This window comes from Providencia burhodogranariea DSM 19968 (assembly GCF_000314855.2).
Classification (GTDB): Bacteria; Pseudomonadota; Gammaproteobacteria; order Enterobacterales; family Enterobacteriaceae; genus Providencia; species Providencia burhodogranariea.
This window is the reverse complement of sequence record NZ_KB233222.1, coordinates 484,788-600,130: the sequence shown is the minus strand read 5'-3', so window position 1 is coordinate 600,130 and position 115,343 is coordinate 484,788. Positions and strand designations below refer to the sequence as shown.

The window sequence follows — 115,343 nt, the reverse complement described above, 5'->3', positions numbered from 1 at the left end:
ATGTTTTAGTGTTAATATAATTTGGATGTAGCATCAACTTTTCTTGACTAGCTCGTTGAACAAAAAAATTTGTTATACCATATTCGTTTTTCTGGATTTTTTTATTATTTATATAATATCTAACGTCTATTTCATTAAGAAAAAAAGTAAATCTCATTGAAGTATTCATTTGTTGCAACATATCACTAGGCGATAATTTCTCATCACCACTATCGATTGATGTAATTTTATTATTTTTTGTCTTTGAAGCTAATTGGTTAATATCATCATGTGTGCGTTTGTTGTCACTATTAAAGTACAAATCAAATATCGGTGATATTATAAAGCTTTTCAGTGTTTTTGGCTTTTTCTTATTTTTTTCATACTTATTAGCTGATGATATTTTCCTCACTGCCTTAACAGTCTTACTATCACCTTTACAACTTTTTAATACATCTTTGAAATCACTTTCTGATGAACTACTTGTTTCAGGCTCTTTTATGCTAATAAAATCAATCTTCATCTTGGTCCCTTTTAGATAATTTGTTTTTTCAACTCCTCTAATATATCTTTACGTTTTTCTAAACGTAATTTTTCAGCTTCTGTTTTTTTAATCTCGACATTCAAATTTTCCAATTCATTTTGTACCAATGATGCATCAAAAAATAGTGACTCAATATGTGATTTTAAATTATCTTTTCGTTTGAAAAATAATTTAATTGCTTCTTGCTCCTTACCTATCACTAGAAATTTCAATTTTTCTTGTTGATGTTCTATTTCTAATGAAAATTCATTTATATTATTTATTAATAACTCTTTTTGTTTATTAAGCTTAATGAGCTTACGTTGCTGCTTACCTATACCAATATCAATAATACTAATAATTTGAGAGAATTCTTTCCATATTTTCGAGGGTTTCTTCATATTCTACCCCATCAAAACCTTGTTTTAAAAACTCCATAATTTGTGGATATAATTCAATCGCCGTGTCAGTCAATAAGTCATTTCCTTTTTCGTATTCGCCAACACGAATTAACAATTCAACATCAAAATAACGATACACCATATCTTTGATACGCTCGGACATTTGAACATAGCGCTTATCTTGAATTTTATTCTGCAATCGACTTTTACTTTTCAATACATCAATCGCAGGATATCTTCCCGTTGACGCTATCATTGTAGAATAAACTAAATGACCATCAATAAGCGATTTCACTTCGTGAGCAATAGGGTCACTATCAATATCCGATTCAATCAATACAGTAAAAATTCCAGTCACTGAACCACGAACCGTATTACCACAACTTTCGACTAACCGAGACAATGCTAATGAAACACCAATCGGAATACCTCCTTGGATCGGTGTTCCATCTAACATAGCTTGAGCGCGACCAAATCGCGTAAGTGAATCGAAATACAGAACCACTTTTTTCCCTTGCTCCATAAAATAGCGAGCGATAGAGACAGAAACTAACCCAGAACGCACCTTTTCCAATGGATTAGCTTCAGATGTCGATACTATAGTAATGGCTTTTTGGATAACTTCAGGCCCAATTTCACCTTCTAAGAATTCAACTACCTCTCGAGCACGTTCACCTATCATGGCAAAAATAACTACATCTGCATCCATCGCATTTGCCATAATTGACACTGTAGTTGTTTTCCCCGCACCAGCCGGAGCAAATAAGCCAATACGCTGCCCTTCCCCAATAGTAAAAAGCCCATCAATAATCTTTAGCTTTGTTGGAAATACATCCTCAATCGGAGCTCGCTCTTTTAAAGGAATGGGTTCAATGCAAATTGGAAGATCTTTATATTCTACGCTATCAATAATATAAGGGTCGCCATAGAGGCTTTCACCGTAACAGTTAATGACTTTACCAATTAATACTTCTTCATTCATCGGAAAACAAAAGCGACGTGGTGAAATCTCTATTTTAGCATTGCGTTGAATAGTACCTGGCTGTAATAATTTTATTTCGACGCGGTGACCTTCAATTTTCATAATTTCACCACGAATGCGCTCATCACCCACCGCATGGATCATGCACTCTTGACCAACAAAGGTATCTATATCAACATAGCAAACCACTAAATCTTGATACGATTCCTTTACCTTATAAAAGCGCTGTAACATTAGTCGATCACCTCAAAAGAAACTGCAATATAACGTTTATACTTACGTTTAGTTTCTGTGGTACTTTTGAATATCTCCCCCACAAACGGAATACTGGATAATACGGGTATACCTGATTCAGAAGACTGCGTTTCTGTATTATCGAACCCACCTAATACAAGAGTTTGGTGTGGTTTAATATAAGCTTCTGAAGATAAAGATTGCGAACTTACTTTAGGTGGTTGGACAACATCACTGTTACCATCTCCATCATCAAAGTGCTCTTCAATATATTCAAGTTTGGCATGAACTCCACCATTAGGCAGTATTTTCCCTGTCACATATAAGCTGTTATCTGCCTCAATTTTTAAGCTTTCAATTTCTTTACTTGAAACTAAATTCACAGTCACTGTATCTTTCTTACCAAAGTGGCCTTGGTGGTTTTCTAATATTAATAAGTTAGTTGAATAAATACTCCGCGCCGTACCATTACGGTACATAGCTTGAAAACTTTTGATAAAATCTTTCGTGGCAGAAAAAGGCTTTGATAAAATATCATATAGACCAATAGAATTATTTAATAAAGAACCATCAGCACCAAAACCTTCCGTTCTTTCAACCGCAACATCATACACTTTCAAAGAAAACATAAGCTGCTTCCCTTGTACATCAATCATGGTTGCAATACGTTTTGCTAAAGTAATTTCACTCGGAGTACCACGAACTAATAATGCATTTGTCCCTGGAAGCATTTGCACTTTAGAAGTTTGTTCTTCTTCCTCTAATTTTTGTTTAGAGCTATCACTGAGTTTAACTTTATATGCTTTTTCTAATACTTGACCATCAGCGATATTTTCAAATTGCCCCATATTAGATAGCGCACCTGAAATTAATGAACCAGCTCCAGGAAAATTGACACTACCATCAAAGGTGTTTACTTGTCTGTCAAGAACGGATAAATAATCGAACTCAATGCGTACAATTTCTAGATCATTACCATTTTGCAAAAATTCATTACTATCAACCATGTTTGAATAAGAAATAGCATCATTAATAAAACTGCGTGGTCCTGAATAAATTAATGAGTTACCGCGCTCAATTAATTGCATCTTGATAGTACCACTGGTTAATATCGCATCCTGTAATTCTGTCAGTAACATACCAGGTGTAATATTTTTAGGCCTAAATGTATAATTAATAAAAGGCTGGCCCGATTGAACACTCATATTTCCGCCATATATATGCCATTCAAAATCATATATTTCTGATAGTTCGTCGAGAATATCAATTGCATCACCACTAATAACTTGTTTTATCTGCTGACGCCCTAATTTTTCATCAAGATTATTCACTAATTTAAGTTGCTCATCTTTTGCAAGCGAGACAAGTGCTTCTTGCAGTGTCATATCATCTTTTTTCAACACAATTTGTGCATTGGCGATAAGACTCCACATGCATAAAAATATTGAAGCAGAAAATAATATAATTAATTTTGTTTTACTCATCTAAGAGTTCCTTCATTGTTTCTGTATGTTGCTTCAGCATGACTATGGTATTACTCGTTATTGTATATTGCATGATGATATCGCTGAGCTCTTCATCAGTTATTGTATTATCGTCATCAACATTTACATTCTCATTAAGAAGTTCATCATCATTTGATAACTGATTTGTTAATTCTGAATAAATTTCCTGAAAATCTAATGTATCCTCAGATACAGCTGATGCAACATTTAAAGAACCTTCTAAAATTTTATTCATGTTAACCCCTCTGTCATTTTTTGGAATAAATACTCTTGGTCACTAAAAAACCACATATTTAATAAAATTATTAATATTATTGCTTTCAAATCTGATGCAACAAATGAGGATAGTGATACTTTTTTAAAAAACAAATCGACCATTGCCACACAAATTGCAATTGATATAATTGCCACAATATATTTACTGGATACTAATGCTGCTAGCTTCATATACTCAGCGATAATAAAATATAACTGTTTAAAATAACTTTGATCAATACCTTCTATATTCAGAAGAGTCTCTCCATTAAATAGCTTAATTAAAGGAATGAATAAAGTTCCATCATCCAAAGCATACATAACAAATAATAAACCACTTATTCTAGCTAGCGCCTCTGATTCATCGGTAAAGCGTTTATCCTGTACTGATTGCTCATTAAGTAATAAAAGTTGCTGTAGGATACTACCAACCATACTTCCCAACCAATAAGGAACTGATGCAAATAAAGCAAAACCAACAACACTCACTACCCATGCAATTTCTGAATTAGGCTGGTTACCTTGAAATTTAAATAAAATAGAAAAGAATATAGAAATTGCTGTTATCGATGTATTATCTAAAAACAATCGTGTTGGATTATATATTTTTAAAAACAAAAAGAATCCAGAAAATACTATCCAATTTGGAAATAAAAGGTTTTCCATTATTAATCCAACGCATTAAACAAGATTGTCCAACCATCAGAAAAATAGAAAACAGCCAATTTAATGGGAGTTGAGATTACGGTTGGTGATAACATACTCATGCCAACACCACTCAATATAACAGCGATCAAGAAGTCAATACTCACAAAGATCATATAAAGTTTTATACCTAGCTCGAAACCTTTATATAAATCTAAAACAATAGCGCCGAGAAATGGTTTGAATATATTCGAACCTTCATTGAAGGACATTGGTAAAGTAAACAAACTTTCTAATTCAACAGATTTTTTATCTGCATATTTAAAAACCTCAGGAAAATACTGATCGAGGTTAGAAATTAAATTATATAAAGTGATATCATTGGAACCATTAGATGCACCATTATCTAACCCTATTCCACCAACAGGATCCATCAAAGGTAATGAGCTATCACTCATTTCACTAAAATAAGGTTTAATTCGCTCTAATCCTGGCTCTATAATGACCCAAATACTACTTAATGCTAATAGTGCAGCTAGTAAGTTAACAACAATTGAAGGTGGGATCTGTTGAGTTCCCATTGCATTTTTTAAGATATTTAAAACAATACTGTATTTGATAAATCCAGAAAAACAGATAAAAAAAACAGCGGATAATATTACAAGACAAAGTACTATTACCAAGTTTACACCAGAATAAGCATTCTCTGGACTCAATAAACCGACCATATAATTTTTCTATTAATGATTAAACACCTTTAAAATTGTAAAAGCATAGCAAATAATCAATCACATTATCCGGTATAACAGACATAGACGAATATGATTGATCACTTGCAGCTTAACATATAAAGAAGGTGTCTAAATATAAAGTATAATTAGATATTACGTGCAGCTGCTGTAATATTATCTTTTACTGCTTTTAATGTTGACGTACCAGTTTGTGCCGCAATGCTTTGGTCAGCCATTAAGCGTTGTAACTGTAATGAATCCGCTGAAGAAAGATTTAATGCACCCGTTTCTTCATCCGTTTTTTCTGCAAGAAACTTATTAATAGATTCATCCGCTTTACTAATAAAACCTTCAAAAGCACTACCAACATCATTCGTGGTTAAACGGTCATTAGCTGCTGGTGGCTCAACTGGTGGTTCTGCTTTTACTGAATTACTCAAATTATATATCCTCATAAAAATTTTAATTGTTAGGATTGTTAGGCCTTATTAGTAATGTATGTGATTAATCATACCTCACTGAACAAAGCTATTAATTGCTATTTATTGTTGCTCATAACATGAAAGCAATTATTCATGGTTTAAAACTCATATCCAGTGAAAAAAATAGATTCAAATTTACTCCAGTTTTTTCATTTCATAATTACTTACTTATCAATGCAGTAGCAGCCATTGATAAAGTTTGCCACATATTGTGATGACATAAATTCATCCCAAAATATAACGGTATAAATCTATTTAAGATATCACAGATAATCAATATTATTATCTGTGATGTACTATTAGATATTACGAGCCGCTGCAGTAATGTTATCTTTTACTGCTTTTAAAGTTGAGGTACCCGTTTGTGCTGCAATACTTTGATCTGCCATTAAGCGTTGAAGCTGCAATGAATCAGCAGAGGAAAGATTTAATGCACCTGTTTCTTTATCCGTTTTCTCAGCAAGAAATTTATTAATCGACTCATCTGCTTTACCAATAAAACCTTCGAAAGCACTACCAACATCATTAGTGGTTAAACGATTCGTACCAGGAGCATCAACGCTACCTGAATTAACTGCATCTACCATATTATACTCCAAATTATTTAATTAAATTTAATGTGTGTATTTCATCATCTTAATAAGAGAGTGAAACTATTAATTTTTACATTTCAAAAAATATAAAAGAGGTTTTATCTATCTGATACTTGCTTGTATCGTTCCTCATAATGTGAAAGCAATTATTCAAGATTTTTTTATTCATGACCAGTGAAAAAAAGGGATTCAGAATTACTCATATCTTATCATTATTGAAATTTGTTTTTTATATTAAAATTCAATGTATTATGGAATTCTTTCATCAGAGTTTACTTTTATATAGTATCAACTAGTTATATTTTCATAAGAGCAATATAATAGAATATACCGATAGATTTTTAATTTCTAAACCTATTATCTTCATAGTGCCATAACTATAATTTAAATTGAATACAATACAAAGCTATCAGCTCACAAACTCACTTAAATTTTTGTTTGAGTCTATTTAAAGTATAAATAATATAAAATTCACTAAAATAGACTAACAATCTTATTTTTGATTACTTCTGGATTAATGACAAAATTATCAAGTTCAGTCATATATATTTTTTTTAGCTCTAATATAAACTTTTCAATGGAGACATCTAATGCCATTAATATCTCAAATAACATATATAAAGTAACCTGGTTTTTACCACTTTCATAGCGAGAGATTTGCTGCTGACTCAAACCTACTACTTTTGCTAACTCAACTCCACTCAAACCTTTGCACTTGCGAAACTCGCGCAAGACTAGGCCAATACACTGATTAATATATATATGTTTTGTTTTTTTTGTAGTCATACATTCTCCTTTATTTCATTTATTTAATAGCTTGATTAGGCCATAATTAAAAGTGCGATAGCTAACATAGGCCAAATGATGGCTAACATTATAAAATTACTTTATTTGATATCATTACCAATCAAGAAAACAAATACCAATGAATAAATGTGAATAATATCGACCATACTGATACAATCTATTTTTCATATTATTAAAGTAAATATGGATGAATTCAAATAAAAAGGCTCACGTTAATCTTAATTGATAAACAACGAAGTCCCTTTATTTATCCACAGAACACATAATATTAAGATATATTTTAATATTAACTAATAGACGACTTAAGCAGGACGCACTCGTTGATAAAGAACTATCATAATCCGAGTTTTATAGCATTATCTTTCAAAAGATCGCCATTTAAATTATAGATAATACCCGTATTTAGACAACTATTATAACCATCAGGATGAATACAACCTCGGATTATTTAGATATAGCATTAACGATGACGTAGTACTCAATAATTTTAAATATTACGAGCCATCGCCAGTTGTTCATCACAACACAATTGTGTCCAATACTTGAGGGTTTGTTGAAGCATTTTCACTTGATCACCAATACGGTTGATCTCTTCGAGCTCTGACTCACTGATTTCCCTACCGACTAAATCTTGATAAAGTGTCTTTAGATAGGCAGCATTTGGCATTCCTCTATAATCAAGTGCGACAGTTACACCATCAGGTAATGGCTTTTTAGGATCAGACAAATCTTGCCAATTCTTATCTTCGGTAAATAAAAAATTTATTGCACCTGTGTATTTTCCATCTGTGGCTTGGTAAACTATTTGATCTATTTCCTCAAGTGAACTTGTTTTTAAAAACCGCTCCATCATATTTTGGTCTAGAGTATATTTTGTTAATAAATTACTCATTATCACCATTTTCACCATGGGGTTTATGCTATTATTTCCATTTTCTACTAGCCATCCACCTTGACTTGGGTCATTATAAACTTCTGAAGTAAATTGCTTTTTAAATACATCTGGCATAGTAGATGAAGGAGGCCCCCCCGCAATACTACTCATTGCTTTATAAGCTAAACTAGTCACAGGCATGGAACTATTATAGAGAGCTGCCCATATCTCTTCAGCCATTTGACCAAGTTGTTCTGGGGTATAGTCCCATGTGTTATGTCCACCGCTCCCTGATTTTTCTAAAAGATGAGACATCTTAGTAAGTGTCGTGTCATCTATACCATATTCCTCAGCATGTAATAACGCATCTAACATTACTAAGTGAAACATGTCCTCATAATCTACGCCTTGTAATCCTTTTTCCTCAAGAGCACTGAACATCATTTCTAATGATGACCCAAACATTTCTTTGCCGCCTTGAGTCCATCCATAGATATAATTTAGCTGACTTGCATATATATCAATACTAGCTTGCAGTTGTAGCGCTATTGCTTGCTCTGGGTTGTGTCCCAGCATAGCTAATACAACTTGCTGTTGATGATTAGCAATCATTGTAAATACATCTAAAGTTGGTTCGCTATTTAGATCTAATGTACTGATTAAACTATCACTTTGTTGAAAGTGACTTTCACAATTTTTCAAAGACTGAGTGTTAGCTTGCTTTATCTCGCGGCTAGATTGGTATTTTTCATTCAATATTGGCATTCTTTCGTATAAATAAATACCTATTGATATATTGCTGAACATATTTGATTCCATTTAAACTAGGGATTATTGAATTTTACACATTATTTAGATACATATTTATAAAATATCTTGTCATGAAAAAAAATAAATGCTAATGAATTAAATTGATTTATTATTTGAACAAAGAAAATATTCATGTCTCCCCCGAATGCGCGACCAATTAATGAAAAATTATTCACTCTCTTGATATTCTGGTAATAGGATATTAGGATCCAAAGCTCTATGTCTAGACATGCAGACTCGCCATGCGCTACCAGGATGATTGTTATCGCGAGAAGGCGAGATAAAGTACGGAATTCCAATTTTTTTACTTTGAGTGTATTGCGAGTTAATCATCGGTACAGATGTTGAGCTAACATAGTAAGCGAAGCTAAAAGTATAAGGTTCATTATTCTCTGCTGCTAATTCAGACAATTTTTCCACACAATCTTTAGCTTGGGTATTCACAAATTCAAATGTACCTTGGTCAAAAGATGCTTTTTTGCTCATACAACCTGATAGTAGTAATGATGCTATCAAGGTAAAAACGGTTATTAGCTTCATAATTCGCCCTTAGTTCCGTAGATATCCAAAAAACCAAATTGAAGATAGGTTAATTGCTACAATATATCAATTTGCAAAGACAACACTGTGAACCTAACCGCTAAGTGACAAGACTCTACTTACAATACATACCATAAAGCTTTAGATATGAGAATATAAGAAAAAATTTAAAATATTTAGCGACAAATGACTCACTACATACTACGTAATATACCCTATTATACGTGCATAGCATCCAAATAAAGAGTATGATTCATTCAATCTCATGCAAATGATCAACCTGAATGCTATGAAATATATCATTAATCATCAAATTACGTTCTGTAATGAAAGCCGAACGATATCTCTCTTAGATAATATAGAGAACTCTTTGGTTTTATCTGCCCCAGCTTCGCGTTTGTTGTTAACTTTGGTTGTCAATAGCAATACTCCCTTAAAAAGAGAGTATTTGTTGAGTACTGTATGGGAAGACTATGGATTTACAGCGTCTGGGAGTAACTTAAATAATTATATCAGCGAGCTACGGAAATCGTTAGCATATCTCGTTCCTGAGTTTTCCGGTATTGTCACTATACCTAAAATTGGTTTTCAATTTACTGCTAATATTGAAACGTCGCTTCCTAAAAATAGCCAGCAAGAAAAATCATCATCATTACTAGAGGCTCCTTCCCTAATTACACATCAGAAGGACCTATTGAATAATGAAGATAAAACTAGAAATAACAAATTTGAAATAAAGAGAATTAAAACCTATCAAATCATATTTATCATTACATTACCTATAATTATTTTATTAACTTATTACATTTCAATACCTAACTACGCCCCTAAAATAGAGAGCAGTAAATTTATTTACACCCAAGATAATTGTGATATTTATACACTAGATGAATTTAACTCGATGAGCAACAATGAAATTGTACAAGTTATAAAAAAAAGATTAGCAACCCACAATATAAGCTGCAATACAAACAACCAATATGATATTTTTTATAGCTCTCTCCCTGCCCCTAACCCTGCACTACTTATCACAAACTTCATTGGTATTTGTATTAAAGACGAGCAAAAAGATAAGCAGCACATGTATAAAAATTGCCATTCTTTTGTGAGTGAGGTTTAAGTATGAGTAAAAGAAATACAACTCTCATTTCAATTTATGTTATATCAATCATTTTATTGATTGCATTTTTGATTAATGATTATCAGCATAAAAATGCCCCTTTTCGCTGTAGTGGCGAGCTAAGCATACTGTTAAAAAATAATGATTATGATTTTACAATGAATACATCAATTTCCATCATCGGTCTTGGAGACAGAAAAGGAGTTATCCGAATAAAGGGGAATATAAAACATGAAGATCAAACTCAATCTATTATAAATAGAGCGATATATTTTACACGTATTAATAAAGACCAAAATATATTTTCAATACAGGTGACTGATAAGGAGAAACTCCCTACAGATACAACCGATGATGATGTTTTTTCACTGTTTTCAATAAACCATACTAATTTACGTATGGCAAGTCAGGTATACAATAATGCGCTATTATTTCATGATACAATGGAACCACAATTTCTTTGTGTAAAATATTAATGTAAAGTCACTCGTCAAACAACTGTATTATCCTGATATTTAATTTTCTCAAGACTACAGATATATATCAATAAGTAACCCGAATCGCTTATCTAGCTATACTCATCGGGTTTAAGAAATTAAATAGCTACTCGTATTTTCTAAATGTAATTTACATTACTCTTGATATAGGAATAACATGGAATATTATTAATTCAACTGATTGACTTTATCAATAGCTACACAGTACTGTTCATCAACCTTCACTAACATACCAGTCGCAAGAACTTCACTACCGCTTTTTAAGATCACTTCAGATTGAATAAAATGACTCAATAATTTTATTTGGCCATTTTGTAATTGGTTAAGCTCATCAAGTGTCATTGAACAATTAGCCACAACCACATCAATATTTATACGCATACAAGCACCTTAACGCTCAGCAAAAGAAATAACAATACGACGAATATCTCGGATCTCTTCCTGTGCTGAAGTGATTGATGTCATTAAATTTTTAAACTCTTGTTGACTAGAATCTAAATCAACTTGAATAGTATCAGAAAAAGCGGTCATTGTAGCATTTGCAGATTGCAATTCGTCATAATTATGTTGATGCTTATCAGTGATGATATCTATTCCTTTAGGCTCACCAAGAATATTTTTGATAATACTATCAATTTCTGAAAAAATTTTAGGACTATTAACATAAATATCAGTTTTTTGATCAATTTTTGTTGGGTCAACATTACCTAAATTATCAGTCATCAAGGTACCCCATAAGTGGTTGATATCCGCAACAGCCTTAGATTTTTCTGATATTTCAGTAGCTAAAGCTTCTGCTTTTAGAGTTTGGCTATTAATATAGCCAGATATCATAGTATCTATCAAACTTAAAGGATCGCGATGCTTAGTCGTGGCTACACGACTCTCTTGCTTAACTTCCTCTTTCGTTAATACTGAATCCGGTTTATTAGCAAAATAAATATCGATATTGTTATTATTACTTTCATTAACAGATAAACCATTATTAATATCTGCATAACCCGCAGTCGATCCATAGTTAAATATTGATTCAGACATCATAACCCTCTTATTGTTTTGGAATAAAATAAACTTTGTTTTTATCATCTTGCTTAAAAATAATTTTATCTTTTGATATTGATTCTATATAGCCAATCCCTGGGACAGAGCCACCTTCCCAATAACGAAATTGTTGGTCATAAATATAACTCCGACCTTGACTTGAAACAAAAATTGAATAAGGAAATTGTCCAGCTCCAATAACATCAGAATTATTATTAAGCATTTTTAATCGAGACACTTCATTATCGTAACCAATAGACTTTAATAACCTGCTAGCTTTTGAAATATCATCTACTAACCAAATATTATCTTTAATTTTAAATGTTAAACCACTCCCACCAAAAACTTTCATAATATTTAATGCTTTTTCAGGATAATCAATAGTAATTTGTGTATGGTCATTTTTATCAATTAACTTGAAAGGAATCTGCTGATTGTTCATTGATGTTACATCAACATTTAAATTAGCTAGTGTTGAATAACCATTATTATCTATGACCTGAGTATTTATCCTCCAATCTTGTGGCAATATCTCTTTTACCCTTTCACTAAACACATAGAGCTTTCCTTGTTTAATGTACCCATTATCAATAATATTAAAATATTGACTAATTTTATGGTTTTGTTGATATTGCATCATGATTAAAATCATAGTCGTTATTACAACATTCAATAATATAAACCCTAACGCTAACCACCAGTATCGTTTAAAGTAACTTTTAGTTAATTTTGGCTTTCGCTTTCCCTCTGTAAAGATAAAAAAGTGAATACCTAATATAGCATAAACTGTATTTTCAATTAATTTTACTGGTTTATTTTTCCAACCAATTAAATAGACTTGTTCCTCTTTGATTTGTAGCGACAATTGAGTATCAGGAGCAAGATATTCAGATAAACTTAGCATATCTTTATCTAAATTATCTTTTTTACCCGTCAATATTAATTGTGGCTCAATAGGCAGCGTAAGTCCTTTTAAATGGCCTTCACTAAACTCAATCAGCTTCATTTTAGAAAATCTCTTTAATTAAATTTCTTGCTATTTGTACTGTTTCATTCAAGTAGTTATGTAATTGATTTGCATGGCTAGGAATTAAATAAGTTCGGACTAAAAAGTATCCTAGATCCCCAATCGAAGCGATATAGCAATCAGATAATATATTAAAATCACCATTTAGATTGAGAGCTTTTTCTGGTGTTAACTCAATATGACTAAGCTTAATTAATACAATCAATTTTCCAGATAAACCGACACGTGAACCATCTTCTATTCTACATTCGATATCACCATACCTTCCAACTAAAGCACGATTATCTTCAAAATTTGTATCAGGGATTTTCATTGATTGTATAAAATCGCGCATTAAGAAAATAAATTTTCGTTCACTCATGGCGCTAGCCTCACTTCTATAATAAATCGACGTTGTTGTACACGCTCGGAAGCTGTACTTTCATGATTTTCAACACTACCTTTTACTTTAATAGGAATATTATTAAGTCCAGAATTAATCATCAATTGATGAACAGAAGCTGCACGCCTATCTGCAAGTTGACGATTTTTAATATAATCACCTGATGAATCCGCTATTCCATAGATAGTTATTTCTGTAACGGGTATTGATGATAATTCCTTAACCACTTCTGATAATATTTCTTTTCCTTCCTTTGTTAATAAGGATTGATTCACAGGAAATAATGCTGAGAATATAAGAGAAATATGTTTTTCATTGGTATAATACTCATGACTAAATAACTTTTCATCTAATTCACCACTCTCATTATCACCTGAATAACTAATAAACACATTAGATTTCCCTTGCCATTGATTATTATCAAAATACTGTTCTTCTTTAATATTTTCACCGGCTACTTGTGCTACATCATTTACATTACCATTCGAAAAAGAACAATCTTTTGTTTCTGTTAAACTATATAAATTAAGATTTGCTATATAAAACCTTGGTTTATTTATTCCCAACTTCACTTCAATACAGGCTTTTTGATAAGGAGAACCATTTATATATTTAGGCGGCTCTCTCACCCAAAACTCCAAATCTTCAATGTAATCAAAATGGGTATAAATAATATTATATATATCTTGCTTCCAATCCATATCTAAGAAAAAATGGTCATTTCTGATTTGATTGTTACAAGAACTTGTTATAATTACGACTAAAAACACCCATAACTTTCTAATTATTAGCAAGCTGACCTTTCCTCTTTAATGCAACAATAATTAATGCGACATCCCGATAAAACTCCTTATCCAGATAAACGCCACCGACCTTCATTTTTTTCATAATAGCTCGAGCTAATGGTATATCCTCAATAATAGGTATATCTAGTGATTCCAAATGTTGTCTTTGCTCTAATGCCATACTTTCCGTATAAATATCCAAAACTAGTGGTGCTGCATCGATATTATACTCAAAACATATTGGTACTAAAATATGCGTAGGATTAGCAATCGCAAAGGTTGGCCGCCGCCCTTTAGTCATAGGTTCGTTCATCAATTCACGCATTCTCATTTTTCTTTCACCCTTTATTTGTGGTGAACCTTCAGTATCTTTCATTTCATTTTTCATTTCTGTCATTGTCATACGATTTTTCTTTGTAAATCGATAATGCTCACATAAATAATCGACTGCACCAACACTTGCACCAAAGACAAACATTAATAATGAAACAAATCCTATATAATAGAGAAGGTCATAAATAAAATAAGCTGGATTGCTCACCTTGTGTAGCTTGTTGACCTCTAACCCATAGGTGTCAAATACATATTTCAATAGAAATAGTAAAAACAATAGTTCTAATACTTTTCTAAAAGAATTGGCAATAGCATCAATGCCTAAGTTATTTTTAAATCCTTGAACTGGATTAAGCTTATCGAGTTTAAGTGAAAAGACTTGATTATTTAATGTTCCTCGATTGATAACCACCCAATTTATAATAAAAAATATTAATTTTTTTATCGAAAATAATGCTATTGAAATTTGCAATATATTCATAATAGCCATAAAAACGACAGCCAAGTCTGCATATATAACAAACTCTATCCAATAGTTAAAATCACTAAATAAAATTACAATAAAAAAAATAATTACTATACAAAAGAGTAGTACCGAAAAACTAGGTTCTGCAAGTTCGGTTTTAGGAAACTGCCCTTTCTTTCTTAACTCTCTTAATTTTTTCGATGTGGGTGGATATTTCTTAGGTTCAGTCGATTCCATTATTAATGTTCCAGATTAACCTGTAACATCTCTGAATTTTGAATCAATTCATTATTACTAATATCATTATAACTACAAATAATTAATGATGAACTAATCTGTTGCATAAAGGATTTTACAATATTAAATTCAACATCACTGACCATCAATATCGGTTTCACACCATTTTTTTCTGTAACTTGGCAAAGGTTCTTGCGTATTTCTTGCTTCACCAACATCAATGTATCGATATTATCCTCTTCACCACTGACATATTGCTCTATCAATTCACTTAGTTCCGTAGGTAGTAGTACTGCTGTAATGTTACCTTCAGGATTAATAATCCGTGATGTTATTTCATATCTCGCTTGAGTTCGTATACGCATAAACCAATTTTTACTATCGCTATCTACTCTAGACCAATAAATAAGGGATTCAAAGAAACTAACCGAATCTAAGTAGAACTCTGGGCTAGAAATTACCTGCTTCATAATATCATGTACGCGATTAATACCAATCGCTGAATCAATTTCCTTTTTCATTACATCACTTTTCATTGAAAGATCTTCAATAATATTACTGGTAAATTGGATATTATATTTTTCCACCAATCTCTTACGAATAAAGTAATTTATAACTGTACTTAAATTAACTTCAATCTCAGCTACCTGCATAAATATTTCATCGTGTTGAATTTCTTTAATACTTAACTCAGAATCTTGCTTAAAGCTATATAGCTTAATTCCTTGTATGCTTACCTCAATATCATTATCTAATTCTGATGAAATAATGACACAAGGCTGACCTAAATTTTGTGCCCATAGCTGTTTTTCAACATCAGCAACCGATTTATAAATTAAATGCTGATGTTTACTATCTTTTAGATTAAAAGTTAATGATTCAAATAGCCCTGACCCTTCTCCTTCCATGTTGATTATAGTAATCTCCTTTTGCCCTCTCCATAAAATAAATGCAATTATAAAACAGGCTAACGCAATAGGAACACAGATATACGTTAAATCTGTATTAAGAAAACCAACGATTAACATAAATAAACCGATAAATGCTAAACTTCGCCAGAATGCACCTATTTGGCTCATTAGCTGCCCTGAAAACGAGCTAGATTTTTCGCCGACACCCTTAATACGTGTAAGGTAAACACCGCAAGCTACTGACAATAATAAACTTGGTATCTGAGAAACTAGGCCATCACCAATTGTTAATATTGAAAAACGTTCAACACTTTCAAATAGAGTCAGTTCAAATTGATTAATCCCAACATAGATCCCACCAAAGAGGTTAACTAAGCTAATTAGAATACCCGCAATAGCATCCCCTTTAATGAACTTCATCGCTCCTTCAAGTGATCCAAATAGTCTATTCTCAGTACTTAACTCAGCACGTGCTATTTGCGCTTGTTCTGGGGTGATCATATTATTCTTCAGATCACCATCAATCGTCATTTGACGCCCAGGTAATGCATCCAATGAGAAACGAGCACCAACTTCAGCAACACGTTCCCCCCCTTTGGTTACAACCAAAAATTGTACGATTGTGATAATGATGAAAACAATTAAGCCAGAAAGCAAACCGGCGCTCATTACAAAATTACCGACAACCTCAATGACACTTCCCACTTCCTCGTTGGTTAAGATGTTTCGTGTAGTGGCAATTGATAACAGTAATCTGAATGTAGTTAATAGCAAAACAACGGTTGGTAAAAATGTCACTTTTAATGGATTATCATTTTCTAGCATAATAACTAATATCATTGCAGACATAATAAAACTAAAAAGTACAAAAACATCAATAACAATCCCTGGTAACGTTGCTAATATGACAGCAGGGAAAATTAATACGATCAATACGCTGCTTATTTTTAACCAGCCAGATAACATACGTAGCTGTTTAAACATGAGTTATATTCTCGATACAATTTTTCAATTCAATCATTAATTCTTGTGTATTAATGCTGATGATACATTCATCATTTTCAATGGTAAGTAACGTACCTTGCTCACTATGTGACTGCACAACTTCTAATGATTTTTCTAGATCATTAATTTCGTTATGTAATGCGTCAATTAGATATTTTATCAAGCTGTCACTTTGATTCATTTTTATCAATCTATTACGCACAGCTTGTTCTGTTTGTCTTTTTACATCAGTGACCGCATCATTCAGTTTTTTTTCCTGACTTGCCAGTAGAATTTTTAACTGTTTATCAGCATTCTCAAACCATTTTTTTTTAGAAGCTGTTATCTGCTGTTCCGCTGATATTTTTAATTGTTTTATATGCTCATTAAGTTCGTTTTGCTTTGCTTCTATTAGTTTTTTTGTATTATCCTCAATCATCTTCTGATATTCTTGAACACGATTTTCTATTGCAATTAATAGAGCATTTGCATCACTATACCGTTTTATTTGTGATTTCTTAACAATACCTGTTTCATCCCCTTTAAATACTAACTGGGGAGTTAATTTATATGATGAATCTATTTCAATAAACAAAATATGACCTATTTATTCTTAACTATACTAATGAAAATAAAAACCCAGAATTAAATATTTGGTTTGTCTTATCTCAATAGATAATAATAGTAATCCACACTCGAGGCCTATGTTCTATTCCTCTATGACTCATATTCACCATGCTGTAATAAATATAGCGTTTAAGAGCATAGTACGCAGCTGAATAAACTGAGAAGCATCACTATTAATGCTTCTCTATCTATCGTTGCGATTTTCCTTTAAGCATTCCTAATTGTCTAGGTATCGCCATATTTCAAGAGACATAGGAACTAAATTTTCTAAGGCATATACTAATATTTAGCAGTTTGTTCGTGCAATAGATTCATCTTGAAATATTATGAAGCCTTATTTTTCTCTATTTCATAATCGAGTTTGTCTACATTTACAGATCTCGTTACCAAATTATTGTTGAAGATATTTAACGTACCTTCTTTATCGATACCTGTATTTTTCCAATATATATCAGCAATTTTGCTGACATTTTCATCATGAATCGCTTTGAGATCATGTGCTATCCCAGCTGAATTATGGTCTTCTAATCCCGTAGTAAGAAGTTGTGCCGTTTTGATCTTCTGTTTAGACGTAAGTATTGGCTCAACAAATATTAACTTCTCCGTATCACTTGCATCATTATTTGTCTTACCCATATTGTTTCTGATACCGACAGAACGATTACTCCCCAGTCCCGCACTTCCTTGGGAAGTTACAATCAGCTTCGGCATTGTGACCATATAATGTGGTACTGGCTTAGTAGCCTTTGGTACTATTGACTTAATGAGATTATTTGCATCATTATTTTTGGTATCTATCGAGTTAGGTGTTGTGATTGATGTATTTGATATTGGCCTTCTAGTTTCGATTGGGTGTTTAGAGAACGTTAATGATGTGGGTTCAACGTTATTATGTATCTTACCCGGATTATTTCTGACACCCGCAGAACGATTATCCCCCAGCTCAGGACTTCCTTGCGAAGTGACAACATGTTGCGCTGTTTTGATCTCTCGTTTAGGTGTGAATATTGGTTTGACAAGTATTGGTTCACCGAGATCACTTGCATCATTATTTGTCTTACCCGTATTGTTTCTGACACCCGCAGAACGATTATCTCCCAGCCCAGAGCTTCCTTGCGAAGTAACAATCGGAGCCGGCATTTTAACCGTATGTTGCGATATGGGCTTAGTAACCTCTGGGGTTATTAGCTCAGCGCTCTCATTTGCATCATTATTTTTGGCGCCTGTCGAATCTGGCGTTGTCGTTGATGTGTCAGGTTTTGGCGCTATAGGCCCTACCGACTGTTCAGGCAACGCTGATAATGTTGGCTCAACTCTATTATTTGTCTTTCCCGTATTGTTTCTGACACCCGCAGAACGATTATCTCCCAGCTCAGAGCTTCCTTGCGAAGTAACAATCGGAGCCGGCATTTTAACCGTATTTTGCGATATGGGCTTAGTAACCTCTGGGGTTATTAGCGCAGCGCTCTCATTTGCATCATTATTTTTGGCGCCTGTCGAATCTGGCGTTGTCGTTGATGTGTCAGGTTTTGGCGCTATAGGCCCTACCGACTGTTCAGGCAACGCTGATAATGTTGGCTCAACTCTATTATTTGTCTTTCCCGTATTGTTTCTGACACCCGCAGAACGATTATCTCCCAGCCCAGAGCTTCCTTGCGAAGTAATAATCGGAGCCGGCATTTTAACCGTATGTTGCGATATGGGCTTAGTAACCTCTGGGGTTATTAGCGCAGCGCTCTCATTTGCATCATTATTTTTGGCGTCTGTCGAATCTGGCGTTGTCGTTGATGTGTCAGGTTTTGGCGCTATAGGCCCTACCGACTGTTCAGGCAACGCTGATAATGTTGGCTCAACTCTATTATTTGTCTTACCGATAATGCCTCTGACACCTTCAGAAGGATTATTTTCTGACCCTGCGCCTCTTTGAGAGGTAACAATGAGTTGTGCTTTTTTGACATTAGATTGATATATTATCGGTGTATTTAATTGTTCAAGTTGTTCAGGTTGTTCTGACAGCACTAACTGAGGCTCGCCGCTTTGGATGTCAGCAATGTTTCTGATAGCAAAAATCTTAATATTATCATCAAGGTGAATAATATTAGTTGCGATACAGCTTGGATCTAACTCAATATTTAAATCACGAAGTTCTGGCGTTTCTTCAACTGAAGATGTGAAGGATATTGGATCACGATTTGAGCTATAATTGATGCAATCTACAATCGGCAGCTTTGGTGCTAGCTCAAAAGCCTCCATTAATGCAGCTTGATGACCAAGATTATCATCATCATTAACAAGCATCACCCATTCGAAATTGTTATTCTCAATTTCACTTTTAGCTTGATGTTCGATAATGGCATTATTATCTCTTTGAATAATATGTTCAGGTGTAGTGGCTTCACCTATTTTTTGCATATCATCTACAATACGTTGATTTATCTTGTCAGATCTAACGCCAGCGCTGTCTAGTTCATCATCTGCAATGACGGACGCTAAAGAATTAGCGGGTGTCAAATTAGGTTTAAGCGGTATTTCATCATTATTAGAATGGATTGGGGAAGAATATGGCTTGTCTGGATCAGGCTTGGGTTGGTCATGATCATTATTTTTTTCTTGCTTTTGTTTATCATCAATAAAATATTGTGATCCACCATACATAGCAAGTGCGGCTGTATTGCCATAAAAAACCACGAATGCAGTAGGAATAAGACTCAAACCTCCTGTTAATGGTGCAAGTATAGCTCCAATAGCAAGGCTAAGGCCTGAGAGAATAACTTGTCCTTGAGCTTTCTTTGTATTGCTAATCTTGTTAGAATTTTTATTACTCTCTAGTTCTGTTTTTTTAAGTTTTTTTTTGCTCAGTAATAGAAAATAAACTCTCACTCTTTTCCACATTTGAAGGCTTTTCATTAGCGAATGAAGACCGTGGACTATATTTATTAATAGAGTTCTTATCAACAATAGAAGTTGCAGAATGAACATCTGTCATTTCTGTAACGACTGAAGAAACTGCAGGTAAGTCAGTACTTCCCACTGGAGATAAAGAAATAGGTGATAATGGCATATTAAAATCTCATCATTTTTAAAATATGAATAACACTACGTTTAAACTCGGCTTCTTGATAGTTTTGCTCGGCCATTGCTATGGTTAAATATCCATCAACACGAATCAATCTACTATCAAATTGCTTATCAATACGGATTAAGGCTTTAATAACATCCTCAATATTCAATACGTATATCAATTGATAAAAAGGAATAATCGGATATAACAGATCATCTAAGCAAAATTGAAAAATATGCTTCTCATTTTTTTCAATATAAGCCAAGAAAAATTCAACAGACCCCATTTTTATTTATCTATTACTCAATAAAACAAGATCTTCATCACTTAATTCACTGATTTTATTAACGGATACAGTGAGCTCTGATAATTTAAAATCTAATGATAATGATAATGTTCTAGGCCAATGACATTGTCTACTTGATAAAAAATTCGAATCTATCATTAATTTATTCGCCTGAAAATATATTGAACACTGTACCTCTTGAAATTTAGTGATTCCTGACATTAATAGCGGTAGCTGTTGAATTTTATCTTCGTTAACAAATCGATAGAATTGAATACCATAAGCTCCCATATTTCGTGTGAAAATATATTCAACATACTCTTTACTTAATAATTTTATGTTAACTCCAAGCATTCTCTGTAGGTCAGGATATAAAATATAAAAACTACCCTTTATACCTATATGATCAATGCTAAGTTCAACAATCTCTTGTTCACGAGCAACCTGATAACCTAGCCCATTAAAATTGATCAATAATTCTTGATTGAAAAATTTTCTTCCAGCTAATTGTTGCACATGTTCTAGCGTATTTATATCTAATTCAAACGCAGGAATTAATATTTCATCTTTTTTCATTAAAAATTCACCTTATGACTTTGTGATAATAATGCCAATACATTTTGACTCATTGCTAAATCGCTATCATCTATCCATTCCTCAATAGCCTTAGGGACGCTACTAACAAATTTATAAAGTAATTTGTACACATCCATTGAAGGCATTGCACGAAAGTCATTCGATTGAACCAAATTTAAAATATAGGAGATATTATGAAATTGATTATTTAAAATACCCTCAATCATTGCTGATTTCACCACCTCATCAGAGTATTCACGAAATTGTGAAAACCACATAATGACTGCTGATTTGTCTAAATGAAATTCAGGATCAGATAAACCATTCCAACTCATTCTTTCTAATTTTCGTATCAACATTTCATAAGGGTCGATATTGATTCGTTTAAGATTATTATTAGGGCTGTTCTCTTCCGTTTGCATCATCATGTTCTCGCGCTTTTTTGGTTGTTCTTTTTAGTTTTACCTTACGTTGATCATAGCGGCGGCATAAGTTGAGTATGGCCATCAAATTTGAAATCACATTATCTTTTGTAATGAGTTGTTGTACTACAGATGCATTAACTTCTAATTCTGGTGTATTTTTAAAATGTAACTCAAGCTTTTCAAAATAACCACTCAGTTGCTTATAAACATCCTTAGGATAGAGATGTTGAGATTGATAGACCGAATGAAGAACAAATAAATAAGCATCATCTAATTGGTCAATTTCAGGTAAACTCTCAATAAATCCATGCCAATCACTCAATGCTCTTAGCATGTGCCCTTGAATATGTCGAGCTAAATGTCGTTGATTACGACTTGTCATTTGAACTGAACGGATACGAAATAGCCGAGGCAGTTTTTTTAATTGTTTTTCAACTTTAGTGACATCACGAACCCTTCGTGGCTTGCCCTGATCAAATTGACCTGTTTTTTTAGAAGACTCAGTTGCCGACACTCTCTGCACATAGCGTGTTTGTGCAAAATTAATGGGTGCTATCGCCATAATCAGCCTGTGCGAGTGTATTTAACCACTCGCACGCTCCTTAATTAACGATTATTGACTAGCATAGCGCCTTGTACTGACTCCATCGCTTTGTGTAATTGATTTAATTCATTACCTAAAGAATCAATAAAGCTACTCAGCTGGTCATCATATGTTTTCTTAAGATCTTTCGTGGCTTGAGTATCATCATGACGTTTAACTTCACCGGCATTATGTATTTCGTTTACATTTCCAATTAACTCTTTAGATACCCCTGAAAGCTGAGTAATGGTGTTGTATTTAGCAGTACGTTGTTGCTGTAATGATGCAGTAATCTCATTAAGTCTATCAACGGATAAATTAGAGACCTTAGCATTCTCACCATAACCTAAATTAACTAAATGTTTATCATCTACTTTTTTAAACTGACCCGTTTTAAAGGCTGCGGCACTGGTGATACCCATAGAAACTACCCCAGCAGCTAAATTGATACTAAATTTCGTAGTAGCAGAACTTTTTTTATCCGCAGCAAGTACATGAGCTAATTCTACCGTTGCCCCAGCTTCGTTAATTCTGTTCATAAGAACTTCTGAACGTAGTAGCTTCGATGACTCAATAATCATTGCGAGTAATGCAAGTAGATGACTCATACTTACTGAGCCAGTATCGTTAATTGTATTTAATTCAGATTTCGCGATGTTAACACTGTCATTAACTAAGCTGTGCTTTTCTGCTTGTGGTGTTTTAATATTATCTGGTGAAAATGCCACAAATCTATTATTAATATTAGCTATATTCATTTCCATGCTAGTTCCTTACATATGTATGTTATACAGAGTGTTTAAAAATTGACGCTCAGAGTTTTTAGTGTCGAATAATGATTCAAATGCTGTGGATAACGCCTTCATTGCTGTATCTAACAGCATTTTCAGTTGTTCAAAGCGAGTGACAAGCTCTTCCTGAGCGGCTTGTGATACTTCAAGATCTCTTGTTATCGCTGATGATTTGATGCTATATCCAGTACTGACAACACTTGTCACATCTGACGCGACAGAAGTGACTTGTCCCATTCTTGCACTTGCCAATTGCCCACCTTTGACTAATTCTTGAATTTTCGTCGTTAACGGCTCCATTAATTTCAGTGTTTTATTGACAATATTTTGTGCCTTTTGTGAAATGGCAGAAAATGCTCTAATTGATTTCAATGCATCTACCGCTTTATTTGCCGTGTTAGCAACTTTTGCTGCTGTACTCGCAGCCACTTTCCCTACAGAAGTCATGATCTTACCCGGGTTAAAGGTTAAGACGGCGCCCACAACTCCGATCACAACTTCAAGGGCTAGGCTGACCCATTTACGAATTTTTTCATCAACACCAAAAGCTTGTAGAACTTTGTCCATCATTTTTGGCACAATAATTGCCGCAATCATGGTTCCTACCATCACCGCAGCCATGACAGGATTAAAAGGAGCAACGACAATGGCAGCGAGAAAACCAAGTGCCATACCAATTTTGCCCCAAAACCCTTTATTCTTTTCTGCATCAGCTTGTTGTTGCAGCTGATCCATGCGTTCATTTAATTGCGCGATTTGTGAATCTTTCAGCGTGTTAATTAACTCTTTTTTCGCCGCTGAACTCTCTTTCGCTGTACCAGAAACAGCATCAGCTATAGTTTTAAAGGCTTGTGAAACCATACGCCATAATTCACTTTCAGAGATCACACTACCCGGTAAAGGTTGTATTGGTGATGGAGTCTCTTTGGCCTTCTCGATTTCATTTATAAGATGTATCGGAGTATCATCTTGGCCCTGTGTAATGAATGAATTATCTACGCTTGTGAAAGCACTAATACTTGACATTTATATATTCCAATTTAAACCATCATATTTCTGTTGAAAACGTGTGTAAGTAAAACTTACAATCTAAATCGATAATAAATTTATATTTATCGAAATAATTGCGCTTATCATATACATTTAATGAGAAATTTTTCAGGTTATAGATATAACAATTGAGTTTAGTAAAACGCAAACTCCTATATACTGAATAATAACCTTAAACCTTCAAGTTAATGAATTATTAGCATACATAGTTTCCCTACTCCATTATTCTCTGTCCATATTGAGATGATATTTTGCAATGCCAAATTTAACCTTGACTATTTAGGGTATAACTATCAGAATTTTTTAATATTAAATATTTCGAGCCATAGCAAGTTGCTCATCGGCACATAATTGAGTCCAATATTTTAATGTTTGTTGAAGCATTTTAACTTGGTCACCAATACGGTTAATTTCTTCTAGCTCATCTTCAGATAATTCACGCCCAGGAAATTCCTTATATAAATTATCTAAATCAGTAAGGCTAATTCCATTGCCACGCCAATCTAAATGATAACCTCCATGTGCTTTACTAGCATCCATTTTCCAATTCGTATTAACTACAAGCCACGATAATGTTGCACTTTCATATTCAACCTTAACCACTTCAAATTCGGCACCAATAAATTTATCCATTTCGTCTAATGAACCAGTTAAAATTATTTCAACCTGCTCCTTAGTCATTGATTTTTCATTGAGTAGAGAACTTAAAATAAATAGCCTGAGCATTGGACTAAGATTAGTAGCCCGATTTATCATTGGATCCCCTGCATTATCGGCTGGCTGTATCCACCAGCCATAATCATCATTCCAACCGTTGATAATTTGATCAGACAGCGCTTTTGACCCACCCATTTTATCGAGTTCTGCTATAATTTGACCCAGAAAAGACTCAGGAGGAATATTCCCTTCTTTTTTCAAACTGTCATAAAGTTGGCTAACCCACTTCGCCATTTCGGCGGCACTACTGTAACCTTTTTCATGTAATGAGTGGCTACCACTCCCTGTGCTTTCTAATATATGACTAATATGACCTTTATTTTTATCATACCATCCTCCTAGGCCATACTCATCTGCATTGACCATGATTTCAAGAAGTGCTAACTGAAATAAATCTTCAAGTTCAATTGCGCTAATACCATCTTTTTTAAGCTCTTCAAACATTAACATTAAACAAAAACGAAACATTTCAACGCCACCTTGAGTCCAGCCATAGATTTTTTCAATTTGTTGAGCATATATCTCAATACTGGCGGCTAACATGCCTGCAATTACCAGTTCTGGATTTTGGCCTAGCATTGCTAAAACAACTTGTTTTTGTTGGTTAGCGATCATTGTCAATATCTCAATATTTACATTATCTGTACTTTCAATTAAGTTATCAATATTACCCAGTTGGTTTTCACAACTTTTCAAAAAAACAAGGTTACTCTCAACTTACTGAATATAATTGTTTTTTTCATCATGCACAGAATTTATATTTTGCAATGACACTATATGAGCACTAGCTATATTATTCATTATTAACTCAGATAATTATATGTTGATTGTTATAATATAATTTTCATGTACCATTCATAATTTAATATTTCATTCATTGCATATGCTGAAAAAAATTTAATTTATACAACTTAACACATGTTATTTTTAATATTTATTTAGTCATTGACTCAAATAACAAAACATTAACCTACCTAATTAACATTAAACTATAATTAATCTTTAGATTGGTTTTTAGCTATATATTACGTGCCATGGCAAGTTGCTCATCGAAACATAATTGAGTCCAATATTTTAATGTTTGTTGAAGCATTTTAACTTGATCACCAATACGGTTAATTTCTTCTAGCTCATCTTCAGATAATTCACGCCCAGGAAATTCTTGATATAATTCGTGTAAATCATTAATATCAATCCCTACACCTTCCCAATCAATTTGATTAAGGCCATCTTTATTAGTAATTCGCCAGGTTGTATTCTCTTCAAGCCATGTTAATGATGCACTTCCATATTTTGAATTAGTGACACCAAATTCTTGTTCGACGAATTCATCTATTTCATCCAATGAACCCGTCAAAATTAATTCAACTTGTTCTTTACTCATAGGCTGTTCTTCGAGTAAAGAGCTTAATAAGAATAATCTAAGCATTGGACTGATATTATTTGAAACTCGCTCAATGCTTCCTTTATTATCAGGCGTACTTACCCACCAACCATTACTATCATCCCAGTGGTTAATAATCTGATCTGATAACGCTTTCGAGCCACCTTTTTTATCAATTTCAGCTAGAATCTGCCCCAAAAGAGAATCAGGTGGAATATTGCCTTCCTTTTTCATTGAGTCATAAAGCATAGTGACCCATTGAGCCATTTTTTCAGGTGTATTATAATCGCTTTCATGAAGAGAGTGGCTGCCACTTCCCGTACTTTCTAATACATGGCTGATATGCACTTTGTTTTTTTCATACCAGTCTTCTAAACCATATTCCTCAGCATTGACCATCACTTCAAGAAGTGCTAATTGAAATAAATCTTCAAGCTCTGCTGAGTTTACGCCATCTTTTTTAATTCCCTCTAGCATCACCATCAAGCTTGAACGGAACATTTCCACTCCTCCTTGAGTCCAACCATATATTTTTTCTAGTTGCAGTGCATAAATTTCAATACTGGCAGCTAACATACCTGCAATTATCAATTCAGGATTAGCACCCAGTATTGTCAGTACCACCTGCTTTTGCTGAGCGGCAACCATACTTAATATTTGTACACTCAACGTGTCCATACTATTTATTAATGTCTTATCAATATCTTTTACATCTTGAGTACATTTAGCTGGCATCATGATTGGTAGTTTTCCTCCTTTCTGCGCTTGCATATCACCAGAGACTTTATCCAAATCATAATGGTAGGAATAAAACTGTAAATTATTTATCATTTCAACCTCACTAAATTTAAAAAAATGGTTTTAACTGCTGCTCTAAAAACTGATATCTAGAGGAATAAAATTGATTTAGGTTTTCTTGTTTTACTATAATAAAAACTAAGCTAGCATCTACATATTCATTTAACTTATAATGACACAGTGAAATATCTAAAAACACTTCATCCATATGACAAGTTGGATAAGTTTTTACCGTATTTAAAATATCTAATGCTTTTTTATAATCTTTTTTCTCCAAATAAATTGAAGCTAATCCACCTGGACCTCGATGGTCATAAGGGCTGAGAACAGAATAAGCGAGAAATACCATTTCAGCTTCTTTTAATTGCATTGCCGAATATAATTTAACTGCAAGGTTATATATAGACTGCAATTCGGTAAGCGTTATTTTTTTTGATTTACCTAACTTTCTCATCTCTTTTTTTAATTTAGTCCCACTAAGTGCATCTAAAAAAAGATCAAAATCAGATAACTCGCTCTCATCGTTAATTTCTTTTTTTATATTCATAATTTTTATTCTGACCGTTAATTTATTTTCCTGATTTTACTGTTATATTATTGATGATAAATTTTATACATTCAGGGCGTTGTATAATAATAGGATTATCTGGAATTTCAATATTAAATCGTAATAACCAAATAATCGCCCTACGACGATCCACAACGGATAATAAATTAATCGCTTGTTGTTGGTCGGTATAACCATCTGGAATAGTTACAAAATGTGCTGCATCAGAAAATAGGTAATCATATGCAGATAAACTATTTCGATAATGTAGCCATTGCTGCCCTTGATGCATCAATTTTGCTTGTTGACACCTCACCACAACGGAGAGTGTTTCAGTTATACTCACCATTTGTTTTTTTGATCCAGTAAGGCATAACGCTATTTCATTCGGTTGTAAGCTAGTAACCACGTGATATGACTCTTCATTAAGATAGCGATGGGTCAAATAATAATGAAGGATCTTATCGTAATGTCGTTTAGATTTACTCATCATCAACCGGTTGTACTAAGTACTCAATCGTTAACGTATCATTTTCAGCAATGATCCCTTTTAAAAATTTTTCTATTCTGCTTTTATTAATCGTATTAAGTTCATTGAGACTAATTAGCAATACAGAAACCCTTTTAATACCTTCACCTGTCACCATGACATTCGAACGTAGTACGTCAGGAATAACATTTAATTTGTTATAAATTTCGCGGCCTTCCAATAAATTACTTTTAATATTTTCCAATTTACTCAAACTAGAAAACTTTGATTCTAAAAGGTCATTTAAATCTTCCATTTCAAAATAGAAATTAAATTTCGATAACAGTGTTCTTGCCTTCATCACTTGAGCATCATCAACATAAACGGAATATTGCCCTTTGTTTTGAATCAATTCTGCATGAATCTGTGCTTTATTTAATAAAACTAAGACCTTATTAGCAATATCAGCAGATTCAAATTCAGCTATCGAGGTTCCTTGTCCGTCTTGACACCCTATTATTAAAAATAGAAACAAACTACAAAATGCAGTACGCAGTAACTTCATTATTGCGCCTTCATCACTTCGTTTATCGCATTAGCAGATTTTGATGCAATTTTAGTAATCATTTCCTGATACATAGAGTATTGGAAAACGGCTTGTTGTAAAGCAAAGGTATCACTCACAGTCACACTCCCACCAGATGCATTCACTTCATCTAACACGTTAAGGATCTCTTTAAAGCCTTCACCAACATTTTGATAAGTTTCTTTTGCAATCGATGATTCAATACCACTTACATTTTCTAAGGCTAGATTATTCATTATTTAGTCCATTTCTTACATTTGTACACTACATACGTCAGACTATAAACTGTCGATATATGCATATTACACTTAGCGACTATTCTCATACTTAGAGTGGTAGCATGCGTGTTGTATTTAATGCTGTTGATAGCATTACTTTATTTATAGTTAAGCAGATATTTCTTGCTTCTATTGTGTATAGATAGCTCAATTATTTTTCCTTATACTCCTTAAAAAAGAAGTCATATAACAAAAACTTACTTGGCCAGAATAATAGCAATTTATGAATATATGCATAGTGAAAGATTCAGAATTCATAATTTATAGTATTATTTTCATATTGATTAAACATGACTAAATGTGTTTTAACTGAAGTTAATCAAACCAAGTACTGTGGCTGTAACCGCAGATGAAATTAAAGAGGAGAAAATTGTTAATGAAATCAGAGAAAAGCTAACCTTCACTCTATTTTTAGGTTTTTTATATAACACTGAATTATCGGTATGACTTTCTTGATTTTTATTTAAATAGGCTGTTTGAGAACCATCCTTTTCTGGTAAGATATTTTCTTCAACATTCCAATTTTCACATTTATTTTCAAATATAAAAATATATCCTTCTTTAGGAATTGTTTTAATTTCACAAACTAAATTACTAAAACGACTTAATGCTTTTCTTAAATTTGAAATAGCTTTAGTTAGTGATGTTTCACTGACCACTACAGCACCCCAGACAGTATCCGTCATTAATGTCTTATTTAGTACTTGATTAGGATTTTCACAGAACAATTCCAATAATTTAGTTTCTCTACTCCCTAACATGACTTCCTGTTGTTCTGAGCTAATAGTACATTTGATCAAATTAAATTGTATGCCTTTGCCTAATGTGTAGTCTTTCATGCTTTAACCTGTAATCAATTTATTTTTGAAATATGAAATAATATGTATTAATGAACACTCTAACCTTAATAGTGAAATTTCACTATGTTAAGCCTTATTATTAAAGGTAGAGATATTCCATAAAACTTATTTTCACTTTATTCCTAAGTAAGTCATTTTCCTGAAATGGAAAATAACACCTCAATTTCTGTGATTTCAAACGTTACGTTTTGCTTCGTTTCATACCTAATCACAATCATTCGCTTGGTGAGAAATATACGTAATGACACATGGAAAAGAAACATATATTAACAATGAGCATTTATATAGCTTTCCACGTCAATAATTAGAAAAATATAGGTTTAAACTCCAGCCAAAAACCAAAATTTGACATAGTTAAGAACCAAACACTATAAAATAAAATATAAAAACATTCTTTTTTTGATTGAAAACTGCTTAAAATCAACCCAAAAAGACAAAATCGACCCCAATTACGTGTTTTAAGGTGGAAAACCAGCAGCGTTATTTTTGTCAAAATTAGGGTATGACATGTGTTTTCTTACAATACCCACCATTACTCAGCAACTATTTTCACCTTCTGGATTTTTCATATCAAAGAGTACAAGTTAGAGTAATATCAACTATTTTGTGAACAGCCATTAACATATTCATTTTTAATACATGATGATTTTTTATTTTTTAACGCTATACTCAACTCAATCAACTCATTAGCATTAAATTTCATAACAATATTAGAGCTATCACTATTTTTCATTCCAGCTTTAACTAATCGCTGAATGTCACCATTACTACTATCTAATTTTGCTAAAACACCTAAACTTTTTGAATATTTACTATTTATATCAAAATTAACTTCGCCTGATTGACTTAAGGCGATATTTACTTCATTCTTTAAATATATCGATAGATAATTAGCAATATTATCAGCTTTTCGTTCAAGTATTCTGGCTTCTCGTTCTTGTATATCTACTAATGCTTTCATGACATCTCTCCAGTCATTTAAACTGAAAATTGTCGATGTTTTCATCCCGTCTTGAATCGATTTATAACTCTCATTTAAATAATCACTGGCTTGGTGTAAAGCAGTCAAACTTTTATCAGCCTGTATAAGCTCTTTGCTTACATCAGTATCTGAATAATTATTATTTTTATGGTTTCTTGCGATTATTTTAAAAATATCTGCAAAATATGTCATTTCATTGGTTGTCAGCGATAATAAACCTTCTTTAGGAGCCCTTTCAATAATTGCAGCAAGCTGTGAATTTAAATTCTCCAGATTAATATTATCCTTCAGCCATATCAGGTCACATTTACTTAAATCTCGTAATATAAATGTCATACCTCTTTGATTTGGTGGTAAAGGGATTTCATTATCCCATTGAACTGGGGATAATTTTTTTTGTGCTCTTTCTGCACACTCGAATAAGTAATTAGCCATATCATCGGCTGCTCGTATGACAATTTCCTCTCTCTGATGATCGACTTCATTTACTGCTATCTCTAATGTTTGACTGATAAATTGCCATTTATCCTTATTTAGACCATATTGTGAAGGTTGATTATTCACCATGATGTTTGATTGACAAAGCAAGTTCACTTTATATTTCGCCGCAGTAATTTCTTCAGAAACGTGTGCTAATGTTTTTATTTGAATACTATCATTCTCACTATCCCCCCCCATGATGGCAACAATTTCATCTTGAGTCAGCAATTGGTTTAAGCTAATAGTTCTGCTTTCTTCTGTAGATGTCTCTTTTTGCTCGCTAGTCCTAGGCAGTTGGCTCGTATAAGCAAAATCATTAGCTTGATTTTCCAAATCTATTGAAGATAGATCCATTTTGGGATGTTGAAGTGCAAATATTACATCCGTACTCGTGCCATCAGTGTATCCTTTGTTATAAGATATTTTGTAAATAGCATAGGGAATTGCGAATGCAGATAAACCCAAGACCGCTTTTTTAACTAGGCTAAAAGAATTTATTCTTGCTAATGCACTATTCGATTGAGGAAGAGATAACGGATTGTTGTTTAATGCACTCATATAGGCTGAATGTTTATCAACTAACTGATACAACGCTTTACCATCATCATTTACTTTTTGAAGCTCGATATCTTTACTCGTACTCACGGAGCTATGAGCAAACAATTTTGTTAGCACTTTCTTAGGGCTAGATACGACAGACCTAATACTATTTTTTAATGACTCAGATTTTTTTACCGTTATATTTATATCCTTATCTACTGGGTCATATTGAACTTTGCATTCGAATTGTTTTGTAATCGATGGCATAGAATCTCCTTTTATATCCTTATCAATATCCAACAACTATCTTTAAACTACTTAACGTGATATCCGTATTCATTACCACTCCATATAATACTGTTGTATCTGGTTAAAATTTAGGTTCTACAAAATAAATTCACCAATTAAATTACACAAATAACGAGACTCATTCAGTGAAATTTTATGATGACAAGGTAAATTTTAGCTCAACCCTTCATAAATAGACGTTCAATATTATTCAAGAATCATGAACAGCGTCAGAACACAACCAATTGATATTAAATGAATATATATGGAAAAACATAACAAGAATAACATTTAAATAATGACTCCATTTTTTCTTGAATATTTTACTATGTAAATAACATCAACATGAGCAGCATTATAGGTATAGATGACTTAAATTTCGGAATATCTGTATATATCCTGATTTAAACTCAATAATGAATTCATCCCTCTCTCTGTTAATGGGCTATATTATGAGTAATTGTGAACCTTACTTTCATAATTTATAGAAAATAATGCTTTGATATAGCACTATTTGTCATTATTTTTTGGCTTATTATCTGCTTTTGTTGAAATAAGACAGTTATATTTAGATTTCATAGACTCAATCTTACATATATCCGAATGGAAAATAGCTAATTTAATCGTTCTGAGATAGGTTAATATCATAATGCCGACTGATTATGATATTAAAATGAACAGCTAAGGTGAGATCCCAGCCTGATGAGACTGGGGGTTTTAAAAATTTATTTATAGGTTCTATGGATTTCTTTCTGGATTAATATATTGGTATCTTTCGTTTAAATCTAGTTTTAGCTCATTAACTATACAAATGATTTGATTATATTCATCTTGCCTAAGTTTAACGTTATAATTCGCTATATGGTCACACAACATTTCGAATGCCAAAACAATTTCATTGTTACCAATATACTCTAAATCGTAATCAATAATTGATGGTTCTAAACGACCTTTTAAACCTTCACCAAACCTGCTTATTTTAGTTTTTATATCCATTTATGGCTCTCCTTATCGACTACTTTTAAATGAGCGGGTACTTGAGCGTTATTTGGAAACGCAGTAATAACAATCCCATTGGCAGGTTCATAAATAACTTTGATCCTAACTTTATCCCGAACTTCCCAAGCAGTCCATCTTACTTTAGCTTTTGTTTTTGTATATAACCCCTCAGTTTCGGCATACCATTTGGTTGTCGATGATGTTGCAATGTCACCTATTTGATTAATGACTTTCTCCGCATTCCAGTTTTCTGGAAATATTGATTTACCCTGCTGACCTGGAAACAAATGCCCACCACCAGCCTGATCGCCATGCAATATATGTTGTCTGATATTATCTGGTAGAATTTTTTTATAATCATTTTTGGGTCTAAAATTTGCTTTAGTTAATGAAGCAAAAGAACTTTTCCCCTCAGAATCATAAATAAATACCTTATTCTCAGTATCTGTTGATTTTATTAAGTAAAATCGGTCTTTGTGTCTAATGTAATAATCATGGCTTCCTGTTTTGACAAATACTCCCGTTAATCCATTAATTGGCGTGATCTCTGTCGCCTTTTGAACTGAAAGTCCCAGCCCTGCTTGGCCTTCCAATATCTTGGCGAGTTGTTCTGTAATAATAATTCCTTTATTACCTAGGCTATCACTTGCTTCTTTTAATATCTGTTCTTCTGGACTTCCCGGTGTGAGATACACTTTATCGATCTGGCCTTCAAACAGCTCTCCTTCCATGATTTTCACACGATTTTGTGTTTGGCTACTACCGGGTAGGCTGCTAATAAGGTTATCTTTGGGCGATTGAGAATAAATAGTGATATGGTCGAGAGATGAATCAACCTCCGCTGCATAATATTTATTATTGTATTTGAGATAATATTGCTTACCAACATGATAAAGCGCGCCTTTCTCCAATTGAAGTAAATCGCCCATTTTTCGTGCAGCAGTAGCAGAAATTTGCTCCAGAGTACTTTTTTCGAGTATTGTTAAATCCGGTTTTTTATTAAAACCGGGATCCTTCCATTGCTTCGCAGCCTTATTTGCTCCCTTTCCACCTAGACCTTCTGTTTTTAAGTTGTACATACGCTCTTTAAAAGAAAGAGGCTGGTTCTCGAGTTTACCCGCAGAATTAATGACGTATTTCCGTCCAATATACTTGGTTCTGTCAGGGCTCAACTGCTGCCATATTTGTTGTCCATTATCTATACCACTAGGTGCCACATTTATGTATTTATTTAGTATTGGATAATAAAAAGATTTTGTTTTTATTGAAAAAGGAGCTTGAAGTGGAGATTCAAATGCTATTTGTTCCACAAGTTGATTATGAGAATTAAGAGTATATCGCTTGCCAAACAGTTCACCTGTTTCAGGGTTAATACGAACATAGATTTCTTGCCCGCCTATTTTGTCTATCTCCTGTATTGGCGTGCGTATTTCTGAATTTGGTAATAAAGCAACTTTATGAGTAATTGGCAATGCTGAAGGTAAATTATTGACAACCCCAGATACCGTTATTTTTCTCCCTAAATTAACTGTTTTTGCATCGGCCATTAATTGTTTAACAAGGAAATGGCCTAATTTTTGGCTTCCTCGAGTTAATAATTCAAAACCAGGATCAACTGCTCGCAGTGCTCCCTTACTTAATGCTCCCAACTCTGTAATAGTGGGTAGTGAGATTTCTCTTAGCGTATTTTTTACTATTGGTGATAACGACCCTTTTCCTACAGTTCGTGCTCCATAACGAAGGCCTCGCATTAATCCCATACCAAATTTACTACTTAAACTGGCCGCTTGACCAAAAACAGGAATAAATGCTACTGCATCCATTAGGCAAGAAGGGACTGCTTGTACAGGATTATTATTTATCACTCCTTCAACACAATCATAGAATGGAATAATATGCTTGATAGCATACCAGGTTTTTTGAATATCTGATTTATCATCACCCGATGCATCGAGGCCGTTGTAAATTTTATTACGATGAATATCACTTAACGCATCTATAAATGATTGTGTATCTCCGCGTTCGCCGAGATTTTTTTGATTATCAGTAAAAATGGTATATCTGAAGGTATCGCTAGGGCTTTCAATTTTCGAGTCCGTTACAACCAGGTTATTGCCGAAATAGTTATAATCTAAAAGACCATTATCAATATAGCGATGAATATCGCGATCCACACGGAAGATCTTATAGCCCTCCGTCCCCTCATGGATCCCTTTTAAGGCATAAATGCGCTCTTTATTATCTCGTTTTACTGAAATAAGGTCTGTTTTTAATAACGAAATATTAATATCGTCATTATAAGCATGGTTGTATGCAGACCAAGTTCCTCTGCTGGTACTCATACTAATCCCCCCTAGACACACATCGGCATCGGGAGCTGTAATAAAGTCATATTCTTGTTGAGGTAAGGCTTCTAACTCTGAGCGAATGAGATATTTATCAATTTCACGATAGCGGTCAGCAACATTAGAGGTTAGCTTTCGATATTCATCATTTAATCTATCAGGCGCATTATCGCAAGGTTTATCAATATTATTTAGATAAAGTTGTTTAGCATGTTCTACTGCTATTTCACGATTTTTTTCTAGTGTTCCAATATTATTTTTTAATCCTACTATTTTTCTTGGAAGCTCATTGGTTGGGCACTGATCAATAATCTTATCTGCTAGCTCACCTTTACTAAGCCATACAGCAACTGCCGAACTATAATCTTGAAATTTTTGATTAATATCCTTATGCATAACCTCCACTTGCTGACGATACTGTAGATAATTACTCTCTGCACCTGATAATATATTGCCTATACCATCTTGTCGGTTAATACGATTAGAAGAGTGGCTAGCCATAAAAAATTGAGCTGGAGCTGAAAAATAACTGATTTTATCTTCAGTTATTCCCTCATCAAAGGCCAAATCCCACATATATTCCCCTACATTAATAGCTTCTTTAGGGGTATAAGCGCTAAAACCTAAATCGGTTAAAAATTGTGAACCCGAATACAATGGCGCAAACTGATAGTCATCCAGCCGCATATTTTTAACTGACTCGATATCAAATAAGCGAAGAAATGGCATCTCTTCTTTAATAAAAGATTGCCACATTGTATTCAAATTTTCCCATTGTTCTCTAGGAAGATGATTTAGATACAATTGTTTATTGTTATACAGCTCTTGAAGTGTTAATAACTGATTAGCTTTACTAATCGTATAATCTTCTGGATGGTGATCCTTCTCCATCTTTCCCGCAATATATTCTTTAGGTGACATTCCTAAAATATTATCGAATATCCAGTGTCGCAAAGCAGATTTCGCCTGCTGGCTAGAAATTTGTTCATTCTGTTTCCCACCGTATAGGTTTGCAGCCGCGAGAATTTTTTTACCCAGTATGGTAGTTACTTTTGTATCATCTACAGCACCACTCGTTTTCACATCATAAAAATAGGTTGCAATAGCAGAAAGTAGCTCTTCTTTGCTTATGTTTCCACTTCCTAATCGATTTTCGGTTTGCAGCCATTCAGCGATTTTTTTATTCGCATCATTTGATTGTAAAGAAGCTCGTGGATTATATTCAACTTCACTGCTTTCTATTGTGAGATCTTTATCTTGATGTTCATCAATTTGATCAGGGTGTGCAACATTAGCGTCATTCTGCAACGGTAGCGCTTGTGCCATTGGAAATTTCAACGGATCGGATAAGCTGTTAGTCAAAAAGCTCAATGCTGAACTAACACTATCCATGACAGACAGTTTTGATGTAGACGTGGTATCTTTAGCTTGTTGAATATCCGTGTATTTTGCAGCGGGAATGATTGATTTTGATGATTGGCGATTTTCTTCCATGCCACTATGTACTACGCGAGCTATTTTTTCATATCTATAATTTGCAAACGCATTTGAAACGATATTTTGAGCCGTGACTTTTTTTGCATTTTCACCTGTCGTTGCGCGAATAAAATCGCTTCTATTTATCGTGCTTAACATACTAAGCAGCTCTAAACATGTTTGAGCACGAGCTTGCTGCTGTGCATTACTTGAATGAAGTCCACGGTGATTAGCAATATTTTTAATTCGAGTATCTTGCCAACGCTGACCTTTTATTGATTGATCTAATTTATTAGTATGATGACCAATTCTCTGCCGCCACTGCGTTTGGTGTATATCTATTTTAGGCATTTGTTATTCCTAATGTTATAGAAATGGATCTATTGTTTTAATCACTCCAAATATAGAAATGATAAAAAACCAATTTATTAGTTAAATTGGCCTATCAATAATCCATTATAATAATATTAACGGCAAAAAATAATTTTCAATTTCAAAATAAAACACATTCAGGAAAAACAAAATGAATACAATGATAGAAACAAACGAATTCATGAATATACGCTTACCCTAACCTAGATTCAAAATAACTCTAAAAATATAACTTCAGCATTGACATATTTAGTATATTCCTCACAACACCTATCTCTATTTTAATTTAATTGTAACCCACTCTCTACCCCAGAAATCAACTAATGATTTTAAACTTAATTTTCAGCAGTATAGACATTAAACCATCTAAATATGAATTAATTATTTAGGCTTAAAGTTGATTGCAAGTAGTATATAGGTTATTAATATAATTCACATTATATAGCCATGAAATCATCATATAAACACACATTGTAAGTGCGTAACATTATGTTTTTAATTTAATAAAATCGCCATTCAGAGTTTAATCATGTTACTTTATAAACATGATATTTTCTGAAAAATTAAATATATTTTTCTAAACCCCTTATTTCCGCGGGTTGATTTCCACATGTGCTCTAGATAATTCAATTAGAATGTAAACAATGAAAGAAAGTAAACGGTAAACATCGATAAACGACGAGGTTCGGCTCACTAAAGCACAGTCAACCACAATGCAATTTGAAGTAGAATAAGAATATAACTTAAGGATTAATATATAAATTACATATATATCAGCATCAATGACATTGTTGATGGCATATTCCCTGCAACCACTGCGGCCGAAGTTCCGACATAAGCAGCTCGGAATATTAAAGTAGCATCTTGATTTTTCGTCAAGTTATCGCTTTTCTTTATGCTACCTTGAGGATCAAATTTTTTATCCCTAATTTCATTTTGATACAAATAGAGCCCAACGCCTTTCCCCGCATTCGATGTATTGATATTTTTCAACACATTACTACCATCAGTGTTCGCAATACCCTCAACCTTCCCTTCTATCTTTTTAACGTCTTCATGATAGCCACTTGATCCTAATGAATTGATTTTATTACACTTTATCTTTCCAGCGACTGTAACATCAATTAATTCGGAATTTAATGAATCAAAAGAGCAAGTATTTGCAATGGCTTTTCCTGTTATTGTAACAATAGTGTTATCAGTGGTATCACTTGACGCTGCTGTTGCTGTATAGCCAAACAATATTAAGAGTAGACAAATTCCAACTCGGTTATTCATAATATTCATCGTTATTTCCTGTTTGTTACTGATTAAATGTTAATTTAAAAATCGCGATCACTCAAAAGGCAATGTAACACGTTGTAATAACTAGTTTTATTACTTAATCAGCAATCGTCTTTACACTGCTTATCGTTATCTTGCCACCATACTTTGGTAACCGAATATCCATCACACAAAGAGCATTCCTATTACCAATTCGCTACCCAAGCAGACATGTAGTTTAAATTATCAATTGAATTTTTCTTATTTAATCCACTAATTTCATGTATTATTATTTTTGTTTCTTTTAAGGTTATTAATATCACCTAAATTACCTTTTTTTTGATCTAGCACTTTATTCACTGCTTATGAGCTTAAGCCCTTCACTATTGATATTGATATATGATTTATCTAATATTGTAAAAAATGAAATAAAACTTTAATTCATTACATCCATAAAATCTAATGATAAACTCTGAATTTACATGACCTAAACCCAATCATTTAATAAGTTAAAAATTAAGACACAAAAACGAGTGCTAACCTGAACCAGATAACTTCACATTTATTCACTTTAATTATTCACAACAAAAAAATCACCTAAAAAACAAGAACAATGAAAAAATTTGAATATTTATTATGAAAATTCATAAAATAAAAATATTTAACTTATTTATTGATTAACCAAAGCTTAATGACAACAATATTAACCACATATTTCATTAACTAAAAAAAATCGATTCATTACTAACATATATATATAAATATATGATTTAAGATGCACTCTTATAATTTTAGGATAAGCCTAATTTATAATTACATTATTACTTGAACGATATATTGTATTTTTTACATTTGTCATCCAGCTCAAAGTATAACGAATATATTACAATCTTTTCGGAACAAACAGACCTATGCCTATTAATCGCAGCACATCACCCCATCATAGTTCAACTTATTCTAACGACGTCCATCAAAACTCGCCTTTTAGTCAAGACTCGCCTACAGATATTAACTCACTTGTTAATAACATGTCTTCTGTACAAATAACAACAACAAAAAAAACACAAATTTAAATATAATAAGATTGTTTTCAAAATGGATAAAAACGCCTAAAAATCGATATCTTAAAGAATGGACACAATGGAAAAAAAATGCACCCGCAGAGGAAAAAAGTAGCAGAAAGCTTGCCGTATTAGCATTACAGCGTTGTTTGCTTTCTAAAGAATCAACCCTTGATTTGAGTTGTCTTAATCTGAGCTCTATTCCCATATTACCTCCGCATATTACGAAATTAAATGTAGAGATGAATCGGCTCATTGCTCTCTCTGAACTTCCTGACGGTTTAACAGAATTAAATTGTGCCTATAATTGCTTGATAGAATGGCCCCGCCTTCCAAGTGAGTTGAAAATTTTAAATTGTTCAATGAATAATTTAGTCATCTTGCCTGACCTTCCCGATAAGCTAGAAGAATTAAATTGTTCTAAAACTAACCTGTTAAATTTACCTAAACTCCCTAATGGGATGAAAATTTTAAACTGTTATATGAATAATCTAGTAAATATTCGTAATCTACCACCTTCTCTTGAATATTTTTATACTGGTTGTAATGAACTGGTTGAGTTACCAGAGCTACCAAATACACTGAAACTGTTAGAATGTAGCAATAACTACCTGCAATACTTGCCCATGCTTCCACCTTCAATAACATCTATTAGTGCTTCCAATAATAGGTTAAATGAATTACCTGAAGAACTTCCTAGCCAACTAATTTTTTTACAATGTATGGATAACAACATAACAACACTACCTGAATCTATAGCTAACCTGAATAGATTGGAAGGTAGAGTAGATCTACGCGCTAATCCTCTATCGGATCGAACAATACAAAATATTTATGCCATGCTTAATCAGAACAATTATCGAGGCCCATTAATTTATTTTTCGATGTCGATGCAAAGAAATTCTGAACATACTACACATAGCTTTATTGACAGCGTTATTAGCTGGTTTCCTTCTGAGTGTAAACAAGAAATAATTTCAAAATTTTCAACAATTGCTCGCGAAAAAAACACCAAGCCATTTAGTGATTTTATTGACCGGCTGCAAGATACCTGTAGCTTTCAAAGAAACCTGAAATTTAAACAGCACGTTGCGCAATGGCTGTCGAGATTAGCAGACTCACCGATTCTTCGCGAGACAACATTTGCTGTTGCATTGGAGGCAACCGAAAGTTGCGAAGACAGAATTACATTGGCATGGAATGACATGCAAAAAGTGGAATTAATTCATAATATTGAAGTCGGTCAGTTTGACAATAAATTACCTGATTTAATGATTGCAGCACGCGAAATGTTCCGCCTAGAAAAGCTTGAACATATTGCTAAAGAAAAAACATCTGTACTCCACCTTCTTGATGAAATTGAGGTCTATTTGGGTTTCCAAACCCAACTATGCATCCCGCTTAGGTTGACCAATATAGCGAAAGAAATGCGCTTCTTCGACGTCTCTGGTATCACGAAATCTGACCTTGGCCTCGCTGAATTAACTGTAAAAACAGCAGAAAACGATCATTTTCCAGAATGGTTAGCACATTGGTCACCGTGGCAAAAATTCGTGGAGCGTACTGAGCCAGCATTATGGGAACAAGCTTACGATAAAAAAATGAACATCTATGAAAACGAATATCAGAAACGCATTAATGCTGAGCTAGATGCTAATAATTTAACTGATGACATTGATGCTGAGCGTGCACTAGGAATAAAAGTAATGCACGATATCGACAAAGCAATTTTCATACCGCTAACCTTAGATACTTTAGCTAACAAAAAACAGGCTGCGCTATTGAATAAACCATGGAATATATAACAATCTCGTTTAAACTAAGTCAATTTTAAATAGTGACATAACATACTTAACATTCATAATATTTACCCCCCCCTCGTTAATAACGAGGGGCTACCACAAACTGTCTAAAATCAATAACTTCACAGATATGAATATAATAACTATTATTATAAGATGATTTTTAAATATTAACCTTTTACTCATATACTTAGCGTTGACACTCTATTGTAATCTAAAAAAACATACTTGATTATTAATATATAGATTGTCTAATAAATTTTAAAATATAAATTAGAATGTTAGAGAGTTTTTTATCATTAATTTATACTCTATATTATTTTAATATAGGCAACAAGAGAATATAAGCGTGGCGCATAAATGAACCATATAACTAAATTAGCTAAGTTTAGTCACGATTATTTAGATTGAAGTATGACGAGTATATAAACTTTATAATAAATTTTAATATTCAAAAAAAAATTTCGAATTACCCTTGGCACAAACGAAATTATTTCCGATAAAAGTGCTGATGGGTATGAGTGACTATGTGATTCAAACGTGTTTACCTATTGAATACAATCGCAACTTAACATATGAAAAATATATTGTAACTTTCAAATAGAGATTATATATGCCTATTTATCCTAATTCGTCTACTTATCATAGTTCAATCAATTCTATTGGCTCACCTCTGAATCATGAGGATTCTAATAACACCGTAAGGCTTGCACAGAATATATCAAAAGTAGAAACAGTTTCAATTCAGATTGATTCAAAACCGAGAATAAGCTGCCGCCCTTTAGAACAACTTAAGAAAACACAATTTATGCCGAAATACCATGATACTTGGCTAAAGTGGCAGAATGAAGCTTTGATTACATGCCCCGATGAATTTGAAGATAGAAAGATAGCGCTAAAAAAGTTATGTGCTTGCTTATATGATAAAACCTTACATCTTAATTTTTATGGGCTTGAAATAACATCATTACCACTATTACCACCATATATCACCAAATTGGATATCTCATATACTCATCTAAAAAAGTTGCCTGAACTTCCTTCAACATTGAAAGTGCTATATTGTAACTATGCCAAACTAGAAAGCTTACCCGAGTTATCGGAAAAACTAGAAGAATTATATTGTGATGACAACAAATTAGTAAACCTTCCCAAACTTCCACCTAAGTTGAAAGCATTATCTTGTGATAATAATAGACTGGTCAGATTGCCTGAATTGCCTTCAACACTGAACGGACTATCTTGTGAAAATACTTGCTTAGAAAGCCTACCTAACCTTCCTATTGGATTAATATCACTTTATTGTGACCTTAACTATTTAAAGGATTTACCTGCACTTCCCGCTGGAATGAAGGCAATATCTTGTGCGGACAATGAATTAGATTTTTTGCCAGCACTTCCACTCTCTTTGGAAGAGCTGACTTGTAATAATAATAATCTAACAAGACTACCTCCGCTGCCTCTTTCGCTTAATCATCTTATCGCTAGCAATAATTCATTAACCGAGTTACCTGAAATACCAGCTTCCGTAACTCATATAGACTGCCAAGATAATGAACTGACACACCTACCAGAATCAGTGTATCGTTTAACTCGCGGCTTAATCAATGTCGCTTATAATCCCTTATCTGAACAAACATGTGAAAATTTACAGGCCATGACTTTTTTACCTGAATATCGAGGCTTACAGATATATTTTTCAATGGCATCCCAATACAATTTTGAACCCACAATACGCGCTTTAACTGATAGCGTTATTGACTGGTTTCCTGTTGAGCGTAAATTGGAAATAAAGTCGAAATATTCAGCAATTGCAAACGAACGAAACGCGGAACCATTTAGTGCTTTTATTGATCGCTTACAAGATACAAGTAGTGCGAAAAAAGATCCAATGTTTAAACAACAGGTTGCACAATGGTTGAATCGATTAGCTGATTCACCGAAACTCAGAGAATCTTCTTTTATCATTGCGGATGGCGCAACCGAAAGCTGCGAGGATCGAGTTGCTCTGATGTGGAATGATTTGCAGAAAGTAGAATTCATTCATAATATTGAAGATGGGCAGTATGACGATAAATTACCTCAATTTGTCGCTAACGCACGGGAAATGTTCCGCCTAGATCAACTCGAACAAATTTCTAGGGAAAATGTTAATACACTCCACGATGTTGATGACATTGAGGTTTATCTGGGTTACCAAACGCAATTATGCATTCCACTTGAATTGGCTAGTACAGGGAAAGAAATGTATTTTTTCGATGTTTCCGGCATCACTTCATCTGACCTTAACGTGGCTGAATTAAGAGTGAAAACCGCAGAAAATCACCAATTTCCTGAATGGTTTGCACAGTGGTCCCCATGGCAAAAGTTAATAGAGCGTACTGAGCCAGCATTATGGGAAAAAGCCTATGATAAAAAAATAGACATCTATGAAAACGAGTATCAGAACCGAATTAACGCTGAACTCAATGACTGTGAATTAATGGGTGACGTTGATGCTGAACGGGCACTTGGTATCAAAGTGATGCACGATATTGATAAAACTATTTTCATACCGCTAACTTGGGAAGCTTTAGCAAACAAAAAGCAGGAGTCGCTGTTGAACAAAAAATGGAATATATAATATAACTTGTTTTCATAAATAATAAATTTACGATAAACATGATAAATCTTAAAATTCATGTTATTTATTGTTGCTATATCATATAAATATTAAACCCTCAGTCTTAATTAACCTTCTTAAGGAGGCTAGTCCATATTAGCTACTTTAAGAGAATATATATATGAGAATTTTCATTCGTTATAAAAACTCAATTATTAAAAAATCAAAAGTCACTTTTTTTTTAAATCTTCATGATTAAACTAGTTGGTATTGATAATTTAATTTTGATAAGTAACCTTATCACTTGAAAGGTGATTTATTGTGAATTCATAAGCAAGCCTATAGATTTTACAATCTAAATAAAATAGATTAGAAGTCAATTACACCTTAATTTATTCGATATATCTATAGGATGAAAGTAAACATTCACCTATTGACATAGAAAACCATGTAGATGAGATGACTAAACATTTAAAAGATCACTCATAACTTCATTGGTATTGATATATGAACTATCACTTTACTTAAAAAATATATGTAAAATAACAATGGTAATAAAAAACAGTAAATACTTACTGTTTTTTATTAATTAATGCTCATTTTTCAGAACATTAGCAATTTGATTAACAAACATAAAACTCATTAATTTACCAATTAAACTAATCTAATCTAATCTCTGAAAGATGAATTTTTAAATTTTTTTCATTAAATATACTTTCCCCATTTATACGGAGACATAAATATGCCTAGGAATTTAAATATTACCCCTCATAATAGTTCAACATCTTCTGTTAGATCACATTCAAGTGAAAATACCAACAATTCATTATCGAATCGTTTTAATCCACTCGCAAAAAGCGTGCGAAAGGTTAGTGCAGCAGAATCAAAAGCAGTGCGAGACAAGATTAAAGTCAGTAACAATAAAGATAAATCACTTCCAATGAAGAAACAAAGTGATGACGAACAATGTGCTAGTATATGGACGGAATGGGGACGACAAGCGTATTCTACCGAAGCGAAAGCCAGACAAAAAACTTTACAATCTGTACTTAAGTGCTTAAGTTTCAAAGAAGAACACCTAGAACTGTCGGGTCGTTATCTGAGATCTATCCCTATATTGCCAGACCATATAAAAAAATTAACCATTTCTTTTACTGAACTAACGGAGCTACCCCAGCTTCCAGCTGGGCTTGAAGAGCTAAATTGTTTTGGGAATAAATTGGTAAAGCTACCCGAACTTCCTTCTGGACTCAAAATATTAAATTCATCTAACAACCCTTTGGTGAACTTACCTAAGCTGCCTAATGGATTAAAAGAACTGGATTGTTCTAAGAATAGCTTGAATTGCTTACCTATTATTCCAACTGGACTAAAAGTCTTATGTTGCAACGACAATCACTTGGAATGCTTATCCGAGCTGCCAGTCGAACTCGATGAATTATCTTGTTGTAATAACAAACTGGTAAACTTGCCTGAGCTGCCTAATGGACTGAAAGCGCTAAAGTATTCTAATAATAAACTTACCAACTTACGCAACCTACCGCCTTCACTTGAAAGTCTGGATGTCGGTTATAATGAATTAACGGAACTACCCGAGCTTCCAACTACATTAAAAGAGTTATATTGCAGCAAAAACCAGCTAGAACGCCTACCGACGCTACCTGCTTCGATAGTGAGAATTGAAGTCAACAGCAATCACCTAACAGAAATACCTGAACTTCCAACTGCATTAAAAGAGTTATATTGCAACGGAAACCAGCTAGAACGCCTACCGACGCTACCTGCTTCGATAGTGAGAATTGAAGTCAACAGCAATCACCTAACAGAACTACCTGAACTTCCAACTGCATTAGAAGGGTTATATTGTAACGGAAACCCGCTAGAACGCCTACCGACGCTACCTGCTTCGATAATGAGAATTGAAGTCAACAGCAATCATCTAACAGAACTACCTGAACTTCCTGCTAGTCTAGAAGTGCTACAATGTGCTCATAACCAAATAACGCGAGTGCCTGAATCCATCACTTATCCGAGGGATTATTTTGGAAATCTAGATATCAGAAATAACCCGCTATCAGAGCGAATAATTCAGAATTTTCTTGCATTCCATAATGATACCAATTATCGGGGTCTACGCCTCTCCTTTTCGATGCCATCACAATATACTTCTGAGCGCCCTGTACGACCACTAACTGAAAGCGTGCCTTATTGGTTTTCTGATGAACATAAACAGGAAATAATGTCGACATTTGTACCAATCACTAATGAAGAATACGCAGGGGCATTTAGCGCCTTTATTGACCGCCTGCAACACACCAGCAGCGCTAAAAAAGACCCAATGTTTAAACAGCGTGTTGCACAATGGCTGACCCAATTAGCTGATTCACCTGAACTTCGTAAAGCGTCTTTTGTCGTTGCTCTGGGAGCAACTGAAAGCTGTGAGGACCGGGTTGCACTGACGTGGAATGATATGCAGAAAGTGGAATTAATTCACAATATCGAAGTCGGTCAATATGATGACAGATTGCCTGAGCTTGTGACCGCAGGACGCGAAATGTTCCGCCTAGAACAGCTTGAACATATCGCTAGAGAAAAAGTAGCTACACTGTACTTTGTTGATGAAATTGAAGTCTATTTGGGTTTCCAAACCCAATTACGCATCCCGCTTGAGTTGACCAATACAGCGAAAGAAATGCGATTCTTCGGCGTCTCCGGTATCACAGCCTCTGACCTGAACGTTGCCGAATTAAGGGTAAAAACAGCAGAAAATCAGCAATTTCCCGAATGGTTAGCACAGTGGGCCCCGTGGCAAAAATTAGTGGAGCGCACTGAGCCAACATTATGGGAAAACGCCTGCGATAAAAAAATGGACATCTATGAAAACGAGTTTCAGAATCGCATTAATGCTGAACTCGCTGCCAGTGGTTTGATTGCCGATGCCGATGCCGAGCGTGCGATAGGAGTCAAAGTGATGCACAATATTGATAAAGCTATTTTCACACCATTAACCCAAATAGTTTTAGCAAATAAAAAGCAAGAATCACTGTTGAATCAGCAATGGGATATATAACATAATATAAAATGTTAATTGTTGTTATTAAAGTGACTAACCAATAGTGGTCACTTTAATTTAAATTAAATTAAATTTGATAAAACACTTCAGCATTTAAAATAATTATTTATTATTAATCAACCTCCTAAATCTTACAACACAAACAAAATCGTCTATACTCCTATTAATTGATAGCATTGAAATGACCATATGAATTAATTAACATTATAAATAATTAAATCCTACAGCCATAGTATATTTTACAGTGTGGATATCTATTCAATAATAATGATTCTAATACATTAAAAATCATTGTTCTTTTCAAAACATACCTTTTAATTTAAAAAAACATCTATTTCTGCAACAAATAAGCATGAGGAAAAATGAAACTTATAAATTATATTAGAGCATTCGCTTTTCATAATGTTCGTATTGCTGTCGAACTTGCTGAAGAAAAAAAGTCAAAAAATCACATTCAATTTGCAAAAGAAATATTACAAATTAAAAATTCATCTAAAAAATACTTAAATGTTGGATATGATAAGTTTCATTTTTTTAATAATAGGCTAAATCAACTTTCACAAGTAAATCTTTCAGTAAATAATTCTAATCATGTTGATTACTACAAGTCTGTCCATATGGAAGAAATTATTAACCATGTTGGAGAGAAAAAATTAAGAAACCTGGGCTATATTAGTAATTTTATGGGAAAAAATAATCCCGGCTTAGTCATTCATGGTAGTAACCAAGGGTATATCTATGTTTATAGTGGATTAGAAAAAGAAAAGAAAATAATTGATAATAAATTACCGGGGCAATTTATGTCATTACCTCAATTTGTTAATTTTTTGATTGAAAAACACAATTTAAATGAATTAATGACTGACAAACGACCGCTTCATTTTATTTGCTGTTATTCAGGAAAAGCTGAAAATAACCAAAAAAAGGCTATGGCACAGGAGCTCGCCAATATACTTAATCGGCCTATCATTTCCTATGGTGGTCACGAGGCTATATACAGTATTAATCAAGACCATGGATTACAAGAAATGCTTGATAATACCGGTTCTATTGTAATAAACCAAGATGGAGAAATTGTTAAAGCAGAGACTCAATTTTTAATGCCAGAATCAAGAGCGCCCAAAGCCAAGCCTTATCAACTAAAATATGCTAAGTAAATGTAATCATATCGCTACTCTTAATTGAATAAGAATCTCAGCCATTTGCTTTATAAATGGCTTTGTATATCATCATCACAATAATCTTGTGAAAACACATAACATTCGAATTATTTGTTGCTTATACTTTAAAATAATAAACAATATCAATAGATTAAATTAAAAATCAAAAAAAACGTGACATGTCACATCTTTATTATTTTATCAAAATGCTACTTTCCGATTTGTTAACTTTAAAATCCTTACTTTAAATAATTTAAGATATATCAAAGCGTTTAATCTTTACTATTTATTTTTTACTACGTTTATTGATTAATATAATAATATCAACATGTAACATGTCAAAATAGTATCACAACAAACCCCAACAGCAAAAAAATCGCCCGTTAAGCTCGATTAAAAACCGCTTTTAACTAAGTGTGGCCAACGTAGATACGACTGGCAGTTTGGTAGAGATACAACTTATATAAATTAGCGCTGATAGGTTTAAAACTATTAGCGCTTAATATTCATATTTTCGTTCAGCGAATACTTAACCTAACTGTTTACGCGCATTACGGAAAATACGCATCCACGGGCTATCTTCACCCCAATTCTCTGGGTGCCATGAATTACTCACCGTACGGAATACTCGCTCTGGATGTGGCATCATAATTGTTGCACGGCCATCAGTTGAGGTTACCGCTGTAATGCCATTAACTGAACCGTTCGGGTTAGCAGGATATTGTTCTGTTACCTGACCATAGTTATTCACAAAACGCAGTGCCACCAGCGAATTATTTTCTAGCTGCTGGATATGTGCAGGGTTGCGGGCTTCAACTAAACCTTCTCCATGTGAAACAGCGATCGGCATGCGTGAGCCAACCATATCCTGTAATAACAATGATGGACTATTCATAACTTCAACCAAACTAAAACGTGCTTCAAAACGCTCTGAACGGTTACGAACAAAGCGTGGCCACAGCTCAGCACCTGGGATCAGCTCATGCAAATTAGACATCATCTGGCAACCATTACACACACCGAGTGACAATGTATCTTGGCGATCAAAAAATGTCGCAAACTCGTCACGCACTTGGGCATTAAACAGAATCGATTTCGCCCAACCTTCCCCTGCACCCAATACATCGCCATAAGAGAAGCCACCACAAGCAACTAATGTCTGGAAGCCTGCTAATGATAAATTGCCGGCAAGTAAATCACTCATGTGGACATCGACAGCATCAAAACCTGCACGGTCAAATGCTGCTGCCATTTCAACATGCGAGTTAACACCTTGCTCACGTAGAACAGCAACTTTAGGGCGAATACCCGATAAAATATAAGGGGCTGCTATATCGTCGTCGATATCAAAGGTTAGCTTAGTGTTCAGGCCCGGATCTTTGTTATCAAGTTTGACTTTATGCTCTTCATCTGCGCAATCTTCATTGTCACGCAAGCGCTGCATCTGCCACGTGGTTTCTGCCCACCATTGGCGCAATGTACTACGAGACTCTTGGTAAGCTACAGTGTCACGGCTATTGATTACCACGGCATCTTCTTGTGTTGCAGTTCCTAAATAATGTAAGCACTCTCGCAAACCAGCTTCAGCGAAGCATGCCTCAATATATTCCCTATCTTGTGCTTTGACTTGAATAACCGCCCCTAACTCTTCGTTAAAGAGTGCAGCTAGAATATCTTCATCAAACTCACTAATATCAACATTGATACCGCAGTGACCTGCAAATGCCATCTCAGTTAAGGTGACAAATAATCCGCCATCAGAACGGTCATGATAAGCTAGCAGTTTTTGTTCCGACAATAGTTTCTGAATTGTAGTGAAGAAACCTGCTAAAAGCTGTGGATCACGAACATCTGGCGCTTTGTTACCTAATTGACGATAGACCTGTGCAAGAGCGGAGCCACCAAGTGCGTTATTACCTTGGCCAAGGTCAATCAACATCAATGCAGAATCCACATTGGTTTTTAATTCAGGTGTTACTGTTAAGCGAACATCTTCTACACGACCAAATGCAGTAATCACTAAAGATAAAGGCGATGTCATTTCACGGTCTTCGCCATTTTCTTGCCAACGTGTTTTCATTGACATTGAATCTTTACCGACAGGGATCGTTAAACCTAATGCTGGGCATAACTCTTCACCCACGGCTTTAACTGCTTGGTATAAACCTGCATCTTCACCCGGATGACCCGCCGCTGACATCCAGTTAGCTGAGAGTTTGACACGTTTAAGATCTTGTACATAAGCACAAGCGATATTCGTCAATGCTTCACCGACTGCCATACGTGCTGATGCGGCGAAATCCAGTAGTGCAATTGGCGTTCTTTCACCAATCGACATTGCCTCACCGTAATAGCTATCAAGGCTTGCAGTGGTTACTGCACAGTCAGCAACAGGGATCTGCCATGGTCCCACCATTTGATCACGTGCAACCATACCGGTTACTGTACGGTCACCAATAGTGATTAAGAATGTTTTTTCGGCCACTGCTGGTAGATGCAAAACTCGTTTCACTGCTTCGTTTAAGCTGATTGATGTTCTATCCAATGTATCAGGCTGAGCCTTCAGAGTGCTCACATCACGCAGCATTTTTGGTGTTTTACCTAAAAGTACATCTAATGGCATATCAATAGGCTGATTATTGAAATGCTCGTCATTTAATTGCAGTTCAAGTTTCTCTGTTGCTTCACCAATCACAGCAAAAGGTGCTCGTTCACGTTCACAGATTGCGGTAAATAGTGCCAATTGCTCAGGAGCAACCGCCATTACATAGCGTTCTTGGGATTCGTTACACCAAACTTCTAATGGGCTCATTCCCGGTTCATCATTGAGAATTTTGCGCAGCTCAAAACGCCCTCCGCGCCCACCATCACTCACCAATTCAGGCATGGCATTCGATAAACCACCAGCGCCAACATCGTGAATAAATAGAATTGGATTATCATCACCTAACTGCCAGCATTTATCGATAACCTCTTGGCAGCGTCGTTCCATTTCTGGGTTGTCACGTTGTACTGAAGCGAAATCCAAATCAGCATCAGATTGCCCTGAAGCCATTGAAGATGCCGCACCACCACCAAGACCGATATTCATTGAAGGTCCACCCAACACAATTAATTTCGCACCAACTGAGATTTCGCCTTTTTGGACGTGATCTGCTCTGATATTACCAATACCGCCGGCTAACATAATCGGCTTATGGTAACCACGTAGCTCTTCACCATTATGGCTATTTACTCGCTCTTCATATGTACGGAAGTAACCTAATAGTGCTGGACGACCAAATTCATTATTAAATGCCGCGCCACCTAAAGGGCCATCAAGCATGATGTCCAATGCAGTAACAATGCGCTCTGGTTTACCGAAATCCTCTTCCCATGGCTGTTCAAAACCTGGAATACGTAAATTTGAAACAGAAAAACCAACTAACCCTGCTTTAGGTTTTGCACCACGTCCTGTTGCACCTTCATCACGAATTTCACCACCAGAACCTGTTGCAGCCCCCGGCCAAGGTGAGATTGCTGTTGGGTGGTTATGTGTTTCAACCTTCATCAAAATATGTGTATCTTCTTGATGATAGCGATAAGTGCGACCTTCTGGTTGAGGAAAGAAACGCCCAACAGAAGAACCTTCCATCACCGCAGCATTATCTTTATATGCAGATAAAACATAGTCTGGTGTCGTTTCGAAGGTATTTTTAATCATTTTAAACAGGGATTTTGGCTGTGCTTCACCATCAATAATCCAATCTGCATTAAAAATTTTATGCCGACAATGTTCTGAGTTTGCCTGCGCAAACATATATAACTCAATGTCAGTTGGATTACGTTTCAATTCTGTGAAAGAGGTCAAGAGATAATCAATTTCGTCATCAGCAAGTGCTAAGCCCATTTCTGTATTGGCTTTTTCGAGTGCAATACGACCATCAGTGATAATATCAATCACCTTCATTGGTGCAGGCTGATGATGAACAAAAAGTGCTTGTGCCTGCTCGAAGGAGTTAAAAATAGTCTCCATCATACGGTCATGCAACAAGGCGGTGATATCTTGCCATTGTTCTTGGGATAAAGCGCCAGCTTGCACATAGTAAGCAATACCGCGCTCGATCCTTGCAACCTGAGATAAACCGCAGTTATGTGCGATATCAGTCGCTTTAGAAGACCAGGGTGAGATAGTTCCAGGGCGTGGGGTCACTAAAATTAGCTTACCGAACGGCTCGTGCTCTGCAAGAGAAGGACCATATTTTAGCAAACTACGCAATTTGCCTTGCTCGCTGTCACTCAATGGTGCTGATAGTTCAGCAAAGTGCATATACTCAGCATAGATATCCGTAACAGGGAGCTGCTTTTCAGCAAACAGTGCTAGAAGGCGGGTAATACGAAATGCTGATAGAGCAGGTGAACCACGCAAAATTTCCATAGTCTTAAATTCTCTCTTTTAAACGCCAGCCCTGACCATTAAAGCAGGGGAACCGGAGCACATTATAAAGCAATGCGCATCAATACGAAACCGTTTGCGTGAGTATAAATAAAGCAAACCATTAAATATTATTAGACGTGAAAAATCATAATATTGGTTGCACTGATCATAATTGTTGAGCAAAATGTCCAAACACTGGAAATATAACCATTACTTATACTCAAAAATAATTCAAAATCTATGTAAGCAGCCAGTGAAACTATCCCGATGAACGCAGGAAACACTGTGATTCGGGCCTATAAATGCCATCAATCAGCATGCATCTTGAAGTATGACAGACATAATATTTTCTTATTACAACATCAGACTACGCACGAGATATTTTTGAATAACATAAAAGCTAACTATTTATTCATTGTGATTATTGCGCTTTTAGCGGCCATGATTATTGGGCTCAATATCCGCTGGCCTAAAACGCAAGATAATCAACTCAATCAAATCATCTCTCGGGGTGAATTGCGAGTCAGCGCGATTAGCTCTCCTCTTATTTACCTAGATGAGCAAAAAAATCTGCATGGTTTTGATTATGAACTAGTGAAAAGTTTCGCCGATTATCTTGGTATCACACTCATTGTCACAATAAGACCGACCATTGAGTTATTATTCAATGATATTGAAAACGAAAAAGCGGATATTGGTGTTGCAGGACTGCTTTATAACAAAGACAGGCTGCAAAAAATGAAAACAGGTCCAAGTTACCTTAATGTCACACAGCAATTAGTCTACCGTAAAGGTTCCACTCGTCCGAAAAGTTTTGAAGATATTAAGGGTAGACTCGTTGTCATTGCCGGCTCAGCACATGTTAGCACCTTAAAATCACTAACTGACAAATACCCGAATTTAACTTGGGAAGAAACGACCGCATTTACCGCCAACCAGTTACTAGAAATGGTTGCTGAAGGCCTAATTGACTATACCTTAGAGGATTCTATCTCGGTGGCATTACAACAACGTATCCATCCTGAAATTGCTGTAGGGTTAGATTTGGTAGACGACCATGCAGTAACTTGGTATATGAAACGCCTCAACGATGACAGCCTAAATGCCGCCCTTCTTGATTTTTTCAATGCTAGCAATGAAGCAGACCTTCTAGCAAGACTTGATGAAAAATACTTTAGTCATGTTGAGTCATTTGATTATTTTGATACCATTTCCTTTATTAATGCGATCAATAATAAGCTGCCTAGCTATCAACCCCTGTTTGAAAAGTATGCTACTGCGCTTGATTGGAAACTATTAGCGGCTATTGCATGGCAAGAATCGCATTGGGATCCCCTCGCCACCTCTCCAACTGGTGTTCGAGGATTAATGATGCTAACGAAACCTACAGCTGAAACAATGGGTATAGCGGATAGATTAGATCCTGAAGAAAGTATAAAAGGTGGTGCAGCTTACCTAGAATATTTGATGCAACGCCTTCCCGTTTCAATTGCAGATGATGACCGTATTTGGTTTGCTTTATCAGCTTATAATATGGGGTATGGACACATGCAAGATGTCCGTAAATTAACAGAATTACAAGGTGGCGATCCTGACCGGTGGCTAGATGTTAAATCAAGGCTTCCTTTACTGACTCAGCCAAAATATTACTCTCAACTTAACTACGGTTATGCACGTGGCCATGAGGCTTATCGTTACGTTGAAAATATTCGTCGCTATCATCAAAGCTTAGTTGGCTATTTACAAAATCAAGATAAAAAGCAGCGAGCACTTTCTATTGCTGAAAAGTCACTAATCATATTTCCATCGATGGAACAAAGTAATGAAAAGGAGTACGACGCTGGACAAAACAAATCGAATAACCCGCAGGACATAACGAATGAAAAGGAGCAATCCACGGCAATACAGCCAAAAATCAGCCTTAATTATATTCAATCACTCCAATCTAAATATAAATTTTCAACACTATCACCATCCCGTGACAAGATACCTTTAGGTCAATATTTACTGTCAATCACACCAGAAAAACAGACTCAAGACCAAACTGAGCCTGCTAAATAACGGCAAACGCATAAGATTTGCATCTCTAAGAAGTTAAATTCCTCCCAATAAAGCGAGAAATCACTTTTAATAAAACCCAATAGGCACTTTTCTTTTGTTGTTTAGAATTATTGTGATGTTTTTTAAACTAGTTAATACACGACATGATAGCTATGTACATTCAACCTATTCATAGAGTAAAAATAAGCAATAAAGAGCAATAAACCTTAAAGCAGCAGAGAATGAAACTATATTAACAGAACACTTAATGCAGCTTGAAGTTGGCTAATATATAAGCTTGATTACCGGCGATGTTGCAATCACAGCCTTATTAATTGATAAATTTGAGTAAGTTGTTGCTATTTTTGGCTAGCACATTCGCAATTAGCTTGATTCAATAACTGTTTTTGTTCTTTTTTTTGAGCTCTGCGCATCTTAAAAAAGGCACTGAGCATCGCTGAACAGGTTTCCTCTAACACACCACCTGTTACTTCAACATAATGATTCAATCCCGGCCGATCCATTATATTAATGTAAGAACCACAAGCGCCTGTTTTAAAATCTTTAGCACCATAAACAAGGCGACCTATCCTACTATGAACCATTGCGCCCGCACACATAATGCAAGGTTCCAACGTGACATAAAGAGTTGTATCCAATAATCGATAGTTATTTAATGCCTGACCAGCGTTCTGTAACGCCATAATTTCCGCATGTGCAGTGGGATTATGACTTTCAATTGAACGATTCCAACCAGATGCTATCAATTGATTATCTTTAACTAATAATGCCCCAACGGGTATTTCACCGGCATCTTGGGCATTTTTCGCTAATTCCAAAGCATGTTTCATCCAATGCTCATCGATTTCTATTTGTGTCACGCTAACCCCTTACTTACCATTTTTCATATATTACCATTAATTGGCAGCGTGACTGCAATTTAAAGCACCGATGTTAATGACTAAATATGGCTAGCTTTGCTGCAAACCCCATAAAGAGAGCGCCTATAGTGCAATTACCCAACTTTGCGAGCACTTGTTTTTCACGTAAAAACCGTGCGATTAGATAACCACTAAAGATTAGCAAGCTAAGATAAATAAAGCTGATAACCTCAAGAATAGAAGCAAGGACTAAATAAGGTATCCACGCATTAGCGTAATTAAAATCAATAAATTGAATAAAAAAAGAAATAAAAAATAAAATTGCTTTCGGGTTTGTCAAGCTAAGCACCAATGCTCGAGTAAAGTGCTTTTCTGATTTGATCACCGCGGGCTCAGAACCTGATGTAAGTGATTTCTTTTGAAAAAATGTGGCGTAAATGATTTTTATTCCTAAATAAAGTAGATAAGCCGCACCTAAATAGCGAACAATCATAAATAGTGTTGGTGAAGCATTGATTACTGATGCGACACCAATAAAGGAAAGAAAAATCAGTATTGCATCTCCTGTAAGTACGCCTAATACAGCTCTGTAACCAGAACGAGTTCCATGAGATGTACTTGATTTTAATACATATAGCGAGTTTGGCCCCGGAACAATGATAACTAAAACTACGCCTGCTAAATACGTCCAGAAACTTAAAACACCAAGATTTTCAAACATGATTAAACCCTCTAATTTTCTTAATATTATTACACTTTTTATTATTTTAGAATACTTATATATATAATTATTAACAATCTAACAATAATCATTATTTTCATTTAAACAAAGTTAAATATAATAATGACTCAATTAAAATGAGGAAAATAACATGGCAATAAAAAAAGTGTTAGTTCAAGAAGGTACTTTCACTAATTTTTATCAATCTAGCATTACTTATAATGTTGGAGGAAAAACTTTCTTTTTAGGATTATCTGTAAATAAAAAATTTATTATTAGCCCAATCACTACTGATGGTAAACTTAATCCATCTGGAGCTATTGATGATGGAGTTTTCGATGATTTTTATGATTTCCTACAAGTCATTTATGATCCCGATAACAATCAGCAATATTTATATGGAATTAATATTAGCTCGAAAAAGCTCGAATTATTCAAAATACTTTCAAATGGTAAACTTGAAAGTACAAGAAAATATGACTATACCGCAGGTAGTATAAAGGCAACAACTTTTTATATATTAAAAGATGAGCTATATTACTATTCACAATCCGCACGAAACAATGCTTGGGATATTCACAAATATTCCGATTATTAATTACATAGTAGCTAAATTTAAATATTAGCTACCATAATTATATAAACGTCATTAACACTCTTTATGCATAACTTTTAATAGACTGTGTAAATAGAGAACGTCTACTTGTACAGTCTATTTTTAAATCACTAGCTTATGATTATTTTAAATTTAATTAAAAGATCTTATTACCACTAAAAAAAATACTATTCAACACGCTCAATTAAAAACTCACCATGATGCTGATTTATTATTTTAAATTCCACCTCACATATATAACACATGAATTTCATTTAATTTAAATAAAATATTATAATAAATAGCACGCTAAGCCACCAACACATTAAACGCATAGAGTTAACACTATATATACAATTTGAAGAACCATTGATTTATTTCCCTATTATATAATCATATATTTCTAATCAATAATATAATGCTAGTTCTTTAATGGCACTAAAACACTCACTTTAAATCAATTGGATAAAATTTATCAGCTATATTTATCATATATAGCTTAAAATTTAGTTTTTAATATTTCCAATTCAGTGTACAATTTCATACCTTTCTTACCAAAACTATCTTTTCGAACTAATATTATTGATATGGCACTATTAATTACTAAAAAATGCATTAACTGCGATATGTGTGAGCCTGAATGCCCTAATGATGCAATTTACATGGGCAATGAAATCTATGAGATAGATTCAGACCTCTGTACCGAGTGTGTTGGCCATTATGATAAGCCTACCTGTAAATCCGTATGCCCTATTACTAATACAATCATCACTGACCCGCAGCATGTTGAAACACAAGAGCAGCTATGGGATAAATTTGTGATGATCCATCATGCTGACAAAATTTAAGTTATAAATAATATAATAAGCTGTTTTCTATAATTGTTAACAAATATCCTATATCCAGTTCCAAGATACGATTGAGCACATGAACGAGAATAGGCAACTACCCTCTATTTTATCGCATCGCTAATATTTTTATTGATTACCTACCGTATCTTGATTATTGATGTTGTCAAAACAATTTAAATTTTACTATCTGGATACAGTATCATGTTGCTGATATCTTAATTTGATACCAGCAACTGAATCACAACTTCAGCTTTTAAACTATTGCACGTCAAACAAGGCTTTCAATAATTACTGTTGCAGATGCGTAATGGCACTCATCTGTAATAGAAACGTGTATATGTGTCACCCCCATTCGTTGAGCAAGCTTTTCAGCTTCACCATTCAAGACGAGTAATGGCTTACCCAGTTGATCATTACTCACTTCAAACTGGTTAAATGCCAAGCCGTTACGAATACCAGTTCCTAAAGCTTTAGCGGTTGCTTCTTTTACTGCAAATCGTTTAGCTAGAAAACGGGCTGGCTGAGATTGTTGCTGGAACTGTTTAAATTCATTTTCAGTTAAAATTCGTTTTGCCAAGCCATCCCCAGTCCGTTCCATTACTCCTTGTATCCGAGCAATTTCAACAATATCGGTGCCTAAACCTACAATCGCCATTAGTCACGCGCTTCCCTGAGTAATTTTTTCATATCGGATACTGCATCAGCTAAACCACTAAAAAGTGCTCGTCCAATAATGGCATGGCCAATATTAAGCTCATAAATTTCAGGTAATACAGCAATACGTTGGACATTATGATAAGTCAAACCATGACCAGCATTTACTTTTAAGCCTTTACCTGCGGCATAAGAAACACCATCACGGATACGACGAAACTCAACTTCTTGTTCTTGTTCCGTACTTGCATCCGCATAAGCGCCTGTATGGATCTCAATAAAAGGGGCTCCGGAAGCTTGGGCTGCATCAATTTGAATATGGTCAGCATCGATAAATAAAGAGACCTGAATACCTTCTGCCGCGAGGCGTTTGACTGCATTGGTTATTTTTTGCTGCTGGCCTGCAACATCTAAACCACCTTCAGTAGTCACTTCTTCACGTTTCTCAGGAACCAAACAGCAAAATGCCGGTTTAACACGACACGCGATTTCAATCATCTCTTCCGTCACTGCCATCTCAAGATTCATTCGCGTTTGAATGGTTTCTTTTAATAGTGCGATATCCCTATCTGTAATATGACGACGATCTTCACGTAAATGCACCGTTATACCATCAGCACCCGCTTGCTCCGCAACAAATGCAGCTTGTACAGGATCAGGATATTGAGTTCCCCGCGCATTTCTCACAGTTGCAATATGATCGATGTTCACACCTAACAAAAGCTCAGCCATTTTTCACTCCCATAATAAATACCGTCAAGTACGCTTTAATTCCCTTATCCTACTGCAATTTAATATTTTGTGGGAAAAAATCTCTATCGCTTCGAGCATCTTTCCAAGTTTTGCCGGATTTTTCAGCAATCTCATCTATTTTTGGGAAGGGGATCGTAAAACTAGGGAATGACGTAGAATTAACCTTGGTTTATTCGTTATAAAAAGCCAAACTACTATCAAGATTTAATCATTTATTCGCAGCGGGTAACACAAATTGCCTAAAAAGTTCGCGACTTTTTAATGGCTTTCCACCCAAGTAGGGTTTTAACGCAATTCGGGTAAAACGCTTAGCAGCCTTTAAGGTATCGCTGTCTGGGAATTCACGAGTAGCAAGCGCTTTGAGCTGTAGTCCCGTAAAACTTAACTGATCGATAACTAAACTACCGATAAAACCTTTTTCTTCTCGGTAACGGTAAGTCATAGTGTCAGTAACTGGCTCACCACTTCCTGCGCAATGCAGAAAATCGACGCCATAACCAAGGTAAGATAGTAAGGCTAACTCAAATTGGCGTAAGGCAGCTTCTGGTGTTCGTTCGCTAGCAGCAAGTAACTGTAAACAAGAGAGATAATCAAAAAATAGTGCAGAATAAGGTGTACCAAACTCGATCACGCGTGTGACAAGTTCATTGAGATAAAGTCCACTATAAAGAACTGATCCGCTTAATGGAAGGGAAAGTGAAATGGGCTCAGCGTTAATTAACGTTTTAATTTCTCCTTTGCCCCCCCAACGGATAAGCAAAGGAGTAAAGGGTTGCAAACAACCCCTAAGTGGTGAGCGGTTTCGGCGAGCACCTTTTGCTAGTAAACGTATCTTTCCTTCGCCTTCAGTAAAAAAATCAATTAATAAACTGGTTTCACTAAAGGGCCTAGAATGGAGTACAAATGCACGTTGCCAACCACTCACAGTATCACCGATTATTTTAGATCGTCTACATAGCCTAAGCTGCGTAACGCACGTTCGTCATCCGCCCAGCCGGCTTTAACTTTAACCCAAAGTTCAAGGTGTACTTTATTTTCAAATAGTCTTTCCATATCAAGGCGAGCTTCTGTACCAATCGTTTTGAGTTTGCTGCCTTTGTTACCAATGACCATTTTCTTTTGGCCTTCACGCTCAACAAGAATAAGACCATTGATATGGTACATACCATTTTCCGTTACTTTAAATTGTTCAATTTCAACAGTAACTGAATAAGGTAATTCTTCACCCAAGAAGCGCATCAATTTTTCACGAATAATTTCTGATGCCATAAAACGTTGTGAGCGATCAGTAATATAATCATCAGGGAAATGATGATCTGCTTCGGGGATATGCTGCCTAACAATCTTAGCAATGGTGTCAACACCAGTGCCTTTTTCTGCGCTAATTGGCACAACATCAAGAAAGTTCATTAGTTGGCTAATAAAACCGATATGCGGTAACAAGATAGTTTTATCAGTCACATTATCAATTTTATTGATAGCTAAAATAACAGGACAACGAAGGGTTTTCAGCTTATTAAGCACCATTTCGTCATCAGCTGTCCAATTCGTGCCTTCAACAACAAAAATAACAAGCTCTACATCACCTATTGAACTCGATGCTGCTTTGTTCATTAAACGGTTTATAGCTCGTTTTTCTTCAATATGTAGACCAGGAGTATCCACATAGATGATTTGATATTCATCTTTAGTATCGATTCCCATGATGCGATGGCGTGTCGTCTGAGGTTTTTTAGACGTAATTGAAACTTTTTGCCCCAGTAGCTGGTTTAACAGCGTTGATTTACCAACGTTTGGTCGCCCAACAATAGCTACAAAGCCACAGTGGGGTTGTTTTTCACTCATTCAATCTCCAAAATTTTCAATGCTTGTTCTGCAGCGGCTTGTTCGGCTTTACGACGACTTGATCCAACACCGTTGATTGGTTGATCAATACCACTGACTTGGCAGTGGATCGTAAATTCCTGATCATGAGCTTCACCTTTAACCAAAACAACAATATAGTTAGGTAAAGGTAAATGACGCCCCTGTAGATATTCCTGTAATCTCGTTTTCGGGTCTTTTTGTTTATCGCCCGGACTAATTTCATCTAGCCTAGTTTGATACCAATTTAGAATAATTCTTTCTATTGTTTGAATATCACTATCGAGAAAAATACCGCCGATAAGTGCTTCCACTGTATCAGCAAGTATAGATTCACGGCGAAAGCCGCCACTTTTTAATTCACCTGGCCCTAAGCGTAAACATTCACCAAGTTCAAACTCTCGAGCAATTTCCGCTAATGTATTTCCACGAACTAGCGTCGCTCTCATTCGACTCATATCCCCTTCGTCCACTTTAGGGAATCGGTGATATAAATCATTTGCAATAACAAAACTTAAAATAGAATCCCCAAGGAACTCTAAACGTTCATTATGCTTGCTACTCGCACTTCTATGTGTAAGTGCCTGAATCAAAAGGTCATACTGATTAAACTTATAACCAATTTTGCGTTGTAATTGCTCAAGTAAAGAGGGATTCATGCGCGTCCAACCATTTCTCTGATTGACAAAAAAGCACACGCAACAGACCTGTAAAAATACAAAACTGTTGCGTTTGCACTGACTTCTAATACTTTCATTCTTAGTTATAAATGACTATTTATGCATTTAATACACCACTAAATTGCATTTATAATGACTAAGAAATGAGTTAGGAAGCCAATAAATATTAATTAAAATATATTGTACACTGAGAAAAATAATAATGCTTCGGTTTATACCCAAAATAATTCGAGTTGCATGTAAGCAACAAACTAAGCTATCCAGAGGATGATAGTAAATTATGCCACTCAGATTACAGGTTTTTATTGCTAATACAGCAAATAACAACCGGAATTATGATAAATATATACGGGTTTTCATACAAAAACCCGTATATTCATGACTATGAACCTAATGGCCCAATGCGGCTAAAGCGAATACCTGTTGGCCACTCATTTTCTTGTTTATCTAAACTTAGCCAAATAAACACAGCACGACCAACTAAATTTTCTTCAGGAACAAAGCCCCACATACGGCTATCGGAACTGTTATCCCGATTATCACCCATCATGAAGTAATGCTTTTCAGGCACGATCCATTCGTTGGAAGGCATATTAGGCTGAACATAACGAGATTCTGTTAATGCCTGACGAATAATCAAAATCTGGTGTTCTACCGTACCCAATTTCTCACTTCTTTGATATTGACGTAATGCATTGCTTGGAACAGATTCATCCAATGGGATCTGATAGTTGCCTTTTTGATTCTCAACCATCGAGTCCACATTAAAAAACATTGTCCATTCACTTGGTGCTAAAGGCCCATAAGTAATCGGAAGTTGCTGCGTACAGTTGTTGTCCGCACAATTCGGATAAATAGTCAGTTCTTTAGCATTTGGGTTATAAACAATTTTATCGCCCGGTAAACCAATAACACGTTTTACGAAATCAACACTTGGATCTTTAGGGTATTTAAATACCGCAATATCACCACGTGATGGTTTACCCGTTTTAATTAACGTAGTTTGCGTAATAGGGTCTTTCAAACCATATGCAAATTTCTCAACCAACATAAAATCCCCGACCAATAATGTCGGCATCATTGACCCTGAAGGGATTTGAAATGGTTCATAAATAAATGAACGAACGACCAGCACAATCGCTAATACTGGAAAAATTGAAGACCCAGTTTCAACCCATGATGGACGGCGTACAACTTTATCCATTTCATCTTGGGTCAACGAGCCTTTGCTCACTTCCTGTATCTGTTTTAGCTTTTTCTTCCGCTCAGGCGAAAATTTAAAGCGATCTAAACACCAAATAATCCCAGTAATCAATGTTGCCAGAGTTAGGATCAAGGCAAAGGTGTTAGCCATTGAGACTCCTTGTAATATTAGTTGTCTTTACCAACATGCAAAATAGCAAGGAACGCTTCTTGAGGTAATTCAACATTACCAACTTGTTTCATACGTTTCTTACCATCCTTTTGCTTCTGTAACAGTTTCTTCTTACGGCTAACGTCACCACCATAACACTTAGCTAGTACGTTTTTACGCAATTGTTTAACTGTAGAACGAGCAATTATGTGGTTCCCTATCGCGGCCTGAATCGCAATATCAAACTGCTGACGAGGGATCAATTCTTTCATTTTCTCAACTAATTCCCGTCCACGATATTGTGAATTCCCTCGGTGAGTAATTAATGCTAATGCATCAACGCGCTCGGCGTTGATCATAACATCAACACGAACCATGTCTGAAGGTTGAAAGCGCTTAAAAGCGTAATCCAAAGAGGCATAACCACGAGACGTTGATTTCAAACGATCGAAGAAGTCTAAAACCACTTCTGACATTGGAATATCATAGGTCAGTGATACTTGATTACCATGATAGACCATATTTGTTTGAACGCCGCGTTTTTCAATACAAAGCGTAATCACATTGCCCAGATATTCTTTAGGCATCAGCATATGGCATTCAGCAATTGGCTCGCGTAATTCTTCAATATTATTCAGTGGTGGGAGTTTAGCAGGGCTATCCACATAAACGACTTGACCATCGGTTTGCAGTACTTCATAAACCACCGTCGGTGCTGTTGTAATAAGGTCTAAATCGTATTCGCGCTCTAAACGCTCTTGAATGATCTCCATGTGTAATAACCCAAGGAAACCACAACGGAAGCCAAAACCTAGTGCTGTTGAAGTTTCTGGCTCATAGAACAACGATGCATCATTCAAACTGAGCTTTCCTAGTGCATCACGAAATGATTCATAATCATCCGAGCTCACAGGGAACAAACCAGCGTAGACCTGAGGTTTAACTTTCTTAAACCCTGGTAGGGCTTTATCAGCTGGATTACGAGCACCAGTTAATGTATCCCCTACAGGAGCACCAGTAATATCTTTAATTGCGCAAACTAACCAACCCACTTCGCCACAACTTAATGAGTCGCGATCAACTTGTTTCGGTGTGAAAATACCAAGGCGATCTGCGTTATACACCTGCCCAGTACTCATCACTTTAATCTTTTCACCTTTGCGTAAGGTGCCGTTTTTAATACGGATAAGAGATACAACACCTAAATAGTTATCAAACCAAGAATCAATGATAAGCGCTTGTAGAGGTGCGTCTACATCACCTTTTGGTGAAGGAACTAATTGAACTAAACGTTCAATTACATCTTGAACACCAATACCTGTTTTTGCAGAACAACGAACAGCATCGTGAGCATCAATACCAACGATATCTTCAATTTCTTCTGCAACACGCTCAGGATCAGCGGCAGGCAAATCAATTTTATTTAGAACTGGAACAACTTCTAAGTCCATTTCCATCGCAGTATAACAGTTAGCCAGCGTTTGAGCTTCAACCCCCTGCCCTGCATCGACAACCAGTAAAGCGCCTTCACAAGCAGCTAAAGAACGTGATACTTCATATGAGAAGTCAACGTGACCAGGGGTATCGATAAAGTTAAGCTGGTAAGTTTCACCATCGGCGGCTTTATAATCAAGCGTTACGCTTTGAGCCTTGATTGTAATTCCTCGCTCACGTTCTAAGTCCATAGAGTCAAGAACCTGAGACGCCATTTCTCTGTCCGTTAAACCGCCACAAATCTGAATGATACGGTCAGACAGAGTGGATTTACCATGGTCGATGTGAGCAATGATAGAAAAGTTTCTTATGTTATTGATTTTCAAGGTAATGTCTTCTTTTAAATTGCCTACAAAATCAGCTCTGCATAAATGTTCGCCGCAGAACTAAAATGCTATGATTATCACAGGATTACTAATTAGCTGCATTTTACATAGAAGATCCCTCTAACACAAAGATTCAATGTAAAACAACTGTAAACTACGCAGGCATCTGCCAAAGAGACCTAACGATACATGCCTAAATAAAACGAAACCGCCTGCAATTAACAGGCGGCTTAACTCAACAATTTACTTGAACAGAAAGCTCTCCTGGAGGAAGTGCTATCTGTAAAATAACAGGTTGGAATGCTGTTTCATCACCCCAGTAAGAGGCTATTTTTCGCGCTAAAAAGAAACCTAATAGGCCGCCTAATACCCCAGAGATTGCAACCCAAGTCTGTTCAAAACCAGCTAGTTGCGCCAATATAGCCACCAAAAATAGACCTATTAGAGGCGTTAGATATACTAACATAGCAGAACGTAGCAAACTTCCTTCAGGAATGCCGACTTCTACTTTTTGCCCAACCACTAAAGGCTGCTCTATTTCTACTTCTAATTGGTGCTCTGTATTAGGTCCTATCTTACTTAATGCATAGGAACCGCAAGATCCACGAGCATTACAGCTACCACATCCAGATGAAGAACCATAACGTAATAAGGCTCGTCCTTGGTGCCAACGAATAACTGTTGCCCACTCTTTTATCATCATTTACTCCCGAAAACGAATGCTTGCAGCCACTTGTTTTGCTGTAGCTAACGGTAATTCACCTATTATGGTAATCACATTTTGCTTCTGCGTCATTGTATAAATTGTGCGGCGGCCATTTTGGATGGGCTGTTCTAAAAGCCCTCCTTGCTCAGCTTTAGTTACATTGACAGAAAATGTAAATAACCCATCACTAAACAATGCGCTTTCTACCAAATCATTTTCGCTAAGTTTACGTTCTGAACGTGAAATTTCTTCAAAACCTGGAGGTAACAACCCAACTTGCCATTTAAATGATGGATGGTTGTTTTTAGGAGACAAAAGTAAAGGAGGTAAGTTAATCTTACTTAAATTTTTTAATGAGTCTTCTACCGCTTTACTGTCAAAAACGATCGAGATAACACGAAATTGCTCCAAAGTTTGGTTGGCGCTATCAACTAGATCGATTCGTAATGGCAACTTATTTTCTTCATCTATCAATAACACATAACTAAAGCGTGAATTATCTTTAGAAATAATACGAACCACCAATGCTGGTTTATCACCAATATGAGTTCGTCCAGCATCTATAAAATTATAATACGGTTTTATTTTTTCGTATTCAGCAAACAATATCGAAGGCAAATTATCAACAATATTTTTTCCATTCAAACTGAAAGCATCAAAACCAGGTTCAAAATAACTAATTTGAGAACCTTTCTGTACGATTTCACGTCGCGAGGAATCCATTTGGATCATTTGAGACACTGGTACATTATTGATGACAGTGTGGCGATAACGGACAGGAACAATACTTCTAGGACTAAAAGACATGAACGACATTTCGTAAGAAAGATTCTGGGCAGCATTTCCCATCTCTTTAAAGAGAACTTCGGCACCCTGTTGGGATGCCGAAGCTTGATTAGAAATAATCAGGCTGCCCGTCAGGCAGATGACGGATAACCACTTATTCATTATTGCAATTTAACTCCTGCTGACGCAGCTGCTTTATCACTTTCATTATATTGTTGATTAAGCATAGAACGTCTTTCAATTTCATATTGCTGAAGCATCGCGTTGATACGTTGATTTTGTTGTTCAACTTGTTGCATTTGTTGTTCGTTACCGAAGAGCTGACCATCAGAGAAGTTTAAACTTACTGGTGCGCCCGCGCCCGCTGGAATAGTATTAAAGACAGGTTCATCAATGGCAGATTCGATTGAATTGCTTTGATTATACTGCTGTACCCCAACGATTACGGCAAGAGATACACATGCAGCAACGCCAATTTGAGTAATCTGGCTTGCCCATGGTCGAAATTTTTGCCAAAAAGGCATCGTTCCCCATGTTGCAGGTTCAGGTTGTGACTCAATAATCACCTGAGGATTAATACGTACAACTTCATTCTCTAATGCTGCTGCGACTTTATCTGCGATGTCAAAATTTATGACATCGGGGGTCTCATTACGCAGAGTATCACGAATAAGATGATAGCTCTCCCAACGTTGTTGCAACGTTGAATCACATGTAATGGCCTTTACTAGCTCTATATCTAGAACTTCGCCATCCATCATTGCGGAAAGTCTCTCTCTTTGCATGCCCGAATACCTTCAGTTAATTGCATCACAATTTAACGCACTGATTGTATTTATCAACACTGTATCTTGTATTCAAAAATCAATTAAATGAACACAAACTATCTTTAGTGCTGTTGAATCAGTGGTTGTACTTTATTATCGATAGCTTCTCTCGCCCTAAAGATACGCGAGCGCACAGTGCCCACAGGGCAATCCATGATCTCTGCAATCTCTTCATAACTTAAACCATCAAGCTCCCTGAGTGTTATCGCCATTCTTAAATCTTCAGGTAACGACTCAATGGTTCGAAAAACTACCTTCTTCAACTCTTCAGACAACATTAAGTTCTCTGGGTTCGAAATTTCTTTCAAGGCGCTGGCATTTTCATAGTTTTCTGCATCGCTTGCTTCAAGGTCTGACGCAGGAGGACGCCTATCTTGAGCAACTAAATAATTTTTAGCCGTATTTACTGCAATACGATATAGCCAAGTATAAAAAGCACTATCACCACGAAACGATCCAATCGCACGATAAGCTTTGATGAATGACTCCTGAGCAACGTCAGGTACATCTGCTTGTGGTACGTAACGCGAAACTAAACTTGCGACTTTATGCTGGTATTTAATAACCAGCAAATTAAACGCTTTTTGATCGCCTTTTTGGACTTTTTCGACCAACACCTGGTCTGTCAGTTGCTCGCTCATTACAGGGGAAATCTCCCGTACTCTAGCTGTAAAATTTTTAACTTGATCATGGTCTCCCTTCCTAAAGCAAGCGATACTTTGAGTAATAAAAATAAGTGAAGTTCAATTTAATATAAAAAAATAATAAAAAACTTACAAAAATAATGCATTTCTATTGATATACGATCCTAGGAATCCCTAATTAATTAGCCTTGCTAATTATCTTACAGTCCTATGTAGCATACAGATTTATCTCTATCAACGCCAAAATTCAACCTCAGCTAAATGATCTTTGTATAGATTACACCCGCGATATCTCTACAAATGGCATTGAATAGTTTGATAGGCTAATATGATACTTCAAATACATACTATAAACATGCAAACACTTATGAACGATTCCACACAGCATTACACTGATATTCTTATTATTGGTAGCGGTGTCGCAGGGCTTTCAGCCGCATTACGGCTCGCACCATTTCATCAAGTGACCATTCTAAGTAAAAGTACCTTAAATGAAGGGGCATCATACTATGCCCAAGGCGGAATTGCTGCTGTTTTTGATGATACCGATAGCATTGAATCACATGTAGAAGATACGTTAATTGCAGGCGCTGGTATATGCGAAAAACACACAGTCGAATTTATTGCTTCGAATGCTAAAACCTGTGTTCAGTGGTTAATAGATCAGGGTGTATTATTTGATACCGAAATTACTGAAGCGGGTGAAATACAATATCACTTAACTCGTGAAGGTGGGCATAGCCATCGCCGTATACTTCACCATGCAGATGCTACAGGTAAAGAAGTCGAAACGACATTAGTAAATCTCGCATCGAACCATCCTAATATCAATGTTAAAGAACGTTATAATGCTGTTGACCTTATCCGATCAGATAAAACAAATATAGCTGGTGAAACTCGTATTGTTGGTGCTTACGTTTGGAATCGCCAAAAAGAGCAAGTAGAAACTATACGAGCCAAAATTGTCATTTTAGCAACTGGCGGAGCTGCAAAAGTCTATCAATATACCACTAATCCTGATATCTCATCAGGTGATGGTATTGCTATGGCATGGCGTATTGGTTGCAGCGTAGCTAACCTTGAATTTAATCAATTTCATCCAACCTGTTTATTCCATCCCCAAGCACGTAATTTTTTACTAACCGAAGCATTACGAGGGGAAGGAGCCTATTTGAAACGGCCTGATGGAAGCCGCTTCATGCCTGATTATGATGAGCGTTTTGAGCTAGCACCGCGAGATATTGTGGCGAGAGCAATTGACCACGAAATGAAACGTTTAGGCGCAGATTGCATGTATCTAGATATTAGCCACAAACCCGCGAGCTTCATTAAAAGTCACTTCCCCACCATCTATGAAAAATTAATAACCTTGGGTCTAGATCTCACCAAGGAGCCTATCCCTATCGTTCCAGCTGCTCACTATACTTGTGGCGGTGTTCGAGTTAACCAAGTCGGCATGACTGACATTAACAACCTCTATGCCATTGGTGAAGTTAGCTATACCGGCTTGCACGGAGCAAACCGCATGGCGTCTAATTCCCTATTGGAGTGCTTAGTTTATGGCTGGTCGGCAGCAGAGCATATAACTGCTACGATCTCGCAGGTCGACCATATTTCTATGCTTCCCGAGTGGGATGATAGCCGAGTCCACAATTCTGATGAACAAGTCATTATTCAGCACAATTGGCATGAACTACGGCTCTTTATGTGGGATTATATGGGAATAGTCAGAACCAGCAAACGTTTAGAACGTGCCTTACGCCGTATCGACTTATTACAACAAGAAATTCATGATTACTATGCAAATTTCCGTATTTCAAATAATTTACTCGAACTTAGGAATCTCGTCCAAGTTGCTGAATTAATGGTACACAGCGCATTAGAACGCAAAGAAAGTCGTGGGTTACATTACACGTTAGATTACCCTGAATTACTTGAACATTCTGGTCCAACCATCCTTTACCCCAAATAGTTGGGGTTTTGTCATCATATGACATCAATAAAGATATCCCGATGAACATAGAAACAACTGTGATTCGGGTGTCTAAGTGCGATATCTTATGAATAACATACCAGATTCTGCTTAGGCTATAATGACAATAATCGTTAATATTATTAATAATCATCTAAATATACCTTTATCAATATTTAAGATAAAAATCTCTAATAAGCTTTTGAAAATCATCGGTATAAATTTTGTTGTCTACTTCTTTCAAAGTTAATATTGAAACATGTGATTCTACTGCTTCAAGAGTTAAACCTAGTAATACTCGATGAAAAGCGGTAGTGACTTTGTCTCGAATATTAACTCGATAAGCTGTAGACCATCCTTCAGCATGTGCCATTAACTCTACACTCTCACCTACATCATAAGGTAGAACAAGGCAAAATATGCCTTGAGGTGCTAAACAACGCTTAGAGCAATCTAACAAGGTTTTATGAGTTAATGTTGAAGTATAACGAGCTTGGTCACGCTGCTCACTGCTGCAAGATACCGCGGGTTCAAAATATGGAGGGTTGCTCACAATTAAGTCATATTGATGTTTTTCGAACTCACTAAATTCAATAATATCTTGATTAAAAACCCGTAGACGCTCTGTCCATCTTGATTCAGAAAAGTTTTCTTGAGCTTGTTCTGCCGCCTTTATATCTAACTCAACAGCATCAATAAGCAATCGTTCATTTCGTTGAGCGAGCATCAATGCAATTAATCCACTACCACTACCAATATCTAATGCTTTTTTAGCTTCATGAATAGGAGCCCATGCACCAAGTAATACTCCATCAGTCCCTACTTTCATTGCACAGCGATCATGGCCAATAAAGAATTGCTTAAAGGTAAAACCGCCTTTGCGATAATTTTTTTTCACATTATTCATTCGATCACTCTTAACCGTATGCCTTTTATTAAAAACTGCGTATATAACAATTAAAAAAGAAATTATCTTTTATTTTTCACAATATTATTCTCATATAATAAGAATCTTATTTGAGACAAAAAAAATTTACTGCTAAGTTCAAAAAAAGAGGCTGCCATGAATAGCACAAACAGAGCATTGAATATTTTATCATACATCACTACGAGTTCAGTTCCAGTGACTCCACAAGTGATTTCTAAATCATTAAATATTCCTGTTTCTACTGTTTATCGCTTGTTAACTATTCTCATAAATTGGGAATTTGTGACTTATGCTAAACAATATGGCACTTACACCATCGGTGCGCAGAGTATCAAAACTCAAGAAAAATACTATGACTACAGCCTATTAATGAATTCATCAAAACTAGAACTTCAAGTACTTAGCAAAAAAACACAGGAAACGGTAGCTATTATTACCTCAAATCTATGTGAAACCATTTGTGTCGACATGATTGAAAGCTCTCAAACATTACGTTGTTCTTTTGTGATTGGCCGAGGTAATACCTTGATTAAAGGTGCAAGCGCTAAAACATTGCTAGCTTTTCGGAATAAAGATTACCAATCATTAGTGTTTGAAACTCTTGAACAACAATTGCAACAACCTGAAAGTATTCAGCAATTAAAGCAAGCATTAACACAAATCCACCAGCAAGGTTATGGTGTTTCATTGAGTGAAATTGATGATGGTGTCTTAGGTGTCTCCGCACCTATTTTTAAAGGTAATGATGTCATTGCTGTCATTTCTGTGATGGCGCCTGAATTCCGTTCAACTCATCGAATTGACGAGTTTATCTCTGAATGCCGTCAAGCCGCTGATAACATAACAAAATTGATTAATCAGGAGTAATTATGGCGACACCTTTTATTTGGCAAGGCCGTATTGATGGGGAAACAGAAGAGCATCTACGTATCCATCAAGTAATGAATAGATATACTCCCACACAATTTACTTTAGTTGGTTTTGCATCTGATGAAGGTGTTAAACGTAACAAAGGCCGATTAGGAGCAAAAGCAGGGCCTGATGCTATTCGCCAGCAACTTGCTGGATTACCACTACATCGACCACTAGCCATTCGTGATGCTGGCACTGTTTATTGTGATGATGGTAATTTAGAAACAGCACAACGCCATCTTTCTGATGAAATCATTGATATTTTATCTTTAAATCAAACACCAATTATTTTAGGCGGCGGTCATGAAGTAGCTTTCGCTAGCTTTCAAGGTTTATTTGATTTTGTTGCCAAAAATAAGCCCACAAAAATCATTGGGATCATTAATTTTGATGCACATTTCGATTTACGCTCTGCGTTTGAAGCAACCTCAGGTACTCCATTCTTACAATCAGCAATGTTATGTAAGCAATATAATCGGCCTTTTAATTACCTCTGTTTAGGCATAGCTGATCATGGCAATACTAAAGTACTGTTTGATACAGCAGATGATTTAGGCTGTCATTATATTAGAGACAAATATCTCACGCCCTCGCAATTACCTAAAGCCATTCAACAAATTGAACAATTTATTAATAAAGTTGATTACCTCTATGTCACTGTTGACCTTGATGTTTTTTCAGCTTCTATTGCACCTGGAGTAAGTGCTCCCGCAGCAAAAGGGATTAACACTGAGATTTTTGATGAATTATTTGCGGTAATTAAAGCTAGCGGGAAAATATCTGTATTTGATATAGCAGAATGTAACCCTGAATTTGATATCGATAATCATACCTCGAAATTAGCAGCTTATTTAATTTATCAATTTTTATTTTAAGTGAAATACCAATTTAGCCCTTTGAATTTCAAGTTATCGCTAGGCTGCAAGCGTATGAACTCCTAGGCGAATGTCTGAAGGCCTTAGTGTACAAGTCTACGACTGTAGCTGCTATTGCAGCAGCTACAGTCGTACTTATTACTGGTTGTATTTGTTATTTTCAGACTATTAGATAAAAACTATGATGCCGCCGTAATGTGTGTGTGGGTTTAATAGGTCATGGATTAAGTACTACACCAAATGCAATGGCAAATATGTCTTCAGTTTGTGAACGTTACAAACAAGTTTCAATGAAAGCCTTTATGATTGCCCCTTTAAGTGGTGCTGTACTGATTGATTTAGTTGGTATCCCTTACCATACTTGGCTGATCAACATTCTCAGTTAAGTGTTTTTCACCTATAGAAAACACTTTTTATGGCAATATTACTGCCAGCCGAGAACTAAAACAGGTACACTTCGCTGAAAGATGAATATTTTAAGATGAACAATTTGGCTAACCTGTTTATAATCAGCGCCCCAAATAGAGGTATATCATGACTGCAACCACATTTTCTGAACTTGAACTAGATGAAAGCCTGATTAACGCGCTGGCAGATAAAGGCTATGAACGCCCTACTGCGATACAGGAAGCTGCGATCCCTCCAGCAATGGATGGCCGTGACATTTTAGGTTCAGCCCCTACTGGCACAGGGAAAACAGCAGCATTTTTGCTGCCAGCCATTCAACACTTACTTGATTTTCCAAGAAAAAAATCAGGTCCTCCGCGAGTTCTCGTATTAACACCAACACGTGAACTGGCAATGCAGGTTGCAGAGCAAGCAAAAGAGTTATGCGCACATAATCATCTAGATATCGCCACTATTACTGGTGGTGTCGCCTATATGAACCATGCTGAAGTTTTCAGTGAGAACCAGGATATCGTCGTTGCGACCACTGGCCGCTTACTTCAATACATCAAAGAAGAAAATTTTGACTGCCGTGCCGTTGAGATTCTTATTCTTGATGAAGCCGACCGTATGCTTGATATGGGCTTCGCGAATGATATCGAAACAATTGCAGGTGAAACACGCTGGCGTAAGCAAACCATGCTGTTTTCCGCAACTCTTGAAGGCGAAGCAATTCGTGATTTTTCAGAGCGTCTTTTAGAAGACCCGATTGAAATTGATGCAGAGTCTTCTCGTCGCGAACGTAAAAAAATACAACAATTTTATTATCGTGCAGATACGTTAGAACATAAAACAGCTTTATTATGTCATCTGATAAAACAGGATGATGTGACTAAATCAATTGTATTTGTACGTAAACGTGAACGCATTCGTGAAGTAGTACAATGGTTACGTGATGCAGGCATTGAACCTTGTTATCTTGAAGGTGAAATGGTTCAAGCAAAACGTACCGAAGCTGTTCGTCGACTTGTTAGTGGACAGGTAAAAGTACTTGTGGCAACTGATGTCGCATCTCGTGGTTTAGATATTGATGATGTCAGCCATGTTTTTAACTTTGATTTACCATACACTGCTGATGTTTACCTACACCGTATTGGACGCACAGGCCGCGCTGGCAAAAAAGGGACTGCAATTTCGCTAGTTGAAGCGCATGATTATCCTTTATTCGGAAAAGTGACTCGTTATATTGAAGATCCAATTAAAATACGAGTTGTTGACTCTCTACGTCCTACGACCAAAGCGCCATCAGATGCAATGTTGAATAAGCCAAAACCATCAAAGAAAGTTCTGGCGAAACGTAAAGAGAAGAAAAAAGAAGAAGAGACTAAAAAGAAAGAAAAAGTCCGTCTTCGTGATAAGAAAAATATTGGTAAACGCCGTAAACCTACAAATCCTATTGTGGCAGAAAGCAAAGATAAAACAGAATAATTTGATTTACGGGCTTCGGCCCGTTTTTTATTTCATCATTTGGTTAAGTTTTTTTTGTATCATTTTTCCTTGATAAGAAAGTGAATCCACGTTAACCATATGATTATTTAATATATCACTACAATTATAACCTTGATTATTTCTAATGCGCCAATTCGCACCTTGACTGAGTAATAATTCCGCAACTAATAACGCATGGCTATTTAAAGCCTCATGTAGCGGTGTATTACCAAAACTATCTATATCATTGACCGCAAAATTATTCTTTAAGAGCACCCTTGACTGAGCCAATCTTCCTGTTTGGGCTGTAAGATGTAAATAAGTTCTTTCGTGACCTAAATGATGTTTTTTAATTTCACTTGCGTAGGATGAATCAAATAGAAGCTTCATAAATTCGGCATTAATTGACCTGACTGAATAACTGACAAGTTCACTAATATTTACAGGCTTATTGCTCAATGTGACTAGCTTCGAAAATTCAGTAATATTTTCTTGTTGAATACTTTTTTGACAACAACCTTTCCAGCTTTTTAATTCATTGTTATTAAATAAAAGTAACTCATCATTAAATTTTTCAAGTTGCTCATAACTATCGTTATAAATCATGTCAGCATAATGTTCCCATGGTGCGAAATGACACATCATTTTAAGAATTTTGAACATAGAATGAGCGATAAAATTCCTTGTTACATAATTATGAGGCAGCCAATCTAACCAAGAACTATTTTTACCGTGATAATCTAATAGAATTTTATTCCCCAACGCTGGTGGAGCTGGTTTTAATGATTGTAACCAATCCAACCAGTCATAACGGACAACATAATATCGCACCAATCCATCTTCAGACATTTTTTTTGCTTTATAATAATCCATTCCAATTTGCTTTAAGGTATTAGCTGAGACCCCTGCGGAAGTGAATGAAATACAGGGTGATTGGCTGGCTATGGAAGCAAATGTTGCAAGACCTCCGCCTAATGAGTGCCCTGTACAGATCATTTTACCATTAACTGCTTTATACAAAATATTAGCTAAGTTAATTGCTTGGAAATATTGAGGCTCAAAATAACCGAGTCCTTGACGTAAATCTGCATATATATCTATCAACTCATTAGAACCGCCAAAACTAATAATATACAAATCATAATAACGACAAATATTTGCTTCAAATCCAGTTGATTTATCTCTTAATAAGCTTGAATCAATACCAAGTTCCTTAAGCTGTTGATGATTAAGTCTCTCTATCTCATATATGGTTTTCCAATTTTTAAAATAAACACCATTTGCAATTAAACCTAAAAGATAGTCATTGCTTTGGGGATTACGGCCCCAAAATTGCTCAGCTGATATAGTACGAGGCCATGCATTAATTTTAGAGCATGAAGGTGAAAGCAACGTTTTTCGTTGATAAAAATTAACCGTTTCTCTGATAAGGGAAACTTCATTCTCATAAAATTGAGGATATGTGATCTGATTAATTGTAGACATAGACTCTCCCGAATAATGGTAGAACAAGGGAGATAATTAAAGTGGAAATTACTAGAAGGAAAAACAATGTACTTTATTAGAGGAATACAAAAAAGCCATTTAATTCAATGGCTTTTAAAATTATAAACTAATATATGTATTTTAAACTATACAGCTATTATAGACTTTCAGTGAAAGTACGAGTAATAACATCACGTTGCTGTTCTGGGGTCAGTGAGTTGAACCGTACAGCATAGCCTGAAACACGAATAGTCAACTGAGGATATTTCTCAGGATTTTTAACAGCATCTTCTAATGTTTCACGGCTCAGAACATTAACATTTAAATGCTGACCGCCTTCAACCCGGACCGTTGGCTTAACCTCTAAAGGAACTTCACGGTACTCAAAAGCACCCAATTCATCTTTAGCTACAACTTGTCCTTCGTTATAATCAGCTTTTGCACAAACACAACGTGCTTCGTTTTTCTCTTCATCAAGTAACCAAAAAGAATTCAATAAAGCTGTATTTTCAGTTTTAGTAATTTGAATACCTGTAATCATGTCAACCTCCACGTTCGGGCAGGATTTAGATAAATCCGTTCATTTAACTGTTAATTGGCTATATGGTCTAACCAATGTCTCTATACACTATATACCAGCTAGCCCTCTCAGGTTCTTTGATATTAATCAATAATTTCGAGTGGCAATTAACCAATTAAAGGTCAACACCATGTTTTAAATCAATTTTCACGCTCCACATAAAATCAAAAATTTTAACCATAGTTAAAAATTATTTTAATTAAATATATGGAAACTCACCTTTATATCTCGAAGCTGAACCAGTAAGCTTATAGCTATATTTGATTATTATAGGAATTTTCATGTCAAACACTCAAACATGGCACGATGTTATCGGCGCAGAAAAAGATCAAACCTATTTTAAAGATACGCTAGCTTATGTAGCTAATGAACGAGAGAAAGGAAAAACAATTTTTCCACCACAACAAGATGTCTTTAACGCCTTTCGATATACAGAGCTCGCGGATGTTAAAGTGGTTATTTTAGGGCAAGATCCCTACCATGGCCTAGGACAAGCGCATGGCTTATCTTTTTCAGTTCTTCCTGGCATTAAACCACCACCATCATTAGTCAATATGTACAAAGAATTAGAAAAAGATATCCCAGGTTTTATACGCCCCAAACATGGCTATTTACTTAGTTGGGCACACCAAGGTGTATTGTTATTAAATACAGTCTTAACCGTTGAACAAGGAAAGGCACATTCTCATGCACATTTAGGTTGGGAAACATTTACAGATAAGGTGATAGCAACCATCAATGAACACAGAAAAGGCGTTATTTTCCTGTTGTGGGGCTCACATGCTCAAAAAAAAGGTCGCATCATTGATACTAAACGTCATCATGTCCTAAAGGCTCCACATCCCTCCCCACTGTCTGCTCATCGTGGCTTCTTAGGCTGCCAACATTTCTCACAAACCAATGACTTATTACAACAACAAGGGCTTAAGCCTATCGATTGGAATCCAGTAATTGAAGACTAACCATTACCTATAGACATAAAAAAACCGGGAGACCTAACATCGCCCGGTTTTAGATTAAATATTTGAAATAGCTTTATTTTGACACAATAACCATTGCAGGTCTTAATAAACGACCATTTAAAACATAACCTTTTTGCATAACATCAATCACTTGATTTGGCTGATGAGCTGGCGATTCTATCATCGTCATCGCTTGATGAACTTCTGGATTAAATGCCACATTAGATTCAGCAACAACTTCAATTCCAAATTTTTCTACAGCACTTAAAAAGGTTTTTAGCGTTAAATCTAACCCTTCTAGCATTGCCTTAGAATTTTCATTTTCATGATCAGCTGCATCGATAGCGCGTTCCAAATTATCGATAACAGGCAATAACTCGTTAGAAAATTTCTCAAGAGCAAATTTATGTGCTTTTTCGATATCTTGTTCAGTACGACGACGAATATTTTCAATTTCTGCATGCGCACGTAACATTGCTTCACGTTCAACTTTCCGTGAAGCAACAAGTTCTTCTTCTAGCTCAGCAATACGCGCTGTTAATTCTTGCACATCCGCTTGTGATTCTGCCTGCTCTGCGTCCAGCTCTTGCTCTGTTTTTTGTGTTTCATTCAGCTCAGGGGCTTGCTCATCATGCATGTTTTGTTCTTTACTACTCATGAATATCTCCGCGTATTTAGCATTAATCCCATCTAATAGAGTATTATGGGGATATAAAACAGGGATTCAAGGGAAGTTATGCAATGAAAGACCAAAAAAATATGCGTAAAAATAAAAGCACGCAAAAAATACATTTTAAAACTATCGGCATTGTAGGTCATCCACGGCATCCTGAAGCTTTGTCCACCCATGAACTAATCTACAATTGGCTGCTATCAAAAAATTATAACGCTATTATTGATAAACAAGTCGCCAAAGATTTAAATCTGCAAAATGCAAATACAGGTAATCTTACTGAGATAGGACAACTAGCAGATTTAGTCATCGTTGTTGGTGGGGATGGCAATATGCTTGGCGCTGCCAGAATTTTGTCTCGATATAATAACAAAGTAATTGGTATTAACCGCGGAAATTTAGGGTTTCTTACTGATCTAGACCCTGATAATGCTTTACAGCAACTTTCTCGTGTACTTGAGGGCGAATATCATGAAGAGCAACGTTTTTTGCTTGAAGCACAGGTGATAAAACCTAATCAAAAAGCACGTAAAAGCAGTGCTATCAATGAGATAGTTTTGCATCCGGGTAAAGTGGCTCATATGATTGAATTTGAAGTCTACATTGATGACCGTTTTGCTTTTTCACAACGCTCTGATGGGCTAATTATTGCAACTCCAACTGGCTCAACAGCCTACTCATTATCAGCTGGTGGCCCTATCTTAATGCCTAATTTAGATGCAATTGTACTAGTACCTATGTTTCCCCACACTCTTTCATCCCGTCCATTAGTTATCAGCAGTGATAGCAGTATTCGATTGAAATTTTTACGTAATAATATTGACTATGAAGTGAGTTGTGATAGCCAAATTATGCTTCCTATACAAGATGGAGAAGAGGTTGTTATTAAACGAAGTAATAAAAGCCTCAACCTTGTTCATCCAAAAGACTATAACTATTTCAATACACTAAGTTCAAAACTAGGATGGGCGAAAAAACTTTTTAATTTTTTCCATCTGCCTCTTTACTGTATAAAAAAACAGGATACACTGTACGCAAACACAGGTGTTTATTTTCACAGGAGAGCGCAGATGCTTACCCAACTTACCATTAATAATTTTGCTATCGTTCGTGATCTGGAAATTGATTTTCGTAGCGGTATGACCACAATTACGGGTGAAACTGGTGCAGGTAAATCTATCGCTATTGATGCACTAGGACTCTGTTTGGGTAATAGAGGCGAGACTAATATGGTTCGTCCCGGTGCGCAAAGAGCTGATTTATGCGCGCGCTTCTCCTTAATAGACGCAGAAAAGGCCACAAAATGGCTTATTTCTCATGAGCTAGATAATCACAATGAATGCCTTTTACGTCGCACCATAACCATTGATGGCCGCTCGCGAGGGTTTATTAATGGCACTGCTGTGCCGCTCTCACAACTTCGTGAACTTGGTACCTTGCTCATTCAAATTCACGGCCAGCACGCACACCAGCTTTTACTCGATAATGCACATCAAAAATCATTGCTAGATGCCTACGCCAATCAGCAAGATTTACTTTCACAGATGAAACAATCATGGCAGAAATGGCACGACTCTTGCCAGCAACTCGCTATGTTCCAAAAACAGATGCAAGAACGCGAATCGCGCCAACAATTACTTGATTATCATTTAAAAGAACTCAGTGAATTTTCTCCGATCCAAGGTGAGTTTGAAAATATCGAGCAAGAATATAAGCAACTCGCAAATTACGGGCAATTCTTAATGCTTGGGCAAAACGCTATGCAAATTTTGTCTGATAATGATGATGCCAATATTCTAAGTTTGTTAAATATTGCTAAAAGTGAACTTGATGAATTAGCGTCTTTAGATACTAAATTTTCTAGTTTATTAGATATGCTTGAAGAAGCATCCATTCAAGTTAGCGAAGTAAGCGAGGAACTCAGGCATTATTGTGGTCAATATGAGCTGGATCCTAATCGTTTGTTTGAGCTTGAACAGCGTATTTCAAAACAAATAAGTCTTTCTCGCAAACACCATATCACGCCAGAAGCTTTGCCTGATTTGTATCAGCAACTATTGGATGAACAAGAAAAAATAGCGAGTCAAAGCGAAGATTGTGAAGTATTAAGCGAGCAAGTACGAGCTGATCATCAACAAGCTATTGTGTGCGCTCAAACTCTACACCATATTCGTTTAGAGTACGCACAAGAACTTAGCCAATTAATTACCAATAGTATGCACCAACTCTCTATGCCTCATGGGCAATTTACTATTGATATTAGATTCACTCCAGAACATTTACAACCAGATGGAGCTTGTAAAGTTGAATTTAATGTCACGACAAACCCGGGGCAACCACATCAAGCACTTGCTAAGGTTGCATCTGGTGGTGAGTTATCACGCATTGCACTAGCTATCCAAGTCATAACAGCTAAAAAAATGGATACTCCCGCTCTGATTTTTGATGAAGTAGATGTCGGAATTAGTGGTCCTACCGCTGCCATAGTAGGAAAATTATTACGTGAGTTAGGGGAATCAACGCAGGTTATGTGTGTAACACATTTACCTCAAGTTGCAGGCTGTGGGCACTATCATTTTTATGTTAGTAAAGAGACTAACGGAATTGAAACAGAAACACATATGCAACTCCTGGATAAAAAATCACGTTTACAAGAACTTGCTCGTCTTTTAGCTGGCAGTGAAGTCACAAAAAATACACTGGCAAACGCAAAAGAGTTGCTTGCAGCATAAATTTTAACAACTTTTTTGCTCTCATGTGGTCTTAGAGTCAATATGGAAGGTTTTAAATTGTATCAATGTCGATTATCATTGATGTTCTGACTCCAAAAGGAATGAGATATCCATGCGTTATAAACTGTTAACCGCTGCTGCACTATCACTCGCATTAATGTCAACGGGCTGTTCAATGATGGAGCGTCTTGTCTATCACCCTGATATTAACCAAGGTAATTACCTGACAGCGAAAGATGTTGCTAAAATTCAAAAAGGAATGACTCAGCAACAGGTCGCTTATACTTTGGGCACACCAATGTTAACCGACCCGTTTGGTACTCAAACTTGGTATTATGTATTCCGCCAAGAGCTTGGCCATGATCCCGTTACACAAGAGACTTTAACACTCAATTTTGACCGTAACGGAATTCTTACCGAGATCAAAAATGAGAAGAACCTTGCAGCGCAGGAGTCCATGGAAACAAAAGAAATTCAAAACTCGCAACCTAAAGTAGATCCGGTAGCTACAGCGACGAACACTGATGAATCCAAAACTATAGAACCAATTACTGATAAAAAACAAGCAACTTCATCCACACAAAAATTGCTAACTCATTAAGATTAATTAGCAACCTTGCTATCAGTTGAATATGTAATAACTACCTGCACTACAATTATCTAAGCAGGTAGTTATTATCCTTTAAAATCACTCTTCTATCCCCCCCAATTCAATAAGCTAAGAATAAATTTTGACTAACTAATAGGAATAAAAAAACCGAGAATATTCTCGGTTCAGGTTCACTAGAAGATTTCAAAAAATAACAATTACTTTTTGTTATCCTTAGATTTTTCAGCTCTTTTGCGACGTAGCTCTTTAGGATCAGCAATCAAAGGCCGATATATTTCAACTCGATCGCCTTCCTGTAAGTTATCACTAAGCTTCGCTGGGCGACTATAAATGCCGACCTTATTTTTTTTAAGGTCAATATCTGTTCTTAGTGCAAGAATACCAGAAGCGATAATCGCATCTTCGACTGTCGCATCTTCTGCAATTTTTACCTGCAATAAATATTGTTTTTCAGGTAATGCATAGGTAACCTCTACATTTAACTCAGACACTGTATACATCCTTCGCTCTAAGTGTAAAAGCCTGAACCATATTATTAGCAAGCTCTTTAAAGATTTTGCCAAATGCCAGTTCAATTAATTTGTTGGTAAACTCGAAATCAAGGTGAAATTCAATTTTGCACGCATCTGAGCTTAGAGGGATAAAACGCCATCCACCTGTTAGCTTACGAAAAGGCCCTTCCACCAAATGCATATGGATACATTTATTATCCTCCAGGACATTTTTAGTTATAAAGGTCTTACTGATACCAGCTTTTGAAACTTCCACTGAAGCCGTCATTTCATCATCACTATGACTAATTACACGGCTCGCTACACACCCAGGTAAAAAATTTGGATATGCTATAACATCATTAACAAGTTTGTACATTTGTTCTGCGCTGAACGGAACTAACGCAGAGCGACTAATCTGTGGCATATCAATTCCCATCCCCAAAAACTGCACATATAATACCACCGTTGATTGGTTAAACAAAAAACAAAACCGATTAAGGATAATTATTGCACAATTGGCACATTTTTAAGCGTAGAAAGATTTATTTCAATTCAGCTTACAGTATAATGGCGAAACTATGACAAAGAAAAAAGCTTATAAACCCGGTTCGGCAACAATTGCCATGAACAAACGTGCTCGCCACGAATATTCTATCGAAGAAGAGTTCGAGGCAGGCTTATCCTTACAGGGTTGGGAAGTCAAATCACTACGTGCTGGTAAAGCAAATATCGGTGATAGCTATGTCTTGCTTAGAGATGGTGAAGCATATCTATTTGGTGCAAACTTTACGCCGTTGAATGTAGCATCATCTCATGTTGTCTGCGATCCAACCCGCAGTCGAAAATTGTTATTAAATCAACGAGAATTAGATACTCTTTACGGCAGAGTTAATCGTGACGGTTACACAGTCATCGCTCTTTCACTTTATTGGAAAAATGCTTGGTGCAAAGTCAAAATTGGCGTTGCAAAAGGTAAAAAAGCACATGATAAGCGTTCTGATATAAAAGATCGCGAGTGGCAGTTAGATAAAGCACGTATAATGAAACATTCTAATCGCTAAGTTCTAGCTTTTTAGGATATTTTCCTGTTATACTGCGTTCAACAACTTGGGGCTGATTCTGGATTCGACGGGATTTGCGAAACCCAAGGTGCATGCCGAGGGGCGGTTGGCCTCGTTAAAAGCCGCAAAAAAATAGTCGCAAACGACGAAAACTACGCACTAGCAGCTTAATAACCTGCTTAGAGCCTTCTCTCCCTAGCCTCCGCTTTTAGGACGGGGATCAAGAGAAGTCAAACCCAAAAGAGCTCGTGTGGATGCCTTGCCTGAGGTTGAAGCATTAAATATAATCAGGATAGTTTGTTAGTAGCGTGTCTGTCCGCAGCTGGCAAATGAATTTAAAGACTAGACTAAGCATGTAGTACCGAGGATGTAGAAATTTCGGACGCGGGTTCAACTCCCGCCAGCTCCACCAAATTATCTTCTAAGGACGTCCAAAGAAGACTGAAAAGCCCGCTAACTCAATGAGTTGCGGGCTTTTTTATGTCCTGCGCAGTCTGATGTCACCTAATTAAATCCAATCATCTTAGGCACCTTGATAGGCACCTCGTTAACCTTTATAGTTTTTGAGGTGCCTAAAAACAATGGAACATCAAAAATGGCAAGACAAACCAAACCCTTATCAGCAAAAGAGATCGATGCAGCAAAACCAAAGCAGAGTGATTATGTCCTCTATGATGGCGATGGATTAGAACTATTGGTTAAATCCAATGGCAGCAAGCTGTGGTCATTTCGCTACATTCGACCTCTCACTAAAAAGCGAGCTAAAAAGAGCCTAGGCTCTTACCCTGCCGTCAGCCTTGCGGATGCACGTAGCTATCGCCTTGAAGCAAGAACACTGCTCGCTAAACAAATAGACCCACAAGATCACCATAAAGAGCAAGTCCGTAACAGCTTAGAAGCTAAGACAAATACCTTTCAACTTGTTGCTGAACGTTGGTGGGAAGTGAAGAAGTCCACTGTAACAGAAGACTACGGTAATGATATCTGGCGTTCACTTGAACGAGATGTGTTCCCTGCCATTGGTGACATCAGCGTTACTGATATCAAAGCGCATATATTGGTCCAAGCAATACAACCGGTTCAAGCTAGAGGTGCGCTAGAAACGGTTCGTCGCCTATGTCAGCGTATCAACGAAGTGATGATCTATGCTCAAAATACTGGCTTAATTGATGCCGTACCGAGTATCAATATTGGCAAGGCTTTTGAAAAACCCAAGAAAAAGAATATGCCAAGTATTCCCCCTGATCAGCTACCAAAGCTCATGCAGACAATGCGTACAGCTAGTATTAGCCTATCTACTCGATGCCTGTTCATGTGGCAGCTACTCACCATCTCGCGCCCTGCTGAAGCCGCTGAAGCCCGTTGGGATGAAATCAACTTTGAGACCAAGGAATGGAAGATACCTGCTGCTAGAATGAAGATGAACCGTGAACATACCGTTCCGTTATCTGAAGCTGCTTTAGCTATTCTAGAGCTAATGAAACCTCTCAGTGGTAATCGTGAGTTTATCTTTCCTAGCCGTATCAAGCCGACTCAACCCATGAATAGCCAAACCGTCAATGCTGCATTAAAACGTGCTGGATTCGGCGGTGTACTGGTTTCTCACGGTCTTCGATCAATTGCCAGCACCGCTCTCAATGAGCAAGGCTTCCCACCTGATGTTATCGAAGCCGCCCTAGCCCACGTTGATAAAAACGAAGTTAGACGTGCCTATAATCGTAGTGACTACCTAGAGCAAAGACGCCCTATGATGCAATGGTGGGCTGATTTTATTGAATCGGCTGATAGGGGAAGTATTATTGAAGGCGGGATAAGAGGGATATCGCTAGTTGGGTAATTTGTGCGCCAGTTCGAATTTTAATTGCGCTATAAGAGTACAGGGCTATGCATCGTCTGAATGTTAATTTTGTGCCAGAAGCAGTCTTTGGCTGGGCCTAAAAGTTTTCATTCTGCAGTCAAATTTTGACGACCACTGCATAGTGTATGTACTTCCCACATTAAAAATTTCTTTATCTTTATATACATAAAGATTAAAATGAAAAAGTAGACATAACTTAAATAGACATAATTTGAAGAAATGACTGATAAAAAAGAAAATAACATGTTGATTAATGAAGTTAAAGAGCTTCATGCTTCAATATTAGAAATTAGTAAATCATCTTTTGAAATAAAAAAATTATGTATAACGACCATTGGTATTTTTAATGGTTTCTTTCTATCTAAATTGCATTTTTCTAATGATGCTAAAAGTACCGATTTAGAAATAATACTCACATCAATTTTTGCCACCTTATTAATAACAATACTGTTTCACATTACTGATGCGACAACTTATTTTTTCCAGCGAAAAAATAGAGAGCGTCAATCAAGATTCAAGAAACTTTTATCTATTGAGAGTAATCCAGAACTATTCAATTTAAAAGAAACAAATTGGATTTCTTCTTTTTTTAACTCTAGTATGATCATGTATATAATAATCTACTTAATGGTGAGCATAGCATTAACTTACTTAACAAGTTCGACAAAAATAATGACATGGTTAATATTAATATTTCTTCTATGCATTATTATTCTTTTTGTATTTTGCAAAAAAAAAAGAAAATATTCGTAAGTTATACAACAAGAGGTAATAAAGTAGATATCTATAGCTTGAGATTTATTGAAGGGATGCTACAGCAATTAGGTTATTCTTGTTACATAGACCTACTACATAATGATAGTAAAAACAAGCAACAACGAGTATTTAATGAACTAATCTCATCGGATTATTTTATGGCTATAATTTCAGACAACTATCACTTATCCCCTTGGACCCAAAAGGAAATCACGCTAGCTCGAAAACTAAAAAAAGAAATAATAAAAATTGATTATAAAAAAATCAATGAAGTGCAAGGTGGTCACATTAAAAAAAATGGTAATTCTGATGAAAAATATGATACTTAACTTATATAGTAAAATAATTCATGACCAATGGTATGACCATAAATTTAGAAATAAACATCTCTATGCCATATTTTTAATGTTATTAAATAAAAGATTTGTACTTGTTTTATTAATTATCTCACTAATTTTATTTTATAGTTATCAAGATATTCAATATAATATAGATTGATTGTATTTATCGTTTACAGCAGCAGTGATATTTTTAGGGCAGAAAATCTAATTATAGCTGTCTTATTTTAGGAGTAGTGGAGAAGGGCACTTTCGTGTCAGAAGCTAACGTTTATAACATCATAATACATAAAATCCATGATAATTATGCTCACCATCCACAAAGTTAGCAGAAGATATCAACAGCCAGTGCGTCCTCGTAATTACAATGGATAATGAGCAACGGAGCGACAGTACGAAATTCAGTCCTAAACACTAGGCTGTGCCCAAAGTTCTTCAAGATTTACATCATCACTGCTGGGTCTATGCTGCTTTAGCAACGGATCAATTTTTAAGATCATTGGCAGATCAAATGCTGTTCCTGTGACCACGCAACAACCTTTAGCTAGAGTTGGGATGAGAGCCTTGGAACTAGAGTCCAATGTGCTAATTGTGTTGTCCAACAGCATGAGGTCGCGATCGTTTACCAATCGGTGTATGAAAAAGTTGTGAATCTGAGAAACAATGGTCGGTGAAATGTCGGCTGGCCTCTGACTGGATAGTGTGAGGTAGACGCCATACTTTCGCCCTTCCTTGATGATTTCTTCAAAGAGTTCAAGTCGGTAGTCTTTCCAGATTTCATGCTCGCGAGTAGACTGCTCAGACAAAATATTGTGAGCCTCGTCAATGATGAGGTGAAGAGTCCGACTCGGTGGACTCTTAAGGCTCTCAGCGTCCTTATGATTTATATAGAAATTCTTGGCTATGAGCAATGGCAAGATCTTCTTTATCTCATTCTTACATTTCTTCAAAGATATAACATGTAAGACATGTGGTTGTGGTGCCTCATCAACAATTTCAAGAACATTGCGAAGAGCCGAGATGGATGATTTGGCTCTGGCAAGAACAGGCTGAATGTGTTCATATTGAGCATAACCGAATACGACATCTGAACAGAGTTGAAGGTAGCATCTCAAGATGAGTTCGTCGAACTGGTCGACTCCGTCCAAATCAATATGCTCATCAATTATGGGCTTGATATTTTCGTCAAAGCCATTGCCATTTGAATTATAGTAAACTCCGTTGCTGTGCCTAAAATACTTATCTTTGTTATAATAAGTAATTCCCTTCAGATGCTCCTGCAACGAATCGCATTCAATCATTCGCGCAATTTCACGCCCCAAGTCTAATGCATCTGATTTCGCCTCACCAGTGCTAAAAACTTTCTCAAAAACCTTTTCCACATACCTTTTGAGCGGCGTAGTCCTAAATTTGTTCTTGCCAGACAGAACGCGACGCAAGAATGGCTGTTGTGTGTTAGTAGTGGCCTGGAATAAAAGACTCAAGGTTTCTACATCCCAAAAATGAACAGCTTCTATCTGAAATTTGTGCTTAGCCTTTTTAGAATCTAGGATAATTATCCGTTTGTCTTTGGCCGATAGGAGCTGGTCTTCAGTGTATTCGCCATTAAAATCAATGATAACGAACTGACTCTTATGCTTCAGTGCATCGATTCTCTCGTTGAAGAGGGTAGTATAAAGCTTTGCTAGCGTATTAGACTTACCGCTTCCTGTGTTACCGAAGATGCCTATATGGCTATTGAATAATCGAGTCCATGGAAGATTGATTGGGACATTCTCTTTAAGCATGGATCCAATAGAAAAACTAGTTATTCCCTCTGTCCCATAGATTTTTCTGAAGTGGTCAACAAAAATTGGTCACGGTTTTAGAGTTTCTCCAATATAATCGTTCCGATTCATTGGGCGTTAATCCACCATTATATTGATGGGGTCTGAGTTGACTGTAATATCCAATTATATAACGGATTATTTGCTGCTGAGCTTCAGTAAAACTTCGATAACCTATCATCGGCACCCACTCTGTTTTTAAACTTCTAAAAAAGCGTTCTATTGGTGCATTATCCCAACAATTTCCTCGGCGAGATAAACTTTGTTTTATTTGATAACGCCATAATAATTGGCGGTAGACTCGGCTTGTATAATGACTTCCTTGATCCGAATGAAACAGAACATTTTTGGGCTTGCCTCTTGATTCAAAAGCCATTGATAACGCTTTTCCTGTTAGCTGGCTATTGGGTGATAAGGACATTGCCCAGCCAATCGGTTTTCGTGCAAACAAGTCCATTACAACAGCTAAATACATCCAACGATTACCCGCCCAAATATAGGTCACATCACCTACCCAAACTTGATCCGGCTCTGTCACTGCAAATTGGCGTGCTAAATAATTCGGTATTTCTACATGCTCTTGCACCGCTTTTTTATACCGATGTTTCGGCATTTGACAACTCACTAAGCCAAGTAATTTCATCAGCTTAGTTGCACGGTAACGCGTTAAAGGAACCTGCTTTGTATTCGATACAATGTCTGCAATAGTACGTGCCCCAGCAGAGCCGTGACTGCTTTCATGGGCTTCCCGTACTAAAGCTCGAAGCCTAACCTGTTCTACTGAAGGCGTCTTGGTGCGATGACACCAATATTGGTAACTACTGCGATGAACCCTGAATACATCACACAATTTTTTAATGCTAAAGCGCCGACTGAGTTTCTCGATCAGCGAGAATTGTTCAGAGAGTCCGACATCACCAGCGCTGTAGCCTTTTTTAAGATCTCATTATGCTCTTCAAGTCGTGCAATTTTCTTTTTCAACTCACGAATTTCAACTTGCTCTGGCGTCATGGGTGAGGCTTTTGGGGAAATACCTTTGCGTTCTAACTCTTTTTCTAAAGCGGCCAGATTATCTGATAATAATTCAACTTCTTGATGATTTTGATGTTCAGTATAATCAAAATAGATCACTGAACGAATGGCTATCCAACCTTCTCCCCAAGGAGAGTCATTATGCAATTTACGAGCTACATCGATAAGTATTTCTCTCATCGCTTCTTGAAACCACATTCCTCTAAACTGATTCGCCAGAATTTGTCGAGCACAGTTTTTCAACTCAAGATCACTTGAGATCCCTAATTGTAATGCAAAATTAATAAAAGTATGACGCCACTCAACCAGTTCATCGTAGTCAGGCTCGAATCCAAAATCTCTAGGCTTAGCGCCAAATTCATACAACCCAATACCTGACCAGAAACCACCATCAAGAGCAGTTGAAAGCATTTTAAGCCCTAAAGATCTACGAGCAACGATATCTGAAGTAAGGCATTCATTCATAATTTCAATACGCTGCTCTATAGAAGCATGGGTGCCTGATAAATATGCTTGAAAGAATTTAGTGAGCTTTTGCCCCGCATCATCATGGTTATTACTTTCTTTTTCATTATCTGCAATTCGAATTAACAATTTAGCACATTGCACAAAGTTTCTAGGCTCATAAGCTAAGGCTTGCAATAGTTTGATAGTCGTTGTTCGACGAGAGTCATAGCGCTTTAACTCTTTGAAATTAGAGTCAATGAGTTCTACCTGAATTCGGTTCAATAACGTATCAGGTGCCACTGGAGCGATATATTCCAACATCCTTATTTGTGAATCATCTAGCTCTAGAATTTTCCCTAACAGTCCTTCAGGTTGTAACCAACCTTCAACAATCTCGATGGCTACAGGATGGTCATGTAACAACCCTAATCGATGAGCAAATGACATTAATAAACGTTGATTGCTCGATGCTTCAAAGGTTGCCCTAAGTTGTTCGGTGGGGATACTATCAAGTGCTGACGATGCTAATCTGTTCGCAATAGCATGAGGTAAAATAGCTCGCCAATGAGCTCTTTTTTGTACAATATGCCTATCTAGTAATTTTTTGGCTGTGCGGAATAATTGGTTTTTAGAATACCCAGAAAGAGAGCCCAATACTTCTAATTCACTTTCCCTTACATCGGGATCAGAAATCGAAAATGAATATACTAAAGATAATATTTCAGCTTGCTCCCTTAAATCATCATTTTGGTGATTACGCTGATCGAATAAACGGTTAAACAATTGAGCGTCGGATAGTTGAGCCAAACTTTCCCCCTCTTCCACCCTCTCAGCTATTGCCAAAGAGACTCTTGCATTACCATCTGCAAACTCTGCAATCCTACGAGCATTGTTCTGACCTATATTAGGAAAACGACGAAGCCGTAATTTTTCAGCGACTTCCGGCCCTACTGTCTCTATGTGAATTACATCTGTGGTCTGTGGCTTATCATCCCTAATATCGTAGTACTCAATAGTAATGAGTTTTACATTGTCACATGCAGTAGAAACCCTTTTAGCCAAGTCTGCATGGAGGTCTGACGGACAATTATCAAGGATCATAATTGAATGTCGGTTTTCAGAAATAAGCCTCTCCAACATGACTGTAGCCGACGGCTCTGGTTCAGCACCAGTATCGACATAAACAGCAATTGTTCTATCAAGAGCATCTATTCCAACTGTATCTACAGTTTCATCAAAAAGCGCCTGTACGATACGCGTTTTCCCTACCCCAGATAATCCAGTAATACGAATTGCTTTATTAGTCGTTCGTACAAAGTCTCTCATCGGTCCGATTGCATCCTCAATACTAAGATTCTGACCTTTTCCTGATGGCAATGAGATCTTCACACCTTGTGCGAAAATTATAGTATCTACCACTCCTTGCGGTGGGTTGCTCCATGCCCCATACGGCTGCCAGCCAGAGTACCCTCGACCCAACGTCCTTTTCACCCATAACATCACTGACGGATGTTGGCGCACCCACTGAGTTAGTTTAGAACGGTCATAGAAGCTTAAATGCAAATTACTGCCATTAGGATCTCTGCTCACTGCATCTTGCATGGCTTCAATGCGATTGTTTAGCACTGGAGTAGTACAATCATCAGCTAAGCTGACAATAATATAACTTCCTCCTTGTGCAGCTAATAAAGAAATCGTTGATGATAATTCGCCATTCATAACCATTTCTTTTGTAATAGCATTCCTAGGCATTGAATGCTTTTTTGATTGAAGAATTGTATTCGGCCTTTCAATAAACCCTGTAGTTAATTGCGTTACAGGAACATTAACATGAACATCAATACCATCATCTGGAGCATTGATTGAGCCAGACCAATTTACCCTAGCAGGGCTATGACCATGTGCTGCTACCTCTGCCTCAGAAAGACGAGCAATTAGCTCTTCTAACTGAACATCAGATAGCCCGAGTAATTCATCTTTTTCAATATCAAAGATTGCCACAATCAAGCCTCAATAATATATTGACCTTACTATAATCAAAATATCAACCATATCCTAACCAATATAAAAATAGATGTCTGTAATAACAAATTCAGAGCAGCCTAGACTACCACTGATAAAGAAGTAAACATGCGGAGATACATTACGATTACCGCTAATAAAGAACGATCATTAGTATCTACTAAAAAACATAACATTATATATCCTTCACTTATTTTTACATCATGACTTTTTGAATTCTCTACCTTTGCTCAGCCTTTTATGGAGATAAAAAAGCTATTACAGTGAACATATAAATAATCAAACGATAGCGACATACCACGCAAAAAGGATTGGTTATCACTGCTGAGCCAAGTCGGTGAATATTATTTTTGCGCAACTACAGAATGAAAGAATAAATCGCACATCAATTAGGGTCACCGTACAAATTATTTAACAGGCAGTATGAATAAACACGTCGTTATTCGTTCACATTTTCCGCTTTGTATTCTAGGGCTAAGTCGTATAAATCATTCTTATTAAGATACCAAGGGGGGATATATGGTAGCCCTAATACGGAGTGGTAATAATATAGAATTTTAGAGTAGCCCTCTTTTTTTATTGCCTTATGCCGTAGATACAAACTTCTTGCTGATACATTAAAGCCATAATCTAAAAGTTTTGATTTAACTTTATCTGAAATTGTAAGACTATTATTTGTCTCATAATAAATCGCCCGTTTTGGTTCTTCCTTACAGCAGAGCTCAATCTCAAATGCCCCTAGCGTTCCTAGCCAGTTTCCTTGTGTGCCACCAAACATTCGTTTATGCAAATAAAATTTTCTCATTGTTTTAAGGATTTTTTCAGCATCTGTTTTCGAAACATGCTCTTTACATCGAAAAATTGCAAATGTACTTGGATTCTTCTCTAGTAACCAGATATCAATAAGTCTTTTATAGTAATCCGCTATATTCTTACGAGATATCCGAGATTTTTCAAAATCAAGTTTGGAAATCTTAATTTGGTAATTATTCTTATTAGATGTCATTATTTCCATCGCTCTTTGCTGCATCTTAAACTCAAAAAGTAAGCCTGCACGGATGAACAATAACGATAGTTCTGAACCTAGTTCTTGAGCATATTTATCTTTTTTACTCGAATGTTTTCCACATAAAATAATATTGTGATTTACTAATTCATGATAAAAACGGAGAGGTGCATCAGGATATTCAATGGCATAACAACATTCGACCAGTCGGTTCCTGACAAGAGCGGGCATCGTTGATAAACCTAGTTTCTCATTATTTATCCACTCTGCTGTTGTCTGAACAATGAATTTTTTATCCACACCATTCTCGCAAGCAACGGCGCAAAGTAATGAAAGGCTATAATTTCTTCTATGTTCAATGAATTGTTCGCTAATATCTCGATTATAAGGTGTGCCATCAGAATTATTTTCTTCACTATAATCATGTAAATCTGAAATATATTTATTATCAACAGACAAATATATTTCAAGGGCACTAAGCAGATAATGCTTGGTTATCTCTGCTTGCTTGCCGCTAATCCCTTTCTTCTGGAGTGCCTCATTAATTAGAGTAAGAATGTAGTGATACCAATCAGCTATGGACCTTCCGTAGATAAAACTCATTAAAACCTGACCAAAGTGAAGGGTATCAATCGCATCAAACGCTGCTTTTTGCAAATTTGTAGTAGATGGCATAAGTCAATGTCAAAAAAAGTCATTAATAACTACCAATTTTAGACACTATTCGTCTTCATTACAATCTATCGCATACCAGCTAGGTGGCGAATAACGGAGAGTCGTTATTCAACAAGCAATTTATACTCTTACTGTTCAATGAGGTAGAAAGATGATCCCCCATACTCAAACCGTGAAAATTTTGCGCATACGTGCGGTTATGGCCAAAATTGGCGTCGCCCGCTCAACGATATACGACTGGCTGAACCCAAAGTCAAAACGCTACGATCCCACTTTTCCAAAACAGAGACAATTAGGAAAACAATCTGTTGGCTGGATGGAAGCAGATATAGATGAGTGGTTGCTTAACCGTCAAATAACTAAAAAATGATCATATTGTAATGAGACTAGCGTAGATGGTTTCATCCAATATTAATCTACTTTACTATGAATTAGCTATTACGGACGTTATATTAAAGTTAACGTCCGTTCCTTTATGGCTTAGAGTTGTCTGTTAAGCAGTCTACTTATTTACTCTCGACTCGTCCCAATAGATCGATAACCATCGTCATAGCATTTTGTGTAATCCTTAGCTAAGTAGTCCATCCGATTTAATAACTCAGCAAACTGCTGATCATAATTCTCTCCATTGACATTTAAATGAAATACTCCTTTTTTAGAAAAATTCACTAATGATGCATACCGTGCAGGTGATAAACCTAAAGCACTGCACCATGCCTGTTGAATTAATGCGGCTAAGCTATTATCTGAACTAAATCTCCCTGCTCCATGGTAAAAATCTTTATTAAGTAATAACAAGACATGATAGTGTTTACATTTATTAAGGTTACCTATTTCGCGCACCCACACATACCGTAGGCTATTTCGCCAATGACGTCCCCAGCGTTTATTTTTTCTTAGGCAATCTACTTTTAGTTTAGCTTTTAGTGATTCAATAAAACGTGTTATCTCCCGATTCGAATCACTATATTCGTAATTAACCGGAAAACGTAAATCTACGCGTAAAGCTAAAGTACGAGGAAATTCACCCACCGATTTATTGATTACATTAATGAATAAATCTTTATACTCTATATTATAAGAGTGTCTCATCATCTTATTATACCAATCGGTTATTGTTCCAAACTATTAATCTGTCGGTATGAATAAATATTTAAAATTACACGTTAATAATTTAAAAAACAATCACCACAATAAAGATAAATACTAATGAGTTTTAAATAATTATTTTATAACCCATAACACACATTCTTTAATATAATAGTGAAAGTTGACTTAATTATTATCAAAATGAATTCAATTATTATATCAACTATAAATGGATCATATAATTAAACAGATATTAACATATATTACTATACCGACAACATTAAGCGTAATAAAAATAAATAATTAAAGAATACAGCGCTAGTTAATCATATATTAATAAATTAACAGACTATAATTTCACTCTGATATTAGTTTCATCTTTTTTTACCATAATTTCTTGCGATTCATTGCTACAATCGCAGCTGTAGCAGCTTAATAAAATGAATAAATCGGATTTTTTGTAAATTCATTGTGATTAAATTGCGTACCCTCATAGACCAATCTTGCACCTCGATATGAGTATTCAACCTCAATTGCTTTAACTTTTACAAGATTAGATATTACTCTTTCCAATAGTTTTCCTTTCCTTAAAGAGTTAGGTCCATTACGTCGAATATCATTAAATCTAACATAACCATTATTTCGACGAAAATACTCCCTATCTAACCATGACAATAATAACGCCTCATAATAACCACCTTCATGAGAAAATAAATTAATAGCTTGTTCCATATACCATTCGCACAATAGCCAAGCGCTCTCAACATAATCTTTTTTTATTGCACCGCTTCCTTCTGTAAAATAGCTAAGTAGTGCAGATAGTCTTGCGACATTATTTGGTAGTTTTGAAGCAAAGTCATTCATATTGGCATATTTCTCATCCGGATGAATACGATACTCAATCTCATTATATATTTCCCCCCATTTACATTGAGCCGCTGACTCAAATGATAGAGACCTCCTATCACCAGATTCTTTATTAACATTATTTTCAGTTAATAAATCACTTATCCGTTGATGAAAATAATTGAGATATTTTGATTCATCTGAATGCGATTTAATAAAACGTTCACCTTGAGTTGTTAAACTTTCATCAATAAAGACAGGTAAACAGCGAGCAAAAAAACCACTACCACGCGCTTTTTCTCCTTGACGTTTTAAATATAAATCAAATGGTTTCTTTTGTACCATCATAGATAAAGTAATACGGCCATCCTCTATCGTAAAGCTTTGGGTTGTTTTACGGTCAACATGAAAACTAACACCATCCCACATAGAGTTAATAAAACTTAAATCCTTCATTACCTGTCTATCTAGTATATTTGCCCCCTCATCAGCAATGAGTCCAATATTTGAATGTTGCTCATGCATTGCGAGCTGCAATGCTTCTGGCGTAATATTATTATAAATATATCGATGAGATTTAGGCAATGTAGGCTTTTCAATTTGTAAGCATCGTAAACGTAGTGATTCCACCTCAGTGCATTGATCTTTAGCTGTCTTTTTCCTTATTTTTCCTAAAATTGCTTTTTCTTTCTCCTGCCATATCTGTAATTCAACTGTATGACTTTTTTTACATTCATCAAATTGACGTAGTGAAATCTCATCATGTTGATAAAATGGTTTCATAACCATTCTATCAACTGTCGTTTTTCTTTCTCCTGAATTTGCGATAACAAATAAAAATAACGATACTGGTGATTTTAATGTTTCATTAATATTTACATCAATTAAACTTTGACATGCTAATGAAATAGCACTAATGACTGATGATGCAATTAATGGAATGGGAGCTTGTGTACGCTCTTCAATCTCTAAAATAGTTTCATATAGATGGGGTGGAAATGCATTTAAAGGAAAATGACGCATGGAATAATCTCTCGGTTGTTTGGTTTTGATGTACCTCAATAAACCGCAATTCAAATCGCAAGTCAACACAAACAATAGTCATTATTATCAATAGGTTGAATTTGTACTTAATTAGTTTCCTTTGGACGTAATTAGTTCAGCTCCTATTGAATTAGCTCAATTTAGAATCGATATTTTCGTAATTATGCCATTTCGCTTTTTCATTATCTTATGTTGTACATGAGACATTTGATTATTTTGATATAGGAATAGAGTTGCTTTGTACATCATGTCCTCTCCTTCTGCGCGATTTTATTTTTCTACATTTGGATAAGTGGCAAGTTTATCAAAGCTTACCACTTTCAAATTATATAACTGACGGAATTATCAAAGGTAATGCAAAGCCACCAGCCAAATAATAATTCCAATCACCCACCACTTTAGAATGGCAATAAACTGCTTTTTAAAAAAGTGTTTAAACATGGTTAAGCATCCTTGGCTATTAACAAATACAGCAGCCCAGCGAGTATCGGGTCAATGATAATCCCTAAAATAAACCAAGCCCAAAATGAACGCCCGCTGCTTGATGCAACTATTCCCAATAATAAAGCTAGACCAACCCATAATATGATTAATGGCATAAACATGTTTCCTTTTACGGTAGTGTTTGAGCATGACTAAATTAAAAATGCTTAATTAAAATGATTAGGGTCAGCGAAGATTTTGTGCTTTTGCATTAACTTCGTTGATTTGTGCGTTAACCTTGTCTCTGATATCTGAGATATAAAAGCCCTGTATCAGGTCGGTATAGGCTTGATTGAAGGTATTCTGATAAGCGAGGCTAAAGCAGCTTTTGTCATCGAGCTCGATGGTAATCCCGTTATTTAACGCTAATCTAAAATAACAATCTGCAATTTCAGGGGCTTGCCCTTTAATCAGTGAAAAATCGACGATTTGTTCAAAATGAGTGACGACGGAATCTTTAGCTAACGTTGAAAAGCGTTGCTGGATGTCATTTTTAAGTTCATCGTAAGCGGCATCCTTTTTATCCAGTTTGGCTCGGGCTTCATCATATTCAGTTAGTGCTTGCTGAAGATTGGCTTTAACTGTCATATAGGGCTGTTGTTGGAATAGTATGGCATCAAAGGCATGCTTAACCTGATATTTAAAGGAGCAGGGAAAGATAATTTGGCCATACAGATTAGTCGCTCTATCTTCACATACAGCGCCTTTGGGTGATAAATTATCGATATCTGCATTATTCGCATAAAAAATTTCAATAACTTGTTGTTGTAACGCTTTTAGTTGCTTAATTCTTTCGATAACGACGGGGTCTTGTTCAATATTTTCAATGCGGTAATACGGATTGATATAATCCCTATCAGCATTGAGCTGAAGAATTGCGAATTGAGGTTCACCTTTGATATTGAAGTCATCACTGAATCGAAAGTGTTTGACGTGCTCTGTTTGATAATGCTGTTCAAGATAGGCTTCCAGCTCCGTTTTCATCTTGGCATAGTCTTTAGGTAATGAGGTCGTTGATAACTCGTTTAAGGCTTTTTGGGCATTCAATAGGTAGAACTTCGATAATTGAACTTGTTTGTTTTGTTCCGAGAAGACGTCGCTCGATTTCTGGGTATGTTCAAGAAATTCACCTCTGACAAAATCGATGTTTTGAATTAAGATATCATTGGCATTAAGCGGATTAATTTCGCAACTGTAGCGCACTATATCGCGATTTCGCTTATCTTGCTCTGTACGCCAATCAATAGTTTGGCACATTTGTCGATGGTCAAAAGCATTGCCTACCGTTATGGTACGGTCAATATACGTCACCATTTCTTTGACGGTGGTAATATCCTTATTATCACCGCAGCCTGTTAATAAAATAAAGCTGACTAATAGTGTTGTTTTTTTCATATCAATATTAATCCTACTATCCACTATTTCATTTTGAGATAACGGGAAGGCCAAATTTCTTGAGGCGTTACGCCTATTGCTTTTGCAATGATTTCTTCAGCACGCGGATAAGGCGCACGTAGTGCATTGCGTAAGGTTGAAGGCGATAACCCTGCATTGATTGATAGCTGAGATAATGAAACCCCTTGCTTATGTAAAGCCGCCACAATATCGGCACGATGCCAATCTGTTTCTTTCATAGATGACTTTTCCTTTTTATTGAATTGTGAGAACCTAGCGGTTACACCGTGGTGTAACCGCTAGGGGCAGTTGTTCATGTTAACAAACAGGTTAGATCGAAACTTAGTTTCAATCAAATGGTATTTCTCTTTAGTTAACATGAAGACAATATCAATGGCAGCGATTAATGAATTAAGGTGTTGAATCACAATGAAAATAAATAAGGAATGGTTTCTCGCTAAAGAGCTTATTCATATCCCGGGCTTTCCGACAACCCCACAAGGAGTTAATAAACGCGCACGTTTAGAGAATTGGAAGAAACGTGCTGTAGCGGTTCCCGGTGCTCGAGGTCGTTCATTTGAATATCACATTGATAATTTTTCAACTGAAATTCAGGCGGTGCTGAATCAATCTCAGTCTCTTTCAAATGGGAGTGAGTTGACGTTGAAAGAACAGGAATGGCTAACACTATTTCGTTCGTTGTCTGAGTCAGAGCAAGCTTTCATGCTGTATACGTTAAGACGTAAGGGGATTGAATGGCTAGTGCAGCAAAGTGAATTGTATTGATTATCGCATTGAGGAAAAATGCGCTGGTGGGCTTCCGTTAATGTGTGTGCTGGCAATGTGCCTATACCGACGTACAGTGTAATATTGATGTTATACAATCAGCGGCTTAAGTAATCCCTATAAAATTTTAAATATTTATTTTACCGTTATCATGACACCACGAAAGCGCGTTCTAAATGTTCAATGATAATATCAAACAATGTCTGAACATAACTCATATAGTTTTTACTTATTGAACAATGTACCCTGAAAGATAATCATCTAGTTATAATTAAATTCAAATACATATTACTTCTTTGAAATACAACAGTATTTAATTGTTTTCTATCTTCAAGGAAGCCTATATGAAAATCAATTCGTCATCCACAGCCTCACCTTTTGAGGCTGTTCTCTCTCCACTCCCCACAGCAATCAAACACCAATTACAACATAAGCTGAGCGAACTCATTCACTACTCCCCAACGATAGGCCTAATGGGAAAAACTGGTGTGGGGAAATCCAGTCTGTGCAACGCCTTGTTTCAATCAACAATATCGCCTGTTAGCGCTGTCGGTGGCTGTACGCGTTCACCTCAGCGATTAACCCTATCTTTATCTGGACGAGATATCACCTTCATCGATTTCCCCGGAGTGGGAGAATCACGTGATTATGACAAAGAATATCAACAACTTTATCAATCCCTATTACCTGAACTCGATTTCATTCTCTGGATATTAAAAGCCGATGATAGAGCATGGTCAGCTGATGAAGCTTTTTATCAGTACCTAGTGGGTCATTGCGATTACGCTCCAGAACGGTTTTTATTCGTACTGAATCAAGCCGATAAGATAGAGCCTTGCCGTGAGTGGGATATCCACCAGCAGCAACCGTCGAAGCAACAGCAAAATCATCTATTGGAGAAAGTGAATCAAATACAGCAAGCGTTTAATCCCGTTCATCCTATTGCGGTTATTGCTGCTAACGAAAATTATCAACTCGATAAACTCGCTGAAACTTTAGTACAAGCGTTACCCGCTAAAGCAAGCAGTGCCATCGCTAGGCAGCTGAAAACAGATTACTGCTCAGAAACGGTGATTTCATCAGCCAAAAAAGACTTTGGTCATACGGTTGGTGATTTAGTGGAGGAGCTCATTGAGGTTTTACCTGTCCCAAAGCCCGTTAAGCAGGTCATTAATCACGTTAAAGAACGGCTAGTGTCGGTCGCTGTTTCATTTTGGCGATGGCTATTTTAAACCTTGATTATCACTTTAATGACGCGAGCTTCGGCTCGCGTTTTTTGTTTCTGCTGTTAGGAGTCAGATGATGCCTTTAAATGAATTACACCCGATCACGAAAAAGCGAGTTTCTTCACAACAACGAGATAACTTTTGGTTTCAGCATTTTCATACGGTACCTTTGTGGATCAAGCTTGAAAGCCAAATATTCCATTTAATGGATAGCTTTTGTGATGAATACCACGGGGCATTTTGGGAGTTCTGTGTGCTATCGAATCAAGGCACATTTATTTACCCCGCATTGGCGGAAAAAGAGGTGATCTTATTTAATCCTCATAATGGTAATGAAGCCATCTTGAGCCCTGAGGCTGCAGGAATAGCCGTTTGCTTAATCGTATTTAGTCTTTGGTCATTTAAAACAGAAAGTGAAGTGATGGTTGACCGTTTTTATCAACTACGGGATTTTGCAATTCAACATACTGAAAGTACAGAAATCTTTCATATTATCGATTAAGCCATTCCTCCACATTTAATTCATTCCTCAGTTTTTATTTATCACATTTAATTAATTTTCAAGGAATTCTCATGACTCGTTTAGCTTCCCGCTTTGGTGCGGCGAATAGTATTCGTCGCGACCGCCCATTAACCATTGAAGAATTATTCCGTACTGTGCCGAGTGTATTCTCTGAGGAAAAACACGATTCTCGCAGTGAACGTTATACTTACATTCCCACCATTACCTTACTCGATAGTCTTCAAAAAGAAGGTTTTTATCCGTTCTTTGCTTGCCAAACCCGTGTACGGGATGAAAGTCGTCGTGATCACACTAAGCACATGTTACGGCTCAGGCGCCATGACCAAATTACGGGTATACAAGTCCCTGAAATCATCTTACTTAATAGCCATGACGGTTCAAGTAGCTATCAGATGTTACCGGGTCTATTTAGAGCTGTGTGTCAAAACGGTTTAGTTTACGGGGATACCTTTGGTGAAGTACGTGTGCCCCATAAGGGTGATGTCGTCGATAAGGTGATTGAAGGGGCTTATGAGGTATTGGAAACCTTTGATACGGTTGCTGAAAAGCGCGAACAGATGCAATCTCTTCTATTACCACCACCAGCACAGCAAGTCTTGGCACAAGCAGCTTTGACGTATCGCTTTGGTGAAGAGCATCAACCGATTACTGAAGAACAAGTATTACAGCCTCGCCGTTGGGAAGATAAGAAAGATGATCTTTGGACGGTATATCAACGTTTACAGGAAAATTTAATCAAGGGAGGATTATCGGGCAGAAATGCGAAAGGTAAGCGCGCTCGCACTCGTTCAGTGAATAGAATTGATGGGGATATCAAATTGAATAAGGCGCTGTGGGTGATGACAGAAAAGATGCATGAACATTTTTCTGTCCCAAAAATGATATAATAACGGAAGTGTGTTTTATATAAAACTACACTTTTTTATCTAACACTTGCGCTTTTCAGTATGACTAAAGCAATCCTCTTGCAATCTGCAATTAATAACTTAACTATGCAGGAAAGCTGTCAGCGTAAGTGTTACTATATTACCATCTGAGGTAATATAGCTCATTAATTTATAGGTACTATTAACATTGAAAGGCTCTATGTTTTCATCTTCCCAACCAACTGTATTCTCTTTCTTCGCTGGTAGCGGTTTTTTAGACCTTGGCTTTGAAATGTCAGGCTTTGATATTTCCTTTGTCAATGAGTTTCACAAGCCTTTTCTAGATGCCTATACATACTCACGGCAACAGATGAATTTACCTGCCCCTAAATATGGTTACCATTTAGGTAGTATTGATGAATATGTTAATGGTGACAAAAAAGATGAACTAAAAAATTATGTTATAGAGGCTAAAAGTAAATCCTTAGTAGGCTTTATCGGTGGCCCCCCTTGCCCAGACTTTTCCGTAGCAGGTAAACATAAAGGCTCGGAAGGAGATAATGGTAGGTTAACTAAAGTTTATGTTGATGCAATCATTAATAATCAACCTGATTTTTTCTTGTTTGAAAACGTAAAAGGACTATGGAGAACAACAAAGCATCGCAAATTTTATGATGAAATGAAACAAGTACTTGAAGATGCCGGCTACGTGTTAACGGATAGACTAACAAACTGTATTGAGTATGGTGTTCCTCAAGATCGCGATAGAATACTAATGTTTGGTATCCTGAGTAAATATGTAGAAAATTTGTCTAGTAATCATCTAGAAGCAAACTTTAATTGGAAACAAGAAATCATCTTTGATAAAGAAGTTGTTTTTGACAAGAATTTATGGCCAACAACAAATACATTCAAAGAGATAGCTAATTCCAGACAAATGCTCCCAAAAAAATTAGAGGCTTTTAAAGAACTTACGATTCAATACTGGTTTGAGAAAAATGATGTTTATAAACATCCTAATGCTAAATATTACTTCAAGCCATACTCTGAACGATTTCAAACCGTTGAAGAGGGTGATGTTAGTAAAAAATCATTCAAACGTTTACATCGTTTTAGATATTCACCAACCGCAGCCTATGGGAATAATGAGGTTCACTTACACCCATATCACTCTCGTAGGCTCAGTGCTGCTGAATCATTAGCTATCCAATCATTACCAAAAGATTTTCATCTCCCTTTAACAATGACGTTATCGGATATGTTTAAAACTATAGGTAACGGTGTTCCATACCTTGCTGCGCTAGGAATAGCTAAAACCATTAGAAAATATCTCGGAACATTATAAAAAATAGTACATTTATAGGGCTCTTTTTCATTTATGTGCACATTGAGCCCTAGTACATCTTAACAAGTATTGGTAAGCTAATGATAATTGTATAGGATAAGTTAGGTTAGCTATGAAATTCAAACAGATATTATTAGACATTGAAAAATTAGTTGGGAAACCACTTCAAGCCATCAACCCTAAAACTGCTCCTATATATATTACAAAATTTGATCACGATGTTAAGAGCTACTATGTATCTAATTATCCTAATGAGCTGGAAAATAGCCGTCCTTTTACCGAGCTGGAAGCTATTTGGAATGAATTAGTATACAAAGGTTTTTGTAATGTTGACCAAGCATTATACGGAAGTGGTAGTAGCCGTAACCAACCAGAGACTGTATTTGCACATTTACCGTATATACAGCATTTCCGGTTTAAAGGTAAAAAACATATTTTTTTGCGAAGCACACATGTACATGAATTAGGCTCATTATCTGAACTCACTGGTGATGACCTTAGCATTTTATTATCTAAAATAGATAACTATCTTTCTCTTAGCAATCAAAGCATATCAGTCCAACAAAATGAAATTTTGAACAAACTAAAAACCATTTTAAATCGCGTTGATAGTGAGCCTTCTCATACTTCTATTAGTAACAATTTGAATAGCTTAATAAAATCTCTAACTAATTTAGAAAATAAAGTTAATAATTCTATCGTGACCCTTAAAAATGAATTATATCAAATAAGTGAAAATGATGCCCCCTATGATAGGCTAATAGAAATAAAATCAGTAGAAGATATTATTGAAGATGAGATATTTACGGGAATAGAAAATGAAGTTGAAGATTTTCAGAATGATATTGACGATGATATTAGTTTATCAATAAGTGAAAAATCAAAACATCAAGAACATAATAAAGATGGTTTGCGTATTAGGCATATCACACCTGTATTATCACTTATATATGACCGCCTTAGCTTTGAAGAGATTGAATTACAGCCCGACTTTCAACGTAAAGATCGTATTTGGTCGATGGAAAAAAGATCAAAACTCATTGAATCGATACTAATGGGTCTGCCTTTACCTGCCTTTTATTTTGCAGAGAAAAAAAATGGCAATTGGATTGTTGTTGATGGGCTCCAGCGTATTACAACTGTTTTTGACTTTATGAAAGATCGATTTAAACTAGCCGATTTAAAATCCCTCAATGATGATTATAATGGGACATACTTTAGCGAGCTAAGTAGGCTAGATAAACGCAAAATAAGAGAATACCAAATTACAGCACATGTTATTGATGATGAATCAGACAAAGATGGTCTAATCGTTGAATTATTTCATCGAATTAATACTTATGGTGTTAAATTAAGTAATCAAGAAATACGCTCAGCAATGTATCAAGGATCTAGTGTTACTTTTTTACGTTATTTATCCTCTAGCTCTGAATTTGTTGAATCTACTAACAACAAAGTAAGTCCTCAAAGACAAAAAGACATGGAACTTTGTCTATCTGCTTTATCTTACATTGCATTAGGCTATAAGAACTTTGATTACAGCACCTATAATGAATTTTTATCGTCTGCTATGAAACAAATTAATAAGCATGTAATCCATATAAAAAATAAAGATGGCCTTGATGATGGAAAAGCTCACATATCAAAAGATAGCGACGAACTTTTCTTTCAACTTGAGCGTAAATTTAAGCAAGGCTTAAATTTTGCATATAAAATATTTGAAGGAACTGCATTCAGGAAATCACTGATTGTTGGTAAAAGTGCCCCCATCAGTAAACCTTTATTTGAAGTTGTTGTCGCAACGTTTGCTAATTTAACTGAACAGCAAATGGATAAAATATCTAAAAATATTGATAAATTTATCAAGGAATTTTCCCAAGCTATTGATTCTGATTCCGATAGCTTTGCAGATTGGGACTCAGATAAATACCAAGAAGAAAATCGCGGTTTTATGTACTCAATTACAGCATCTACAGGTAAAAGAGTAACTATCCTTTATCGATTCGATACATTCATAAATATTCTTAAAAAAACAACTGGTATAGAAGTAGATATAAAACCAGTACTAGGTAAGCATAATGATAAATAAATTAGGATTGCATAATTTCAAATCATATAAAGATGAACTAATTGAATTCGCCATGCTAACTGTATTTTGTGGTAATAATTCAGTCGGAAAGAGTACGGCTATTCAAGCAATATCTATACCTATTCAATCTTATTTTAAATCCACCGTTGCACTAAATGGGAATCTAGTTGAGCTAGGTTCTCTCAAAGATATCCATCACCAAAATGCAGATGATACGAGTTTAAACATCGAGTTAGAAATCAATTCTGGAACTATTTCTTGGGGTTTTATAGATATTGATACACAAGAAAATATATCTAATAAACACTTAACTGCACTAACACCTTTTGAAATAACTGCTGAACTAGAATACCTAACAAATAATATACAATATCTTCAAGCTGAACGTTACGGGCCAAGGGTTAATTACGAAATTAAAAAATCTGATAGTTTTCATAAAGATTGGTTAGGAGCTAAAGGAGAGTTTACTTCAGAGTTTTTATCTCAGTCAGCTATTTCTAGGCGTTTGTTTGTAGGTGGTACTGATAATTCCAAAGATGCCCAAATAGATCCTAGATTACACCCTGATGAAGAGCAAGCCTCACTAAATAGGCAGATTGATGCTTGGTTGAAAGAAATTAGCCCGGGAATATCTGTAGCGTCTCAATTATTTGAAGAAGCTTCTACATCAGTAAATATCTTTGAGCAAAATGGTAATAGAAATCTAAAATCTCAAAACGTTGGGTTTGGTGTTAGTTATGCTCTTTCAATTGTGACTGCTCTGCTTTTTACTCGCCCCGGTGGCTTAATAATTATCGAGAATCCTGAAGCTCATTTACATCCAAGAGGACAGAGCTATCTTGGACGTTTAATTTCCCTTACAGCTCAAGCTGGGGTGCAAGTTATTATCGAAACTCACAGTGATCACTTAATTAATGGAATGCGTTTAATGCCTAGATTAGGTAAAGTGAACTGTGAAAAAATCAAGATTTATCAAGTAGTAGCTGATTCAACCGAGAAGTGCAGTAAAGTTATCCCTATAACTGTATCACCAGAAGGAGAGCTATCTCAGTGGCCAACTGATTTTTTTGATCAACAACTCATTGACATGGACATATTGATGAGTGGTAAAGAACCTGAGAAAGAATCTGGTAAAAAATAATGAATATAATCATTGGCTTTTCTAATTTTAGTTTTGATGTTCAATCTTTTAGCAGCTTTAAGGAAATACAAGATCAATTTGATAAATTCAAGTTGATAAAAAGCCAACTTAACCAAAAAGGTGTTTTCTCATATTTAGCATATGATATTCTCGAGGATCAGTACTATAGTCAATCTCTAGTGCAGCAATTTGCTAACTTTTCCTTTGGCAAAGACAAGCAAGTAATTGCAGCTTTTAAAATGCGGTTAGAACGAGAATATTATATTGGCTTTAACAGACAATATTCAGGATCAACACTAAAAGACTTATCTCGTTCACCAAGTGAATCTAATCAAGTTTGTTATACTTTGTATGCTCCAAATGGGTTTAACTCCACCGAGTATACTAGCATCAAAAATATAACAGAATTCTCCTCGTATTATGAGGATATCCTTGGGCGCTACCCCATCAGCATAAAAAGCTACTATGAACGTGCGACAAGCCATTTCACAAACATCATTTATCATGATGATTGTGAAATGACGTTAAACCGTGTCCATGATGGTTTTTGTAATTATTCGATAGCTATAACTCAGTGTCTACGCGCTTTAAATGATTCAAGCCCATTTACTGGCAGAAACTTTATTAGACTTACTAGAAGTATTGGTTCGAAAGCTGGTTATGATTGTACCCCACAAGGTCATTCACATAAGCACTTTCAATTTAAGTTTGAATATAATGGGCAGATATACCCAAATTTGAATTGTAATCATCATTTGAAACCTTCTAAACGCAACAATGAAGGGGATACTAAACATTACCATAAACGTATCTACTTTGGGTTTATTCCAATAAATGAATCGGAGTATAAAATAGCAATAGCTGCCATAGGGCCACATATTTCAACTCATAATTCCCAAGATCGGTACGCTCCTGAAAGCTAATCAAAAGAGGGAGCCTAAACCTATCAATGTTTTTTAAACAATAGTAAATATGTTAGATTAACTCTATGGCTGTTTTTTCATTCCACTTATTCATTGGCTTATAAACCATATATAGTATTATGATTAAGTTATCAAACAGTTTTTTTCATACATTATTTAAATTTAATCAAAATATTTTTAGGCACCTTATTAGGCACTTTTTAAAAGTTGAATTGAACATTAGCACTATAAAATCATTTAGTTAAGCGACGAATTCAGACTCCGCCAGCCACCCGTGAAGAAGACAGTTTAGTGCTCAGTACCCTCAGTGGTGACAAAGGCGTTTCATTGAATGCGGGCAATAACTTGGTGGCAGAAGGCGCCCAAGTCGATAGCCAAGCAGGTAAAATCAGCGTCTCAGCGAAAGATGTCACCATCACAGCAGCAACCCAAGACACGCACGCGCTAGACCAAGAGCAAACTCGCAATGGCAGCAGCAAAGGCTCCCGAGTCGATGAAACCTCATCTCATGAAGTCGTCGGCAGTACATTCAGCGGACAAAACGGCGTCGATATCACGGCGCGTGATAAAGACATCACCGTTACGGGTAGCACTATCCACAGTGAAAAAGGCGAAATCACCCTTGATGCAAAACAAAATGTGACACTCAATACCGCCACGGAAGAAAATAAAAAATATGTTGAAGAGCAGCGTAGCAGTAAAGGCTTCTTAAGCTCCAGCAGTGAGCACACCCTCCAAAACGATGAAACCACGCGAGAAAAAGGTAGCTTGCTAAGTGGCGAAAAAGTGACCATCAACGCAGGTAATGACCTGACCGTCAAAGGCTCCTCGGTGGTCGCAGAAAACGATGTCACCTTAACCGCTGGCAACAATGTTGATATTACTGCCGCGACGGAAACAGACTCTCACTATTTACTTGAAGAGAAGAAAAAAAGCGGCTTAATGAGCAGCGGTGGCATTGGCTTTAGTGTGGGTAAACAATCCTCTCGCCATGAAGTGGATGAAAAAGGCACCACCCAAAGCCAAAGTGTCAGTACTATAGGCAGCACACAAGGTAACGTTAATATCACCGCAGGCAACAAACTGCATGTGGGCGGCGCTGACCTGATTGCCCAAAAAGACTTAAACCTCACGGGTGACAGCGTACAAATCGACCCGGGATATGATGAACGGACTCGCACTGAGACATTTGAAACCCAGCAAAGTGGGTTTGGTATTTCGCTCTCTGGCAGTGCAGGCAGCGCCCTCAATACCGCCGTCAGCACCGCACAGCAAGCTCGCAAAGAAAGTGATGGTCGTTTAAGTGCCCTGCAAAACACCAAAGCAGTATTATCCGGTGTTCAAGCGCAGCAAGCCGTTGAGTTGGATGGACTGAAAACCGATGCGGCAAATGCACATAACCTTGCCAACAACCTCAAACCGGGCGATAAAGGCTATCAAAAAGGCGCGACCAATACGGTTGGTGTTAGCGTGTCTTACGGCAGCCAATCGTCGAAAAGCGAAACGCATACCGACAGTCGCCAGTCGCAAGGCAGCACCTTAAATGCCGGACAAAATCTGTCGATTACCGCAACGGGTAAAAATAAAGACAGCAACCCAGACAGCGGCAATATCACGGTCGTCGGCAGTGAGCTCAAAGCGGGCAAAGACTTATCTCTGTCTGCCACGCAAGATATCAACCTTGTATCAGCTCAAAACACCGAGCAGACAAACAGCAAAAATAGCAGCAAAGGCAGCAGTGTCGGGGTTGGTGTGGGTGTGGGTGCAGGCGGCTACGGGGTCAATGTCTCAGCCTCCGTCAACCAAGGCAAAGGCCATGAAAAAGGCAATGGCCTCACCCACACCGAAACCACGCTGGATGCAGGCAACAAACTCACCTTAAACAGTGGGCAAGATACCACCCTCAAAGGGGCGCAAGTCAGTGGTGAACAGGTCACTGTCAATGTCGGTCGTGACCTCACTTTGCAAAGTGAGCAAGACAGCGACCGCTATGATGCCAAACAGCAAGAGGTCAGCGTCGGTGGCGGTTACACGATAGGTGGCACGCCAAACATCAATATCAGTGCCAGCCAAGACAAGATACACAGCAACTACGACAGTGTGAAAGAGCAAACCGGTATTTTTGCCGGCAAAGGCGGCTTTGATGTCAACGTCAAAGAGCACACCCAGCTTGATGGCGCAGTGATTGCATCAACGGCGGACAAAGACAAAAATCGCCTCGATACGGGCACATTAGGCTGGAAAGATATCGACAACAAAGCCGATTTTACTGCCGAACACTCTGGCGGCTCTATTGGCACGGGCGGCCCGATTGGTAGCCAACTTCTCACCAATACCGCGGGCGGGTTACTCTCTAACGCCAATAACAGCGGCCACGCCGAAGGCACCACGCAATCGGCGGTCAGTGAAGGCTCCGTGATTGTTCGCAATGACGACAAACAAAAACAGGATGTTAATGAGCTCAACCGTGATACCGAGCACGCCAATGACGGCAGCATCAACCCGATATTCGATAAAGAGAAAGAACAAAACCGCTTGAAACAATCCCAGTTGATTGGTGAAATCGGCAATCAGACCATGGATATCATCCGGACCGAAGGGGATATTGCTGGCCTGAAAGCGCAAAAAGACCCTGATGCCCTTGCTATTGCCAAAAAACAGCTGGAATCTGAGGGGAAAACACTTACTGATGACGCCATTAAGCAACAAGCCTACAACAACGCCATGGCACAATATGGCACGGGCAGCGACTTCCAAAAAGCGGCTCAAGCGGTTACAGGGTTGCTGCAAGGACTCGCAGGTGATAATTTAGCAGGCGCACTGGCGAATGCCTCGTCGCCGTACTTAGCGACGTTGATAAAACAGCAAGTTGGCGAAGATAATAAAGCCGCAAATGCCATGGCGCACGCAGTATTGGGTGCCGTGGTCGCTGAGCTAAATAACCAATCTGCCGTTGCTGGTGGATTAGGTGCCGGTGGCGGTGAGTTGTCCGCTAAAGTGATTATGGATACCCTCTTCCCGGGCAAGAAGGTTTCAGACTTAACCGAAAGTGAGAAACAGCAAGTCAGTGCGTTGAGCCAATTGGCTTCAGGATTAGCTGGTGGTCTTGCTACTGGTGATGTGGCGGGTGCGATTACTGGCTCGCAAGCAGCGAAGAATGCGGTTGAGAATAACTATCTGAGTGACTCAGAGAATCGCAAAAAAAATTCACTGGAGCTGAAAGAGAAGCAAGGTAAGATAACCGAAGTCGAGCAGCGGAAACTGGCTGAGCTACGTATTAAAGATACAGAGACAACCCAGAAACTGCTTGATACCTGTGCCGGCGGTGTTTCACCTGCATGTACTGCCGCCAGAAAAGAGGCGTTTGAGGCAATAGATACGTATGTCAGTCTCACGTATCAAAATCCAAAAACGGCACAGGCTGGCTATCAAGAAATTGAAAGGCTATTGAATTCGACTTCACCGGAAGCACTGCAGGCGTATAATCTGTTGGAATCTTATACTGAAGCGTTTAAAAACTTTGGGTATACCGATGAAGAAGCACGTACTCGTGCAGGTATGTATGTAGGGTCGATTTATCTATTGGGTGGTATGTCAGCGGTCGCAAACTCAGGAGCGTTAGTAAAACAGTTTGGGAAAGATGTTGCTAAGCCAAATGTCAAACCAAATGAAAGCTCATTGACTGGTAAGCCTTCACCTAATGTAGTAGAAGATGCGATTAGAAAGAATTTAGAAGCAAGTCAGAAAGGAAATGAATCTTCGAAGTTTGGGGATTACTTGACTAAAGAAGAACAGGTATTTGCTAATAAAGCCCAACAAGAACTTGTAAGTGAAATTGGTAAATTCAAATCTAATACTCAAGCTGAAAAAGTTGCAACAATGATCGGTGCTTATGATTCTAAAACAGGCAAAACAGCAGTTGGATACAGTAATAAAGCAATTGATGCTGATTCATTGCATCCAACAACAGTAAACTATATTGAGAAACAACTAGGCGTTAAAATAGGGGAATTCGCGAGTTTTTGTAAAAATAAAGCTGGGGCATGTGCTGAGGTGTCAGCGGCAGACTCTTTGGTTCGTCAAGGAGCCAAACCTGAAAATATTAAGTTTACAGATGCTTTACGGCCTAAAGCTTTTAGGCAAGAGAATGAGAATTTAAATTCAGAAAAAGTAACTGTTGAAACATGTGGTAATTGTAAAATCACATGGCCAAAAGGGACAAAATAATGAGTATATCTAATAATGGTTGGGAACCAGATTTTGGAGCTATCTATACTTGGTTTGCAATGGATAAACAAGGAAAAATAGCTTTAATGGTAAATAATTGTTGGGGTTGGCTACCCAACTCTCTTTTGTCCATTAATAATTTTGAAAGCTTGTTAGATGAACTTAATGAATTTAAATGGGAAGAATCTGAAAAATATAAGGTTTATCCTGAAAATAAGAATGGTAAAACTATCCTTGATTTGTATTCTCCTCTTGGGCATAAAAACGCTGAACATAGAGCAAGTATTGAAGAGTGGGTAGATAAACACCAAAATGAAGAACTTAATGAAATTAATATGCCATCTAGAAAAGGCTTTTTTATATATCATGGAGTTGAAGGTAGTAAGGAAGGAGAAGACTATCCTGTTGGTTTTACTGGTGAAACTAAAATGGGAGACTATTTTAGGTATTTAGTACCAACGATATACGCTTCAATCAATGATTTTCCTGAAGAATTACGTCATGGAATAGCTGTTTCCGATACAATAGATTTTACTATCGATAGAGTATTGGATAACGATAAAATCAACGAATACTTCCCAAAAATGTACGCCAAGTAATAATATAATTAAGGAGATTTTAGCGTAATGCTAAGATCTCCTTAAATTTTTATGCGTTACTCCCCCTCAGCCAACCGGATAATCAACTGTCCGGCTTGGCGAGTGAGGGTGTAGTGGCTGCCTATCTCAAATCCCAGTTCCTTCAGCCACTTACCGCTAATGGTCAGTTGTGGGCTGGGGTTGGGTTTTCCTCGGTTCGGCAAGTAACCCACTGAATATTGTCTTGATTTTGCTGTCTCTTCTTTAGCTGCTTGTATTTTATATCTACCTAAATCGGTGGCAGAACGGTAAAACGTACGTCGGGAAAATCGGTTCGCTGGGTAAAAATGCTCTTTGAAAATGTGATGTTAACTGGCTGAATGCACTAGCAAAAAGTGGTTTTATCTGCCCGTTTTGCAATGGAATGAGTTGTTGTTGAAAATAACTCAATGGCACTTGGTGGAAACCTTGGGTTCTTATTTGCTGATATCCCAGATTGTGATGCGAGCTGTAAAGCAGACATAACTAAAGGCATTAATAATGGTAATTTAGTTGTGTCTGGAGCGTCGATGGGCGTCGTTGCAGCTGGCTACTCATTAGTTATAGCACCAGAAATGATAGCAACTGTTCGAGCTGCTTTAACAGGCTGTAAAGCAGCACCTGTAATATGCTTAAATGAAGTGGGTATATTTACAGCAGAGGTAGTAACACCGGGAGGAACTGGTGCCGGCGGTGCATTGATTATTGGTAAAACAGCACAAGAAGTCTCGACAGTTAAACAAGTAATACAGTCAGAAGCCAAGGCTGGTAAGATTAACTTGAATCAGTTGACGAGTGCGGAGTCAACAGTAATAAACTCAGGTAAAGATATCCTTAAGTTGCCTAATGGAAAACAAGGGACAGTCATACAGAATGCATTAGAACCTCATGAATACCAGCAAGCATTAGATATTGTTAAATATAAGGGCGGTAATTTTAAAGGAGTTGAAAAAGAAAATTTCCAAGGAATAGATGGATGGCTAGATGGTGTTCCGGTCCAATTAAAATTAGTAGAAGGGCAGAGCATCAACGCTGTTAGGCGCAATATTGTGAGTGGTGCCAAAGATATGCAAAAAGCTGGCTATCAAGGGGATCTATATGTGGATGCATCTAAAACAGGTGTAAGCATGAAAGAAATGATTGACCACTTTAAATCTGGCTCTGCAGTTAGCAATATCACAAAAGAAGGCACGGTAAATAATATTTACATTAAAACACAAGATGGCTGGCTTAATGTTACAAGTGGCTCAATTAGTACCAATGGAGGAAAATAATGTCTAACGAAATTTTATTTCCAATTAAAAAGCTTCCTCAATTTGAAGATATCCTCAATAGTATCATCGATGGGTTTAATGACTTTTCTTTGTCTACAAAACAATTAACTATAGGTATATCAGCTAAAAAAGGACTAAATTTACTTGATAAGTTTATCTATATACACGACCACCAATATGATTATTTTTGTTGGATAAGTTTTAACTTTATTGAAGAAAATCTACGTGATATAGATGATATAGAGTACCCATACATGGTAAGTGTCTCCACAAGAGGTGAGAGCAACTTAAAGTTCTCAGTTTTAATTTTGTATATAATATCTAGCTCATTGAATTCAAGAGTAATTTATGATGATGCTTATTTAATCCAAGCTAAAGAGCCTTATCCATCTTCTGAATTAAAACTATTTGTTGAGCGTTACATTCAAGATCTTTACCCTATTAATTAATGAGACGATCCCAGTTCTCTGCTGGGATCGTCCTTAAATATCTTACTCATTCTCAACCAGCTGGATAATCAACTGTCCGGCTTGGCGAGAGAGGGTGTAGTGGCTCCCCACCTCAAATCCCATCTCTTTCAGACACTTACTGCTTAAGGTGAGTTGTGGCTGGAGTTGGGTTTACCGCGGTTAGGGGCGTAACCCACTGAATATTTCTGATTTTACCCCTCCCTTCCTCTTTAGCTGTCTAGCTTTTTGCCTTACAACTGCGCACTAATGCCAATCGTCGAAAAGCAAAAGGCGGCTTTGATGTCAACGTCAAAGAGCACACTCAGCTTGATGGTGCGGTTATACAAGTCAAAATTTTGCAGAAAATAATAAGAATCTTAATGTGAAAATTTATCAAGGCTCTACGGGGAAAAATAAATAATGAATAGTGAACTAATCAAATATCTGCATTCTGTGTACCCTGAGTTGCCTATTGATTTAGGGTATATGAAAGGTTATTCAGATGAAGAAATTGGTAAAATCGAGCACCTATACGATATTAAGGTTAAAGACCAGTTGTATGATTTTTTAACAAGCATTGGTCGTTGCAGTGGAGGGCTTTTTGGTGACGACCCTCTGTTTTTTTATCGAAATGGACAGACGGTTAGAGGTAATATCTTATATCAAGATGCATTAAGAGATGAGCTTCCATCTATCCAAGAATATAATCTGCGGAAACAAAAAGCATTATTCATATCAGTGGAAAGCTATACTCAGTACTTCTTCTTACTTACCGAATCTGATGATCCTAATAGGGTCTATCAATATGATGAAAATGAAGAGACTATAGAAGCTACTGATTGGGATTTGAAAAACTATCTAAGGTATATTGTGAATGTTTATACTCGTAATTATAAAATAAAAGCGCCTTTCAATGAGTCAGGTGAGCTTATTATAATTTAAATTATAATCTCAAAAATAGAGATCCCAATTTATCACTGAGATCTCATTATTTGTTTTTACTCCCTCTCTGCCAGCTGGATGATCAGTTGCCCAGCTTGGCGTATGAGCGTGACTGTCCACTCCCCATTAATTGAGACACATCAATTTAGAGTTTTCTCGTTGTTTTCTATATGCCTCCGGTGGGAGGTGATTTAAACTTTCATGTGTTCGGTTAAGGTTATAATCTTGCTGCCAAAACCAAACCATTTCACGCACTTGGCTCAATGATTTAAATAAATAGGCATTTAAAAATTCACGACGGAACGAGCCATTAAATCGTTCGATAAATCCATTTTGTTGTGGTTTACCCGGTTGAATATGACATAACGCAATTAGATTATTTTCACAATAATTCAATAGATTAGCTGAAATAAGTTCAGGGCCATTATCCACGCGAATTTGTTTCGGTACCCTCTGTCTATTTTTAAACGCTCAAGTACTCTGATGACACGCTCTGCTGGCAACGAGGTATCCACTTCAATCGCCAGACATTCACGCGTTCCCTCATCTATAATATTCAATGTTCTGAAACGCTTACCGCAATATAAACTGTCATGCATAAAATCTAATGCCCACTGAACATTGGGTATTTTCTCGACCATTAACGGTCTTTTTTCACGTATTGGAAGGACTTTTTTGACTCGACGTTTTAGATTTAACCCTAAGCGACAATAAACGCGATAAACCCGTTTATGATTAAAGA

At 36.3% G+C, this 115,343-nt stretch carries 103 protein-coding genes, 1 other RNA gene and 2 pseudogenes (1 of these 106 only partly in view); 37 read left to right on the top strand and 69 right to left on the bottom strand.

Going from position 1 to position 115,343, the window contains the following annotated elements; translation table 11 throughout:
- From OOA_RS02505 to OOA_RS02450, 12 genes are all read right to left on the bottom strand, one after another.
- Nucleotides 1–502, bottom strand: the 5' portion of a protein-coding gene (locus tag OOA_RS02505; RefSeq protein ID WP_008910552.1) for a hypothetical protein. It extends 101 nt beyond the left edge of the window; 502 of the gene's 603 nt are visible here — the first part of the coding sequence; it begins with the start codon at nt 500–502; its stop codon lies beyond the left edge, outside the window.
- 11 nt (nt 503–513) lie between these two features.
- Nucleotides 514–903: a hypothetical protein gene (locus OOA_RS02500; protein WP_008910551.1), complete on the bottom strand. Its 390-nt coding sequence runs from the start codon at nt 901–903 to the stop codon at nt 514–516.
- Entirely contained in the window at nt 857–2,119 is a 1,263-nt protein-coding gene (gene vscN2, locus OOA_RS02495) for a type III secretion system ATPase VscN2 (RefSeq protein ID WP_008910550.1), read from the bottom strand. The genes OOA_RS02500 and vscN2 overlap by 47 nt, the downstream gene beginning before the upstream one ends.
- Nucleotides 2,119–3,603 (bottom strand): secretin N-terminal domain-containing protein, encoded by a 1,485-nt coding sequence (locus OOA_RS02490; protein ID WP_008910549.1) that lies wholly within the window; start codon nt 3,601–3,603, stop codon nt 2,119–2,121. The genes vscN2 and OOA_RS02490 overlap by 1 nt, the downstream gene beginning before the upstream one ends.
- The gene (locus OOA_RS02485) at nt 3,596–3,859 is read right to left on the bottom strand and encodes a hypothetical protein (protein ID WP_008910548.1); all 264 of its coding nucleotides are present in this window, start codon (nt 3,857–3,859) and stop codon (nt 3,596–3,598) included. Before OOA_RS02485 ends, OOA_RS02490 begins: the two co-directional genes overlap by 8 nt.
- Entirely contained in the window at nt 3,856–4,545 is a 690-nt protein-coding gene (locus OOA_RS02480; RefSeq protein WP_008910547.1) for a hypothetical protein, read from the bottom strand. Before OOA_RS02480 ends, OOA_RS02485 begins: the two co-directional genes overlap by 4 nt.
- Nucleotides 4,546–4,547: 2 nt before the next feature.
- The gene (locus OOA_RS02475) at nt 4,548–5,252 is read right to left on the bottom strand and encodes an EscR/YscR/HrcR family type III secretion system export apparatus protein (RefSeq protein WP_008910546.1); all 705 of its coding nucleotides are present in this window, start codon (nt 5,250–5,252) and stop codon (nt 4,548–4,550) included.
- 149 nt (nt 5,253–5,401) lie between these two features.
- On the bottom strand, nt 5,402–5,695 hold the full coding sequence (locus OOA_RS02470) for a hypothetical protein (protein ID WP_008910545.1): 294 nt from the start codon (nt 5,693–5,695) through the stop codon (nt 5,402–5,404).
- 341 nt (nt 5,696–6,036) lie between these two features.
- A complete protein-coding gene (locus tag OOA_RS02465; RefSeq protein ID WP_008910544.1) occupies nt 6,037–6,324 on the bottom strand; it encodes a hypothetical protein in 288 nt (95 codons plus the stop codon).
- 480 nt (nt 6,325–6,804) lie between these two features.
- The gene (locus tag OOA_RS02460; RefSeq protein WP_008910543.1) at nt 6,805–7,116 is read right to left on the bottom strand and encodes a helix-turn-helix domain-containing protein; all 312 of its coding nucleotides are present in this window, start codon (nt 7,114–7,116) and stop codon (nt 6,805–6,807) included.
- 508 nt (nt 7,117–7,624) lie between these two features.
- Nucleotides 7,625–8,818 carry a hypothetical protein gene (locus tag OOA_RS02455; RefSeq protein ID WP_008910542.1) on the bottom strand — a complete coding sequence of 398 codons (1,194 nt, stop codon included), beginning with the start codon at nt 8,816–8,818 and terminating at the stop codon, nt 7,625–7,627.
- Nucleotides 8,819–8,989: 171 nt separating this feature from the next.
- Nucleotides 8,990–9,361, bottom strand: a complete 372-nt coding sequence (locus OOA_RS02450; protein ID WP_008910541.1) for a hypothetical protein — start codon at nt 9,359–9,361, stop codon at nt 8,990–8,992.
- Between the two features lie 370 nt (nt 9,362–9,731).
- Here OOA_RS02450 and OOA_RS19735 point away from each other — a divergent pair, with 370 nt between their 5' ends.
- Nucleotides 9,732–10,481, top strand: a complete 750-nt coding sequence (locus OOA_RS19735) for a winged helix-turn-helix domain-containing protein (RefSeq protein ID WP_158467568.1) — start codon at nt 9,732–9,734, stop codon at nt 10,479–10,481.
- Nucleotides 10,482–10,483: 2 nt separating this feature from the next.
- A complete protein-coding gene (locus OOA_RS02440; protein WP_008910539.1) occupies nt 10,484–10,957 on the top strand; it encodes a FidL-like protein in 474 nt (157 codons plus the stop codon).
- Nucleotides 10,958–11,146: 189 nt separating this feature from the next.
- Here OOA_RS02440 and OOA_RS02435 read toward each other — a convergent pair whose 3' ends face one another.
- The 27 genes from OOA_RS02435 to OOA_RS02305 form a co-directional block, all read right to left on the bottom strand.
- Nucleotides 11,147–11,359 (bottom strand): FliM/FliN family flagellar motor C-terminal domain-containing protein, encoded by a 213-nt coding sequence (locus tag OOA_RS02435; protein ID WP_008910538.1) that lies wholly within the window; start codon nt 11,357–11,359, stop codon nt 11,147–11,149.
- 9 nt (nt 11,360–11,368) lie between these two features.
- Nucleotides 11,369–12,016 carry a hypothetical protein gene (locus tag OOA_RS02430; RefSeq protein ID WP_008910537.1) on the bottom strand — a complete coding sequence of 216 codons (648 nt, stop codon included), beginning with the start codon at nt 12,014–12,016 and terminating at the stop codon, nt 11,369–11,371.
- Nucleotides 12,017–12,026: 10 nt separating this feature from the next.
- Nucleotides 12,027–13,025, bottom strand: coding sequence for a hypothetical protein (locus OOA_RS02425; protein WP_008910536.1), 999 nt, complete (start codon nt 13,023–13,025; stop codon nt 12,027–12,029).
- Nucleotide 13,026: 1 nt separating this feature from the next.
- Entirely contained in the window at nt 13,027–13,407 is a 381-nt protein-coding gene (locus OOA_RS02420; protein ID WP_008910535.1) for a hypothetical protein, read from the bottom strand.
- Nucleotides 13,404–14,222 carry an OmpA family protein gene (locus OOA_RS02415; RefSeq protein WP_008910534.1) on the bottom strand — a complete coding sequence of 273 codons (819 nt, stop codon included), beginning with the start codon at nt 14,220–14,222 and terminating at the stop codon, nt 13,404–13,406. The genes OOA_RS02420 and OOA_RS02415 overlap by 4 nt, the downstream gene beginning before the upstream one ends.
- Nucleotides 14,209–15,249: an EscU/YscU/HrcU family type III secretion system export apparatus switch protein gene (locus OOA_RS02410; RefSeq protein ID WP_008910533.1), complete on the bottom strand. Its 1,041-nt coding sequence runs from the start codon at nt 15,247–15,249 to the stop codon at nt 14,209–14,211. Before OOA_RS02410 ends, OOA_RS02415 begins: the two co-directional genes overlap by 14 nt.
- A 2-nt stretch (nt 15,250–15,251) precedes the next feature.
- Nucleotides 15,252–17,144, bottom strand: a complete 1,893-nt coding sequence (locus OOA_RS02405; RefSeq protein ID WP_008910532.1) for an FHIPEP family type III secretion protein — start codon at nt 17,142–17,144, stop codon at nt 15,252–15,254.
- Nucleotides 17,137–17,739 carry a hypothetical protein gene (locus OOA_RS02400; RefSeq protein ID WP_008910531.1) on the bottom strand — a complete coding sequence of 201 codons (603 nt, stop codon included), beginning with the start codon at nt 17,737–17,739 and terminating at the stop codon, nt 17,137–17,139. The genes OOA_RS02405 and OOA_RS02400 overlap by 8 nt, the downstream gene beginning before the upstream one ends.
- A gap of 356 nt (nt 17,740–18,095) precedes the next feature.
- Nucleotides 18,096–20,651, bottom strand: coding sequence for a hypothetical protein (locus tag OOA_RS02395; RefSeq protein WP_008910530.1), 2,556 nt, complete (start codon nt 20,649–20,651; stop codon nt 18,096–18,098).
- The gene (locus OOA_RS02390) at nt 20,611–20,832 is read right to left on the bottom strand and encodes a hypothetical protein (protein ID WP_008910529.1); all 222 of its coding nucleotides are present in this window, start codon (nt 20,830–20,832) and stop codon (nt 20,611–20,613) included. Before OOA_RS02390 ends, OOA_RS02395 begins: the two co-directional genes overlap by 41 nt.
- 1 nt (nt 20,833) lies before the next feature.
- Complete coding sequence (locus tag OOA_RS02385; RefSeq protein ID WP_008910528.1) at nt 20,834–21,118, bottom strand: hypothetical protein; 285 nt, start codon at nt 21,116–21,118, stop codon at nt 20,834–20,836.
- Nucleotides 21,119–21,124: 6 nt separating this feature from the next.
- Nucleotides 21,125–21,694 carry a hypothetical protein gene (locus tag OOA_RS02380; RefSeq protein WP_008910527.1) on the bottom strand — a complete coding sequence of 190 codons (570 nt, stop codon included), beginning with the start codon at nt 21,692–21,694 and terminating at the stop codon, nt 21,125–21,127.
- Nucleotides 21,694–22,122: a hypothetical protein gene (locus OOA_RS02375; RefSeq protein WP_008910526.1), complete on the bottom strand. Its 429-nt coding sequence runs from the start codon at nt 22,120–22,122 to the stop codon at nt 21,694–21,696. The genes OOA_RS02380 and OOA_RS02375 overlap by 1 nt, the downstream gene beginning before the upstream one ends.
- Nucleotides 22,091–22,681 carry a hypothetical protein gene (locus tag OOA_RS02370; RefSeq protein WP_008910525.1) on the bottom strand — a complete coding sequence of 197 codons (591 nt, stop codon included), beginning with the start codon at nt 22,679–22,681 and terminating at the stop codon, nt 22,091–22,093. The genes OOA_RS02375 and OOA_RS02370 overlap by 32 nt, the downstream gene beginning before the upstream one ends.
- A 44-nt stretch (nt 22,682–22,725) precedes the next feature.
- The gene (locus OOA_RS02365) at nt 22,726–23,466 is read right to left on the bottom strand and encodes a hypothetical protein (protein ID WP_008910524.1); all 741 of its coding nucleotides are present in this window, start codon (nt 23,464–23,466) and stop codon (nt 22,726–22,728) included.
- A 9-nt stretch (nt 23,467–23,475) separates the two neighbouring features.
- Entirely contained in the window at nt 23,476–24,519 is a 1,044-nt protein-coding gene (locus tag OOA_RS02360; RefSeq protein WP_008910523.1) for a type III secretion system translocon subunit SctE, read from the bottom strand.
- Between the two features lie 333 nt (nt 24,520–24,852).
- Entirely contained in the window at nt 24,853–25,956 is a 1,104-nt protein-coding gene (locus tag OOA_RS02355; protein WP_008910522.1) for a hypothetical protein, read from the bottom strand.
- 322 nt (nt 25,957–26,278) lie between these two features.
- On the bottom strand, nt 26,279–27,475 hold the full coding sequence (locus OOA_RS02350) for a hypothetical protein (protein ID WP_008910521.1): 1,197 nt from the start codon (nt 27,473–27,475) through the stop codon (nt 26,279–26,281).
- A 16-nt stretch (nt 27,476–27,491) separates the two neighbouring features.
- A complete protein-coding gene (locus tag OOA_RS02345) occupies nt 27,492–27,989 on the bottom strand; it encodes a transcriptional regulator (protein WP_008910520.1) in 498 nt (165 codons plus the stop codon).
- 22 nt (nt 27,990–28,011) lie between these two features.
- A complete protein-coding gene (locus OOA_RS02340; protein ID WP_148284486.1) occupies nt 28,012–28,479 on the bottom strand; it encodes a hypothetical protein in 468 nt (155 codons plus the stop codon).
- Nucleotides 28,472–29,023: a hypothetical protein gene (locus OOA_RS02335; RefSeq protein WP_008910518.1), complete on the bottom strand. Its 552-nt coding sequence runs from the start codon at nt 29,021–29,023 to the stop codon at nt 28,472–28,474. The genes OOA_RS02340 and OOA_RS02335 overlap by 8 nt, the downstream gene beginning before the upstream one ends.
- Nucleotides 29,023–29,280, bottom strand: coding sequence for a hypothetical protein (locus OOA_RS02330; RefSeq protein ID WP_008910517.1), 258 nt, complete (start codon nt 29,278–29,280; stop codon nt 29,023–29,025). The genes OOA_RS02335 and OOA_RS02330 overlap by 1 nt, the downstream gene beginning before the upstream one ends.
- Before the next feature lie 347 nt (nt 29,281–29,627).
- Nucleotides 29,628–30,161: a winged helix-turn-helix domain-containing protein gene (locus tag OOA_RS02325; protein WP_008910516.1), complete on the bottom strand. Its 534-nt coding sequence runs from the start codon at nt 30,159–30,161 to the stop codon at nt 29,628–29,630.
- A 616-nt stretch (nt 30,162–30,777) separates the two neighbouring features.
- Nucleotides 30,778–32,451 carry a hypothetical protein gene (locus OOA_RS02320; RefSeq protein WP_008910515.1) on the bottom strand — a complete coding sequence of 558 codons (1,674 nt, stop codon included), beginning with the start codon at nt 32,449–32,451 and terminating at the stop codon, nt 30,778–30,780.
- 759 nt (nt 32,452–33,210) lie between these two features.
- On the bottom strand, nt 33,211–33,468 hold the full coding sequence (locus OOA_RS02315) for a MafI family immunity protein (protein ID WP_008910514.1): 258 nt from the start codon (nt 33,466–33,468) through the stop codon (nt 33,211–33,213).
- Nucleotides 33,459–37,643 carry an EndoU domain-containing protein gene (locus OOA_RS19730; protein ID WP_008910513.1) on the bottom strand — a complete coding sequence of 1,395 codons (4,185 nt, stop codon included), beginning with the start codon at nt 37,641–37,643 and terminating at the stop codon, nt 33,459–33,461. Before OOA_RS19730 ends, OOA_RS02315 begins: the two co-directional genes overlap by 10 nt.
- 783 nt (nt 37,644–38,426) lie before the next feature.
- The gene (locus OOA_RS02305) at nt 38,427–38,951 is read right to left on the bottom strand and encodes a fimbrial protein (protein WP_008910512.1); all 525 of its coding nucleotides are present in this window, start codon (nt 38,949–38,951) and stop codon (nt 38,427–38,429) included.
- Between the two features lie 1,060 nt (nt 38,952–40,011).
- Between OOA_RS02305 and OOA_RS02300 the strand changes: the two genes are divergently transcribed.
- The 4 genes from OOA_RS02300 to OOA_RS02285 all read left to right on the top strand — a co-directional run bounded on the left by OOA_RS02300 (nt 40,012) and on the right by OOA_RS02285 (nt 48,622).
- Entirely contained in the window at nt 40,012–41,793 is a 1,782-nt protein-coding gene (locus tag OOA_RS02300; RefSeq protein ID WP_008910511.1) for an NEL-type E3 ubiquitin ligase domain-containing protein, read from the top strand.
- An 805-nt stretch (nt 41,794–42,598) separates the two neighbouring features.
- The gene (locus OOA_RS02295; protein ID WP_236611163.1) at nt 42,599–44,413 is read left to right on the top strand and encodes an NEL-type E3 ubiquitin ligase domain-containing protein; all 1,815 of its coding nucleotides are present in this window, start codon (nt 42,599–42,601) and stop codon (nt 44,411–44,413) included.
- A gap of 721 nt (nt 44,414–45,134) precedes the next feature.
- The gene (locus tag OOA_RS02290) at nt 45,135–47,462 is read left to right on the top strand and encodes an NEL-type E3 ubiquitin ligase domain-containing protein (RefSeq protein WP_008910509.1); all 2,328 of its coding nucleotides are present in this window, start codon (nt 45,135–45,137) and stop codon (nt 47,460–47,462) included.
- A 365-nt stretch (nt 47,463–47,827) separates the two neighbouring features.
- On the top strand, nt 47,828–48,622 hold the full coding sequence (locus OOA_RS02285; RefSeq protein ID WP_008910508.1) for a hypothetical protein: 795 nt from the start codon (nt 47,828–47,830) through the stop codon (nt 48,620–48,622).
- Nucleotides 48,623–49,154: 532 nt separating this feature from the next.
- Here OOA_RS02285 and purL read toward each other — a convergent pair.
- Nucleotides 49,155–53,042: a phosphoribosylformylglycinamidine synthase gene (purL, locus tag OOA_RS02280; protein WP_008910507.1), complete on the bottom strand. Its 3,888-nt coding sequence runs from the start codon at nt 53,040–53,042 to the stop codon at nt 49,155–49,157.
- A 441-nt stretch (nt 53,043–53,483) separates the two neighbouring features.
- On the opposite strand from purL, the gene mltF reads away from it, so the two are divergent.
- Nucleotides 53,484–55,103, top strand: coding sequence for a membrane-bound lytic murein transglycosylase MltF (mltF, locus tag OOA_RS02275; protein WP_051040843.1), 1,620 nt, complete (start codon nt 53,484–53,486; stop codon nt 55,101–55,103).
- Between the two features lie 338 nt (nt 55,104–55,441).
- Here mltF and tadA read toward each other — a convergent pair whose 3' ends face one another.
- Both tadA and leuE read right to left on the bottom strand, forming a co-directional pair.
- The gene (tadA, locus tag OOA_RS02270) at nt 55,442–55,963 is read right to left on the bottom strand and encodes a tRNA adenosine(34) deaminase TadA (protein WP_008910505.1); all 522 of its coding nucleotides are present in this window, start codon (nt 55,961–55,963) and stop codon (nt 55,442–55,444) included.
- Nucleotides 55,964–56,036: 73 nt separating this feature from the next.
- Nucleotides 56,037–56,684: a leucine efflux protein LeuE gene (leuE, locus tag OOA_RS02265; RefSeq protein ID WP_008910504.1), complete on the bottom strand. Its 648-nt coding sequence runs from the start codon at nt 56,682–56,684 to the stop codon at nt 56,037–56,039.
- 151 nt (nt 56,685–56,835) lie between these two features.
- Between leuE and OOA_RS02260 the strand changes: the two genes are divergently transcribed.
- The gene (locus OOA_RS02260; RefSeq protein ID WP_008910503.1) at nt 56,836–57,282 is read left to right on the top strand and encodes a hypothetical protein; all 447 of its coding nucleotides are present in this window, start codon (nt 56,836–56,838) and stop codon (nt 57,280–57,282) included.
- A 584-nt stretch (nt 57,283–57,866) separates the two neighbouring features.
- Nucleotides 57,867–58,127: a YfhL family 4Fe-4S dicluster ferredoxin gene (locus OOA_RS02255; RefSeq protein ID WP_008910502.1), complete on the top strand. Its 261-nt coding sequence runs from the start codon at nt 57,867–57,869 to the stop codon at nt 58,125–58,127.
- A gap of 271 nt (nt 58,128–58,398) precedes the next feature.
- Here OOA_RS02255 and acpS read toward each other — a convergent pair whose 3' ends face one another.
- The 11 genes from acpS to rpoE all read right to left on the bottom strand — a co-directional run bounded on the left by acpS (nt 58,399) and on the right by rpoE (nt 68,214).
- Entirely contained in the window at nt 58,399–58,785 is a 387-nt protein-coding gene (gene acpS / locus OOA_RS02250) for a holo-ACP synthase (RefSeq protein WP_008910501.1), read from the bottom strand.
- On the bottom strand, nt 58,785–59,516 hold the full coding sequence (gene pdxJ / locus OOA_RS02245) for a pyridoxine 5'-phosphate synthase (RefSeq protein WP_008910500.1): 732 nt from the start codon (nt 59,514–59,516) through the stop codon (nt 58,785–58,787). The genes acpS and pdxJ overlap by 1 nt, the downstream gene beginning before the upstream one ends.
- A 229-nt stretch (nt 59,517–59,745) precedes the next feature.
- Nucleotides 59,746–60,462 (bottom strand): DNA repair protein RecO, encoded by a 717-nt coding sequence (recO, locus tag OOA_RS02240; protein WP_008910499.1) that lies wholly within the window; start codon nt 60,460–60,462, stop codon nt 59,746–59,748.
- 11 nt (nt 60,463–60,473) lie between these two features.
- A complete protein-coding gene (gene era / locus OOA_RS02235) occupies nt 60,474–61,382 on the bottom strand; it encodes a GTPase Era (RefSeq protein ID WP_008910498.1) in 909 nt (302 codons plus the stop codon).
- Nucleotides 61,379–62,059, bottom strand: coding sequence for a ribonuclease III (gene rnc / locus OOA_RS02230; protein WP_008910497.1), 681 nt, complete (start codon nt 62,057–62,059; stop codon nt 61,379–61,381). The genes era and rnc overlap by 4 nt, the downstream gene beginning before the upstream one ends.
- 403 nt (nt 62,060–62,462) lie before the next feature.
- Complete coding sequence (gene lepB, locus OOA_RS02225) at nt 62,463–63,434, bottom strand: signal peptidase I (RefSeq protein WP_008910496.1); 972 nt, start codon at nt 63,432–63,434, stop codon at nt 62,463–62,465.
- A gap of 17 nt (nt 63,435–63,451) precedes the next feature.
- Complete coding sequence (gene lepA, locus OOA_RS02220; RefSeq protein ID WP_040691032.1) at nt 63,452–65,248, bottom strand: translation elongation factor 4; 1,797 nt, start codon at nt 65,246–65,248, stop codon at nt 63,452–63,454.
- Between the two features lie 241 nt (nt 65,249–65,489).
- A complete protein-coding gene (gene rseC, locus OOA_RS02215) occupies nt 65,490–65,954 on the bottom strand; it encodes a SoxR-reducing system protein RseC (protein ID WP_008910494.1) in 465 nt (154 codons plus the stop codon).
- Between the two features lie 3 nt (nt 65,955–65,957).
- On the bottom strand, nt 65,958–66,908 hold the full coding sequence (rseB, locus tag OOA_RS02210) for a sigma-E factor regulatory protein RseB (RefSeq protein WP_008910493.1): 951 nt from the start codon (nt 66,906–66,908) through the stop codon (nt 65,958–65,960).
- Nucleotides 66,908–67,531 carry an anti-sigma-E factor RseA gene (gene rseA, locus OOA_RS02205; RefSeq protein WP_008910492.1) on the bottom strand — a complete coding sequence of 208 codons (624 nt, stop codon included), beginning with the start codon at nt 67,529–67,531 and terminating at the stop codon, nt 66,908–66,910. The genes rseB and rseA overlap by 1 nt, the downstream gene beginning before the upstream one ends.
- A 104-nt stretch (nt 67,532–67,635) precedes the next feature.
- A complete protein-coding gene (gene rpoE, locus OOA_RS02200) occupies nt 67,636–68,214 on the bottom strand; it encodes an RNA polymerase sigma factor RpoE (protein WP_008910491.1) in 579 nt (192 codons plus the stop codon).
- 370 nt (nt 68,215–68,584) lie between these two features.
- Here rpoE and nadB point away from each other — a divergent pair, with 370 nt between their 5' ends.
- Nucleotides 68,585–70,189: an L-aspartate oxidase gene (gene nadB, locus OOA_RS02195; protein ID WP_008910490.1), complete on the top strand. Its 1,605-nt coding sequence runs from the start codon at nt 68,585–68,587 to the stop codon at nt 70,187–70,189.
- 169 nt (nt 70,190–70,358) lie between these two features.
- Here nadB and trmN read toward each other — a convergent pair whose 3' ends face one another.
- Nucleotides 70,359–71,096, bottom strand: a complete 738-nt coding sequence (gene trmN / locus OOA_RS02190; protein WP_008910489.1) for a tRNA(1)(Val) (adenine(37)-N(6))-methyltransferase TrmN — start codon at nt 71,094–71,096, stop codon at nt 70,359–70,361.
- 156 nt (nt 71,097–71,252) lie between these two features.
- Here trmN and OOA_RS02185 point away from each other — a divergent pair, with 156 nt between their 5' ends.
- From OOA_RS02185 to srmB, 4 genes are all read left to right on the top strand, one after another.
- Complete coding sequence (locus tag OOA_RS02185) at nt 71,253–71,984, top strand: IclR family transcriptional regulator (RefSeq protein ID WP_008910488.1); 732 nt, start codon at nt 71,253–71,255, stop codon at nt 71,982–71,984.
- A gap of 2 nt (nt 71,985–71,986) precedes the next feature.
- A complete protein-coding gene (gene hutG / locus OOA_RS02180; RefSeq protein ID WP_008910487.1) occupies nt 71,987–72,904 on the top strand; it encodes a formimidoylglutamase in 918 nt (305 codons plus the stop codon).
- A 203-nt stretch (nt 72,905–73,107) separates the two neighbouring features.
- Nucleotides 73,108–73,290 (top strand): sodium/glutamate symporter, encoded by a 183-nt coding sequence (locus OOA_RS20830; RefSeq protein WP_040690729.1) that lies wholly within the window; start codon nt 73,108–73,110, stop codon nt 73,288–73,290.
- A 148-nt stretch (nt 73,291–73,438) separates the two neighbouring features.
- The gene (gene srmB, locus OOA_RS02170) at nt 73,439–74,779 is read left to right on the top strand and encodes an ATP-dependent RNA helicase SrmB (RefSeq protein WP_008910485.1); all 1,341 of its coding nucleotides are present in this window, start codon (nt 73,439–73,441) and stop codon (nt 74,777–74,779) included.
- A 27-nt stretch (nt 74,780–74,806) separates the two neighbouring features.
- Here srmB and OOA_RS02165 read toward each other — a convergent pair whose 3' ends face one another.
- Together OOA_RS02165 and grcA are read right to left on the bottom strand one after the other, a co-directional pair.
- Nucleotides 74,807–76,264 (bottom strand): Tle-like phospholipase domain-containing protein, encoded by a 1,458-nt coding sequence (locus OOA_RS02165; protein WP_008910484.1) that lies wholly within the window; start codon nt 76,262–76,264, stop codon nt 74,807–74,809.
- Between the two features lie 157 nt (nt 76,265–76,421).
- Nucleotides 76,422–76,805, bottom strand: a complete 384-nt coding sequence (gene grcA / locus OOA_RS02160) for an autonomous glycyl radical cofactor GrcA (protein WP_008910483.1) — start codon at nt 76,803–76,805, stop codon at nt 76,422–76,424.
- Nucleotides 76,806–77,125: 320 nt separating this feature from the next.
- On the opposite strand from grcA, the gene ung reads away from it, so the two are divergent.
- The gene (gene ung, locus OOA_RS02155) at nt 77,126–77,806 is read left to right on the top strand and encodes a uracil-DNA glycosylase (RefSeq protein ID WP_008910482.1); all 681 of its coding nucleotides are present in this window, start codon (nt 77,126–77,128) and stop codon (nt 77,804–77,806) included.
- A 73-nt stretch (nt 77,807–77,879) separates the two neighbouring features.
- Here ung and grpE read toward each other — a convergent pair whose 3' ends face one another.
- Entirely contained in the window at nt 77,880–78,464 is a 585-nt protein-coding gene (grpE, locus tag OOA_RS02150; protein ID WP_008910481.1) for a nucleotide exchange factor GrpE, read from the bottom strand.
- A gap of 101 nt (nt 78,465–78,565) precedes the next feature.
- Between grpE and nadK the strand changes: the two are divergent.
- From nadK to bamE, 3 genes and pseudogenes are all read left to right on the top strand, one after another.
- Nucleotides 78,566–79,462, top strand: a pseudogene (gene nadK / locus OOA_RS20825) (NAD(+) kinase); the annotation flags it as partial.
- A gap of 87 nt (nt 79,463–79,549) precedes the next feature.
- A complete protein-coding gene (gene recN / locus OOA_RS20820; RefSeq protein WP_008910480.1) occupies nt 79,550–81,211 on the top strand; it encodes a DNA repair protein RecN in 1,662 nt (553 codons plus the stop codon).
- A 112-nt stretch (nt 81,212–81,323) separates the two neighbouring features.
- Nucleotides 81,324–81,812: an outer membrane protein assembly factor BamE gene (bamE, locus tag OOA_RS02140; RefSeq protein WP_008910479.1), complete on the top strand. Its 489-nt coding sequence runs from the start codon at nt 81,324–81,326 to the stop codon at nt 81,810–81,812.
- A 206-nt stretch (nt 81,813–82,018) separates the two neighbouring features.
- On the opposite strand, the gene OOA_RS02135 is transcribed toward bamE, so the two are convergent.
- Together OOA_RS02135 and OOA_RS02130 are read right to left on the bottom strand one after the other, a co-directional pair.
- A complete protein-coding gene (locus OOA_RS02135) occupies nt 82,019–82,321 on the bottom strand; it encodes an RnfH family protein (protein WP_169316240.1) in 303 nt (100 codons plus the stop codon).
- Nucleotides 82,305–82,739 (bottom strand): type II toxin-antitoxin system RatA family toxin, encoded by a 435-nt coding sequence (locus tag OOA_RS02130; RefSeq protein WP_008910477.1) that lies wholly within the window; start codon nt 82,737–82,739, stop codon nt 82,305–82,307. Before OOA_RS02130 ends, OOA_RS02135 begins: the two co-directional genes overlap by 17 nt.
- A 154-nt stretch (nt 82,740–82,893) precedes the next feature.
- On the opposite strand from OOA_RS02130, the gene smpB reads away from it, so the two are divergent.
- From smpB to OOA_RS02110, 5 genes are all read left to right on the top strand, one after another.
- Nucleotides 82,894–83,376 (top strand): SsrA-binding protein SmpB, encoded by a 483-nt coding sequence (smpB, locus tag OOA_RS02125; RefSeq protein ID WP_008910476.1) that lies wholly within the window; start codon nt 82,894–82,896, stop codon nt 83,374–83,376.
- Nucleotides 83,377–83,424: 48 nt separating this feature from the next.
- Nucleotides 83,425–83,788: a transfer-messenger RNA gene (ssrA, locus tag OOA_RS19925) on the top strand.
- A 183-nt stretch (nt 83,789–83,971) separates the two neighbouring features.
- Nucleotides 83,972–85,213, top strand: a complete 1,242-nt coding sequence (locus OOA_RS02120) for an integrase (RefSeq protein ID WP_008910475.1) — start codon at nt 83,972–83,974, stop codon at nt 85,211–85,213.
- 240 nt (nt 85,214–85,453) lie between these two features.
- Nucleotides 85,454–85,987, top strand: a complete 534-nt coding sequence (locus tag OOA_RS21185; protein WP_169316238.1) for a hypothetical protein — start codon at nt 85,454–85,456, stop codon at nt 85,985–85,987.
- Complete coding sequence (locus OOA_RS02110) at nt 85,912–86,319, top strand: toll/interleukin-1 receptor domain-containing protein (RefSeq protein ID WP_083880260.1); 408 nt, start codon at nt 85,912–85,914, stop codon at nt 86,317–86,319. Before OOA_RS21185 ends, OOA_RS02110 begins: the two co-directional genes overlap by 76 nt.
- A gap of 416 nt (nt 86,320–86,735) precedes the next feature.
- Here OOA_RS02110 and OOA_RS02100 read toward each other — a convergent pair whose 3' ends face one another.
- The 3 genes from OOA_RS02100 to OOA_RS02085 form a co-directional block, all read right to left on the bottom strand.
- On the bottom strand, nt 86,736–88,115 hold the full coding sequence (locus OOA_RS02100; protein ID WP_008910471.1) for an ATP-binding protein: 1,380 nt from the start codon (nt 88,113–88,115) through the stop codon (nt 86,736–86,738).
- A 55-nt stretch (nt 88,116–88,170) separates the two neighbouring features.
- Nucleotides 88,171–89,333, bottom strand: a protein-coding gene (locus OOA_RS20690) for an IS3 family transposase (protein WP_419177163.1) whose coding sequence is annotated in 2 segments (ribosomal slippage) — nt 88,171–89,096 and nt 89,096–89,333 — 1,164 coding nt in all. Because the reading frame shifts where the segments join, the coding sequence is not laid out codon by codon here.
- A gap of 2,761 nt (nt 89,334–92,094) precedes the next feature.
- On the bottom strand, nt 92,095–93,336 hold the full coding sequence (locus OOA_RS02085) for a hypothetical protein (RefSeq protein WP_008910468.1): 1,242 nt from the start codon (nt 93,334–93,336) through the stop codon (nt 92,095–92,097).
- Nucleotides 93,337–93,487: 151 nt separating this feature from the next.
- On the opposite strand from OOA_RS02085, the gene OOA_RS02080 reads away from it, so the two are divergent.
- The gene (locus OOA_RS02080) at nt 93,488–93,706 is read left to right on the top strand and encodes an AlpA family phage regulatory protein (RefSeq protein WP_008910467.1); all 219 of its coding nucleotides are present in this window, start codon (nt 93,488–93,490) and stop codon (nt 93,704–93,706) included.
- Between the two features lie 140 nt (nt 93,707–93,846).
- Here OOA_RS02080 and OOA_RS02075 read toward each other — a convergent pair whose 3' ends face one another.
- The 5 genes from OOA_RS02075 to OOA_RS02055 form a co-directional block, all read right to left on the bottom strand.
- Nucleotides 93,847–94,431 carry an inovirus Gp2 family protein gene (locus OOA_RS02075; protein ID WP_008910466.1) on the bottom strand — a complete coding sequence of 195 codons (585 nt, stop codon included), beginning with the start codon at nt 94,429–94,431 and terminating at the stop codon, nt 93,847–93,849.
- Nucleotides 94,432–94,857: 426 nt separating this feature from the next.
- Nucleotides 94,858–96,294 (bottom strand): YfjI family protein, encoded by a 1,437-nt coding sequence (locus tag OOA_RS02070; protein ID WP_008910465.1) that lies wholly within the window; start codon nt 96,292–96,294, stop codon nt 94,858–94,860.
- Nucleotides 96,295–96,758: 464 nt separating this feature from the next.
- Entirely contained in the window at nt 96,759–96,914 is a 156-nt protein-coding gene (locus tag OOA_RS20415) for a hypothetical protein (RefSeq protein ID WP_008910464.1), read from the bottom strand.
- 70 nt (nt 96,915–96,984) lie between these two features.
- On the bottom strand, nt 96,985–98,193 hold the full coding sequence (locus tag OOA_RS02060; RefSeq protein ID WP_008910463.1) for a hypothetical protein: 1,209 nt from the start codon (nt 98,191–98,193) through the stop codon (nt 96,985–96,987).
- Nucleotides 98,194–98,216: 23 nt separating this feature from the next.
- Nucleotides 98,217–98,432, bottom strand: a complete 216-nt coding sequence (locus OOA_RS02055) for a helix-turn-helix domain-containing protein (protein WP_008910462.1) — start codon at nt 98,430–98,432, stop codon at nt 98,217–98,219.
- A gap of 190 nt (nt 98,433–98,622) precedes the next feature.
- Here OOA_RS02055 and OOA_RS02050 point away from each other — a divergent pair, with 190 nt between their 5' ends.
- From OOA_RS02050 to OOA_RS02005, 10 genes are all read left to right on the top strand, one after another.
- Entirely contained in the window at nt 98,623–98,979 is a 357-nt protein-coding gene (locus OOA_RS02050; protein WP_008910461.1) for a DNA-binding protein, read from the top strand.
- Between the two features lie 344 nt (nt 98,980–99,323).
- Nucleotides 99,324–100,211, top strand: coding sequence for a GTPase family protein (locus OOA_RS02045; protein ID WP_008910460.1), 888 nt, complete (start codon nt 99,324–99,326; stop codon nt 100,209–100,211).
- Nucleotides 100,212–100,281: 70 nt separating this feature from the next.
- Nucleotides 100,282–100,707: an antirestriction protein gene (locus OOA_RS02040; RefSeq protein ID WP_008910459.1), complete on the top strand. Its 426-nt coding sequence runs from the start codon at nt 100,282–100,284 to the stop codon at nt 100,705–100,707.
- A 71-nt stretch (nt 100,708–100,778) separates the two neighbouring features.
- Complete coding sequence (locus OOA_RS02035) at nt 100,779–101,615, top strand: DUF932 domain-containing protein (protein ID WP_008910458.1); 837 nt, start codon at nt 100,779–100,781, stop codon at nt 101,613–101,615.
- A gap of 199 nt (nt 101,616–101,814) precedes the next feature.
- The gene (locus OOA_RS02030) at nt 101,815–102,939 is read left to right on the top strand and encodes a DNA cytosine methyltransferase (protein WP_008910457.1); all 1,125 of its coding nucleotides are present in this window, start codon (nt 101,815–101,817) and stop codon (nt 102,937–102,939) included.
- 112 nt (nt 102,940–103,051) lie between these two features.
- Nucleotides 103,052–105,028, top strand: a complete 1,977-nt coding sequence (locus tag OOA_RS02025; protein ID WP_008910456.1) for a DUF262 domain-containing protein — start codon at nt 103,052–103,054, stop codon at nt 105,026–105,028.
- Nucleotides 105,018–106,169: a DUF3696 domain-containing protein gene (locus tag OOA_RS02020; RefSeq protein WP_008910455.1), complete on the top strand. Its 1,152-nt coding sequence runs from the start codon at nt 105,018–105,020 to the stop codon at nt 106,167–106,169. The genes OOA_RS02025 and OOA_RS02020 overlap by 11 nt, the downstream gene beginning before the upstream one ends.
- Nucleotides 106,169–107,092 carry a hypothetical protein gene (locus tag OOA_RS19725; protein ID WP_008910454.1) on the top strand — a complete coding sequence of 308 codons (924 nt, stop codon included), beginning with the start codon at nt 106,169–106,171 and terminating at the stop codon, nt 107,090–107,092. The genes OOA_RS02020 and OOA_RS19725 overlap by 1 nt, the downstream gene beginning before the upstream one ends.
- A gap of 291 nt (nt 107,093–107,383) precedes the next feature.
- Nucleotides 107,384–111,319: a hemagglutinin repeat-containing protein gene (locus OOA_RS19720; protein WP_008910453.1), complete on the top strand. Its 3,936-nt coding sequence runs from the start codon at nt 107,384–107,386 to the stop codon at nt 111,317–111,319.
- The gene (locus OOA_RS02005) at nt 111,319–111,918 is read left to right on the top strand and encodes a hypothetical protein (protein ID WP_008910452.1); all 600 of its coding nucleotides are present in this window, start codon (nt 111,319–111,321) and stop codon (nt 111,916–111,918) included. The genes OOA_RS19720 and OOA_RS02005 overlap by 1 nt, the downstream gene beginning before the upstream one ends.
- Nucleotides 111,919–111,974: 56 nt before the next feature.
- Here the strand turns inward: OOA_RS02005 and OOA_RS19915 are convergent, their stop codons facing one another.
- Nucleotides 111,975–112,130 (bottom strand): SymE family type I addiction module toxin, encoded by a 156-nt coding sequence (locus OOA_RS19915; protein WP_008910451.1) that lies wholly within the window; start codon nt 112,128–112,130, stop codon nt 111,975–111,977.
- 216 nt (nt 112,131–112,346) lie between these two features.
- On the opposite strand from OOA_RS19915, the gene OOA_RS19715 reads away from it, so the two are divergent.
- The 3 genes from OOA_RS19715 to OOA_RS01990 all read left to right on the top strand — a co-directional run bounded on the left by OOA_RS19715 (nt 112,347) and on the right by OOA_RS01990 (nt 114,601).
- Nucleotides 112,347–113,210 carry a hypothetical protein gene (locus OOA_RS19715; RefSeq protein WP_008910450.1) on the top strand — a complete coding sequence of 288 codons (864 nt, stop codon included), beginning with the start codon at nt 112,347–112,349 and terminating at the stop codon, nt 113,208–113,210.
- Complete coding sequence (locus OOA_RS01995; protein ID WP_008910449.1) at nt 113,210–113,659, top strand: hypothetical protein; 450 nt, start codon at nt 113,210–113,212, stop codon at nt 113,657–113,659. Before OOA_RS19715 ends, OOA_RS01995 begins: the two co-directional genes overlap by 1 nt.
- A 420-nt stretch (nt 113,660–114,079) precedes the next feature.
- Complete coding sequence (locus tag OOA_RS01990; RefSeq protein ID WP_008910448.1) at nt 114,080–114,601, top strand: hypothetical protein; 522 nt, start codon at nt 114,080–114,082, stop codon at nt 114,599–114,601.
- A gap of 126 nt (nt 114,602–114,727) precedes the next feature.
- On the opposite strand, the pseudogene OOA_RS01985 reads toward OOA_RS01990, so the two are convergent.
- A pseudogene (locus tag OOA_RS01985) lies at nt 114,728–115,343 on the bottom strand (integrase core domain-containing protein); the annotation flags it as partial.

What these genes read in the sequence shown, in the direction of transcription:
- OOA_RS02500 (WP_008910551.1), bottom strand. Translation starts at nt 903, where the DNA reads ATGAAGAAACCCTCGAAAATATGGAAAGAATTCTCTCAAATTATTAGT.
- vscN2 (WP_008910550.1), bottom strand. Translation starts at nt 2,119, where the DNA reads ATGTTACAGCGCTTTTATAAGGTAAAGGAATCGTATCAAGATTTAGTG.
- OOA_RS02490 (WP_008910549.1), bottom strand. Translation starts at nt 3,603, where the DNA reads ATGAGTAAAACAAAATTAATTATATTATTTTCTGCTTCAATATTTTTA.
- OOA_RS02485 (WP_008910548.1), bottom strand. Translation starts at nt 3,859, where the DNA reads ATGAATAAAATTTTAGAAGGTTCTTTAAATGTTGCATCAGCTGTATCT.
- OOA_RS02480 (WP_008910547.1), bottom strand. Translation starts at nt 4,545, where the DNA reads ATGGAAAACCTTTTATTTCCAAATTGGATAGTATTTTCTGGATTCTTT.
- OOA_RS02475 (WP_008910546.1), bottom strand. Translation starts at nt 5,252, where the DNA reads ATGGTCGGTTTATTGAGTCCAGAGAATGCTTATTCTGGTGTAAACTTG.
- OOA_RS02465 (WP_008910544.1), bottom strand. Translation starts at nt 6,324, where the DNA reads ATGGTAGATGCAGTTAATTCAGGTAGCGTTGATGCTCCTGGTACGAAT.
- OOA_RS02460 (WP_008910543.1), bottom strand. Translation starts at nt 7,116, where the DNA reads ATGACTACAAAAAAAACAAAACATATATATATTAATCAGTGTATTGGC.
- OOA_RS02455 (WP_008910542.1), bottom strand. Translation starts at nt 8,818, where the DNA reads ATGTTCAGCAATATATCAATAGGTATTTATTTATACGAAAGAATGCCA.
- OOA_RS02450 (WP_008910541.1), bottom strand. Translation starts at nt 9,361, where the DNA reads ATGAAGCTAATAACCGTTTTTACCTTGATAGCATCATTACTACTATCA.
- OOA_RS02440 (WP_008910539.1), top strand. Translation starts at nt 10,484, where the DNA reads ATGAGTAAAAGAAATACAACTCTCATTTCAATTTATGTTATATCAATC.
- OOA_RS02435 (WP_008910538.1), bottom strand. Translation starts at nt 11,359, where the DNA reads ATGCGTATAAATATTGATGTGGTTGTGGCTAATTGTTCAATGACACTT.
- OOA_RS02430 (WP_008910537.1), bottom strand. Translation starts at nt 12,016, where the DNA reads ATGTCTGAATCAATATTTAACTATGGATCGACTGCGGGTTATGCAGAT.
- OOA_RS02425 (WP_008910536.1), bottom strand. Translation starts at nt 13,025, where the DNA reads ATGAAGCTGATTGAGTTTAGTGAAGGCCATTTAAAAGGACTTACGCTG.
- OOA_RS02420 (WP_008910535.1), bottom strand. Translation starts at nt 13,407, where the DNA reads ATGAGTGAACGAAAATTTATTTTCTTAATGCGCGATTTTATACAATCA.
- OOA_RS02410 (WP_008910533.1), bottom strand. Translation starts at nt 15,249, where the DNA reads ATGGAATCGACTGAACCTAAGAAATATCCACCCACATCGAAAAAATTA.
- OOA_RS02405 (WP_008910532.1), bottom strand. Translation starts at nt 17,144, where the DNA reads ATGTTTAAACAGCTACGTATGTTATCTGGCTGGTTAAAAATAAGCAGC.
- OOA_RS02390 (WP_008910529.1), bottom strand. Translation starts at nt 20,832, where the DNA reads ATGCCATTATCACCTATTTCTTTATCTCCAGTGGGAAGTACTGACTTA.
- OOA_RS02385 (WP_008910528.1), bottom strand. Translation starts at nt 21,118, where the DNA reads ATGGGGTCTGTTGAATTTTTCTTGGCTTATATTGAAAAAAATGAGAAG.
- OOA_RS02380 (WP_008910527.1), bottom strand. Translation starts at nt 21,694, where the DNA reads ATGAAAAAAGATGAAATATTAATTCCTGCGTTTGAATTAGATATAAAT.
- OOA_RS02375 (WP_008910526.1), bottom strand. Translation starts at nt 22,122, where the DNA reads ATGATGATGCAAACGGAAGAGAACAGCCCTAATAATAATCTTAAACGA.
- OOA_RS02370 (WP_008910525.1), bottom strand. Translation starts at nt 22,681, where the DNA reads ATGGCGATAGCACCCATTAATTTTGCACAAACACGCTATGTGCAGAGA.
- OOA_RS02365 (WP_008910524.1), bottom strand. Translation starts at nt 23,466, where the DNA reads ATGGAAATGAATATAGCTAATATTAATAATAGATTTGTGGCATTTTCA.
- OOA_RS02360 (WP_008910523.1), bottom strand. Translation starts at nt 24,519, where the DNA reads ATGTCAAGTATTAGTGCTTTCACAAGCGTAGATAATTCATTCATTACA.
- OOA_RS02350 (WP_008910521.1), bottom strand. Translation starts at nt 27,475, where the DNA reads ATGATAAATAATTTACAGTTTTATTCCTACCATTATGATTTGGATAAA.
- OOA_RS02345 (WP_008910520.1), bottom strand. Translation starts at nt 27,989, where the DNA reads ATGAATATAAAAAAAGAAATTAACGATGAGAGCGAGTTATCTGATTTT.
- OOA_RS02340 (WP_148284486.1), bottom strand. Translation starts at nt 28,479, where the DNA reads ATGAGTAAATCTAAACGACATTACGATAAGATCCTTCATTATTATTTG.
- OOA_RS02335 (WP_008910518.1), bottom strand. Translation starts at nt 29,023, where the DNA reads ATGAAGTTACTGCGTACTGCATTTTGTAGTTTGTTTCTATTTTTAATA.
- OOA_RS02330 (WP_008910517.1), bottom strand. Translation starts at nt 29,280, where the DNA reads ATGAATAATCTAGCCTTAGAAAATGTAAGTGGTATTGAATCATCGATT.
- OOA_RS02325 (WP_008910516.1), bottom strand. Translation starts at nt 30,161, where the DNA reads ATGAAAGACTACACATTAGGCAAAGGCATACAATTTAATTTGATCAAA.
- OOA_RS02320 (WP_008910515.1), bottom strand. Translation starts at nt 32,451, where the DNA reads ATGCCATCGATTACAAAACAATTCGAATGCAAAGTTCAATATGACCCA.
- OOA_RS02315 (WP_008910514.1), bottom strand. Translation starts at nt 33,468, where the DNA reads ATGGATATAAAAACTAAAATAAGCAGGTTTGGTGAAGGTTTAAAAGGT.
- OOA_RS19730 (WP_008910513.1), bottom strand. Translation starts at nt 37,643, where the DNA reads ATGCCTAAAATAGATATACACCAAACGCAGTGGCGGCAGAGAATTGGT.
- OOA_RS02305 (WP_008910512.1), bottom strand. Translation starts at nt 38,951, where the DNA reads ATGAATATTATGAATAACCGAGTTGGAATTTGTCTACTCTTAATATTG.
- OOA_RS02295 (WP_236611163.1), top strand. Translation starts at nt 42,599, where the DNA reads ATGCCGAAATACCATGATACTTGGCTAAAGTGGCAGAATGAAGCTTTG.
- OOA_RS02290 (WP_008910509.1), top strand. Translation starts at nt 45,135, where the DNA reads ATGCCTAGGAATTTAAATATTACCCCTCATAATAGTTCAACATCTTCT.
- OOA_RS02285 (WP_008910508.1), top strand. Translation starts at nt 47,828, where the DNA reads ATGAAACTTATAAATTATATTAGAGCATTCGCTTTTCATAATGTTCGT.
- purL (WP_008910507.1), bottom strand. Translation starts at nt 53,042, where the DNA reads ATGGAAATTTTGCGTGGTTCACCTGCTCTATCAGCATTTCGTATTACC.
- mltF (WP_051040843.1), top strand. Translation starts at nt 53,484, where the DNA reads ATGATTATTGGGCTCAATATCCGCTGGCCTAAAACGCAAGATAATCAA.
- leuE (WP_008910504.1), bottom strand. Translation starts at nt 56,684, where the DNA reads ATGTTTGAAAATCTTGGTGTTTTAAGTTTCTGGACGTATTTAGCAGGC.
- OOA_RS02260 (WP_008910503.1), top strand. Translation starts at nt 56,836, where the DNA reads ATGGCAATAAAAAAAGTGTTAGTTCAAGAAGGTACTTTCACTAATTTT.
- OOA_RS02255 (WP_008910502.1), top strand. Translation starts at nt 57,867, where the DNA reads ATGGCACTATTAATTACTAAAAAATGCATTAACTGCGATATGTGTGAG.
- acpS (WP_008910501.1), bottom strand. Translation starts at nt 58,785, where the DNA reads ATGGCGATTGTAGGTTTAGGCACCGATATTGTTGAAATTGCTCGGATA.
- pdxJ (WP_008910500.1), bottom strand. Translation starts at nt 59,516, where the DNA reads ATGGCTGAGCTTTTGTTAGGTGTGAACATCGATCATATTGCAACTGTG.
- era (WP_008910498.1), bottom strand. Translation starts at nt 61,382, where the DNA reads ATGAGTGAAAAACAACCCCACTGTGGCTTTGTAGCTATTGTTGGGCGA.
- rnc (WP_008910497.1), bottom strand. Translation starts at nt 62,059, where the DNA reads ATGAATCCCTCTTTACTTGAGCAATTACAACGCAAAATTGGTTATAAG.
- lepB (WP_008910496.1), bottom strand. Translation starts at nt 63,434, where the DNA reads ATGGCTAACACCTTTGCCTTGATCCTAACTCTGGCAACATTGATTACT.
- rseC (WP_008910494.1), bottom strand. Translation starts at nt 65,954, where the DNA reads ATGATAAAAGAGTGGGCAACAGTTATTCGTTGGCACCAAGGACGAGCC.
- rseB (WP_008910493.1), bottom strand. Translation starts at nt 66,908, where the DNA reads ATGAATAAGTGGTTATCCGTCATCTGCCTGACGGGCAGCCTGATTATT.
- rseA (WP_008910492.1), bottom strand. Translation starts at nt 67,531, where the DNA reads ATGCAAAGAGAGAGACTTTCCGCAATGATGGATGGCGAAGTTCTAGAT.
- rpoE (WP_008910491.1), bottom strand. Translation starts at nt 68,214, where the DNA reads ATGAGCGAGCAACTGACAGACCAGGTGTTGGTCGAAAAAGTCCAAAAA.
- nadB (WP_008910490.1), top strand. Translation starts at nt 68,585, where the DNA reads ATGAACGATTCCACACAGCATTACACTGATATTCTTATTATTGGTAGC.
- trmN (WP_008910489.1), bottom strand. Translation starts at nt 71,096, where the DNA reads ATGAATAATGTGAAAAAAAATTATCGCAAAGGCGGTTTTACCTTTAAG.
- OOA_RS02185 (WP_008910488.1), top strand. Translation starts at nt 71,253, where the DNA reads ATGAATAGCACAAACAGAGCATTGAATATTTTATCATACATCACTACG.
- hutG (WP_008910487.1), top strand. Translation starts at nt 71,987, where the DNA reads ATGGCGACACCTTTTATTTGGCAAGGCCGTATTGATGGGGAAACAGAA.
- srmB (WP_008910485.1), top strand. Translation starts at nt 73,439, where the DNA reads ATGACTGCAACCACATTTTCTGAACTTGAACTAGATGAAAGCCTGATT.
- OOA_RS02165 (WP_008910484.1), bottom strand. Translation starts at nt 76,264, where the DNA reads ATGTCTACAATTAATCAGATCACATATCCTCAATTTTATGAGAATGAA.
- grcA (WP_008910483.1), bottom strand. Translation starts at nt 76,805, where the DNA reads ATGATTACAGGTATTCAAATTACTAAAACTGAAAATACAGCTTTATTG.
- ung (WP_008910482.1), top strand. Translation starts at nt 77,126, where the DNA reads ATGTCAAACACTCAAACATGGCACGATGTTATCGGCGCAGAAAAAGAT.
- grpE (WP_008910481.1), bottom strand. Translation starts at nt 78,464, where the DNA reads ATGAGTAGTAAAGAACAAAACATGCATGATGAGCAAGCCCCTGAGCTG.
- recN (WP_008910480.1), top strand. Translation starts at nt 79,550, where the DNA reads ATGCTTACCCAACTTACCATTAATAATTTTGCTATCGTTCGTGATCTG.
- bamE (WP_008910479.1), top strand. Translation starts at nt 81,324, where the DNA reads ATGCGTTATAAACTGTTAACCGCTGCTGCACTATCACTCGCATTAATG.
- OOA_RS02135 (WP_169316240.1), bottom strand. Translation starts at nt 82,321, where the DNA reads ATGTATACAGTGTCTGAGTTAAATGTAGAGGTTACCTATGCATTACCT.
- OOA_RS02130 (WP_008910477.1), bottom strand. Translation starts at nt 82,739, where the DNA reads ATGCCACAGATTAGTCGCTCTGCGTTAGTTCCGTTCAGCGCAGAACAA.
- smpB (WP_008910476.1), top strand. Translation starts at nt 82,894, where the DNA reads ATGACAAAGAAAAAAGCTTATAAACCCGGTTCGGCAACAATTGCCATG.
- OOA_RS02120 (WP_008910475.1), top strand. Translation starts at nt 83,972, where the DNA reads ATGGCAAGACAAACCAAACCCTTATCAGCAAAAGAGATCGATGCAGCA.
- OOA_RS21185 (WP_169316238.1), top strand. Translation starts at nt 85,454, where the DNA reads ATGACTGATAAAAAAGAAAATAACATGTTGATTAATGAAGTTAAAGAG.
- OOA_RS02110 (WP_083880260.1), top strand. Translation starts at nt 85,912, where the DNA reads ATGGTTAATATTAATATTTCTTCTATGCATTATTATTCTTTTTGTATT.
- OOA_RS02100 (WP_008910471.1), bottom strand. Translation starts at nt 88,115, where the DNA reads ATGCTTAAAGAGAATGTCCCAATCAATCTTCCATGGACTCGATTATTC.
- OOA_RS02085 (WP_008910468.1), bottom strand. Translation starts at nt 93,336, where the DNA reads ATGCCATCTACTACAAATTTGCAAAAAGCAGCGTTTGATGCGATTGAT.
- OOA_RS02080 (WP_008910467.1), top strand. Translation starts at nt 93,488, where the DNA reads ATGATCCCCCATACTCAAACCGTGAAAATTTTGCGCATACGTGCGGTT.
- OOA_RS02075 (WP_008910466.1), bottom strand. Translation starts at nt 94,431, where the DNA reads ATGATGAGACACTCTTATAATATAGAGTATAAAGATTTATTCATTAAT.
- OOA_RS02070 (WP_008910465.1), bottom strand. Translation starts at nt 96,294, where the DNA reads ATGCGTCATTTTCCTTTAAATGCATTTCCACCCCATCTATATGAAACT.
- OOA_RS20415 (WP_008910464.1), bottom strand. Translation starts at nt 96,914, where the DNA reads ATGCCATTAATCATATTATGGGTTGGTCTAGCTTTATTATTGGGAATA.
- OOA_RS02060 (WP_008910463.1), bottom strand. Translation starts at nt 98,193, where the DNA reads ATGAAAAAAACAACACTATTAGTCAGCTTTATTTTATTAACAGGCTGC.
- OOA_RS02055 (WP_008910462.1), bottom strand. Translation starts at nt 98,432, where the DNA reads ATGAAAGAAACAGATTGGCATCGTGCCGATATTGTGGCGGCTTTACAT.
- OOA_RS02050 (WP_008910461.1), top strand. Translation starts at nt 98,623, where the DNA reads ATGAAAATAAATAAGGAATGGTTTCTCGCTAAAGAGCTTATTCATATC.
- OOA_RS02045 (WP_008910460.1), top strand. Translation starts at nt 99,324, where the DNA reads ATGAAAATCAATTCGTCATCCACAGCCTCACCTTTTGAGGCTGTTCTC.
- OOA_RS02040 (WP_008910459.1), top strand. Translation starts at nt 100,282, where the DNA reads ATGCCTTTAAATGAATTACACCCGATCACGAAAAAGCGAGTTTCTTCA.
- OOA_RS02035 (WP_008910458.1), top strand. Translation starts at nt 100,779, where the DNA reads ATGACTCGTTTAGCTTCCCGCTTTGGTGCGGCGAATAGTATTCGTCGC.
- OOA_RS02030 (WP_008910457.1), top strand. Translation starts at nt 101,815, where the DNA reads ATGTTTTCATCTTCCCAACCAACTGTATTCTCTTTCTTCGCTGGTAGC.
- OOA_RS02025 (WP_008910456.1), top strand. Translation starts at nt 103,052, where the DNA reads ATGAAATTCAAACAGATATTATTAGACATTGAAAAATTAGTTGGGAAA.
- OOA_RS02020 (WP_008910455.1), top strand. Translation starts at nt 105,018, where the DNA reads ATGATAAATAAATTAGGATTGCATAATTTCAAATCATATAAAGATGAA.
- OOA_RS19725 (WP_008910454.1), top strand. Translation starts at nt 106,169, where the DNA reads ATGAATATAATCATTGGCTTTTCTAATTTTAGTTTTGATGTTCAATCT.
- OOA_RS02005 (WP_008910452.1), top strand. Translation starts at nt 111,319, where the DNA reads ATGAGTATATCTAATAATGGTTGGGAACCAGATTTTGGAGCTATCTAT.
- OOA_RS19715 (WP_008910450.1), top strand. Translation starts at nt 112,347, where the DNA reads ATGGCACTTGGTGGAAACCTTGGGTTCTTATTTGCTGATATCCCAGAT.
- OOA_RS01995 (WP_008910449.1), top strand. Translation starts at nt 113,210, where the DNA reads ATGTCTAACGAAATTTTATTTCCAATTAAAAAGCTTCCTCAATTTGAA.
- OOA_RS01990 (WP_008910448.1), top strand. Translation starts at nt 114,080, where the DNA reads ATGAATAGTGAACTAATCAAATATCTGCATTCTGTGTACCCTGAGTTG.